At 40.5% G+C, this 115343-nt stretch carries 94 protein-coding genes, 2 pseudogenes and 1 other annotated feature (1 of these 97 cut by a window edge); of the genes and pseudogenes, 40 read left to right on the top strand and 56 right to left on the bottom strand.

Annotated features, from left to right (window positions below; all coding sequences use genetic code 11):
- On the top strand, nucleotides 1-68 hold the 3' end of the coding sequence (gene cyoE, locus RB151_RS03670) for a heme o synthase (RefSeq protein WP_042846922.1). Its footprint begins 820 nt before the window's first position; only the last 68 of its 888 coding nucleotides appear in the window; the start codon falls outside the window, past its left edge; its stop codon occupies nucleotides 66-68.
- Between the two features lie 926 nt (nucleotides 69-994).
- Nucleotides 995-2359 (top strand): MFS transporter, encoded by a 1365-nt coding sequence (locus tag RB151_RS03665; protein WP_042846923.1) that lies wholly within the window; start codon nucleotides 995-997, stop codon nucleotides 2357-2359.
- Between the two features lie 61 nt (nucleotides 2360-2420).
- Here RB151_RS03665 and RB151_RS03660 read toward each other — a convergent pair whose 3' ends face one another.
- A complete protein-coding gene (locus RB151_RS03660; protein ID WP_042846924.1) occupies nucleotides 2421-2912 on the bottom strand; it encodes a YajQ family cyclic di-GMP-binding protein in 492 nt (163 codons plus the stop codon).
- A gap of 189 nt (nucleotides 2913-3101) precedes the next feature.
- On the opposite strand from RB151_RS03660, the gene panE reads away from it, so the two are divergent.
- From panE to RB151_RS03640, 4 genes are all read left to right on the top strand, one after another.
- Entirely contained in the window at nucleotides 3102-4013 is a 912-nt protein-coding gene (gene panE, locus RB151_RS03655; protein WP_042846925.1) for a 2-dehydropantoate 2-reductase, read from the top strand.
- Complete coding sequence (gene yajL / locus RB151_RS03650; protein WP_042846926.1) at nucleotides 3976-4569, top strand: protein deglycase YajL; 594 nt, start codon at nucleotides 3976-3978, stop codon at nucleotides 4567-4569. Before panE ends, yajL begins: the two co-directional genes overlap by 38 nt.
- 268 nt (nucleotides 4570-4837) lie before the next feature.
- Complete coding sequence (locus RB151_RS03645; RefSeq protein ID WP_004914564.1) at nucleotides 4838-4981, top strand: Hok/Gef family protein; 144 nt, start codon at nucleotides 4838-4840, stop codon at nucleotides 4979-4981.
- Nucleotides 4982-5348: 367 nt separating this feature from the next.
- Entirely contained in the window at nucleotides 5349-5492 is a 144-nt protein-coding gene (locus RB151_RS03640) for a Hok/Gef family protein (RefSeq protein WP_004914564.1), read from the top strand.
- Between the two features lie 69 nt (nucleotides 5493-5561).
- On the opposite strand, the gene thiI is transcribed toward RB151_RS03640, so the two are convergent.
- On the bottom strand, nucleotides 5562-7013 hold the full coding sequence (gene thiI / locus RB151_RS03635) for a tRNA uracil 4-sulfurtransferase ThiI (protein WP_042846927.1): 1452 nt from the start codon (nucleotides 7011-7013) through the stop codon (nucleotides 5562-5564).
- Between the two features lie 219 nt (nucleotides 7014-7232).
- On the opposite strand from thiI, the gene xseB reads away from it, so the two are divergent.
- The 5 genes from xseB to RB151_RS03610 all read left to right on the top strand — a co-directional run bounded on the left by xseB (nucleotide 7233) and on the right by RB151_RS03610 (nucleotide 13199).
- On the top strand, nucleotides 7233-7484 hold the full coding sequence (xseB, locus tag RB151_RS03630) for an exodeoxyribonuclease VII small subunit (protein ID WP_042846928.1): 252 nt from the start codon (nucleotides 7233-7235) through the stop codon (nucleotides 7482-7484).
- A gap of 3 nt (nucleotides 7485-7487) precedes the next feature.
- Nucleotides 7488-8405, top strand: a complete 918-nt coding sequence (gene ispA / locus RB151_RS03625; protein WP_042846929.1) for a (2E,6E)-farnesyl diphosphate synthase — start codon at nucleotides 7488-7490, stop codon at nucleotides 8403-8405.
- 252 nt (nucleotides 8406-8657) lie between these two features.
- Nucleotides 8658-10523: a 1-deoxy-D-xylulose-5-phosphate synthase gene (gene dxs / locus RB151_RS03620; protein WP_042846930.1), complete on the top strand. Its 1866-nt coding sequence runs from the start codon at nucleotides 8658-8660 to the stop codon at nucleotides 10521-10523.
- 615 nt (nucleotides 10524-11138) lie between these two features.
- Nucleotides 11139-11531: a carnitine metabolism transcriptional regulator CaiF gene (gene caiF, locus RB151_RS03615; protein ID WP_042846931.1), complete on the top strand. Its 393-nt coding sequence runs from the start codon at nucleotides 11139-11141 to the stop codon at nucleotides 11529-11531.
- 354 nt (nucleotides 11532-11885) lie between these two features.
- Nucleotides 11886-13199: a tetratricopeptide repeat protein gene (locus tag RB151_RS03610; RefSeq protein WP_052219357.1), complete on the top strand. Its 1314-nt coding sequence runs from the start codon at nucleotides 11886-11888 to the stop codon at nucleotides 13197-13199.
- A gap of 71 nt (nucleotides 13200-13270) precedes the next feature.
- Here the strand turns inward: RB151_RS03610 and caiE are convergent, their stop codons facing one another.
- From caiE to caiT, 6 genes and pseudogenes are all read right to left on the bottom strand, one after another.
- Nucleotides 13271-13864 carry a carnitine operon protein CaiE gene (gene caiE, locus RB151_RS03605; RefSeq protein ID WP_042846932.1) on the bottom strand — a complete coding sequence of 198 codons (594 nt, stop codon included), beginning with the start codon at nucleotides 13862-13864 and terminating at the stop codon, nucleotides 13271-13273.
- A 23-nt stretch (nucleotides 13865-13887) separates the two neighbouring features.
- Entirely contained in the window at nucleotides 13888-14673 is a 786-nt protein-coding gene (gene caiD / locus RB151_RS03600; RefSeq protein WP_071547711.1) for a crotonobetainyl-CoA hydratase, read from the bottom strand.
- Between the two features lie 87 nt (nucleotides 14674-14760).
- Entirely contained in the window at nucleotides 14761-16320 is a 1560-nt protein-coding gene (gene caiC, locus RB151_RS03595; protein ID WP_042847027.1) for a crotonobetaine/carnitine-CoA ligase, read from the bottom strand.
- A 70-nt stretch (nucleotides 16321-16390) separates the two neighbouring features.
- Entirely contained in the window at nucleotides 16391-17611 is a 1221-nt protein-coding gene (gene caiB / locus RB151_RS03590; RefSeq protein WP_042846934.1) for an L-carnitine CoA-transferase, read from the bottom strand.
- A 63-nt stretch (nucleotides 17612-17674) separates the two neighbouring features.
- Nucleotides 17675-18816 (bottom strand): annotated as a pseudogene (caiA, locus tag RB151_RS03585) (crotonobetainyl-CoA dehydrogenase).
- Nucleotides 18817-18850: 34 nt separating this feature from the next.
- The gene (gene caiT, locus RB151_RS03580) at nucleotides 18851-20368 is read right to left on the bottom strand and encodes an L-carnitine/gamma-butyrobetaine antiporter (RefSeq protein WP_071547710.1); all 1518 of its coding nucleotides are present in this window, start codon (nucleotides 20366-20368) and stop codon (nucleotides 18851-18853) included.
- A 504-nt stretch (nucleotides 20369-20872) separates the two neighbouring features.
- Between caiT and fixA the strand changes: the two genes are divergently transcribed.
- The 5 genes from fixA to RB151_RS03555 all read left to right on the top strand — a co-directional run bounded on the left by fixA (nucleotide 20873) and on the right by RB151_RS03555 (nucleotide 25622).
- Nucleotides 20873-21643 carry a putative electron transfer flavoprotein FixA gene (fixA, locus tag RB151_RS03575; RefSeq protein ID WP_071547709.1) on the top strand — a complete coding sequence of 257 codons (771 nt, stop codon included), beginning with the start codon at nucleotides 20873-20875 and terminating at the stop codon, nucleotides 21641-21643.
- A gap of 11 nt (nucleotides 21644-21654) precedes the next feature.
- Nucleotides 21655-22596, top strand: a complete 942-nt coding sequence (locus RB151_RS03570; protein ID WP_048608391.1) for an FAD-binding protein — start codon at nucleotides 21655-21657, stop codon at nucleotides 22594-22596.
- Between the two features lie 52 nt (nucleotides 22597-22648).
- Nucleotides 22649-23935 (top strand): FAD-dependent oxidoreductase FixC, encoded by a 1287-nt coding sequence (gene fixC, locus RB151_RS03565; protein WP_071547708.1) that lies wholly within the window; start codon nucleotides 22649-22651, stop codon nucleotides 23933-23935.
- Nucleotides 23932-24219: a ferredoxin-like protein FixX gene (fixX, locus tag RB151_RS03560; protein WP_042846940.1), complete on the top strand. Its 288-nt coding sequence runs from the start codon at nucleotides 23932-23934 to the stop codon at nucleotides 24217-24219. The genes fixC and fixX overlap by 4 nt, the downstream gene beginning before the upstream one ends.
- A gap of 77 nt (nucleotides 24220-24296) precedes the next feature.
- Nucleotides 24297-25622, top strand: a complete 1326-nt coding sequence (locus RB151_RS03555) for an MFS transporter (RefSeq protein ID WP_042846941.1) — start codon at nucleotides 24297-24299, stop codon at nucleotides 25620-25622.
- 283 nt (nucleotides 25623-25905) lie between these two features.
- Here the strand turns inward: RB151_RS03555 and pgpA are convergent, their stop codons facing one another.
- From pgpA to queA, 11 genes are all read right to left on the bottom strand, one after another.
- Nucleotides 25906-26424, bottom strand: a complete 519-nt coding sequence (gene pgpA / locus RB151_RS03550; protein WP_042846942.1) for a phosphatidylglycerophosphatase A — start codon at nucleotides 26422-26424, stop codon at nucleotides 25906-25908.
- A gap of 1 nt (nucleotide 26425) precedes the next feature.
- Complete coding sequence (thiL, locus tag RB151_RS03545; RefSeq protein WP_042846943.1) at nucleotides 26426-27409, bottom strand: thiamine-phosphate kinase; 984 nt, start codon at nucleotides 27407-27409, stop codon at nucleotides 26426-26428.
- Between the two features lie 202 nt (nucleotides 27410-27611).
- Nucleotides 27612-28028 (bottom strand): transcription antitermination factor NusB, encoded by a 417-nt coding sequence (gene nusB / locus RB151_RS03540; protein ID WP_042846944.1) that lies wholly within the window; start codon nucleotides 28026-28028, stop codon nucleotides 27612-27614.
- A gap of 126 nt (nucleotides 28029-28154) precedes the next feature.
- Nucleotides 28155-28628 carry a 6,7-dimethyl-8-ribityllumazine synthase gene (gene ribE / locus RB151_RS03535; protein WP_042846945.1) on the bottom strand — a complete coding sequence of 158 codons (474 nt, stop codon included), beginning with the start codon at nucleotides 28626-28628 and terminating at the stop codon, nucleotides 28155-28157.
- 90 nt (nucleotides 28629-28718) lie between these two features.
- Nucleotides 28719-29834, bottom strand: coding sequence for a bifunctional diaminohydroxyphosphoribosylaminopyrimidine deaminase/5-amino-6-(5-phosphoribosylamino)uracil reductase RibD (ribD, locus tag RB151_RS03530; protein WP_071547707.1), 1116 nt, complete (start codon nucleotides 29832-29834; stop codon nucleotides 28719-28721).
- 5 nt (nucleotides 29835-29839) lie between these two features.
- Nucleotides 29840-30289, bottom strand: a complete 450-nt coding sequence (gene nrdR / locus RB151_RS03525; RefSeq protein ID WP_042846947.1) for a transcriptional regulator NrdR — start codon at nucleotides 30287-30289, stop codon at nucleotides 29840-29842.
- Nucleotides 30290-30528: 239 nt separating this feature from the next.
- Nucleotides 30529-31497: a protein translocase subunit SecF gene (gene secF / locus RB151_RS03520; protein WP_042846948.1), complete on the bottom strand. Its 969-nt coding sequence runs from the start codon at nucleotides 31495-31497 to the stop codon at nucleotides 30529-30531.
- 10 nt (nucleotides 31498-31507) lie between these two features.
- Nucleotides 31508-33355: a protein translocase subunit SecD gene (gene secD / locus RB151_RS03515; protein WP_071547706.1), complete on the bottom strand. Its 1848-nt coding sequence runs from the start codon at nucleotides 33353-33355 to the stop codon at nucleotides 31508-31510.
- 26 nt (nucleotides 33356-33381) lie between these two features.
- On the bottom strand, nucleotides 33382-33714 hold the full coding sequence (yajC, locus tag RB151_RS03510; protein WP_004905542.1) for a preprotein translocase subunit YajC: 333 nt from the start codon (nucleotides 33712-33714) through the stop codon (nucleotides 33382-33384).
- Nucleotides 33715-33865: 151 nt separating this feature from the next.
- Entirely contained in the window at nucleotides 33866-34993 is a 1128-nt protein-coding gene (gene tgt, locus RB151_RS03505) for a tRNA guanosine(34) transglycosylase Tgt (RefSeq protein ID WP_071547705.1), read from the bottom strand.
- A gap of 88 nt (nucleotides 34994-35081) precedes the next feature.
- Nucleotides 35082-36152 carry a tRNA preQ1(34) S-adenosylmethionine ribosyltransferase-isomerase QueA gene (gene queA, locus RB151_RS03500; protein ID WP_042846951.1) on the bottom strand — a complete coding sequence of 357 codons (1071 nt, stop codon included), beginning with the start codon at nucleotides 36150-36152 and terminating at the stop codon, nucleotides 35082-35084.
- Nucleotides 36153-36635: 483 nt separating this feature from the next.
- Here queA and RB151_RS03495 point away from each other — a divergent pair, with 483 nt between their 5' ends.
- From RB151_RS03495 to ggt, 4 genes are all read left to right on the top strand, one after another.
- Nucleotides 36636-37244, top strand: coding sequence for an ACP phosphodiesterase (locus RB151_RS03495; protein ID WP_042846952.1), 609 nt, complete (start codon nucleotides 36636-36638; stop codon nucleotides 37242-37244).
- A gap of 223 nt (nucleotides 37245-37467) precedes the next feature.
- A complete protein-coding gene (locus RB151_RS03490; protein WP_042846953.1) occupies nucleotides 37468-38070 on the top strand; it encodes a peroxiredoxin C in 603 nt (200 codons plus the stop codon).
- A gap of 269 nt (nucleotides 38071-38339) precedes the next feature.
- Nucleotides 38340-38960, top strand: coding sequence for a hypothetical protein (locus tag RB151_RS03485; protein WP_042846954.1), 621 nt, complete (start codon nucleotides 38340-38342; stop codon nucleotides 38958-38960).
- A gap of 210 nt (nucleotides 38961-39170) precedes the next feature.
- Nucleotides 39171-40937 carry a gamma-glutamyltransferase gene (gene ggt / locus RB151_RS03480; RefSeq protein WP_071547704.1) on the top strand — a complete coding sequence of 589 codons (1767 nt, stop codon included), beginning with the start codon at nucleotides 39171-39173 and terminating at the stop codon, nucleotides 40935-40937.
- Nucleotides 40938-41053: 116 nt separating this feature from the next.
- Here the strand turns inward: ggt and brnQ are convergent, their stop codons facing one another.
- The 3 genes from brnQ to phoB form a co-directional block, all read right to left on the bottom strand.
- The gene (gene brnQ, locus RB151_RS03475; protein WP_048608400.1) at nucleotides 41054-42379 is read right to left on the bottom strand and encodes a branched-chain amino acid transport system II carrier protein; all 1326 of its coding nucleotides are present in this window, start codon (nucleotides 42377-42379) and stop codon (nucleotides 41054-41056) included.
- A gap of 491 nt (nucleotides 42380-42870) precedes the next feature.
- Nucleotides 42871-44181, bottom strand: a complete 1311-nt coding sequence (gene phoR / locus RB151_RS03470) for a phosphate regulon sensor histidine kinase PhoR (protein WP_042846957.1) — start codon at nucleotides 44179-44181, stop codon at nucleotides 42871-42873.
- Between the two features lie 23 nt (nucleotides 44182-44204).
- Entirely contained in the window at nucleotides 44205-44894 is a 690-nt protein-coding gene (phoB, locus tag RB151_RS03465) for a phosphate regulon transcriptional regulator PhoB (RefSeq protein ID WP_042846958.1), read from the bottom strand.
- A gap of 248 nt (nucleotides 44895-45142) precedes the next feature.
- Here phoB and sbcD point away from each other — a divergent pair, with 248 nt between their 5' ends.
- From sbcD to RB151_RS03445, 4 genes are all read left to right on the top strand, one after another.
- On the top strand, nucleotides 45143-46348 hold the full coding sequence (sbcD, locus tag RB151_RS03460) for an exonuclease subunit SbcD (RefSeq protein ID WP_042846959.1): 1206 nt from the start codon (nucleotides 45143-45145) through the stop codon (nucleotides 46346-46348).
- 11 nt (nucleotides 46349-46359) lie between these two features.
- The gene (locus RB151_RS03455) at nucleotides 46360-50043 is read left to right on the top strand and encodes an SbcC/MukB-like Walker B domain-containing protein (protein WP_071547703.1); all 3684 of its coding nucleotides are present in this window, start codon (nucleotides 46360-46362) and stop codon (nucleotides 50041-50043) included.
- A 606-nt stretch (nucleotides 50044-50649) separates the two neighbouring features.
- Entirely contained in the window at nucleotides 50650-51249 is a 600-nt protein-coding gene (locus tag RB151_RS03450; protein WP_042846961.1) for a nitroreductase family protein, read from the top strand.
- 429 nt (nucleotides 51250-51678) lie between these two features.
- A complete protein-coding gene (locus RB151_RS03445; protein WP_048608407.1) occupies nucleotides 51679-51978 on the top strand; it encodes a hypothetical protein in 300 nt (99 codons plus the stop codon).
- A 204-nt stretch (nucleotides 51979-52182) separates the two neighbouring features.
- Here RB151_RS03445 and RB151_RS03440 read toward each other — a convergent pair whose 3' ends face one another.
- The gene (locus RB151_RS03440; protein ID WP_042846963.1) at nucleotides 52183-54132 is read right to left on the bottom strand and encodes a bifunctional 2',3'-cyclic-nucleotide 2'-phosphodiesterase/3'-nucleotidase; all 1950 of its coding nucleotides are present in this window, start codon (nucleotides 54130-54132) and stop codon (nucleotides 52183-52185) included.
- 607 nt (nucleotides 54133-54739) lie between these two features.
- Nucleotides 54740-55645: a fructokinase gene (gene mak / locus RB151_RS03435; RefSeq protein WP_042847028.1), complete on the bottom strand. Its 906-nt coding sequence runs from the start codon at nucleotides 55643-55645 to the stop codon at nucleotides 54740-54742.
- A 190-nt stretch (nucleotides 55646-55835) separates the two neighbouring features.
- Between mak and rdgC the strand changes: the two genes are divergently transcribed.
- Nucleotides 55836-56741: a recombination-associated protein RdgC gene (gene rdgC / locus RB151_RS03430; protein WP_071547702.1), complete on the top strand. Its 906-nt coding sequence runs from the start codon at nucleotides 55836-55838 to the stop codon at nucleotides 56739-56741.
- 239 nt (nucleotides 56742-56980) lie between these two features.
- A complete protein-coding gene (locus RB151_RS03425) occupies nucleotides 56981-57490 on the top strand; it encodes a GNAT family N-acetyltransferase (RefSeq protein ID WP_042846965.1) in 510 nt (169 codons plus the stop codon).
- Between the two features lie 597 nt (nucleotides 57491-58087).
- On the opposite strand, the gene yedF is transcribed toward RB151_RS03425, so the two are convergent.
- The 4 genes from yedF to exbB all read right to left on the bottom strand — a co-directional run bounded on the left by yedF (nucleotide 58088) and on the right by exbB (nucleotide 62533).
- A complete protein-coding gene (gene yedF / locus RB151_RS03420; RefSeq protein ID WP_042846966.1) occupies nucleotides 58088-58327 on the bottom strand; it encodes a sulfurtransferase-like selenium metabolism protein YedF in 240 nt (79 codons plus the stop codon).
- Nucleotides 58324-59538 carry a selenium metabolism membrane protein YedE/FdhT gene (gene yedE, locus RB151_RS03415; protein ID WP_042846967.1) on the bottom strand — a complete coding sequence of 405 codons (1215 nt, stop codon included), beginning with the start codon at nucleotides 59536-59538 and terminating at the stop codon, nucleotides 58324-58326. Before yedE ends, yedF begins: the two co-directional genes overlap by 4 nt.
- 1616 nt (nucleotides 59539-61154) lie before the next feature.
- Nucleotides 61155-61583, bottom strand: a complete 429-nt coding sequence (gene exbD / locus RB151_RS03410) for a TonB system transport protein ExbD (RefSeq protein ID WP_042846968.1) — start codon at nucleotides 61581-61583, stop codon at nucleotides 61155-61157.
- Nucleotides 61584-61588: 5 nt separating this feature from the next.
- Nucleotides 61589-62533: a tonB-system energizer ExbB gene (gene exbB / locus RB151_RS03405; protein WP_042846969.1), complete on the bottom strand. Its 945-nt coding sequence runs from the start codon at nucleotides 62531-62533 to the stop codon at nucleotides 61589-61591.
- Nucleotides 62534-62977: 444 nt separating this feature from the next.
- Between exbB and metC the strand changes: the two genes are divergently transcribed.
- Together metC and RB151_RS03395 are read left to right on the top strand one after the other, a co-directional pair.
- Entirely contained in the window at nucleotides 62978-64162 is a 1185-nt protein-coding gene (gene metC / locus RB151_RS03400; protein ID WP_042846970.1) for a cystathionine beta-lyase, read from the top strand.
- 173 nt (nucleotides 64163-64335) lie between these two features.
- Nucleotides 64336-65004 carry a DedA family protein gene (locus tag RB151_RS03395; RefSeq protein ID WP_042846971.1) on the top strand — a complete coding sequence of 223 codons (669 nt, stop codon included), beginning with the start codon at nucleotides 64336-64338 and terminating at the stop codon, nucleotides 65002-65004.
- A gap of 205 nt (nucleotides 65005-65209) precedes the next feature.
- Here the strand turns inward: RB151_RS03395 and RB151_RS03390 are convergent, their stop codons facing one another.
- From RB151_RS03390 to ribF, 9 genes are all read right to left on the bottom strand, one after another.
- Nucleotides 65210-66235 (bottom strand): MerR family transcriptional regulator, encoded by a 1026-nt coding sequence (locus RB151_RS03390; RefSeq protein ID WP_042846972.1) that lies wholly within the window; start codon nucleotides 66233-66235, stop codon nucleotides 65210-65212.
- A 159-nt stretch (nucleotides 66236-66394) separates the two neighbouring features.
- Nucleotides 66395-69616: a carbamoyl-phosphate synthase large subunit gene (gene carB, locus RB151_RS03385; protein WP_042846974.1), complete on the bottom strand. Its 3222-nt coding sequence runs from the start codon at nucleotides 69614-69616 to the stop codon at nucleotides 66395-66397.
- A gap of 14 nt (nucleotides 69617-69630) precedes the next feature.
- Entirely contained in the window at nucleotides 69631-70794 is a 1164-nt protein-coding gene (gene carA / locus RB151_RS03380; RefSeq protein WP_048608414.1) for a glutamine-hydrolyzing carbamoyl-phosphate synthase small subunit, read from the bottom strand.
- A gap of 444 nt (nucleotides 70795-71238) precedes the next feature.
- Nucleotides 71239-72060, bottom strand: coding sequence for a 4-hydroxy-tetrahydrodipicolinate reductase (gene dapB / locus RB151_RS03375; RefSeq protein ID WP_042846976.1), 822 nt, complete (start codon nucleotides 72058-72060; stop codon nucleotides 71239-71241).
- Nucleotides 72061-72343: 283 nt separating this feature from the next.
- The gene (ispH, locus tag RB151_RS03370) at nucleotides 72344-73297 is read right to left on the bottom strand and encodes a 4-hydroxy-3-methylbut-2-enyl diphosphate reductase (RefSeq protein WP_071547700.1); all 954 of its coding nucleotides are present in this window, start codon (nucleotides 73295-73297) and stop codon (nucleotides 72344-72346) included.
- Complete coding sequence (fkpB, locus tag RB151_RS03365) at nucleotides 73278-73748, bottom strand: FKBP-type peptidyl-prolyl cis-trans isomerase (protein ID WP_042846978.1); 471 nt, start codon at nucleotides 73746-73748, stop codon at nucleotides 73278-73280. The genes ispH and fkpB overlap by 20 nt, the downstream gene beginning before the upstream one ends.
- 83 nt (nucleotides 73749-73831) lie before the next feature.
- Nucleotides 73832-74335 (bottom strand): signal peptidase II, encoded by a 504-nt coding sequence (gene lspA / locus RB151_RS03360; RefSeq protein ID WP_042846979.1) that lies wholly within the window; start codon nucleotides 74333-74335, stop codon nucleotides 73832-73834.
- The gene (gene ileS / locus RB151_RS03355) at nucleotides 74335-77145 is read right to left on the bottom strand and encodes an isoleucine--tRNA ligase (protein WP_042846980.1); all 2811 of its coding nucleotides are present in this window, start codon (nucleotides 77143-77145) and stop codon (nucleotides 74335-74337) included. Before ileS ends, lspA begins: the two co-directional genes overlap by 1 nt.
- Nucleotides 77146-77173: 28 nt before the next feature.
- A complete protein-coding gene (gene ribF / locus RB151_RS03350; protein WP_042846981.1) occupies nucleotides 77174-78112 on the bottom strand; it encodes a bifunctional riboflavin kinase/FAD synthetase in 939 nt (312 codons plus the stop codon).
- Nucleotides 78113-78700: 588 nt separating this feature from the next.
- Here ribF and rpsT point away from each other — a divergent pair.
- A complete protein-coding gene (gene rpsT / locus RB151_RS03345; protein ID WP_042846982.1) occupies nucleotides 78701-78961 on the top strand; it encodes a 30S ribosomal protein S20 in 261 nt (86 codons plus the stop codon).
- 52 nt (nucleotides 78962-79013) lie between these two features.
- Here the strand turns inward: rpsT and nhaR are convergent, their stop codons facing one another.
- Together nhaR and nhaA are read right to left on the bottom strand one after the other, a co-directional pair.
- Complete coding sequence (gene nhaR / locus RB151_RS03340; protein WP_048608452.1) at nucleotides 79014-79937, bottom strand: transcriptional activator NhaR; 924 nt, start codon at nucleotides 79935-79937, stop codon at nucleotides 79014-79016.
- Nucleotides 79938-80124: 187 nt separating this feature from the next.
- Entirely contained in the window at nucleotides 80125-81300 is a 1176-nt protein-coding gene (nhaA, locus tag RB151_RS03335) for a Na+/H+ antiporter NhaA (protein ID WP_048608421.1), read from the bottom strand.
- Nucleotides 81301-81690: 390 nt separating this feature from the next.
- Here nhaA and RB151_RS03330 point away from each other — a divergent pair, with 390 nt between their 5' ends.
- Both RB151_RS03330 and RB151_RS03325 read left to right on the top strand, forming a co-directional pair.
- Complete coding sequence (locus RB151_RS03330) at nucleotides 81691-82539, top strand: EamA family transporter (protein WP_042846984.1); 849 nt, start codon at nucleotides 81691-81693, stop codon at nucleotides 82537-82539.
- Between the two features lie 175 nt (nucleotides 82540-82714).
- A pseudogene (locus RB151_RS03325) lies at nucleotides 82715-84114 on the top strand (amidohydrolase).
- Between the two features lie 70 nt (nucleotides 84115-84184).
- On the opposite strand, the gene dnaJ reads toward RB151_RS03325, so the two are convergent.
- The gene (gene dnaJ, locus RB151_RS03320; protein WP_042846986.1) at nucleotides 84185-85318 is read right to left on the bottom strand and encodes a molecular chaperone DnaJ; all 1134 of its coding nucleotides are present in this window, start codon (nucleotides 85316-85318) and stop codon (nucleotides 84185-84187) included.
- 105 nt (nucleotides 85319-85423) lie between these two features.
- Nucleotides 85424-87340 carry a molecular chaperone DnaK gene (gene dnaK / locus RB151_RS03315; RefSeq protein ID WP_048608428.1) on the bottom strand — a complete coding sequence of 639 codons (1917 nt, stop codon included), beginning with the start codon at nucleotides 87338-87340 and terminating at the stop codon, nucleotides 85424-85426.
- Between the two features lie 336 nt (nucleotides 87341-87676).
- On the opposite strand from dnaK, the gene satP reads away from it, so the two are divergent.
- Complete coding sequence (satP, locus tag RB151_RS03310) at nucleotides 87677-88243, top strand: acetate uptake transporter (protein WP_042846988.1); 567 nt, start codon at nucleotides 87677-87679, stop codon at nucleotides 88241-88243.
- Between the two features lie 94 nt (nucleotides 88244-88337).
- Here the strand turns inward: satP and mog are convergent, their stop codons facing one another.
- Together mog and tal are read right to left on the bottom strand one after the other, a co-directional pair.
- Nucleotides 88338-88919: a molybdopterin adenylyltransferase gene (gene mog, locus RB151_RS03305; protein ID WP_042847030.1), complete on the bottom strand. Its 582-nt coding sequence runs from the start codon at nucleotides 88917-88919 to the stop codon at nucleotides 88338-88340.
- Nucleotides 88920-89106: 187 nt separating this feature from the next.
- A complete protein-coding gene (tal, locus tag RB151_RS03300; RefSeq protein WP_042846989.1) occupies nucleotides 89107-90060 on the bottom strand; it encodes a transaldolase in 954 nt (317 codons plus the stop codon).
- Nucleotides 90061-90413: 353 nt separating this feature from the next.
- On the opposite strand from tal, the gene yaaA reads away from it, so the two are divergent.
- The gene (gene yaaA / locus RB151_RS03295; RefSeq protein WP_048608432.1) at nucleotides 90414-91190 is read left to right on the top strand and encodes a peroxide stress protein YaaA; all 777 of its coding nucleotides are present in this window, start codon (nucleotides 90414-90416) and stop codon (nucleotides 91188-91190) included.
- 187 nt (nucleotides 91191-91377) lie between these two features.
- A complete protein-coding gene (locus tag RB151_RS03290; protein WP_042846991.1) occupies nucleotides 91378-92373 on the top strand; it encodes an aldo/keto reductase in 996 nt (331 codons plus the stop codon).
- Between the two features lie 54 nt (nucleotides 92374-92427).
- Here the strand turns inward: RB151_RS03290 and RB151_RS03285 are convergent, their stop codons facing one another.
- Genes RB151_RS03285 through RB151_RS03265 form a run of 5 tightly spaced genes read right to left on the bottom strand, consistent with a single transcriptional unit; the run spans nucleotide 92428 to nucleotide 99059 of the window.
- Nucleotides 92428-92850, bottom strand: a complete 423-nt coding sequence (locus RB151_RS03285; protein ID WP_042846992.1) for a DUF411 domain-containing protein — start codon at nucleotides 92848-92850, stop codon at nucleotides 92428-92430.
- 43 nt (nucleotides 92851-92893) lie between these two features.
- Nucleotides 92894-96031 carry an efflux RND transporter permease subunit gene (locus tag RB151_RS03280; protein WP_048608436.1) on the bottom strand — a complete coding sequence of 1046 codons (3138 nt, stop codon included), beginning with the start codon at nucleotides 96029-96031 and terminating at the stop codon, nucleotides 92894-92896.
- A gap of 3 nt (nucleotides 96032-96034) precedes the next feature.
- Entirely contained in the window at nucleotides 96035-97303 is a 1269-nt protein-coding gene (locus RB151_RS03275; RefSeq protein WP_042846994.1) for an efflux RND transporter periplasmic adaptor subunit, read from the bottom strand.
- Between the two features lie 17 nt (nucleotides 97304-97320).
- Nucleotides 97321-97662, bottom strand: coding sequence for a copper-binding protein (locus RB151_RS03270; RefSeq protein WP_042846995.1), 342 nt, complete (start codon nucleotides 97660-97662; stop codon nucleotides 97321-97323).
- 2 nt (nucleotides 97663-97664) lie between these two features.
- Complete coding sequence (locus RB151_RS03265; RefSeq protein ID WP_048608437.1) at nucleotides 97665-99059, bottom strand: efflux transporter outer membrane subunit; 1395 nt, start codon at nucleotides 99057-99059, stop codon at nucleotides 97665-97667.
- 162 nt (nucleotides 99060-99221) lie between these two features.
- Between RB151_RS03265 and RB151_RS03260 the strand changes: the two genes are divergently transcribed.
- From RB151_RS03260 to RB151_RS03250, 3 genes are all read left to right on the top strand, one after another.
- Nucleotides 99222-99905, top strand: a complete 684-nt coding sequence (locus tag RB151_RS03260; RefSeq protein WP_071547699.1) for a heavy metal response regulator transcription factor — start codon at nucleotides 99222-99224, stop codon at nucleotides 99903-99905.
- Nucleotides 99898-101286 carry a Cu(+)/Ag(+) sensor histidine kinase gene (locus tag RB151_RS03255; RefSeq protein WP_042846998.1) on the top strand — a complete coding sequence of 463 codons (1389 nt, stop codon included), beginning with the start codon at nucleotides 99898-99900 and terminating at the stop codon, nucleotides 101284-101286. The genes RB151_RS03260 and RB151_RS03255 overlap by 8 nt, the downstream gene beginning before the upstream one ends.
- 129 nt (nucleotides 101287-101415) lie before the next feature.
- Nucleotides 101416-101883 (top strand): hypothetical protein, encoded by a 468-nt coding sequence (locus RB151_RS03250; RefSeq protein WP_071547698.1) that lies wholly within the window; start codon nucleotides 101416-101418, stop codon nucleotides 101881-101883.
- 81 nt (nucleotides 101884-101964) lie between these two features.
- Here the strand turns inward: RB151_RS03250 and thrC are convergent, their stop codons facing one another.
- The 4 genes from thrC to thrL all read right to left on the bottom strand — a co-directional run bounded on the left by thrC (nucleotide 101965) and on the right by thrL (nucleotide 106809).
- Nucleotides 101965-103260, bottom strand: coding sequence for a threonine synthase (thrC, locus tag RB151_RS03245; RefSeq protein ID WP_042846999.1), 1296 nt, complete (start codon nucleotides 103258-103260; stop codon nucleotides 101965-101967).
- 3 nt (nucleotides 103261-103263) lie between these two features.
- Nucleotides 103264-104193, bottom strand: a complete 930-nt coding sequence (thrB, locus tag RB151_RS03240) for a homoserine kinase (protein WP_042847000.1) — start codon at nucleotides 104191-104193, stop codon at nucleotides 103264-103266.
- A gap of 3 nt (nucleotides 104194-104196) precedes the next feature.
- On the bottom strand, nucleotides 104197-106656 hold the full coding sequence (gene thrA, locus RB151_RS03235; protein WP_042847001.1) for a bifunctional aspartate kinase/homoserine dehydrogenase I: 2460 nt from the start codon (nucleotides 106654-106656) through the stop codon (nucleotides 104197-104199).
- Between the two features lie 24 nt (nucleotides 106657-106680).
- Nucleotides 106681-106802 (bottom strand) — a sequence feature (Thr leader region).
- Nucleotides 106741-106809, bottom strand: a complete 69-nt coding sequence (gene thrL, locus RB151_RS24575; protein ID WP_071548816.1) for a thr operon leader peptide — start codon at nucleotides 106807-106809, stop codon at nucleotides 106741-106743. It overlaps the preceding feature by 62 nt.
- Nucleotides 106810-107963: 1154 nt before the next feature.
- Here thrL and arcA point away from each other — a divergent pair.
- Entirely contained in the window at nucleotides 107964-108680 is a 717-nt protein-coding gene (arcA, locus tag RB151_RS03225) for a two-component system response regulator ArcA (RefSeq protein WP_004905684.1), read from the top strand.
- 116 nt (nucleotides 108681-108796) lie between these two features.
- Here the strand turns inward: arcA and creA are convergent, their stop codons facing one another.
- Entirely contained in the window at nucleotides 108797-109273 is a 477-nt protein-coding gene (gene creA / locus RB151_RS03220; protein ID WP_042847002.1) for a protein CreA, read from the bottom strand.
- 184 nt (nucleotides 109274-109457) lie between these two features.
- Here creA and robA point away from each other — a divergent pair, with 184 nt between their 5' ends.
- Nucleotides 109458-110372, top strand: a complete 915-nt coding sequence (robA, locus tag RB151_RS03215) for an MDR efflux pump AcrAB transcriptional activator RobA (protein WP_042847003.1) — start codon at nucleotides 109458-109460, stop codon at nucleotides 110370-110372.
- 44 nt (nucleotides 110373-110416) lie between these two features.
- On the opposite strand, the gene gpmB is transcribed toward robA, so the two are convergent.
- Nucleotides 110417-111064, bottom strand: a complete 648-nt coding sequence (gene gpmB, locus RB151_RS03210; RefSeq protein WP_042847004.1) for a 2,3-diphosphoglycerate-dependent phosphoglycerate mutase GpmB — start codon at nucleotides 111062-111064, stop codon at nucleotides 110417-110419.
- A gap of 52 nt (nucleotides 111065-111116) precedes the next feature.
- Between gpmB and yjjX the strand changes: the two genes are divergently transcribed.
- The gene (gene yjjX, locus RB151_RS03205) at nucleotides 111117-111653 is read left to right on the top strand and encodes an inosine/xanthosine triphosphatase (RefSeq protein ID WP_004914743.1); all 537 of its coding nucleotides are present in this window, start codon (nucleotides 111117-111119) and stop codon (nucleotides 111651-111653) included.
- Nucleotides 111654-112151: 498 nt separating this feature from the next.
- On the opposite strand, the gene trpR is transcribed toward yjjX, so the two are convergent.
- Complete coding sequence (gene trpR, locus RB151_RS03200; protein WP_042847005.1) at nucleotides 112152-112469, bottom strand: trp operon repressor; 318 nt, start codon at nucleotides 112467-112469, stop codon at nucleotides 112152-112154.
- Between the two features lie 343 nt (nucleotides 112470-112812).
- Nucleotides 112813-114726, bottom strand: coding sequence for a murein transglycosylase (gene sltY / locus RB151_RS03195; RefSeq protein WP_071547697.1), 1914 nt, complete (start codon nucleotides 114724-114726; stop codon nucleotides 112813-112815).
- Between the last annotated feature and the right edge of the window lie 617 nt (nucleotides 114727-115343).

Raw genomic sequence — 115343 nt, 5'->3', positions numbered from 1 at the left:
CATTGAGCGTGATGATGTCTGTTGATCCTATTGTTTCAAGCGATACTGTTATAGCTCTCGTCAGATAACTTTTCTAGTTACTGATGATAACTATGCCTAAACGGCGGGGTTTCCCCCGCCGTTTTCATTTACCATTCCTTGCGTTAATGACCCATTTTTACTTATTCTGCCTACCCTTATGACGCAATTTTATGGTTAAATAGCCCCTTGCTATTATAAGCTAGATATAAAACGCACTATTAAAAGCTATAATCCATTGATTTTATACATTAAAAATATCAGTTCTACTTATAAAGATTCAAAATAGATTGAATTATAGAAAAGCGACAAACGAAGATATCCTTGAGAACGTACATCAATATGTGACCTAGGTAGCTAAGAGATGCCAGCACCGCTACAACTCGAAATATGAAGAATATTATTGCAAGGCGGCAAACGAGGATATCTTAAGGAGCATACATCAGTATGTGACCTAAGGAGCCGAGAAAAGCCAACACCGCTACAGCTAACATACTGATAGTTTGGTTTAAATTATTTTGCTACAACATCACTTTTTTATTCAAAATAGTTCGTGTTGTAGCAAGGCGGCAAACGAGGATATCTTAGGGAGCATACATCAGTATGTGACCTAAGGAGCCGAGAAAAGCCAACACCGCTACAGCTAACATACTGATAGTTTGGTTTAAATTATTTTGCTACAACATCACTTTTTTATTCAAAATAGTTCGTGTTGTAGCAAGGCGGCAAACGAGGATATCTTAGGGAGCATACATCAGTATGTGACCTAAGAAGCCGAGAAAAGCCAACACCGCTACAGCTAACATACTGATAGTTTGGTTTAAATTATTTTGCTACAACATCACTTTTTTATTCAAAATAGTTCGTGTTGTAGCAAGGCGGCAAACGAGGATATCTTAGGGAGCATACATCAGTATGTGACCTAAGGAGCCGAGAGAAGCCAACACCGCTACAGCACGAAATATGAAGAATAAAAATGAATGATAATAAAATGACATCCACAGAGCTTAGATCCACTTGGGGGTTAGGTTCTGTTTTTTCCTTGCGCATGCTTGGAATGTTTATGGTTTTACCCATTTTGACCAGCTATGGGATGCATTTACAGGGCGCTAGCGAATTTTTAGTTGGTGTTGCTATCGGTATTTACGGCCTTAGCCAAGCCATTTTCCAAGTTCCTTTTGGCTTAATGTCAGACAAAATAGGCCGTAAGCCACTCATTATTATTGGGTTAGTGATCTTTATTCTCGGTAGCATTATTGCTGCATTAAGTGATTCTATTTGGGGAATTATCATCGGTCGGGCCCTTCAGGGAGCTGGGGCGATTTCTGCGGCTGTAATGGCATTACTTTCTGACTTAACCCGCGAACAAAATCGAACCAAGGCTATGGCATTTCTAGGCATTAGCTTTGGCTTAACATTTGCCATCGCATTAGTTTTGGGCCCTATTATTACCCATATGATTGGGTTAAATGGCCTATTCTGGGGGATCGCACTTCTCGCTGTCGGCGCTATCGCACTCACTATTTTTGTTGTTCCAGACACCAATACCCATGTTTTAAACCGTGAGTCAGCCTTTGTTCAAGGTAACTTAAAAACCGTTCTTGCTCAGCCACAATTACTGAAATTGAATATAGGTATTTTATGTTTACATACCTTGTTAATGTCGAGTTTTGTTGCCTTGCCACTCATTATGACAAAAGCTGGTTTTTTAGCCCCCGATCATTGGAAAGCCTACCTAGTTACCATGCTAATTGCCTTTGTAACAGTACTGCCTTTCATTATTTATGCTGAAAAATACCGCAAGATGAAGCAAGTCTTTCTATTTTGCATCGTACTGCTCGCTGCTGCTGAAGTGACATTATGGCTTTCAGGTAATCACTTATGGGTTATTTTCTTAGGTATTCAACTGTTTTTTATTGCCTTTAATATTATGGAAGCCATTTTACCATCACTGATTAGTAAGGAAGCTCCCGCTGGTTACAAAGGAACCGCAATGGGTGTTTACTCCACTAGCCAATTTTTAGGTGTCGCTATCGGTGGTATTGTCGGTGGGTGGTTATACAATTTTGAAGGGGCAAGCACTGTCTTTATTGGTGGCTTAATTTTAACGGTTATCTGGTTTGTTATTAGCTTAACAATGCAACAACCGCCTTATGTCAGCAGTATTCGCATCGAATTACCAAAACACATTGAAGATAGTCGCGCTCTTGAGCAAAAATTACAGGCACAAAATGGAGTCATGGAAGCGCTCGTTGTAGATGAAGAGTTAAGTGCTTACGTTAAAGTTGATAGAAAGATTATTAACAGGGAACAACTCGAAGCGATTATCAACTCACAATAAGCAATAAATAGTTAGCCCATAATAAATGGGCTAACTATTTAACATGTAAGTTTCACAATGATTAATCGCGAAAATTATTAAACTGGAAAGGTTGACCTAAATTACCACCACGCACGAGCGCCATAACCGATTGTAAGTCATCGCGAGCTTTACCTGTCACACGAACTTGGTCGCCTTGAATTTGCGCTTGTACTTTTAGCTTGCTGTCTTTGATCAATTTTATTATCTTCTTAGCAATAGCAGCGTCTATCCCTTGTTTGAATGTCACTTCAACACTATAGGTTTTCCCGCTATGTACAATATCATCTGGTACATTTAATACCGCACCATCAATACCGCGTTTTGCCATTTTTTCTCTTAAAATATCGACTAACTGAAGTACTTGGAAATCAGACTCACTGGTGATTTTCACTGACTCATTTTTGTCATTTAGTTCAAAGCTGGCTTCAACATTTTTGAAATCCCAACGGCTTGTTAGCTCACGCTGTGCATTTTCCACTGCGTTGCGCACTTCATTCATTTCAACTTCAGATACAATATCAAACGATGGCATAACTAAAACCTCGACTAATTATTTTTTAGGTTGCCCGCATAATACCGTCTTTGCTCCCCCTACTTCAAGTTATCAAGGACCACTAGATTTCGTTTACTACAACTCAACGTATTAACAGTATATACTAAGAAAAAATCACTTCCGCCTTACCTTATAAGACGTTAGAGATCCGATATGAAAGGGGAAACAATGAAAATAACCCTAATTGGTTGTGGTGCAATAGGTAAATTGTGGCTTTCCTCACTAACCTTGCAAGGGCACGAAACACAAGGTTGGTTACGTGTTGCTCAGTCTGATTTATTTGTCGATGTTAATGACCCCAGTGGGCGTACTTTCCGAGAACTTATTCCTTGCAATAATATTAACCATCTGCAAACAAGTGAGCTTGTTATCGTGTGTTTAAAAGCATGGCAAGTTTCCGATGCCCTACTCCCCTTACTTGGTAATATCCCTGAGAATACGCCAATTTTATTGCTCCACAATGGAATGGGGACAATCGAAGAACTCGCCCCTATACGCCACCCAATTTTAGCGGGTGTCACAACACACGCTGCTTGGCAAAAAAATAACCAAGTATTCCATGTCGCTCATGGTATTACGCATATCGGTGCAATTAATTCACAAGCACAAGCTTACTACCCAATTGCAGATATTTTACATGAAGCTTTACCAGACGTCGCTTGGCATAACCATATTCAAACAACCTGTTGGCGCAAACTTATCGCAAACTGCGTGATTAACCCGCTTACGGTTGAATATGACTGTAAAAATGGGCAGCTAATTGATTACCCAAAACAAATTTCACAAATCATAGATGAAATCTGCGCTGTTATGGAAGCAGAAGGGCTACATACCGATAAATCAGAGCTAACTGAGTATATATACAGCATTATTTATAATACTTCGGCTAACTATTCTTCTATGCTGCAAGATGTGCGCAATAACCGCCGTACCGAAATTGATTACATTACGGGTTTTTTAATCAAACAAGCGCGAGCTCATGGGCTTAGTACTCCTGAAAATGACCGCCTTTATCATTTAGTCAAAAATAGAGAACAACAATATGACGATTTCCGTTCTAATTTGCATCGCTCATGGTAGTGAAGAAATAGAAACCGTGACTAGCGCAGATTTATTAGTCAGAGCCGGTATTAATGTTACTTTAGCCAGTGTAACTGAGGATAGCTCCTTACAGGTTACTGCTTCTAGAGGAATGAAAATTGTCGCAGACACACCATTAATTAAAGTCGCAGATGAACCTTTTGACGCAATCGTACTTCCAGGAGGGCTTGCTGGCGCTGAGACTTTCCGTGATAGCCCTCTGGTTGTCGAAAAGGTTCGCCGCATGCATCTTGATGGCAAAATTGTCGCAGCTATTTGTGCAGCGCCAGCCATTGTATTGGAGTACCATCAACTATTCCCACTTGGCAATATGACGGGTTATCCTGCCATGAAAGATAAAATTTCAGCCAATAAATGGGTTGACCGCCGAGTTTATTTTGATGAGCGAGTTAATTTGCTAACGAGCCAAGGTCCCGCAACATCTTTTGATTTCGCCTTAAAATTAATCGAACTCTTAGTTGGTCGTGAAATTGCAGGGAATGTTGCCAGCCAGCTAGTTTTACCGAATGGGATCAACGATTATTTAGAAGATTAAATGGAAATTTATAACATCGCATAATAGGTTATCAGCTAACATTAACCCACTGAATAATAATGATTATCAAATAAAATCATCAGTAAAAAGACTTCGTTTATAGCCCTTTTTTGCTATTATCATAGTGGGTGCTTGGATCATTTTGGTTCAAGCATTTGCCAAAGCCAAAAAGACGAAAGCCCCGAATTTAGATGTTAATCTTAATCCGAGGCAGTTTCCAAATCACACAATTTGATTCTGTCTCCTTTTAGAAAAGGAGTCAAGAGGAATGGCCAAAATTGCCCTTCTGGGGCTAGTTACCGTGTGTCTTACGGTGTTGTGTTTTTCATTGTTAATGCAAGAAAGGCTATGCTCTTTCAGTATCAGCAGCGGAAGCACGCTGGTTCAAGCGACGTTATCTTGCGATAACTAGTCTTGTGGGGGAATTTCCCCCACATTTCTCTCTAATTGTGCATTGGTGATACAAGCACCCTGTTTTGAATCTACACTCTTTGCCATTCTTACTTCAGTTCAATCAATAATCATAATAATACCAATGATATCAAAATCATTATAACCAATTGAATTTAAATATTTTTATTATAAAAACTGACTGTAAATAGATTTATTTCGAGTGGATCTTTGCTATGATTGCCGTGGGTGCTTGGATCATTTTGGTTCAAGCATTTGCCAAAGCCAAAAAGACGAAAGCCCCGAATTTAGATGTTAATCTTAATCCGAGGCAGTCTCAAACCCTCACAATTTGATTCTGTCTCCTTTTAGAAAAGGAGTCAAGAGGAATGGCCAAAATTGCCCTTCTGGGGCTAGTTACCGTGTGTCTTACGGTGTTGTGTTTTTCATTGTTAATGCAAGAAAGGCTATGCTCTTTCAGTATCAGCAGCGGAAGCACGCTGGTTCAAGCGACGTTATCTTGCGATAACTAGTCTTGTGGGGGAATTTCCCCCACATTTCTCTCTAATTGTACGTTGGTGATACAAGCACCCTGTTTTAAGTTATGGGCGATAAACCTTTATATTTTCATAACCTTGCTCTTTTAGGTATAGCGCTTGCAAGCGGCTCATTACCCCACGGTCACAATATAATAAATAGGTTTTATCTTTTGGTAAGTCACCAAATTGCGTACTCAATTTATAGAATGGAATGTGCTTAACTTCCATTCCATCTACATTCAGTGGCTTGTCTTCAAATTCATCAATTGAACGAATATCTAAAATCACTTCATTTTCAATTGAAAGCTCACTCACCATTTCAATTTCAGGGACTTTTTCAAGGCTTTCTTGTGCAATTTGTCGAATATCGATATTTTGCGCTTGCTCCACAACAGACTCTAAAATAGCAAAATCAAAATTGGCCTCTTCTGCTTCAATTCGTGCTTTAACAGCTTTCACTGTTGGGCTTTTTGAAATCACACCACAATATTCCGGCATGGTTTTCGCAAAATCTTCAGTCCCAATTTGCCGAGCTAATTTGATTATGTGTTCTTTGTCATGAGAAATCAGTGGCCTTAGCACCAAAGTATCAGAAGCATTATCAATAAGACGCAAGTTAGTTAAAGTTTGGCTAGACACTTGACCAAGCGCTTCACCCGTAACAATTGCCTGCACACCATAACGCTCCGCAACTTTAGACGCAGCTCTCACCATCATACGTTTAAGTACAACGCCCATTTGGCCATCATCGACTTTCTCTAAAATTTCAGCCACAACTGGCTCAAAGTTTACAGCAATAAAGCGCACTTTATGGGAGCTACCAAAACGGTTCCATAGATAATGTGCAATTTGCTTCACGCCAATTTCATGTGCCGCACCACCTAAATTAAAAAAGCAGTAATGAACACGGCAACCACGGCGCATCAACATATAGCTAGAAACACCAGAGTCAAACCCACCGGAAATTAGCGATAAAACATCTTCTTGCGTCCCTATAGGAAACCCGCCAATACCTTCAATACGTGATTTAACTAAAATCAGTTTGTCATCTTCAATTTCCAAATGCACGGTTGTATCTGGGTCTTTGAGCTTAACTTTAGCCGAAGGAATATGTTGGTTTAAACCACCACCAATGTAACGCTCAGCTTCAATCGATGAAAATTCGTGCTTACCGCGGCGTTTCACCCGAACACAAAAAGTTTTGTTTTCGAGAGACGCACCATAAGATTCATGGGTCATTTCATAAATATGGTGCAGGCTAGTAAACGGTTTTTCTTCCACTTCAAGGATATGGTGGATACCGGGAATACGACCTAACATGTCACAAATTTCGTCGTGCTTCGTTTCCCCTTTCACACGCACTTCAATATTATCCCAATTACGGACAACCGAAATTTCTTCGCCAAGAGGTTTTAGCACGTTACGGATATTGCTAGTCAGAATTTTAATGAAACGTAGCCTAACAGTTTGGCTTTTGATGGTAATTTCTGGGAATAACTTAATGATAAACTTCATAATAGCTGCATGTTCATGGTTGTGGGGCAAACGAACGTGTCTTAACAAGGACACACGTATAGGTTACCAATTGTCAATAAAGAGGCGTATTATAACACTATCTTGCGGACTGAATCTAAAAACACCAATAATAAATTGTAACCGTGGCAAGACTACGTTAGTCTGCTAAATATTTAACATTCCCTGAATTAACTAATTTAACATTAGTGGCTAAAGAATATGGCTAAAGAAAAATCTCAGCAAGTTGCACCTGTTAGTTTTGAAAACTCGCTTCAAGAGCTAGAGCAAATCGTCGCTCGTCTTGAATCCGGTGACCTCCCTCTAGAAGACGCTCTGAATGAGTTTGAACGTGGCGTTCAAATTGCCAAACAAGGTCAAAAAGTACTGCAACAAGCTGAGCAGCGTGTACAAATATTGCTCAGTGATGACGAAAATAAACCTCTTGCCGATTTTTCACCTGATACTGAATAAATTATGTCTGAACAACATTTAGATAGCTTCACGCTGCAACAAAAACAAACCTATGACAGAGTCAATCAATACCTTTTAGATGCCCTAAATGCGATGCCTTTTGCAAACCTTCCTCTTGCACAAGCAATGCGATATGGCACGTTATTAGGCGGGAAACGTTTACGCCCATTTTTAACTTATGCGGTAGGCTCTATGCTTGGTGTGAACCAAGAAAACCTTGATGCACCAGCTGCCGCTGTCGAGTGCATCCATGCCTATTCATTAATTCATGACGACCTGCCCGCTATGGATGACGATGATTTACGCAGAGGTCAACCAACCTGCCATATAAAATATGGTGAGGGTAATGCTGTCTTGGCGGGAGATGCATTACAAACGCTGGCCTTTCAATTACTTGCTTGTGCCCCAATGCCAGATGTCGCTGATAAAGACCGTATCGCAATGATAGCCGAGCTATCCTATGCAAGTGGCCTTGCTGGGATGTGTGGTGGGCAGGCTCTGGATTTAGACGCCGAAGGGAAATACGTCGACCTTGAATCCTTAGAACGTATTCATCTGCATAAAACTGGTGCACTCATTCGCGCAGCTATTCGCCTTGGTGCTTATGCCGCTGGCGAAAAAGGGCATCAATTACTACCTGTTTTAGATAAATACGCACAGTCCATCGGGCTTGCCTTTCAAGTTCAAGACGATATCCTAGATGTTATCGGGGACAGCACGGTAACAGGTAAGCGCCAAGGGACTGATGCTGAGCACGAAAAAAGCACTTACCCATCTTTACTCGGCCTTGAAGCGGCTCAACAAAAAGCACGTGAGCTATATCATGATGCAATAAGCGCTTTAGAGACGATCCAGTCATATGGGTATAATATAGAAATGCTAAGCGCTTTAGCTAATTTCATTATTGAGCGTAAAAACTGACAATATGCTTTGCCTTTTGGCAACAAGAAGGTCGATAATTACGGCATTTATTACCTTGATGAATCTTCAGAACATTCTATAACTCAAAAAACAGACAGACTATTGCTTACACTAAGCGAGTTATAGAAAGGCAATCAATGAGGATCACCCACAATATGCGTAGATAAATTTACGCACCGCAATACTTAGATAACTGTTTCAGTACCGAGTATTCAATATGTGGGTTTTTTATTAATTATAAGTGAGTACCTAATGAGTATTGATATCGCTAAATATCCAACGCTAGCATTGGCAGAGACACCAGATGAGCTTCGTCTGTTGCCCAAAGAAAGTTTGCCTAAGCTGTGTGATGAACTCAGACAGTTTTTGCTGAGTAGCGTTGGCCGTTCTAGTGGTCACTTTGCTTCTGGTCTCGGTGCAGTTGAGCTTACCGTCGCATTACATTACGTCTACAAAACCCCGTTTGATAACCTTGTTTGGGATGTCGGTCACCAAGCCTACCCACATAAAATTTTAACGGGTCGTCGTGACCGTATTGATACTATTCGTCAAAAAAATGGTTTGCACCCTTTTCCATGGCGTGAAGAAAGTGAATATGACATTTTAAGTGTTGGCCATTCATCCACATCGATTAGTGCGGGTTTAGGAATGGCTATTGCGGCAGAAAAAGAAAAGCAAAACCGTAAAACCGTCTGTGTGATTGGTGATGGAGCTATCACCGCAGGGATGGCATTCGAAGCCATGAACCACGCAGGGGACGCCGCACCCGATATGCTTGTTATCTTAAATGATAATGAAATGTCTATCTCCGAAAATGTTGGCGCGTTAAATAACCATTTGGCTCACCTGCTTTCTGGCAAGCTATACACCACATTACGTGAAGGTGGGAAAAAAGTTTTCTCTAACTTACCGCCAATCAAAGAATTGCTGAAAAAGACCGAAGAACATATCAAAGGTATGGTTGTTCCCGGTACCATGTTTGAAGAATTAGGCTTTAACTATATTGGCCCTGTTGATGGACATGACGTCGTCGCCTTAGTTCAAACCTTAAAAAACATGCGTGATTTAAAAGGCCCACAGTTTTTACATATCATGACTAAAAAAGGTCGTGGTTATGAACCTGCCGAAAAGGACCCGATCAGTTGGCACGCAGTACCAAAATTTGACCCAAGCACATTCACTTTACCCAAAAGCAAAGAGACGGGACCGACATTCTCTAAAATCTTTGGGGATTGGCTGTGCGAAGAAGCCAAAGATGATGACAAGCTAATGGCAATTACGCCAGCTATGCGCGAAGGCTCTGGTATGGTTCGGTTTTCTAAAGAATTCCCTGATCAATACTTCGATGTCGCGATCGCAGAGCAGCATGCTGTCACCTTTGCAGCTGGTCTTGCTATTGGGGGCTATAAACCCATCGTCGCTATCTATTCGACCTTCTTACAACGGGGTTATGACCAAGTCATCCATGACGTGGCTATCCAAAAAGTACCGGTGATGTTTGCTATTGACCGAGCCGGCATTGTTGGCGCTGATGGCCAAACCCACCAAGGTTCATTTGATATTTCATTCCTACGTTGTATCCCTACTATGGTGATCATGGCACCAAGTGATGAAAACGAATGCCGCCAAATGCTACATACTGGCTACCATTACCAAGATGGTCCAAGTGCTATTCGTTACCCGCGAGGCACGGGGACAGGTGCACAGCTACAGCCTTTAGCTCCACTAGAAATTGGTAAAGGAGTTATCCGTCGCCAAGGGGAAAAAGTTGCTATTTTGTGTTTTGGTACGTTACTTAGTCATGCATTAGAAGCCGCTGAGCAATTAAATGCGACTGTGGTTGATATGCGCTTTGTTAAACCATTAGATGAAGCCTTAATCCTTGAGGTGGCAAACAGCCATGATGTGCTCGTTACACTCGAAGAAAATGCAATTAAGGGTGGTGCGGGTAGTGGTGTGAATGAGTTCCTAATGCAGGAAAAAAGAATCATTCCTGTTTTAAACCTTGGTTTACCAGACTATTTTATTTCTCAAGGTAGCCAAGAGGAACTTATCGCTGAGCTCGGGTTAGATGCAACGGGTATTATTAAGTCAATTAATACCTACTTAGCCAAGTAATAGGTTAACGAAAAAAGGCATTACCATGATAATGTAATGCCTTTTTAAATAACAAAGTTAATCACTCTCATTTTCTTTTTATATACACAGTATATAGAGTGTTAACTTTAACTCTATTATTTCATTTCCGATGCAACTTTTAAAAAAAACACTTTTAAACCCTGCTTTTACATCTTAATTATATTTTTATATCATAATAACAAATAAAAAAACCAAACATAATAAAATTATATACAATGATATTTATTCTATTCACTCTAAAACAGAATATATACAAAATATTTATCTTGAATGTAAATTTTGAAAATAAAAACATGCAAATTATTTTTAAATCCATTAATATGAACTATGTCACTGTATGACAGTGTAACTTAAGCTCTGACTTATATTGGTTTTTCATTGCATTATGCAATAAAGCTTTTCCTATTATATTTCAATGCTTAACACTGAATAATAACGACTATATGATTTTAACAATTTTAACCAGGCTTTAATATTTAATTATTTTGTTTTCTTAATTTAAAAACCAGGAAACAAATAAACGCATTCCAACTACAATTTGCATATAGTTTCTCTTTATTTAGCCAATTTTAATAAATATATTTGGGAGCGCTTATGTGTGGACAATATATTAATGAACCTTTGTATTTATCCATTGCTAACTGGGTAATGAAACAAGGGCGCTGGATCACCGCCAGAGAAATATCCAATAATTTTGATATCCCTCACCCTAATGCGGTTAATATTGTTTCTTATATTTTATCTGACGTAGCTGAAATTCAATGTGAAGTTAAAATGATCCCGAATAAATTATCGGGTCGTGGCTGTCAGTGCCAAAGGCTGATTAAGGTTACAAAAATTGATAATCAACTTTATGCACGTCTTAGAAACCACCAATCTGAAAAAGTCACTATTGATTCTCCAGTGAAAGCGGCATCTATGCCACCGAGTGAATTAAATCGAGAGCAAAAATGGCAATGGATGCTATCAAAGGCACAACGCCGTTAACATAATGATCACATCAAAAAAACACGGGCTCAAGTCTGCGTTAAGGCTGTCGACAAAGCGGGATAAAAGCGTATTTTTCCCGCTTTGTATTATCAGCCGAAAATCAACAAATTAATTTTCTTGATATACTTTCAATAACTTATACAACTCAACAAATGAGATGCAAAGCTAGCTTTATAATTCTAAAAATATATTATTTATGGCATGATAGCCATCTATGGGAAAAATAAGCCTGTATAGTATTGCCTATCCAAGAGAGAAATATTTACTGAATATTGGTTTAGGTTAAAAGGTTGCTAAGAAAACTTAACTTTCATAGCAGAAAATGGACGCTATTTATCACCTATAATTAATATGAAAAATAAATTATTTCTAATCGCGCTATTGTTAATAACGGCAAGCCATGCATATTCAAACCCAGAGTTAAATAATGATAACTTTGAGCAAACAAAAATATTAGCAGAACAAGGCAATATTGAGGCTCAAAATCAACTCGCGATCATGTATTTCAACGGTTCTGGCTCCAAGCAAGACTATGTTAAGGCAATAGAGTGGTTTCAAAAAGCCGCTGAACAAGGATATGACGCTGCACAAAGCAATCTTGGGATAATTTATTTACAAGGTTTGGGAACTCAGCAAAGTTATACTCTGGCAAAGGGCTGGCTCCAGAAATCGGCTGAACAGGGATACGCGCAAGCTCAATATAACCTTGGAATAATGCATAAAAAAGGGGAAGGAACCAAGAAGGATCTTGCTCAAGCAAAAGAGTGGTTTCAACAAGCTGCTGATAAAGGCTATATTGACGCACAAAGCCAACTCGGTGAAATGTACTTAAACGGTGACGGAACCCAGAAAAACTATCCCCTCGCCTTAAAGTGGCTTCAAAGTGCCGCAGACAAAGGAAATACAAACGCGCAATTCAACCTTGCACTTATATACTTAGACGGCTTGGGTACCGAACAAAGCTATCAAGAAGCGTTGCGGTGGTTTCAAAAAGCCGCTGAGCAAGGAAACGCGGCTGCTCAGTACAATTTAGGTTTAATGCATCAAGACGGGTTAGGCACTCCCCCCAACAATTCACTAGCAAAAGAATGGTATCTAAAATCTGCACAACGAGGGCATGCACCCGCTCAAAGCAATTTAGGGCTTATCTATATTCAAGACACTGAAAAACAACCAGATTATACCTCCGCCAGAGAATGGTTTCAAAGGGCAGCAGAACAAGATTACGTCATTGCACAATATAATCTTGGCATGATGTATAAAAATGGTGATGGCGGCATTAAAAATAAAGAAATGGCAATAAAATGGCTACAAAAGGCCGCTGAACAAAATTACCCATCCGCACAATATAATCTTGGATTATTGTACCAAGATGAAAAAGATAACCACCAAAATCATAGCTTAGCGAAAGAGTGGTATCAAAAAGCCGCTGAGCTAAACTATGCGCCCGCGCAAAATCAGCTTGCCATATTGTATCTAAAAGGAATTGGCACGCCGCAGAGTTATACTCTTGCAAAAGAATGGTTTCTCAAAGCCGCGGAACAAAATAATGCTTCCGCACAATTTAATCTCGGTGTGATGTATAAAAATGGTGATGGCGTTGAAAAAAATGAAAGCGTGGCTCAAGAGTGGTTTCAAAAAGCTGAACAGCAAAAAAATAACTAACCTCATTTTTTCATAATAATCACTGTCGATAATGAAAACGCCCAGCTTTTAACTGGGCGTTCAAAGATTAATTACTGGCCTTTAGGTTTGACATCCGTTGTCCCCATGAGCCTTGGCCTATTCAACTCTATTTCTATCAAGGGTAACGTTTCATGTAATCCTTGTCGGTATCGAATGGCTAAGTCTTGATATTCTTTCGTATTGAGCTGCTTCCAATGCAATTCTTCCTCACGAATATGACGAGCAAAACGTGCAGGGCTGCCAACCAGTAATTGGCGAGGTTCGCCTTGAAACCCAGCTTTAACAAAGCTCATCGCCGCAACAATACTTTGTTCACCAACCAGGGCTCCATCCATAATCACACTGTTCATTCCCACTAATGCATCACGACCAATAATACATCCATGCAAAATAGCTCCGTGGCCTATATGCCCACACTCGTGGACAATGGTTTCGACATCGCTATAACCATGCATAATGCAACAATCCTGAATATTGGCGCCTTTTTCTATGATCAAACGGCCATAGTCTCCACGTAAAGAAGCGTTAGGCCCAACAAACACCCCTTCACCGATAATCACATCACCAATCACCGTCGCTGATGGATGTACATATGCGGTAGGGTGAACAACTGGGATCACCCCTTCAAAAGCGTAAAAACTCAAAATTCACCTCTTTGCTAAATGAACTAGCGCCCTTTCCAACTTGGTGAACGTTTTTCGGCAAACGCCAGCGGACCTTCTGTTGCATCTTCGGAGTGTAAAACCGCGGGGTAGTTTGTCAGCACACCGCTGCGTATAAGCTTATAACCCTCTTCAACAGTAAGCTCTCCGGTTGCGCGAAAAATTTCTTTCAAGGCCGCAACCGCAAGTGGTGCACTTTGAGTGATTTTTTCTGCGAGTTCACGTGCTTTTTCCATTAAACTTTCCATTGGTACTACTTCATTAGCGATCCCCCAGCGTAATGCTTCCTGAGCATCCATACGCCTTCCCGTCATCACCATTTCATTCACGATCGGTGCTGGTAAGATTTTAGGTAAACGCAAGACACCGCCGCTATCAGGCACAATACCAAGTTGGGCCTCTGGTAAGGAAAAACTGGCATTTTCAGAGCAAATGATCATATCTGCCGCTAAAGCTAGTTCAAAGCCTCCACCAAACGCATAACCATTAACAGCAGCAATCACTGGTTTGTTTAAATTGAAAATTTCAGTGAGTCCGGCGAAGCCACCGGGACCAAAGTCGGCATCAGGTGCTTCACCTTCTGCCGCAGATTTTAAGTCCCAACCCGCAGAGAAAAATCGCTCTCCTGCTCCTGTTATAATGGCGACACGCAGCGAAGGATCATCGCGGAAATTAAGGAAAACTTCCCCCATTTTAAAACTGGTTTTTGCATCTATCGCATTTGCTTTAGGTCTATCAAGTACGATTTCCAAAATGGAGCCATTACGGGTAATTTTTAATGATTCGCTCATAGTGCAATCCTTTAGTCATCATGCGCTGCCATTTTGCCTACAGAAAGTTGCAGCCAAAACGTTCGCGTAATTAATAGAGTTATTCGATTATTGCAGATGTTTTTTCAGCACTTTTCCAGAACAGTTACGCGGTAAATCCTTACGTACCTCAACCCATGATGGCACTTTAAATTTCGCCATTTGCTTTTCACAAAAAGCGAAAAACTCTTCCTGAGTTAATGTTTCACCCTCTTCTAACACAATAAAGGCTTTAATCGCTTCATCACGGATCTCATCAGCAACACCAATCACCGCCACGTCAACAATCAAAGGATGTGAAGCAATAATATTTTCAATTTCACTACATGAGACGTTCTCACCGCCTCGTTTGATCATATTGATGCTTCTGTCCACAAAATAGAAAAATCCATCTTCATCTTGGTATGCATAGTCGCCTGTGTGCATCCAATTTTGCTCATCAAATGTTTTTTCTGTGGCTTCAGGGTTGTTGTAATACTCTTTAAATAAAGTTTTACCTCGTTCTCCCTTCACACAAAGCTCACCAATCACCCCAGTGGCAACAGGTTGATTGGTTTTATCCCTAATTTGCGCTTTATAGCAAAAACCAGGACGACCAATGGATGGCCAACGGCGGATATCACCAGGTCTATCCCCAATTAGCCCCACAATAGTTTCCGTCATGCCATAAGAAGTCAGAAAACTTTTCACAGCAAATCGAGCCATAAACTGCTCTTTTTCCTCATCACTCAAGTTGAGGTAAAACATGGCTTCACGTAAGCAATGGTCTTTTTCATTATCCGCCAGCGGCTGGCTTAAAAGCGTACGGATCATCATGGGGATCAGCTCAACAACAGTGGCTTGGTGCCTTACAACTTGCTGCCAGAAACGTCTCGCACTGTATCTCTCAAGTAAGACAAATGTTGCACCCACTGAAAATGCCGCCATCGATGCTGTACATTGGCAATCGATATGAAAGACTGGCATTACCGTAAGGTAAATATCGTCGGAACGTAACGTGTTCTGCCAAGAAGAGTAATAACCCGCAAAGCGTAAGTTGTAATGGGTAATAACCACCCCTTTCGGTTTGGAAGTGGTACCTGAGGTAAATAAGATTTCCGCAGTATCACCCACACTAAGCTCAATAAGTTGGGTTAACTCTGTCGGTTTTTGTGCTTGTTCAAGCAAAAAGTTTGAAATGCCTTCCTGCGGTTTAAACGACATATCTGAAATTAAAAAAATGTGCTCAAGGCTGGTACTTTTATCATCAAGTACACGTTGATAAATATCTAAAAAAGACGCACAAGTGACCACCATACGAGGTTGGCAGTTTTGCATAATCCAAGCGGCTTCATGGTATTTATAGCGTGCGTTAACTGGGACCATAATCGCCCCAATTTTCGCCAAGCCAAACCAGCAAAAGAAAAACTCTGGGCAATTATCTAAATGTAAAGCAACCTTATCCCCTTTTTGTATTCCATAATCTAAAAAGAGATTTGCTGTGCGATTAATTTGCTGATTCATTTCTATATAACTGAATTCTCGAATATTTCCATCGCAGGATTCAAAGATAAGCGCCTTATTATCCCGATGGGTCAACGCTAGGTCATCCCACATTTGGCGCAAATTTTGTTTACCGATTACATCCATTAATTGTTTCCCATCATTTCCCTAATGAATATCAGGCCAGTTGGATTAATTGACCTGACTACCCATTCAATTAATCAACTATTTTGGCTAATCCTTTGTCGACTAACCCCCGAATATCAATTTCGCTATATCCAATATTTTTTAGTATCTCTGTCGTATCCATGCCATGTGATGGCATACCACGCCAAATTTGCCCTGGATTATTTTTGAATTTTGGCATCACATTTGGGCCACGACAGGTTTTTCCATCCATAGTCTGCCAACTGGTGATCGACTCACGAGCCAGATATTGTGGGTTGGTTTCTAATTCAGGAATGGTTAAAACTTTGGCGCTTGCAATGTTGAGTTCGGCTAATCTCGCTAGCACCTCATCAATTGAGCGAGCACCTAACCATTCATCAAGTTTTTCTTCCATTAAAGGCCCATAGGGGCACTCAATACGATGAATAAGCTGTGTGCCTTCCGGTATTTCTGGTGTACCAAGAAGATGAGCAAGGCCAATATCTTTAAATATTTCTTGGATTTGTGTGATACCGACGATTTCCATCACAATATAGCCATCATTACAACTATAAAGGCCGCAACCTGCGTAATAGGGGTCTTTCCCCTTGGTCATCCGCGGGCAGATTTCACCACCATTGAAGTAATCCATCATGAAGTATTGCCCCATTCGTAGCATGACTTCATACATGGCAATATCAATACTTTCCCCTTTCCCCGTTTCACGGGCTTTATACAATGCAGCTAGAGCCGCTGTTGTAGCTGTCATGCCTGAAAAATAATCAGCAGTATAAGGAAAGGCTGGCATTGGCTGGTCTTTATCACCATTTTGGATAAGATAACCACTAAAAGCCTGTGCAATAGTATTGTAGGCAGCTAGGTTAGTGTATTGAGGGTCACCGTATTGCCCGAAGCCTGATAAATGGGCGATAACCAATTTAGGGTTATGTTGCCAAAGTACTTCATCGGTGATCCCTCTACGGGCAAATGCAGGTCCTTTACTCGCCTCAATGAATATATCCGTTGTTTCCATTAATTTTAGAAATGCCTCACGCCCTTCATCCTTAAAGATATTCAATGATAATGCGCGTAAATTACGCCTTGATAGCTGTGGGTAATTGGGTTGAACACGGATAGTGTCTGCCCAAGCTACGTTCTCTATCCAAATCACTTCCGCGCCCCATTCTGCAAACATTTGCCCTGCAAATGGACCGGCTATTTCAATCCCTGAAAACACCACTCTGACCCCTGCTAATGGGCCAAATTCTGGCATTGGTAAATGCTCTGCCATGTTCTAATCTCCTGTTAAATTTGGCTGGCCTTCTTAAAAAGCCAACCAATAAACATTCAGCTATTAGCGGTACTGTTTCAGTACACTGCGGCCTAATGTCAGTATTTGCATTTCATCTGAACCACCAGATACACGGTCTACACGCAAGTCACGCCAGAAACGTGCGATTCGATGCTCACCAGCAATACCTACACCACCCAGTACCTGCATCGCAGAGTCTACGACTTCAAATGCCGCATTCGCACAGAAGTATTTACACATTGCTGCATCACCAGAGGTAATCAATCCGTTGTCACTCTTCCAAGCAGTTTCATATAACATGTTACGCATTGAATTGAGCTTGATCGCCATATGTGCAAATTTTTCTTGAATTAATTGATAACGGCCAATTGCTTCACCAAACTGAACACGTTGATTGGCGTAACGGGCTGCATCTTCAAATGCACACATTGCAGTTCCATAGTTAGTCAATGCGACTAAGAAACGCTCATGGTCAAACTCTTCTTTCACACGGTTAAAGCCGTTACCTTCACGGCCAAACATATCTTTTTCATCCAGTTCAACGTTATCAAAGGTAATTTCGCAGCAGCTATCCATACGTAGGCCCAGTTTCTCAAGTTTATTGACCTTGATACCGGGTTTGCTCATATCTAAAAACCACTCGGTGAAAACAGGTTTATCAGGAGAATCTGCATCACGACTCATCACCACAATGTATGGTGTGTAAGCACTACTGGTGATAAAACATTTGCTACCATTGAGATAAACTTTGCCATTACGGCGTTGGTAAGTTGTTTGTAAACTCCCTACATCAGAACCCGCGCCGGGCTCCGTAATCGCAGAGTTCCACATTTGTTTACCTGTACCGCGAAATGCCATAATTTTATCAATTTGTTCTTGGGTCCCTTCTCTGAGTACGGTATTAAACCCCCCGGTAATTGGTACAACACATACGTTGGTGCGCCAAGGCGACCCAGCTCCATCCATACCGCAGCGACTGTAATAAACCCAGCGTTTAAACCGCCATGCTCTTCTGGGATCAACAGGTTATCAATTTCCATGTCCGCCAAGGCTTTAACAAAACGTTCAGGATACATACTGTCGCGGTCGCATTGTGCAAAATAGCTTTCCCAGTTTTCACTGGCCATCAGCTCACGGATCCCTGCGACAAACAGCTCCTGCTCATCATTCAATCTAAAATCCATATTAATAACCTCTTAAATGTTGTTTCTGAATAAATTAATCATTTTTCCAATGCACTTTTGCATCTTTAATAAAGGAGAGCGTTACCATAATGTTGACGAAAAAAAGTGGGCATCCTCCGGCAATTATCGCTGTTTGAATCGGTTTCAATCCGCCTAGAGCCAGTAATACGATACCGATAACACCGACTAAAACAGACCAACCGATACGCACCAATAACGGTGGCTCATCGCCATCTTTCACTGCGCGACAAGTCGACATAGCGAGAGTGTATGAACAAGCGTTGATGAGTGTGACGGTGGCGATAAAGCAGAGGATGAAGAAGCCCCAAATTGTTGCAGTGCTCAAAGGTAAGGCTGCCCATGTTTCAATAATGGCGCGTGCAACGCCGAATTCTTCAATCAGCTTTGGAATGTTAATAATATTTTGGTCAACGAGTTGTAATGTATTACTGCCTAGGATGGTCCAAATTAACGTTGTCCCTGCCGTCAAGCCTGCTACCATGCCGATACACAGCTCACGGACGGTACGGCCTTTAGAGATACGGGCGAGGAAAATACACATTTGGATGGCATAGATTACCCACCACGCCCAATAGAATACGGTCCAACCTTGTGGGAAACCGCCTTTACCCACTGCATCTGTATAAAACAGCATGCGTGGCATATACATCATTAAAACCCCGATAGAATCGGTGAAATAGTTCACAATGAAGCTGGCGCCGCCAACAATAAATACCCATCCCAGCATCAAGAAACTCAAGTAACTACGGACGTCACTGGCAATTTTCACCCCTTTTTGCAAACCAAAAGCCACGCAGATTGCATTTAGGATGATCCAGCAGAAGATAATGATGGCATCAAGTTGTAAGGTATGAGGAATACCAAATAAGTATTGAATACACTCAGTAACGAGTGGTGTAGCTAACCCTAAGCTGGTCCCCATGGCTAATATCAAAGCGACCAAGTAAAAATTATCAACGATGGTACCGAACCAGCCATTTACATGTTTTTGACCCACTAATGGGACAAGGGTGCTGCTTGGGCGGATAACATCCATTTTGCGAACAAAGAAAAAATAACCGAATGCAACAGATAAGAAACTATAGGTTGCCCATGGTAGTGGTCCCCAGTGGAATAAACTGTATGCAAGCCCAATATTTTTGGCCTCTGTTGAATAGGCTTCAAAACCAAAAGGAGGTGCAGAGACGTAATAATAGATTTCAATAGAACCCCAAAATAGTACCGCAGCAGAGGTACAGGAGGCGAACATCATAAAAATCCAGCTCGCGCGGCTAAATTCAGGTTTTTCATCCCCCAAACGCTTTTTGGCGTAAGGACCCAATATTAACCAAAACCAGCCACCAAACATTATCACCATGTACCACTCAAATGCCCAGCCCCATACATTAGTGACATAGCTGAATACTTGATTGATAACTTCGTTAGAAGCATCAAGGTCACGGACGGTTAACCAACACAATAGTCCAACAATGATCAATGGCGGAAAAAAAACTTTTGGTTCTATTCCACCCTTTTTATTTTCTTTGCTCATAGTTCGATCCCAATTTATTATTTAATATATAAGCTTTTAAATAGATATTAGTCTCAACACCTCATCTCACTTATTTATTACCAAACTCAATAAATTTAATTAAGTATTAATCCAATCACTATTCAAATCATGTCGAGTCCCCATTAACAATTCTGTTATTAAGGTCACAATATTATTCGTGATAAATATTTGTTACTAATATCTGACGCTTTAATAATTAAAATAACCAATAAATACATATAGATAAATTATCTTGTAATATTAATGTTATTAAATACCTTCAGTATTGGTGATTAGCATAACAATATTGAACATTACATTGATAAGTTGATGATTTTTACAGTATTGGTGAGTAGTGTATCAGTATGAATATTTAAACCGACTTTAATTCAAGGTTTTCAATATTGGTGACTTAGGTTTTATTTTTAAATATCCAGTTCATGATAATTATATAATCCGAAACAAAAACGGATCATATTTATTAATTATATTTTAGGAGATGTAATGAATATTATTACATGCTATAAATCTGTTCCCGATGAACAAGATATTATTGTAAATAGCTCAGATGGTTCTTTAGATTTTTCACGTGCAGATACCAAAATTAGTCAATATGATTTAAATGCGATTGAAGCAGCTAACCAAATTAAAGCGCAACAAGCAGATAGTAAAGTTATTGCGTTAAGTGTTGGTGGTAAAGCACTAACCAATATGAAAGCACGTAAAGATGTATTATCTCGTGGTCCAGATGAACTTGTTGTCGTTATTGACGATCAACTCGAACACGCCTTACCACATCAAACTGCACTTGCCTTAAGTTCTGCGGCTCAAAAAGTTGGTTTTGATTTAATTATCTGTGGTGATGGTTCCGCAGACTTAAACGCTCAACAAGTTAGTATCTTAATGGGTGAAACCCTGCAAGTTCCCGCTATCAATGGCATAAAGAAAATTGTCTCCATCACACCGGATACGCTCATTGTAGAACGCGAATTAGAAGATGAAATTGAAACATTGTCCATTTCGTTACCTGCCATTATCGCAGTGACCTCCGATATTAATGTCCCTGTCATCCCATCAATGAAAGCCATTTTAGGTGCCGCTAAAAAACCCGTTCAAGCTTGGGCAATAACCGATATTGGCTTGGATAACGTTACAGCATTATCCGCACAATCTATCGCAGCACCTAAGCAAAAAGTTCGTCAACGCATCATCATTGAAGGTGATAGCGAAGAGCAAATTGCACAATTTGCTGAACATTTAAGAAAAATCATTTAATCGGAGGAGTTATGAGCAAATTATCAACCGTTTGGGTATTTAGTGATATGACTTCCCGTTTACCTGAACTTATCGGTGGGGCCCTCACTCTCGGCGAACAAGTCAATGTATTAACGTTAGATGACGCACAAAGCTCACAAGCCTTTCAACTTGGCGCAACCCACGTTTTTCAACTGTATGGTAAGCCTGACGACCGTATCATCGAAGACTATGCTGATACCATTGTCACGACAATTAAACAGCATGGCGATAACGGGCTATTACTGCTACCTAATACCCGTAGAGGTAAATTACTGGCTGCACGCTTAGGTGCAAGACTGCAAGCTGCTGTGTCTAACGATGCGGCAACTGTGACAGTAGAATCAGGAAAACCTGTAATAAAACATATGGTTTATGGTGGGTTAGCCTTTGGCCAAGAAACCTTAAACAGTTCATTTTCAGTCGCTACACTCACCACCGGCACGTTTGAAGCTGCGCAAAATAATGCATCACTCAGCGGTACTGCTCAAACTGCACCATGGGTTGAACCAAAACAATCTATTGTACGTACCTCGATTCAGAAAAAAGCAGGTAACTCCGTTGAACTAGATAAAGCTCGTCTAGTGGTCAGTGTAGGTCGGGGGATTGGAAGCCAAGAAAATATCGCTATCGCGAAAAAACTCGCTGATACCATCGGCGCTGAAATTGCCTGTTCTCGCCCTGTCGCAGAAAACGAAAAATGGATGGAGCATGAGCGCTACGTTGGTATTTCCAACCTGATGCTGAAACCTGAGTTATATCTCGCAGTAGGAATTTCTGGTCAAATTCAGCATATGGTTGGCGCAAACGGCGCACAAACTATCGTCGCCATTAATAAAGACAAAAACGCCCCTATTTTCCAATTTGCAGACTATGGGATCGTTGGCGACCTGTTCAAAATTTTACCGGTTTTAACGCAACAACTGGCTAAATAAATTCAATAGCAGTGGGGTTTTCCTCACTGTTTCAGTGACCTTTGGAGAAACTATGTCCGATGATATATTTGATGCAATCATTGTAGGCGCGGGTCTAGCTGGTTCAGTGGCTGCATTGGTGCTTGCCCGTGAAGGTGCGCAAGTTCTCCTAATCGAAAGGGGAAACTACGCAGGCGGTAAAAACGTCACAGGTGGCCGCATGTATGCTCATAGCTTAGAGCGTATCATTCCTGAATTTACCCAAAATGCCCCTATTGAACGTATGATCACGCGTGAAAAGCTGTCATTTATGACAGAAACAGGTGCAGTAACAGTCGATTTCCAAAATGGAGCAGAGCAACCCCCAGAAGAAACCTCTTGGTCAGTGCTGAGAGGCAAGCTTGACCCGTGGTTAGTCGAACAAGCTGAAAATGCCGGCGCACAATGTATTACAGGTATTCGCGTTGATAAGTTAGTGGAACGGGATGGCAAAGTTGTAGGTGTTGAAGCCGATGGTGATGTGCTAGAAGCCAAAGTGGTGATCCTCGCTGATGGTGTGAACTCCATACTGGCTGAACAACTAGGAATGACCAAACGAGTGAATGCTGAGCATGTCGCTGTTGGGGTAAAAGAATTAATTGAATTGCCAAAAGATATTTTAGCTAACCGATTTAATCTTAAGGGAAAAGAAGGGGTTGCATGGCTATTTGCGGGGGCTCCTACCGATGGCTTGATGGGGGGAGGCTTCCTTTATACCAATGAAGATACTATTTCTTTAGGTTTAGTTTGTGGCTTACATCATATTAAAGATGCCAAAAAATCGGTTCCACAAATGCTCGAAGATTTTAAACACCACCCAGCGGTCGCCCCATTAATTGAAGGGGGCAAAATGATTGAATATGCCGCTCACGTTGTCCCTGAAGCGGGCTTGAAAATGCAATCAGAGTTGGTCCGTGATGGTGTGCTAATCGCAGGGGATGCAGCTGGGATGTGTATGAATTTAGGCTTTACCATCCGCGGAATGGACTTAGCCGTTGCTTCGGGTGAAGCCGCGGCAAATGCAGTAATTAACGCTATGAAAAAAGAGGACTTTAGTAAACAAGGACTCAGTGAGTACCTCAAATTACTCAACGAAGGCCCTCTTCGTGATATGAAAATGTACCAAAAAATGCCTGAGTTTTTAGATAACCCACGCATGTTTTCCGCTTATCCAGAAATGGCTGTCGGTATTGCTAAAAAACTCTTCACTATTTCAGATGAAGCACCTGTGCCACTGCGTAAGACTATGCTACAAGAGGCAAAAAAAGTCGGCTTCATCAATTTAATCAAGGATGGAATTAAAGGAGTGAGGGCAATATGAGTGATCCAGTCAATGTTGATGTCAAGTTAGGCATTAATAAATTTAATGTCGATGAAGAAAATCCACATATTGTTATCAAAGAGCACCCGGATATGAAAGTGCTCGAAATATTAACTAAAGCCTGCCCTGCTGGCTTATATAAAAAACAAGAAGATGGCTCCGTACGTTTTGATTATGCCGGCTGCCTTGAATGCGGAACCTGCCGTATCCTAGGCTTAGATAGTGCATTAGAAAAATGGGAATACCCACGCGGCACATTCGGCATTGAATTTCGTTACGGCTAATTTAATTAGCATAACCCTAAAAGCCATTAACTTTTAGGGTTTTTAAGCGCATATTTGCGCTGACACTGGGATGCACAATGAAACCAAGAAGTTTTGACGATGTCCAATTTTCTTCCGTTCATCGGCGGATCATGCTCTGGGGGAGTGGTGGGCCTTTTCTGGACGGTTATGTTTTAGTCCTGATCGGCGTCGCTTTAGAGCAACTCACTCCAATATTAAGTTTAAACAGTGAATGGATTGGCTTACTAGGTGCCGCAACGCTTGCGGGTTTATTCATTGGTACCTCACTGTTTGGCTACATTTGCGACCAAGTCGGTCGCCGCAAAATGTTCTTAATCGATATAGTGGCCATAGGGGCAATCTCTGTTGCAACTATGTTTGTTTCAACCCCTTTAGAACTACTAATAATGCGTTTTTTAATTGGCATTGTCATTGGTGCTGATTATCCCATCGCAACCTCGATGATCACCGAATTTTCCAATACCAAACAGCGTGCGTTTGCGGTCGGGTTTATTGCAGCCATGTGGTACGTTGGCGCAACTTGTGCCAATCTTGTTGGCTATATGCTTTATGATGTTCAAGATGGTTGGCGCTGGATGCTAGGCAGTGCCGTCATTCCATGTATCGTTATTTTAATTGGCCGTTTTGATCTACCTGAATCGCCTCTTTGGTTAATCCGCAAAGGACGTATTCCAGAATGTGAAAAAATGATGGAAAAACTGTTTGGCCAACCTGTGGTTTTTGAAGCTGAGGAAGCGAAAAAAACACATTTTCATCAACTGTTTAATAAACGACATTTTTCTTTCGTATTATTTACTGCGATTATTTGGACCTGCCAAGTGATCCCAATGTTTGCCATCTATACTTTTGGCCCACAAATTGTTGGGCAATTAGGTTGGGATCAAGGTAAAAATGCGGCTTTAGGCAACGTAGTTATCAGCTTATTTTTTATGTTAGGTTGCTTACCAGCGATGTACTGGCTAAATAAAATGGGAAGACGACCACTGCTAATTGGTAGCTTTGCCCTAATGACTGCAGCGCTAACTATACTCGGGTTATTTTCTAACCTTGGTATCTGCCTAGTCATTATCATGTTTGGTATTTATGCATTCTTCTCTGGGGGCCCAGGGATTTTACAGTGGCTCTACCCTAATGAGTTATTTCCAACAGATATTCGCGCATCCGCCGTTGGGGTCATTATGTCCATCAGCCGTATCGGAACCATTTTTTCCACATGGGCACTACCGATTTTTATCACAAAATACGGTGTTAGCACGGTGGTATTGATGGGGGCAGGGGTTTCTTTACTTGGGCTAGTTGTCTCAATTCTATTTGCGCCAGAAACCAAAGGATTAACCCTAGCACAAACCTCAGTGATGGGTATTCGGCGCAAAAAGAAGTAAAAGAAGTTACTACGATAAGCAATCACATCCAATACGCTAAATAGTTTGAGTTGTGGCTAGGCGGCAATCGAGGTTATCCCGATGAGCATACAGAAGTATGTGATTCGGGTAACCGAGTGCAGCCAACAACGCCACAGCGCAAAATATGATACGTATTTATACGCTAAATAGTTCAGATTGTAGGTAGGCGGCAAGCGAATAAGACCCTAGGAGCATACACCAGTATGTGACTAGGGCGAATAAGCGAAGCCAACACCCCTACAATTTGAAATATGACGCGTATTTAATTGGTTGAGAATGGCATAATGTCATACCAAACCAACAACCAAATTGTCACATAAGCAAATATCGCCGCAATAATATCATCAATCATGATACCAAAACCGCCGCTGACCTTTCGGTCAAAAATACGTATTGGCCATGGCTTCCACATATCATAAATGCGGAAAATAAAGAATGCGGTAATGACCCATTCATAATCGACCACTGGGATTGCCATTAAGGTAATCCACATCCCGATAAACTCATCCCACACGATGCTACCGTGGTCATGAATTTTCATATCATCAGAGGTACGTTGGCAAATTAGACAGCCAATCCAAAAGCCCGCCACAATGAGCACCCATATGCTCCACACTGGCATATTTGCCATCAATAACCAAAAAGGTATTGCCGCAAGGGACCCCATAGTCCCAGGTACAATTGGCGATAAACCGCTGCCAAACCCCGTTGCTAGCAAATGCCAAGGGTTACGCATATTCAGCCGTTTTTTTGCTTCTGCTTTTTCTTGGCAACTTGCCATGCTACGCACCTTCCGAAACAAAATGATCGAAACCTTTTAGGTTTACATCAACTTCTTGGTTATTGCAAAAGTAGCTGATCCCTTCAGATTGCGGCTTAATTTGCCCAATACAAGTAAAACCAGACCCTGTATGAGCTAAAGCCATTTCTAATGCCCCGCGATTAATTTCCGGTACAGTAAAGCATAACTCGTAGTCTTCTCCACCACTCAGGGACCATAAACGGCTTTGCTCAACGCTACAGTTCTGTACTAAGGCCTCTGACTGCGGCAGTGCATCCAAATTAATTCGAGCGCCACAGCCACTTGCCTTCAAAATATGATTAAGATCAGAGACTAGACCGTCTGAAATATCAATCGCAGAAGACGCTAAGTTCCTAAGGGCTTGACCTTGTAAAATACGTGGCTGTGGACGTAAATGACGCATAATTAGCCATTCTTTATGCGCGGTATTTTTGATATTCAGCCTATCTTGTAAAATAGCAAGACCTGCTGCGCTATCCCCTAATGTCCCTGTCACATAAATCCAATCCCCATTACGTGCACCAGCCCGAGACAATGCTTTACCCTGTGGTACTAACCCATGGACAGTATAAGTCAGGCTCATTGGACCACGAGTGGTATCACCGCCAATTAGCTGCATCCCGTAATAATTTAATTGCTCAAATAAGCTATCACTAAATGATTGCAACCAATCACAATCAACGCAAGGTAATGTAATAGCTAAAGATACCCATGCAGGGTCTGCCCCCATTGCTGCAAGGTCACTTAAATTAGATGCTAATGATTTATAGGCTAGGTCAGCAGGTGAAATCGTAGGGAGGAAATGCACACCAGAAACAAGGGTGTCAGTACTCACAGCAAGTTGCTGTTTTTCTGGGATGGTCATCAACGCACAGTCATCTCCAATACCGATATTTACATCACGTCGGTTCGTTGTTTGACGGTTAAAATAACGTGCGATGAGGTCAAATTCGCCATAGGACATGGTAGATTTTCCGTTTTCGCTATAACTATTTTCGTTTTAAATAAAACAAATAATTTATGCTCTTAATAATACAAGTGGCAAATAACTAGCTGAATCAATATACCTGAAACTTAGAGTACCACGAATATATAAATACAAAGGTAGACTGGAACCCAGCCTACCTATTTACTACTGTAGTGTTACAGGAGGGAACCCTGATTTTTTATTTTTTGCGACGAACTACTGGTGCAGCTTTATCCAATACACCATTAACAAATTTATGGCTATCTTCCGCACCGAACACTTTAGCAAGCTCAATACCTTCATTGATTGCCACTTTGTAAGGAACATCTTCACGGAAGCTCAATTCAAACATTGAAACGCGCAAAATCGCTTTTTCTACCTGCCCTAACTCTTCGAGCTGACGAGATAAATAAGGCGCCATTAGTTGATCAAGTTTAGCTGCATTAGTAGCAACACCAGATAACAGTTCACGAAAATATTTTACGTCAACGTCTGACATGTCCTGATCAGCAATAAACTCATATTCGACTTCGGCAATTGGATTGCCAGATAATTGCCATGAATAAATGGCTTGAACAGCACACTCACGAGCGCGGCGACGAGCAGCAGGTTTCACAAGATTCCCCTTAAAATAAAAAACGATACACAAAATTATTCGGGCATATAAAAAACTAAGCTAATCAATACACTCAGTGGTATTAGTTAACTTCACTACAGTCTATAGCCCGAAGTAAAATGTGTATTACTTGCCTTTAATGGCTTTAATTACATTGATCATTTCTAATGCAGTCAGTGCAGCTTCAGCACCTTTATTACCAGCTTTAGTCCCTGCTCGTTCAATGGCTTGCTCGATATTTTCAGTGGTTAACACACCAAAAGTAACGGGCACTTCGCTATTCATTGCGACATGAGATAAGCCTGAGCTGCATTCACCAGCGACATATTCAAAGTGAGCTGTACCACCACGAATAACAGTACCTAATGCAATAACGGCATCATATTTTTTTGTTTCAACCAGCGCTTTTGCCGTTAACGGTAGTTCATAGGCACCTGGAACCCAAACAATGGTAATGTTGTCATTCGAAACTTGACCAATACGTTCTAACGCATCAACAGCGCCATCCAGCAGACTATCATTAATAAAGTTGTTAAAACGAGCGATAGCGATAGCAATACGCGCTTGTGGCGCAGCAACAACACCTTTAATTACGTCCATAGCCTTCCTCTAATATTAATTATAACCCGCGGGGCGCGGATTTTATCACATTCTTTCATGTACCGTATGTATGATTTTCAAAAAACACACTTACCATACGGGATGAAGCCTGACGCGTAGGTCTTCACCGACCTTTTCTACATCAGTAAATTCAAATTTTGGCGCTTCAATTAATGAATCGAGGGGAGGTAAATCAACCAAACCTCGGGCACTGTTCCCAAGTAATTTAGGGGCAATATACACAATTAATTCATCAACTAAGCCTAGTTTCAACAATGAGCCTGCTAATTTTGCACCTGCCTCTACCCAAATACTATTCACATTCCGTTTGGCAAGTTGCATCATCAATATGACGAGGTCTGTACCATTTTCATGTGCAGGGATGCTAATTTGCTCGACATCCCCTTGCCATGAGCAGCCGATATCGGGATTAGAACGCACCAACCAACATTCACCTGCTAATTGAGTGACTTTATGGTTAGCGGTGACACGATTATGGTTATCCAGCACAATGCGAATAGGTTGACGTAATTGGTCTTCTGGGTAGATTTGCTGAACGTCCGTTGGCAGTTCGTTCCAACGAACCGTTAAAGAAGGGTCATCGGCGATAACCGTACTACTAGTGGATAAAATAGCGCTCGCTTGTGCGCGAAACGCCTGCACATCTTTGCGAGCCGCAGTACTGGTAATCCACTTACTTTCCCCTGACTCAAGGGCTGTTTTACCATCCAATGACGCTGCTAGCTTTAATTGGATATAAGGAAAACCAGTACGCATACGTTTCAAGAAACCACGATTCGCAGCTTCAGCTTGGTCTAAAAGCACGTTACTACGCGTTTCAATCCCTGCCTGAGATAACATATACAAACCACGGCCAGCAACTTGTGGGTTTGGGTCTTGCATCGCAGCAACAACGCGACTGACCCCTGCATTAATTAATGCTTCCGCACAAGGCGGTGTACGACCATGGTGGCTGCATGGCTCAAGGGTGACATAGGCTGTTGCCCCCTGAGCTTTTTCTCCGGCCATCCGTAATGCATGTACTTCTGCATGAGGCTCACCCGCTTTTTGGTGGTAACCCTCACCAACAATTTCACCGTCACGTACAATTACACACCCAACATTCGGGTTCGGTGATGTTGTAAAGCGCCCTTTTCGTGCAAGCTCAAAAGCGCGAGCCATATAGATGTCATCTTGTTCTATCATTTGCGTTAGTCCTGTAATTTAGCGATTTCTTCGCCAAACTCACGCACATCTTCAAAACTACGGTAAACAGAAGCAAAACGAATGTAAGCGACTTTATCGAGTTTTTTTAACTCATCCATGACTAAGCTACCAATAAGTTTAGAAGGAACTTCACGTTCTCCTGTAGCACGAAGCTGGGATTTAATTGAAATAATCGCTTGTTCAATGTCATCAGAGCTGACGGGGCGTTTTTCTAGCGCTTTTTGCATACCGCGATTAAGTTTTTCTTCATCAAACGGTTCGCGTACATCGTCACTTTTAATAACCCGAGGCATCACGAGTTCAGCCACCTCAAAGGTCGTGAAACGTTCATGACAAAGCAAACATTGGCGGCGCCTACGGACTTGTGCGCCTTCACCAACCAGACGCGAGTCGATGACTTTCGTATCTACAGCTGAGCAGAATGGACAATGCATAACGTTTCCTGGATCTATTTACGGAGACATAGTTTACCCTACTATGCAATAAAAAACACCCTAGAAGATGCCTTCTAGGGTGCTCGTAACTCTTCATATTTCGTGCTGTGAGGGTGTTGTTAGCTGCATTGCGCTACCCTTAGTCACATAGTTTATTATGCTCCTCGGGATATCACTCGTTTGCAGCCAACTCACGGCACCAACTATTTGAAGTGCTAATTGGCTTAGCCAGTTTTAAATTAAGGCAGTAATGACTCTTGGTCTGCACCTTCTTTTTCGACTTTCGCCTGCATCAAGTGCTCGCGTTTCATACCCATCTTCAGTGCTAATGCAGAAGCCACATAGATAGATGAAATAGTACCGATGGTTACACCGATTAACATAACCAATGAGAAGCCTTCCAGCATAGTGCCACCGAACAGATACAGCATCAGAACCACTAACAACGTTGTGGCCGATGTCATGATGGTACGGCTCAATGTTTGTGTTAAAGAGACGTTCATGATTTCGTACGGCGTACCACGACGAATTTTACGGAAGTTTTCACGGATACGGTCAGAAACAACGATACTGTCGTTCAGTGAGTAACCAATTACTGACATCAGTGATGCCACGATTGTCATATCTATTTCGATATGAAACAGAGACAAAATACCTAATGTGATCACCACGTCATGAGCGAGAGACAATACAGCCCCCGCGGCTAATCGCCATTCAAAACGAAAGCCGACATATACCAAGATACAAATTAGTGCAGTTAACAGTGCTAAAGCCCCTGTTTGCGCTAATTCGGCCCCGACACTCGGCCCAACGAATTCAATGCGTTTTACCGTCGCTTTATCATCTACACTCTGGTTAATGATGGTGATAATTTCTTTACCAACCTCTTGACCCGCAGCGCCTTCGATTGGCGGGATACGGATCATGATGTCACGGCTGCTACCAAAGTTCTGGATTAATGGATCTTTATGAGCCGAGTTAGACAAGCTGTCTCGAATTTTATCCAAATCAGCAGGCTGACTTAAGTTGATCTCGATAACTGTCCCCCCAGTGAAATCTAACCCCCAGTTAAAACCTTTGAGGCCGATAATCACAAAAGAAGCGATCAGTAATACGATAGAAATACCAAAGGCAACGTTGTCCCAGCGCATAAAGTCATAGACTTTACGACCATAGTTCAATTGTTCAACAGAATAATCCTGTGCCACAACGTGCTCCTTAAATTGACAGCTTGTTAATACGTTTACCACCATAAAGCAGGTTCACGATTGCACGTGTACCAACAATAGCTGTAAACATAGAGGTTGCGACACCAATCGCTGTCGTAATCGCAAAGCCTTTAATCGACCCTGTACCCACTGCATAGAGAATAATAGCCGTGATTAATGTCGTTAAGTTTGCGTCTGTAATACTTGAGAAGGCGCCTTTATAACCTTCATGAATTGCTTGTTGAACAGACCTTCCGTTCCGCAACTCTTCTTTGATACGTTCGTTGATAAGAACGTTGGCATCGACTGCAACCGCAAGGGTGAGGACGATACCAGCAATACCTGGCATAGTTAGTGTCGCCCCCGGTAACAGAGACATAACCCCAACAATTAATACCAAGTTCGCCATCAGCGCACTACTGGCAATCAAGCCAAATTTACGATAGTAAATAATCATAAATAGAATTGATGCTAATAGACCCGCGATACAAGCTTTCAGGCCTTGTTCGATATTTTGCATACCCAAAGTTGGGCCGATGGTACGCTCTTCGACAATTTGGATTGGCGCAATCAACGCCCCCGCACGTAACAATAATGAAAGTTGACGAGCTTCTGTACCATTGTTGATGCCTGTGATACGGAATTTGCTACCAAAGCGAGCCGAAATACGTGCCGCGTTGATGACTTTTTCATCTTTCACTAAAATTGAACGGCCTGCTGCATCTTTTTTACCACTGTCTTTGTATTCAACAAACAGGGTTGCCATCAGTTTGTCTTGGTTATCACGCGTAAAATCGGACATGATAGAACCACCAGAACTATCAAGGCTGATGCTTACTTGTGGTGCACCATTTTCATCGGCTTCAGATGTTGAATCCGTAATATGATCCCCCGTTAAGATAACACGCTTATACAGTACATAAGGCATGCCTTCACGGTCATATTTCACTTCTGAATCACCTGGCACACGGCCACGTTCAGCAGCGGATGAATCAACACTGGTATTCACCAAACGGAATTCTAATGTTGCTGTAGCACCTAAAATCTCTTTTGCTCGAGCGGTGTCTTGAATTCCGGGTAATTCAACAACAATACGGTCAGCACCTTGACGTTGGACAAGTGGCTCAGCAACCCCTAATTGGTTTACTCGGTTGCGGATGATGGTAATATTCTGAGAAACCGCATAGTTACGAGCTTCACGTAAGCGCTCGTCGGTCATCACAGCGATCATCGTGTTGTCGCTACCATCACTAAACACTAAGTCTGGATATTTACGTGCTAGTGCTTTTTCTGCTTGGCTACGATCATCTGCGTTACGGAAACGGACTTCAACGCTATAATCATTGCCTTTACGAATAGAAGAGTACGCAATGCCTTCTTGACGCAGGTCATTACGTAAACCATCCATGTTTTGTTCCTGCAATTTACCTAATGCAGTGTCCATATCAACTTCCATCAGGAAGTGAACCCCACCACGCAAGTCAAGGCCGAGCTTCATCGGCTCACCGCCGATCATTTCAAGCCACTTAGGCGTCGCAGGTGCAAGGTTTAATGCAACAACATACTGATCACCTAGTGCATTCATGATCACTTCACGAGCACGTAACTGAACATCAGAGTTGTTGAACCGGGCTAAAATTGCCCCATTTTCCAGAGAGATTGATTTGCTCTGAATTTTATCATCTTGTAACGATTTTTGGATTTGGATCAGCGTTTGTTCATTGGCGGCGGTTCCCCGCACGCCAGTGATCTGAACAGCCGGATCCTCACCATATAGGTTTGGAAGCGCATAAAGCAGACCGATGAGGATCGCACAGATCAACATCAGATACTTCCACAAAGGATAACGGTTTAGCACGGCAGTTCCCTTCGGGAGAATCAGAATTAAATTGCTTTCATTGTGCCTTTAGGTAAAACAGCAGCAACGAAATCACGTTTGATGGTTACTTCTGTGTTCTCACTCAGTTCAAGAACCACATAACCGGTTTCAGATACTTTAGTCACACGCCCGATTAAACCGCCAGTTGTTAAAACTTCATCACCTTTAGTGATAGATTCCATCAATTTACGGTGTTCTTTCGCACGCTTTTGCTGTGGACGCAAAATCATGAAATAGAAGATCAGAGCGAAAACAACAAGCATGATAACCATAGTATATGGGCTACCTTGCGCTGGCGCACCTGCTGACGCTGCTGCTTCAGAAATAAAAAAACTCATTCAACTTTCCTCATTGTTTTATTGAAAGCAATTTAAAAATATACTCTATAAATACTTCGAATTACATAAAGCTAATAAGCGCATGCGCCTCAAAGTATGGTAAGTATCAGATTGATATGCTACACAGATTAGTAGCATTTCGCACTTAAATTCACTCGATATTTAATGAAGGTTCGGGTTTACCAATCTTCTGGTAGAAATCTTTCGCAAACTCTTCAAATTTTCCATTTTCGATTGCTTGGCGAATACCGGCCATCAAACGTTGATAATAACGTAAATTATGAATGGTATTGAGCCTTGCACCAAGAATTTCATTACACCTATCAAGGTGATGTAAATAAGCGCGGCTATAATGGCGACAAGTATAGCAGTCACAATCGGCATCCAATGTCGATGTATCTGATTTATACTTAGCATTACGAATTTTTACCACGCCATGTGTGACAAATAAATGCCCATTACGTGCATTTCGTGTCGGCATCACACAATCAAACATATCAATGCCACGGCGAACACCTTCCACTAAATCTTCCGGTTTGCCCACCCCCATTAAGTAACGTGGTTTATCTGCCGGAATTTGAGGGCAAACATGCTCTAAGATGCGGTGCATATCTTCTTTTGGTTCGCCTACAGCTAGGCCGCCTACAGCGTACCCATCGAAGCCAATTTCCACCAGCCCCTTAACTGAAATATCTCGTAAATCTTCGTAAACGCTGCCTTGGATAATGCCAAATAGTGCATTTTTATTGTTCAATTCGTCAAAACGTTGGCGGCTACGAGCAGCCCAACGTAACGACATTTCCATTGATGTCTTTGCGTAATCCCAATCTGCCGGATATGGCGTACACTCGTCAAAAATCATCACAATATCTGAACCGAGGTCGTACTGAATTTCCATTGATTTTTCAGGGCTTAGGAAAATTTTCTCACCATTTATTGGGTTACGAAAATGCACGCCCTCCTCTTTAATTTTGCGCATTGCGCCAAGACTAAAGACTTGGAACCCCCCTGAATCCGTCAATATCGGCCCCTGCCATTGCATAAAATCATGAAGATCACCATGGAGCTTCATGACCTCTTGCCCTGGACGCAGCCACAGGTGGAAAGTATTCCCTAGAAGAATTTGAGCACCCGTTTCTTTTACTTCTTCAGGTGTCATGCCTTTTACAGTACCGTAGGTGCCTACTGGCATAAACGCGGGGGTTTCTACCACACCACGCTCAAATACTAAGCGACCACGACGTGCATTGCCGCTAGTCATTTGTAATTCATATTTCACGTTTGCCTCCAAGCATCAGAAAAACAGTCTGATGCTGTCGATAATATTAATTTGCTAAGCTAGCAGCCAACGCCACCGCTCGAACTGATTATTCCCCAATTTTTTCGAATGGTGCATTCGCATTGGGTGTGATGAACATAGCATCACCGTAACTAAAGAAACGATACTTTTGTTCAACCGCCTCTTTGTACGCATTGATAGTATTTTTATATCCCGCAAACGCAGAAACCAACATAATTAATGTTGATTCTGGTAAGTGGAAATTAGTGATAAGTGCGTCTATCACTTGATATTCATACCCGGGATAAATAAAAATCTGGGTATCATCAAAAAATGGAGCAATCAAGGCATCTTGGCTAGCTTTAGCCGCACTTTCCAGTGAGCGCACAGACGTTGTCCCTACAGCAACAACGCGATTGCCACGCGCCTTACAGGCTAATACCGCATCAACCACATCTTGTGGCACTTCCGCATATTCGGAGTGCATAATGTGATCTTCGATAGTATCAACACGAACAGGTTGGAAAGTACCTGCGCCGACATGTAAGGTAACAAATGCCATTTCAACGCCTTTTTGGCGCAAAGCTTCAAGTAAAGGCTCGTCAAAGTGCAAACCCGCCGTTGGCGCTGCTACAGCCCCCGGTTTTTCACTATACACAGTTTGATAAAGCTCTTTATCCGCTTCTTCATCAGGCCGGTCGATGTAAGGGGGTAATGGCATATGACCAATTTGGTTTAAAATGCTCAAAACATCCCGTTCATCATCAAAACGCAGTTCAAATAAGGCACCGTGACGCGCCATCATCGTGGCTTTGACACTTTCATCTTCACCCAACAACAGTTCAGCCCCCTCTTTCGGTGCTTTTGATGCGCGAACATGGGCCAATACTCGGTGTTGATCTAACATACGCTCAATGAGAACTTCAATTTTACCGCCGCTGACTTTGCGACCAAACAACCTTGCTGGGATCACGCGGGTATTATTGAATACCAGTAAATCCCCTTTCTCCAATTTTTCTAGAACATCTGTAAAAACACCATGCGTTAGCTGCCCCGAGCTTCCATCCAGACTTAATAAGCGGCAAGCGCTACGTTCCGCCTGTGGATAGTGGGCAATCAGTTCTTCAGGTAATTGAAAAGTAAAATCAGAAACACGCATTGTATTGACATCAATCTAAAAAAACAGGCGACTAGTCTAGTGCCGCACCGCCTTTGGCGCAAGAAATAAGCGCAAAATAGTATAAATATTCGCCATTATTTAACAAATATTTTGTTAGCAAAAAATTCTGCGCACTATTTATCCATTCAAAGAATGAATTATTTCTGTTTTGCTAAGATTTCATGACAAATTTATTTCAATCTTTTTTCTTTTGTTTCTCAATACTGATACCTATAAGCTGCAAATTAAGAAAGGTTTTTTACTCCATTTCAAGTCATGCCCTGTAAGTTTCGAATTAAACGTAATTACTGCTATAGTTTGAGCAATCAAAAAGTTAGCTAAGCTGCGCTACATGCCCTATGGGTTTCGAATCACAGGTAGGCAGCAAGTAAAGATATCCCGATGAGCATACATGAGTATGTGATTCGGGTGGCTTTACAAAGCTAACACCCCAGTGGTTTGAAAGACGACGGACATTTTAAAGTGAATTATTTAGCACACCTACACCTCGCTCATATCGCCCATAGTTCCCTATTGGGTAACATCATGGCTGACTACGTCCGCGGTAACCCTACTGGGCGATACTCACCTGAGATTGTCGCGGGTATATTTATGCACCGAACCGTCGATAGGGTCACCGACACTCACCCGCTAGTCAAAGAAGCGAAAGGCCTATTTCGTGATGAGTACCGCCGTGTTGCCCCTATTACATTAGATTTAGTCTGGGATCATTTTTTATCGCTACATTGGTCAACTCTTGAACCGACTCTGCCACTAGTAGATTTTGTGCGCTATTGCCGAAAAACAATTGAACCTCAACTGTGTCATACTCCTGAAAAATTCCAAGAGTTAAATGAATACTTGTGGCCACAACACTGGCTAATTCGTTATGCAGATAAAAACTATATAGGCAAATCACTCAATGGTATGGCCAGAAGGCGGCCAAAACTGGGGGCGCTAAGTGGTTCATTTGATGATTTTTTATTGCAATATAATCAGCTTGAAAATATTTTCTTCCAATTCTACCCACAAATGATGGCAAACGCGCTGCAACATTTTTTTGTACAAGATGTCACAATTAATACAAAGTAATAAATTAAAGCTTGCACTTTAATGGAATAAAACTATCTTATTGATATTAATTTCATAAAGCATTATGATTGATAGGCAAAACCTATCACAATAATTGGTTTAAATGCCTTTATTATCAAAAGATAATTCCTTATTCTTTTGGAAGTCTATGTCCTAAATATCCGTTTAGATTAAAAATGGATAAGGGCAAAAAACCTTTAATTCAAACTCATAGGAGTAAATTATGGTTCTGGTAACACGTCAAGCCCCTGACTTTACTGCTGCTGCTGTTTTAGGTAACGGTGAAATTGTTGATAACTTCAACCTGAAAAACCACCTGAACGGTCGTCCAGCTGTCATCTTCTTCTGGCCAATGGACTTTACTTTCGTTTGCCCTTCAGAGCTGATCGCATTTGACCACCGCTACGAAGAATTCAAAAAACGTGGTGTTGAAGTGGTTGGTGTTTCTTTTGACTCTGAGTTTGTTCATAACGCATGGCGTAAAACCCCTGTAGATAACGGTGGTATCGGTGAAGTTAAATATCCGATGGTTGCTGATATCAAACGTGAAATCATTAAAGCATACGGCATCGAACACCCGGATGCAGGTGTTGCACTGCGTGGTTCTTTCCTCGTCGATAAAAACGGTATTGTTCGCCACCAAGTAGTTAACGACCTACCATTAGGCCGTAACATCGATGAAATGATCCGTATGGTTGACGCTTTACAATTCCACGAAGAGCACGGTGATGTATGCCCAGCTCAGTGGGAAAAAGGTAAAGAAGGCATGAATGCATCTCCGAAAGGCGTTGCTGATTACCTGACTAAAAACTCTACCAAACTGTAATCAGTGATATGAGTTTTTAAAAAGCGGGCAGATGCCCGCTTTTTATTTGCCTAAAATCCCCATTATTCGCTACATATCATTACATCAGAAAGTTCCCAAATCACGCCAAAACCTCACTTTCCCCCCTCATTCTTACTGTAAACCCTACTCCATTTATAATATGGTTACATTTAGCGACATTTAGTTACAAATTCATCATTTTTAGATGCTCCAATTAAACTATCGCATCTTTAATTTAAATAAAAATAACGAAAACTAGGTATAGGAAAATGAACTTAAAACTCGCAGCCTCAGTGGCTATTATCAGTGCATTGCTTGCTGGCTGTGACAACAGCCAAACCGCATCTGAAAGTAACTTCAAAAAATCCATCCAAGACTACCTTGATACTAGAAAAGTTATTTGCATCAATGTCGGTCAAATGCCAGCAGGCTTTATCACGAAATTTAGCGCTCGTAATATTGAACAACTCGATACCTTAGTTGATGCGGGCTTGCTAGCTAAAGCTGAAAAACAAGTCACCATGAAAGACATGTGGAGTGGGGAACATACTGGCGAAGGGGTTGAATATACGCTGACTAGTGAAGGTGAGAAATTCTACGACGAAAAACAATCTCAATTTTCGGGACGCGGTAGCTTTTGCACTGGCAAATTAGTCGTCAATGAAGTCACAAACTTTACTGAACCCGCTGAACGCGGTGGGCAGAAAATCTCTATAGCCAACTATACCCAAAAACTGGAAGATGTGGCTCCATGGGCTAAAAATGAAAAAGTGATGGCGGCTTACCCACAAATTCAATCAGCACAAACACATGCTGAGCGTGCACAACAAAGCCCTCTCATTTTAACCAATAATGGCTGGGTCCACATGTCGTTGTTTAACAAAAAATAATATACTTTACGGGCTCTTTTTGAGCCCTTTTCCTATCCATATTTAATCCCTGCTTATTCATAAATAACCCTACCAAGTTAACACTTATTAACTCAAATATTCAACATTCCGCACTATTGTATGCTATACATTAAAAACACAAATAATTAACAAATCATTCATATTATTAATTTGTGTTACATCAAACCTTACCTTAACTGGGAGATACTAATGATCAGAACATCATTACGCCCTGCTGCTTTATTACTTTCCTTATTATTTTCAACTCAACTCTTTGCCGCATCAGAACCGGCCGTTGAAGCCAAGAAAGGCATGGTTGTTTCATCCCAACATTTAGCCTCGCAGATTGGTGCGGATATCCTCAAATCTGGTGGTAATGCGATAGATGCAGCTGTTGCTGTCGGTTATGCCCAAGCGGTTGTGAACCCATGCTGTGGTAATATTGGCGGCGGCGGCTTTATGACCATTCATTTGGCAGATGGAAAAGATTTATTTATCAACTTTAGAGAAACCGCTCCTGCCGCAGCAAGTGCTGATATGTATCTCGATAAAGAGGGTAAGTTAATCAAAGATGCCAGCCTGTATGGCTACCTAGCTTCCGGTGTACCGGGAACGGTCAAAGGCTTAGACTACGCCTTAGAAAAATATGGCACAATGAGCCGTCAACAGGTGATGGAGCCTGCTATCAAATTAGCTAGAGAAGGTTTTGTACTAACCCGTGCAGATACCGATGTGTTAGACACAACCACTGAGCGTTTTAAACAAGACCCAGAAGTCGCACGTATCTTCTTAAAACCTAATGGTAGCCCTTATCAACCAGGCGATTTATTAGTGCAAAGTGATTTAGCCAATACCCTAGAAAAAATTGCTAAAAATGGGCCTTCCGCCTTCTATGAGGGAGAAATCCCCAAAATTATCGAGGAAGCCTCAAAGAAAAATGGTGGTATTTTGACGGCAAAAGACTTTGCAGATTATACCATCACAGATACAACCCCTATTAGCTGTACTTATAGAGGTTATAAATTCATTTCGGCGCCCCCCCCAAGTTCTGGAGGCGTTACCATTTGCCAAACCCTCAATATTTTAGAAGGCTATGACCTCAAAGAAATGGGTTTTAATTCTGCGGATTATATCCATACGCTAACTGAAGCTATGCGCCATGCTTATATGGATAGAAATACCTTCCTTGGTGACCCTGAATTTGTAGATAACCCAACAGAAAAACTACTGAGTAAAACTTACGCGGAAGAATTACGTAAGGAAATAAAACCTAACCAAGCAACACCATCAACTCAAGTTCAACCGGGTATGGGACCACACGAAAAACCAGAGACGACACACTATTCTATCGTTGATGAAAAAGGTAACGCAGTTTCAACTACTTATACTATCAATGGTCGCTTTGGTTCTGTCGTGATCCCACCGGGGACAGGCTTCTTTCTTAACGATGAAATGGATGATTTTACGACTAAAGTGGGAGAAAAAAATCTATATGGTTTAGTACAAGGTGAGCGCAATTCTATTGCTCCGGGTAAACGCCCCCTGTCCTCAATGAGCCCAACCATTGTGACCAAAGATGGCAAGGTATTCTTAGTATTAGGCTCGCCTGGTGGCTCAAGAATTATTTCTATCACCTTACAAACAGCATTAAATATTATTGACCACGGTATGCCACCACAAGAAGCTGTTAATGCACCGAGGGTCCATCATCAATGGTTACCAGATGAAGTGTATTATGAGCAAAGAGGTGTGTCTAAAGATAGCTTAGCCCTGCTTGATAAAATGGGTTACAAGATGGTTGAACAAACCCCTTGGGGCGCAGCTGAGCTGATTATGGTCGCCATTCCAGAAGGGGCTGGCGTCAGTGCCAAATCATCAGGCAATGATTCTGCTGTTTCAGGAAAAGTACGTGAAGGCTTTATTTATGGCTCTAACGATGTCCGACGCCCTGCAGGGAGTGCCGTTGGGGTTGACTAATACCTGAAAAAAATGCCCCCGCCATAATGACGGGGGCATTTAAACTTGCGAACAAAGAAGGATAAAATGCATTTTCCTCTTTGTCTTATTAGCTAAAAATCAGCATGTGAATTAGATTACGCTTGTTTATGTTGCGCCGCCGGTGACACAAATTTATCACACAAAATTGCAACCACTAACACAACAATTGTTGGCAATACCCATACTAAATCTTGCTTATACAGTGGCATTGCTGTCATCCACTCAGGGATATACACTTTTAAGTGATCAGAGGCTTTAACTGCGCCAATTAAACCAACAACAAAACTAACTAACATGGTTGGGGCAATAACCACGGTCGGATTCTTCCACCACTTCAGAGTAAAACTCAATAAAATCAAAACAATACATGGTGGATAAATAGAGACCAACACGGGGTATGAAAACGCAATTAGTTTACTTAAACCAAGGTTTGATATCACCATGGAGAAAACCCCTAGGATCAAAACTAATTTACGATAAGAAATAGATACATAGCGGCTAAAAAATTCTGCACATGCACAGGTTAAACCAACCGCAGTAACCATACACGCCACAAAAATTAATACAGCTAAGAAGAAACTGCCATAGTTACCGAAAGTGTATTGTACATATGTATGCAGAATATCTGCACCATCTGCTGGGTTAGGGATTAAAGAACCGCTATTTTCGCCCAGTTTAAATAAGGATAAATAAACCAGCGTTAATAATACCCCAGCAATTAAACCTGCCCACATCGTATAACGCGTCAATAACGAAGAGTTTTCAATCCCCCTTGAGCGGGCGGCATTAACAATGACAATACCAAATACCATGGCACCAAGAGTATCCATGGTCAAATAACCATTAATGAAACCATTGGAGAAAGCCATTTCACGGTAATCTACCGTTGAAGGGATTGGGTCGCCTGCAGGCCACATTACCGCAGCCACGCCTAAAATAGCTAAAGCAAGCATTTTTACAGGGGCCAAGATGTGCCCTACGCTATCTAGTAATTTACCCGGATACAGTGAAATACCAATAACTAAGACAAAGTACACTAGGCTGTAGATCAGTAACAACATGTCAGATTCACCACCAAATAATGGTGCGATACCGACTTTATAGGACACTGTTGCCGTTCTTGGTGTAGCGAAAAGAGGGCCGACAGATAGATAAGCAATAACCGCGAGTAGTAACCCTGCCGTTTTCCCCACTGGGGTACTAAGGGCTTCAATCCCCCCACCCACTTTAGCAAGGGCAATAACGGTTAAAACGGGTAGACCGACACCTGTAACAAGAAACCCAAGTGCTGCCGTCCAAACTTGTTCCCCTGCCTGCAAACCAACCATAGGCGGGAAGATAATATTCCCAGCCCCAACAAATAACGCAAAGGTCATAAAACCTAATGCGATGATATCTCTAGATGATAAACGATGAGCCATATTATGTTAATTTTTAGTGACGAAAATAGAAAGTTATGGGTTTACACTTAGCAACCCTTTGAAATATATATAGCGAGATAGAATTCTGAGAAACATACTATTAACAATACAAAAAGGTATGTTCTTTTGCATTTGACAAAATGAAAAATTAATAAACAGAAAAATTCGCCAATAACTGACAACAAGTAGAACTTTTATAGGGCAAAAAGGCAATAGCAAACGTGAAAACAAGAGTAAATCACTAAACTAATTTTCAGAACCAGTGATTCCTTTCAGTAAAATCACAATCCCCGTTATATGATTTGCTCGAAAAATAAACAACCCATCATTTTGTCACCCCCATATTTCGATAATTTTCAGGATATATTTTTTCAAAATGAACAGTTGGTGGGATAAAATATAAAAAAAATGAATTAATAGAATTAATCAATCGATTAATAAAAAGAATCCACTTTATTAATATTTTGATTCTATTAATAAAGTGGAGTTATTTATGACTTTTTAAGGTTTTTATCATCAACAATTAACACCGTTGGTAAAGTAAATGAAAATTCACTCCCTTTACCAATCTGGCTAGTCACCACTAATTGGCTACTATGATGTTGAACCGCATGTTTGACGATAGCTAACCCAAGACCTGTCCCACCGCCGCCTTGCCGTGAACGCGCTTTATCTACCCGATAAAACCGCTCAGTGAGGCGTGGAATATGTTCTGCAGGGATACCTGGGCCATTGTCCCTCACGCTAAAACGTGCACCACTATAATTTCTTTGCCAATCAACCCAAATCTTTGACCCTTCCGGTGTATGACTTATTGCGTTATACACTAAGTTTGCAACCGCGCTACGTAACTGCTCTTCATTGCCATGAACCCGCAGTTTTTCATCAATATTAAACACAAACTGATGACGCCCCTGACTTAAACTCAGAGCTTCTTGCTCAATCATTTTGAGAATCAATGGGATATTAACTTGTTCATCAAGGTTGATTTGTGGGGCAATTTCAATACGGGATAACTGCAACAGTTGCTTAACTAAATTATCCATCCGCTGCGTTTGCTCTTGCATAACATGCAAGGCTTTTTTATTAACTGCAGATACCCCTTCTTGGTCATCCATCACTTCAAGATAACCCTGAATAACGGTAAGAGGAGTACGTAATTCATGGCTTACATTCGCAAAAAAATCCCTACGAGCCTTTTCCAAACGGCGTTTTTCTGTGACATCTCGTGCCACCATCAATAACTGCCCTTCGGTATAAGGTAAGATACGAAACTCAACAATCTCACCACTATTAAGCTCAATAGTTAGCGCTTGCTCGTAATTTTTAATGGAAAAATAACGGCTAAAATCAGGGTAACGCAACAAATTAAAAATATGTTGGCCATTATCTTCTGGCCAGCGAAAACCCAGTAAAGCTTGGGCGTGACGATTACACCAAAAAATCGTCCCTTCGGTTGTCATCATGACTACCGCATCAGGTAAGGATTCAGCACCACTTCGAAAACGTTTAATTAATTGGCCTAATTCACGACGGCGCTTACGGTTACGTTGCTGCATCTGGTAGATACCGTAAAAGATAGGCTCCCAACCTCCACGCCCTTCCGGTGGCAGCATACTTTTATCTAACCAGAGCCAATAGGAAAGTTTTAATAAATTATACCCATGCCAAACCAGCGCGGCCAGCAGTGATATCACCAATAGCCAAGGTAAGTGGCCAATAAAAACTGATAATATCAGTGCTGGTAAGATAAATAAAAACAGCCCTAAAATCAGCTGTTTAATGGATAAGCGTTCAAGCACGCATGCCTCTCTTTAGGTAGTTTTCAATAACGAACCGAGAAACGATAACCTGTACCGCGCACAGTTTGAACCATTTTATCATGCCCACCAATTTCCAACGCTTTTCGCAAACGCCGAATATGCACATCTACAGTTCTATCTTCCACATACACATTAGCCCCCCAGACATAATTCAATAACTGTTCACGGCTATATACACGCTCCGGGTGGGTCATAAAGAAATGTAAGAGCTTATACTCTGTCGGCCCCATATCAATAGGCGTCTCATTACTGGTCACACGATGGGAAGTTGGATCTAGCGTTAACCCATTCATTTCAATAATATCTTCTGTTGCCATTGGTGAAATGCGACGTAAAATCGCCTTCACTCGGGCAATTAATTCTTTTGGGGAAAACGGCTTAATCAAATAGTCATCAGCGCCAACTTCTAAACCTTTTACGCGATCTTCCTCTTCTCCCCGAGCCGTCAACATCATGACTGGAACATCACGCGTGGCGCTATCACGCTTCATGTGTTTAATCACTTGGATACCAGAACCACCGGGGATCATCCAATCAAGTAATACTAAATCAGGTAAAGGGTCAACCATCTGAGCGATGGCACTGTCATAATCATCAGCTTCAATAGGCTGAAAACCATTCTGTTCTAACACAAAACAAACCATTTCTCGGATGGGCGCTTCATCTTCAACAACTAGAATGCGTCTTGCCATGATTGTTCCTGTAAACTAAGAAGACATTTTTAATGTGAACGCATTATGCGTCACTTTTATGACAGAATTATGAATATCAATCTATATAGTACACATTCCTCTATATTTTAGCGGTTAAATGTCATCTAAGTGAAATATTTCCGCAATAGATGAGAAATTAATTGACTTTCCCCTATGAATTAGCGGGATCAGGTATACTGATTTGTAGAATATTCATAGCTCTTAATGATGATAGGAACTGATTACTCATGCGCATTATTCATACTTCTGACTGGCACCTTGGTCAGTACTTTTTTACCAAAAGCCGTGCGCCTGAGCACCAACACTTCTTAAATTGGCTCGTTGAACAAGTCGAATTATACCAAGTTGATGCCATCATTGTTGCTGGCGATATTTTTGATACAGGCTCACCACCAAGCTATGCACGTGAGTTATACAATAAGTTTATTGTTAATTTGCAAAAAACAGGGTGCCAATTAGTGATATTAAGTGGCAACCACGATTCCGTCTCTGTGCTCAATGAGTCTAGCGCATTGCTTAGCTATCTTAATACTCACGTTATAACTTCAAGTAGTGAACCCAATGTTATTACCTTGTACGATAAACAGTCACAGCCAGCCGCTTTAGTGTGTGCAATTCCATTTCTGCGACCACGCGATATTCAACTAAGTATTGCGGGGCAAAGTATTGAAGAAAAACAACAATCATTGCAAACAGCGATCCATAACCATTACCAAGTCAGTTATCAACTAGCCCTTGAACAGCGTACAACAATGGGGTTAGATCTTCCTATTATCGCAACAGGGCACCTAACCGTTGTCGGTGCCGCTTTAACGGATTCTGTTCGTGATATTTATATCGGTACTTTAGATGCTTTCCCATCTGGGGCATTTCCCCCCGCAGATTATATCGCTCTTGGGCATATTCATCGCCCTCAGGTTATTGGCGGGAACCAACATATTCGTTACTGTGGTTCCCCCATCGCACTAAGTTTTGATGAGACATCCCAGCAAAAAAGTATTTGTTTGGTCGAATTCAATGGCGCTAAACTCACTCAAATCACACAACTAGAAATCCCTATTATTCAACCACTGCAAAGCATTAAAGGGTCATTAAAAGACATAGAAAAACAACTCGAAGCATGGGGAAATTACCAAGGCGATAAGCCCGTTTGGCTAGATATCGAGGTCGCTTCCCAAGATTACCTTGCTGATATTCAACAACGTATTGAATCTCTAACACACAACCTACCCGTTGAAATTGTTTTGCTACGTCGCGCTCGTAAACTACGACAAGGGCAATCAACCACTTTAGCTAATGAAACTCTGAGTGAACTCAGTGTCGAGGACGTTTTCTTACGTCGTCTGGCTGAAGGGGAATTAGACGACCCTGAACGTGAGCAGCGTCTTATCCAACTATTTAAACAATCTTACGACGCATTACGCCAAGAGTAGCAAGGAGCAATATGAAAATTTTAAGTTTACGCCTAAAAAATATTAACTCCCTCAAAGGTGAATGGAAAATCGACTTTACCCAAGAGCCTTTTGCTAGCAATGGGTTATTTGCGATCACCGGCGCAACAGGTGCAGGTAAAACCACCCTACTTGATGCAATTTGCTTAGCTTTATACCATCGAACTCCTCGCTTAAAGACCATTTCTAACTCACAAAATGAGCTAATGACCCGTCATACTGGAGAGTGCCTAACAGAGGTCGAGTTTGAGGTAAAAGGCAAAGCTTATCGTGCCTTTTGGAGCCAACGGCGGGCAGGAGGCAAACCCGATGGGAATCTACAACAACCAAAAGCAGAACTCGCTACCGTTGCTGACAACCAAATACTGACAGTAAAAATAACTGAAATAAAAGATTTAATCGCCCAAATTACAGGCCTAGATTATGAACGCTTTACTAAATCTATATTGCTCTCCCAAGGGGATTTTGCCGCCTTTTTAAACGCATCTGAAAAAGAACGAGCCGACTTACTCGAAGAAATTACTGGCACTGAAATCTATAGCCAAATCTCGATATATATTTTTAATCAACATAAGCAAGCCAAAATTGATTTAGACCTACTGAAAGCTAAAGCTCAAGCTATTAATTTACTTAGCGAATCTGAACATCAATCACTGCTAGAAAAACAAACAGGGCTATTACAACAAGAAACGCAACTCAAACAAAAGCGTGACCACCACCAGCAAGCCATTAATTGGTGGAAGCAATTCCATCAGCTCACTCAACGAATGCAATCATTAGACAGCGAATTAAAAAATGCTGAGTTGGCGCTAGAGAATGCACAACCCCAATTGAAAAAATTAGCTGACAATAGCCCAGCAGAGCTTCTTCGCCCCTTATGGCAAGATATCGAGCGCCAACAGCAACTACTCACTGAACAAATGGAGAAACAAACTCGCCTGCATAATGCCTTAACGATAAAACAAGGTGAACGAACCCCTGTTCAACAAAAATTAATACAAGCCCAAAATGATTATCAACAACATATTAATTTCACGAAACAACAGCACCAACTCATTGAGGAAATTGTTCGCCCACTTGACAATCAAATTGCGCAATTAAAGCAGCAACAGGTTGAATTTACTAAACAAATAACAGAGCAGCAAGCTTCTTTTACGCTGAAGCAACAACAAGTCATTGAAGCGCAAAATCATATTCAAAGCGCAACCCAAGAATTAGCGCAGTTGCATATATTTTTAGAAGAAAAACATAAAGATGCCGACATTCATACGCAAATAGGTAGTTGGAAACAACAGAGCCAGTTTGTCTTTGAATTAGCCGACAAACGGGCTAATTTAACTCAAAAACAACAAACGCTCGCACATGAAACTCAGCAATTACAAAAAAACAACCAACAGCACTCACAACAACTAACCCAAAAACGTGCCGAACTAGAACAACACACGGCGGTATTTCGTCAATTAGAAGAACGCTACAAAAATAGCAAACAAGAACAAGACATTAAGGTTAACACTCAACGCATTGAGCAAATACAGAACCGCCTACAACACGCTAAGTTGCTGCCATTAATGTTATCCCAATACCTCGCAACTCAGGCACAGTTCCAGCAACACCACCTACAGCAAGCTGAAATAGCACAAGCTCTCGCTCAATCTGAAAAAGAGCTAGATATAACCAAGGTAAAAATTAATGAGTTAACCCCACTCATTAAACTAACAAATGAAAAGTTGCAGCTAGAGCGGAAAATTGTCAGTTTAGAAAATGAACGCCAACACCTTATCGCCGGTGAACCTTGCCCATTATGTGGAGCAACTGAACACCCAGCAGTCGATAAATATAAATCTATTCATCTGAGCGAAACACAAAGCCAGTTGAACGAGTTAACCGAAAAACTGGATAACCTCAAACAACACCATGCTGGGCTGGTATCATTATTAGCAACACAAAACCAACGCCAAAGCGAAAACATACAGCAACAGCAGAAAGTTAAAACGCAATTAGAAGAACTTACTCACCATTGGCAAAAAACATGTGAGCAAGCACTTACACCAAAACTTGCTCAGAACGAACAATCCGTAACCAAATTAATTGATGAGTTGACTTGCCAACTGGCCTCCCAACAAAAAATCGTTGCCGATTTTGCGACGTTGGAACACGAATACCAACAAGCAAAACACCAGCAACATGAACTACAAGCCAGTTTTAACCAATTACAGGCTGACCAATTATTAATCGAGGAACGCCTGAAATACCAAACACAGTTATTTGATGAAACCCAAAAAGAACAATGCCAGATACAACAGCGCGAACGCGAACAAATAGGTCAACTACAATTAGCATTAGCCCCTTTTGACCTCAACTTACCGGAAAGCGAAACATTTGATACATGGCTAACTGAAGTCACTCAACGGGGTGAGTTTTTTAATACTCAAAAAATGTTGGCACAAACACTCAGCCAACAAATTGATGTTAGTAATGCGACATTACAATCAGAGTCCAACCAGCTAAACAAGCTTAACCAACAGCTCGATAACGATAAACATCAATTAAAACGCATTGAAATCGATTTAGAACAGAAATCTACTTTGCGAAAAACACACCTTTCAGGGCTCCCTGTGAGTCAATATATTCAGCGATTGAATACAAAACAGGAAATGCTTTCCCAAGCACAGGAAGCACTGCATAAGCAACTCAATGAGATTGATAATGCAATTTCTGTAATGAATGGAAGTTACCAAGAATTAATTGAAATAACCCGTAAGACCACCACTGCGCGGGATCAGGCTGAGTTGCAATTCACACAAGCGCTGGAGAACAGCCCATTTAGCAGCCAACAAAAATTCCTCGATGCTTTATTAACCTCAGAGGAAAAACAACTGTTAGAAGAATTAAAGCAACGCGTCAATCAAAACCTTTTACAAAATCAAACACGCCATAAAGAATGCCAACTCGCGATAGAAGCGCTAAAGCAACAAGTGATTACGGGTTTTTCTGATATCCCTGAAGAGCAAATACACACCACTATTATTGCTCTTGATGAAGAAATTAAACAGTTAAACCAAGAACAAGGTCAAATTATTAACCAGTTAGGGATGGACAAGCAACTACGCCAGCAGCAGCAAGGTTTGCTACAGGAAATAGAAAAAAGCCAATTAAGCTATGATGATTGGAGCTACTTAAGTGGGCTGATTGGTTCCGCCGAAGGGGATAAATTCCGTCGTTATGCACAAGGGTTGACTTTAGACTGTTTAGTGTCTCTTGCTAATCAACAACTTGATAAACTACATGGCCGCTATTTATTACAGCGGAATCATCAGTCTAACCTTGAGTTGCAAGTCATCGATGGCTGGCAAGCTGATACCGTGAGGGATATTAAAACCTTATCTGGAGGGGAAAGTTTCTTAGTCAGTTTAGCGTTAGCACTAGCGTTATCGGACATGGTGAGTAACCGCACACAATTAGAATCACTCTTTTTAGATGAAGGCTTTGGCACTTTAGATGCTGAAACCTTAGATATTGCTCTTGATGCATTAGAAAGTTTAAACGCATCTGGTAAAACCATCGGTGTAATTAGCCATATTGAAGCAATGAAAGAACGCATTCCCGTTCAAATTGCAGTAAAAAAGGCCAATGGGCTTGGCTTTAGCGAACTCCCTGCACAGTACCGGGTAAATTGACTGCCTTTATGATAGTGAGTACACACTTAATTTGTTGAAATCCTAGGCTAAGCCATACAGAGAGAGCATGACAAAACAATTAACCATAGTATCAGCTTATTGGTTGTAACAACGAGCAATAAGCTGACCTTAAATTTGCTAAACCAACAAAACTGTACCACACTGAATGAGTCAAAAAATATATCAATGATAACTTTGGTGGCTCAAAATTTTAAATGACCAAAGGCCTTAACTAGCTAGATTGAGCTTAATTATTTATCACTTTACCTAGTGGGGTCTTACGCCACCCCATTGGGTTTTTCTTTTGAACTTATATATTATTGATGGTCTTTCTACTCTCTCAATTTTTTTCTTTTAATTTAATTTATTTTTCCTATTTATATTCCATAATATTCCTACGATCAACAAAAACAACACCTAATCAATTGATATTATTGAAAATAATAATATTTAAAACTTAAATCAAAATTTTGAACCTTATCGTTAAATTTTTTTTCTATGATTTTATCTCTAGCCCGTTATAGTAATAACCATTGAAACAAACTACGGCTTCTTAAATTTATTCCATAATAATGCCGTGCGCTAATGAAAAGCTAGGAGACCAAAATGTCTAATGCATTTATCGAAATGATTAAAAATCGCCGTACTATTTATAACCTTGGCGATGCTTTGCCGGTGTCTGAAGAGCATGTTACAAAATTGATTAAAGAAGCAGTAAAACATTCTCCATCATCCTTTAACTCCCAAACTTCACGTGTTGTGATTTTATTTGGTGCGGAACATAAAAAATTATGGAACATAACTAAAGAAGCATTACGTAAAATTGTTCCTGAACAAGCTTTTGCTGCAACAGAACAAAAAATTGATAGTTTTGCTGCTGGTGCGGGGTCGGTTCTTTTCTTCGAAGATCAAGATATTGTGACTGGTTTACAAGAACAATTCCCATTATATGCAGATAATTTCCCCATTTGGTCTGAACAAGCTAGCGGTATAGCACAATTTGCAGTATGGACGGCATTATCACAAGAAAATATTGGTGCTTCATTACAACACTACAACCCGTTAATTGATAATGATGTGCAAAAAACGTGGAATGTGCCAGCTAACTGGATATTACGTGCACAACTTGTTTTTGGCTCAATTAATGCGCCGGCTGGTGATAAAGACTTTATGGCTGACGAAGTGCGTTTTAAAGTTTTCAAATAATATACAAAACTTTCAAATAACCTTCCTACTGCATATTTTTGTGGGAAGGTTATTTTTCAATCTAATTTAAGTTAATACATTTTCGTCATCATCAGGGATACCTAATAATTCTAAATGTGTCAAAAATATTAAATGGCAACTTAATCCAAACTAACTAGATTTATCAATGATTATTGAAAAACTATTAATAACATTTAACTAAAAGATACATTTTCAATTCTACTCTCCTCCTTCATCTTTCATTGCCTTTTAACCCCCAATTAGAATGAAATACAAAAACACGTAATTATCAATCACATATAAAATTCAATAAAAAAACATTCAATATATTCTCATTTTTTATTTTGCATTGCCGATATTTGAACTACACTGAAATAAGAACACAAAAGCACTAATAATAGTGGCTTGTGTTATTAAGGGGGGTGGACTATGAAATGTTTATCTTTGCTAACATCTGCTATTGCTATAATCCTTTCAAGTTTTTCTTTCACCTATGCTAGTAATAATTATTCAGGAGGTGCAATTACATTTACAGGCTATGTCTATGAACCTCAATGCTCTATAAATATGGAAAGTAAAGAGCAAGTCAATATTAAGTGTTATCGAAAAGGAAAAGATATATCAATAACAGGTTCTTTACGTGGAGGCAAAACTGTAGAGTCTGATTATGTTAAAGTCGAATATGACAAAAATACAAAACTACCGATGTTGAATGTTTTTTATGAATAATTTATTTTTAATATTAAAATAGCTCGGAATATTTAATTTAAATACAGTCATAATATTCCGAGCATTATTTATCCAAAATAACAAGTTTGTAAGACTCATTTTATCTAGCAACACTTCAAGCATATTATCTCTATATTAACCAATTTATAAATATAAAAAAGCCCACCAAACGGTAGGCTTAAACTCAGATAACTACTTGAATAATTACTTAGCTGTTAAATCAACTTGGTAAATAGCAAAGCCAATCTCATCAGTACCAACCTGTTTCATTGGGTACTGAGCATTTTCTTTGATAAAGTTTGCTGCTTTTTCACTTGGCGCAGTTTCAAAACGTACATCCAGCTTTTTGTCTGTTTTAATTGGTGTAAATGACCAATTATTAGCCGCCTTGGTAGCGATTTGCCCTTTATCTTTAGACTCTTTAGCGATATATGCAGCTAAAATAGAACGGTTTTCATCAGGGGAAGCAAATGCAATATTATTCTCACCTGTTCCCGCAAATTTACCGCCGTAGCCACGATAGTTATTCGTTGCCACTAAGAAAGTTGCTTTAGGATCAATTGGTTTACCTTGATAGGTTACATTTTTGATTCGGTTAGCATCTTTATTAATCGTTTGGCAATCAACATCATATTTTGCAGGCTGCGTCAGGTCGATTTGGTAATTTACACCGCTGATAGTATCAAAATTATAAGTTCTGAAACCATTCCAATTTAGTAAGCTTTGTGGTGCTGTTGATTGTGGGTCAATTTGATTAAACATCCCCGCAGAACATTCTAACCATTCCACAACATCTGCACCAGTTGCTTTAACAACAACAAGTGTGTTCGGATATAAATATAAATCTGCCGCATTACGGAAGGTTAAATCCCCTTTTTCAACTTCAATAAACTCAGTTGGAGAATTTTTACGTCCACCCGCTTTAAATGGTGCAGCAGCTGCTAAAACAGGTAAATCAGCAAGGTCTGGGTCACCCTGAATAAAGTTTTTGGTGTAATCAACTTGGGCATCGTTAACAATTTGTACAGTTGGGTCACTTTGAACCAACGCTAAATAGCTGTACATATTTTCAGATGCTTTACCGATGTGTTTACCAACAAATTTACGCGTATCTTGGTGTTCTTTATCGATAATTTTAGCGAGAGATTCATCTCGCTCAACAAGGGCTTTCTTATTAGGCTTATCATAAACAGGGCGCGCGTGAGCTGTCGCATCGACAACTTTCCAACCGCCATCATCATTATTTACGACTAAATCAACGACACCTAAATGATCGCCCCATTGACCTGGCATTACCGCAGGTACACCATTGACTGTACCTTTTGTAACGTCAACACCTTTAATATCGCTAAAGTCTTTGCTTGGGAATACACCGTGTGAATGGCCAAACATGATGGCATCGATACCTGGAACTTCACTGAGGTAATACACTGAGTTTTCAGCCATTGCTTTATAAGGCTCTTGAGAGAAGCCTGAGTGAGGAATAGCAACGACTAAATCGGCTCCCTCTTTTTTCATTTGAGGAACAAATTTTTTCGCAGTTTCAGTGATATCATTCACTAAAACCTTACCTTCTAGATTTGGCTTATCCCAAATTAGAATTTGTGGTGGTACAAAGCCGATGTAACCAATTTTGATGGTGTGTGTTTTACCATCCCTATCTTTAACAGGTGTATCAACAATAATGTATGGGTTAAAGTAATTTTCACCTGTTTTTGCATCAATAATATTCGCATTGATGTATGGGAATTTAGCACCTTTAATTGCTTTATGCAGGAAATCTAATCCAAAGTTGAATTCGTGGTTACCAAAATTACCTACTGTGTAACCCATCGTATTTAATAGTTTATGTGCCGGATGCGACTCACCCTCTTTTAAACCTTCGCCAACAATATAGTCAGCCAGTGGACTACCTTGGATTAAGTCTCCGTTATCGACTAATACAGAGTTTGTTGCTTCTTTTTTTGCGGCATTAATCAGTGTTGCCGTACGTACATATCCAAACTGTTCGGTTGGCTTGTCTCTATAATAATCAAAATCAATCAAGTTACTGTGAACATCTGATGTTTCCATCACTCGTAAATCAACCGTTGCGGCATTCGCATTAAATGCGACTAGCATAGCAAGCGTTGAAAGCTTCAATACTTTATTCATGTAATCCCCTTCGTTGCCATTACTGAGAGAAAATCGCCTCTCAAATTTGTATTTTCATCCCGCGCTATTGAACAATTAACAAACAAAAATAGCGTTAAAAATTTACACTATGTGCATAGCATCAATCTTTAATGATAATACACTGCAAACAGTAACCATTTTTTGTGACTAAATCACGGTTTTCATCTTTTTATCAAGCCTGATTTTTATATCGGTCACAAAAATGAATTAATAGTGACAAATTCACATCAAATAATTGAAGTTATTTTGCTGAATCTATTTTTTGAAGAGAAAGAGAACTGTGATTTAAATCACTCCCTATTTTCTATACATAATAGGCATTAAAATATTATTAAATTTGATAAATAAAATAATTAGCCATGTTACCTACGTGACTTAATAAGTATCACAACTTAAATAGTATTTTAATTAACCTAAATTTAATTTAAGTAATATAAAAACTATTTAAATACTGAATTATAATTAATCCTCTAAATTATTTGCTGAAATTTTGCTTTATCGTTAGGCGACAAAAGAGGATAACGTGGGCCATATACTAATGTATATGGCCCGATTCGCAGAGTGTAGCCAATAACACATATTGGAATTAGGCGGAAAATAGCCATGCAGCACCGCGCACGCCACTAGAATCGCCATGCGCGGCTTTACGAATTGGTGTATCGAACTCCCGACCAAATACCCACTGGCGTATTTTTTCAGGCAAATTGACATACAACGCATCCACGTTGCTCATCCCCCCACCTAGCACAATAACATCAGGGTCTAACATGTTAACAGCTTGAGCCAAGGCTTTCGCGAGGCGATTCTGGTAATTTTCAAATGCTTTGATGGCGTGCTTGTTACCATTTTGCGCCAACTGAATAATTTCTATTCCAGTCTTAGATTCTCCTGCTAACTTTTTATAATCAGCGATAAACCCCGTCCCTGAAACAAACTGCTCTGTACAGCCATTTAGCCCACAATAACAATGCTCTTCAGCAATAAATAGCCTATCTTGGTCATCTTGCCAAGGTAGAGGATTATGCCCCCACTCCCCAGCTACACCATTGCCGCCAGAGTGAACTTGCCCATTGATTGCCACCCCTGCACCACACCCCGTACCAATAATCACCGCAAAAACAACTTTTCCGCCAGCTCCAGCCCCATCAATCGCTTCTGATACCGCTAAACAATTCGCATCATTAGCAATTTTAACGGGTCGTCCTAGTAATTGACCTAAATCTGCATCAAAAAATTGACCATTTAACCATGTTGAATTGGCATTTTTAACCCTTCCTGTCACGGGGGATAATGTTCCTGGGATCCCAACGCCAACGCTCCCTGACTGCCCTGTCGCAGTTTCCGCATCACTCACTAAACTTGCAATGGCCCTAAGTGTCGCATCATAATCCCCCCTAGGAGTAGGGACCCGCTTACGAAATAGCGTTTCACCGTTATTATCTAGTGCAATCACTTCAATTTTTGTACCACCAAGGTCAATACCTATTCTCATAATGATGCTCTCTAATGTTTTTTTCATTTATCTGGTTATCATGGCTTGTCTTCATCAATATTTTCAAGGCTTAGACATTAAAATTGTGGACGACAAAGCCTAAACACATTTTTTTTCGCTTAATAACGGACAATTCGCTATCATAGCCCCTTGCTCTAATTGGCTATTTATTAACAAAGGTAGGTTTTTCATGTGGTTCAAGAATATATTAGTCTATCGCCTGAATCGGGATTTGGCACTCTCCGCTGATGATCTGGAAAAACAGCTTGCCTCACTTGCCTATCACCCTTGTGGCAGCCAAGATATGATGCAAACAGGCTGGGTAGCACCGATGAATGGCGCAGACGCCTTGACCCATGTAGCAGGCAATCAAATTCTCATTTGTGCAAAAAAAGAAGAAAAAATACTGCCATCTCCTGTAATTAAGCAAGAAGTACAGGATAAAATTGAAAAACTAGAAGCAGACCAAGGCCGCAAATTAAAGAAAACAGAAAAAGACGCCTTAAAAGATGAAGTCGTGCATACTCTGCTTCCCCGTGCATTCAGTAAGTTTAGCAAAACCTATATTTGGATCGACACCGTCAATCAATTAATTATTGTTGATGCCGCCAGTGCAAAACGTGCAGAAGACAACCTTGCTTTGTTACGTAAAAGCTTAGGGTCTTTACCCGTAGTTCCACTTACATTTAAAGACCCAATAGAACTCACACTAACCGAATGGGTTCGTTCTGGCTCATTACCACAAGGTTTCGCGGTAATGGATGAAGCAGAACTTAAAGCCATCCTAGAAGAAGGCGGAATTATCCGTTGTAAAAAACAAGATTTAATTTCTGATGAAATTACAACTCATATCGAAGCGGGCAAATTAGTCACTAAGTTAGCGTTAGATTGGGAAGAAAGAATTCAGTTTATGTTATCTGATGATGGCTCACTAAAAAGGTTAAAATTTAGCGATACATTAAAAGGTCAAAACGATGATATTGCGAAAGAAGATTTCGCCCAAAAATTTGATGCGGACTATGTGTTAATGACCGGCGAACTTAGCGCTTTGATCGCCCGTTTAATTGATGTGTTAGGTGGCGAAGCCGAGCACTAATTTTCCTTCAGGTTCCCTTTCATCTCACGGTGGCAACTTATTACCTAACTAAGTTGCCATTTCTTTTTAGACCCTGCTTACATAGCCACAATTAAGTCATTGACTGCTCACTCAATCTCTGGTTGATTAAATTACATCCACACTACCAATTTATTTGATACTTAGTTTGTTAAACAAAAATAATAAATAATAACCTCCATCATTGGAGCTATGGTCAATATTCTATCGAAGGAATTGTTATGAAAGAGCTCATCGAACCTGAAGTGGATGAAAATTCACTGGTCACCTTGCAAAAAATCACTGCTGATAATTTCTCTGAAATTTGCTTACTAAGTCATACCCTTAGTGAAGCACAACGTAATATGGTGGCAGATAATGCTTATTCTATGGTCGAAGCACAATTTTCTAGTTGTGCGTGGTACCGAGGAATTTACGCAGATGATGTCCCTGTTGGCTTTATCATGCTTCACTCTGGTTTAGATGATGATGAATTAGAATATGATGGCATTATGCTGTGGCGCTTTATGATTGCGGAACCCTATCAAAAACTAGGGTTTGGTCGCGAAGCATTACTTCAAGTCATTGCTTATCTAAAAAAGAAAGGCTATCCGCGCCTTTATAACAGTTGTGGCGAAGGGGAGGAAAGCCCATTCGAATTTTACAAAAAGCTCGGTTTTGTCCCTACAGGGGGATATATTGACGATGAGTGTGAATTAGTCCTTGATATTACAAATTGGCAAGAAGATTAACTGAACATCTGTCGATATTTTACTCATAAACCCATCTGCAATTTAAATATTTTAATAAATTGAATGGTAAGTCACTAATATACCTTAAATAATTTGTGCCGTAGCTAGGCGACAAGCGAACCGAACCCTAGGGGTATACAAAAGTATATGACTAGGGCTGTCGTTACAGTCGGCAGCGCCCCGGCGCAAAATATAACAATACCATTTGGATACCCTATATAATTCGGGTGGTAGCTAGCCGACAAGCGAACCGAACCCTAGGAGCATACAAAAGTATGTGACTAGGGCTGTCGTTACAGTCGGCAGCGCCCCGGCGCAAAATATAACAATACCATTTGGATACCCTATATAATTCGGGTGGTAGCTAGGCGATAAGTGAACCGAACCCTAGGAGCATACAAAAGTATGTGACTAGGGCTGTCGTTACAGTCGGCAGCGCCCCGACGCAAAATATAACAATACCATTTGGATACCCTATATAATTCGGGTTGTAGCTAGGCGACAAGCGAACCGAACCCTAGGAGCATACAAAAGTATGTGACTAGGGGCGGTGAGAGCGGTCAACAACGCTACAGCGCGAAGTATGACGGGTATCTGTTATTTTTGGATAAGATAACGAATAGTCGGCCCATCCTGTTGAATATCCAACACCGTATAACCATAATTTTTCGCATCTAGTGGGATATTATTAATTGACTGGGGGCAGTCACTTACCACTTCTAAGATTTCACCGCTTTTCAGTGATGGCATAGCCTCTAACGTTGCTACAGCAGGATATGGACAAGGTTCTCCAACCATATCTAAGCGGTAATCAGGGATAATGTCTTTCTTGTTCATACTGCCTCCACGGATGTATTCGATGACTTTTGCTCTCGTTTACGGAAAAAGTGTTTTTCCCATAACAGCATCAGCACAAACGCTACCGCTAATAATGCATAAGTAACCAATAAACCACCTTCTGGCCCAAAAGTTTCTAATAGATTAACTTTATCAAAATCAGTGGCCAACCAAGGGCCCAAATCATCCCAATAATAAGCAAGAACTGTTGCGCCAATAATATTACCGAAGCCAACCCACCAATAATGAACTTGGCCTTCAACAGCACGATACATCCAGCCCGTTTCACAACCACCAGCAAGAACGATACCAAAGCCAAATAATAGACCACCAATTACTGCATTCGGGCCTGCCCATAGGATTTTAGGTGTAGCACCTAATTGTACGTAGCTAAAAATCCCCACGGCACTAACCGCCATGCCGATAATAATTGCTTTCGCCATATGCGTACGCCCCGTGATCCAAAGATCACGAAACGCAGAAGTAAAGCAGATCTGAGCTCGCTCAATTAATAAACCAAAACCTATCCCACATAAAATCGCGAACCCCATCACTGGAGAATCAAGCAACGTATAAAAACCCCAAGCAATGGCTAAAGTAAAAATCACCATACCAAGTTTAAAACGTCTTTTCGCCACATCATGGTTTTGGGTTAGAGGGGATGCAGTATTGACCTTTTTGAGCTTCACGGGGATCCGAAACATTGGCATCAGTGTAAACTTGGCGCCAAAATATGACCCAGCAGCAGTGGCAACGGCAAAGTACCACGCATGTAATGAAAATTGAGGTATCCCAGTAAAGAATGCGGCTAAATTACACCCCATAGCTAAACGAGCCCCAAACCCCGCAATAATACCGCCTAATATTGCTTGGAAAATACGGATTCGGTGTTGAGGCATACGTAATTTGATGTTATTGGCCCAAAGGGCTGCCGCAAAACACCCTGCGAACATACCAATAATCATAACACCATCAATACGGTCTAATGGCGTGCCTTCAAAGCCAATAACTTTAAAATATCCCCAAGTTTCAGGCTCCGCACCAAAAAGTTGCATGACATGTCCGCCCCAGCGAGTGAACTCGCCAGTCACAGCCCAAAATGTGCCCGTTAAGCCAAAATAATAAGTTGATAAGATCCCCGCAGCAATTACTGCAGGTAATGGTTTCCAAAAACCGATGAGATAGTGAGATTTAAAATCAGACCAAGTCATTGTTACTTCCAATTCGTTTCACGCCAGATCCTGGCAGAGAAATTCGCCGTTGTATAATTATCTTTATAAGTAGTTATATCGATACCCCACAGCGAAGAGGCAATATCATACTCTGATAAATTTTTTCGTGAAGCCATTTCATCATAAAACACAGAAAAGGTTGATGCTTCTCATATCTCACCCCCTTAGCTATATCAATTCATTCTTTAGTTAACTTGTATTGTTTTCTTTATGTTATCCCAGAAAGAGATGAGAGCTTAAACTGCGAAATGAATACAAAAAAAAAGCGTTATCGAAATGATAACGCTGGAAGTGTAGTCTTATTTTATCTATAGAGGTGTATAATATGAAATTGCCGTATTACGGCGACGCTTGCTATGCGTAGTCTGTAGTCAGCCCATTTGACTCCAGTAATAACACTTATCTCACTATATAAATACGCCCGCTATTCGAATTATCTAACTAAGTAATTATAGTTATTTTTAAGATAAAGCCTAATAACTTGCTAAATTTAAAATTCAAAAATTAGCGATGGCTTTATTAACCCTAGCGTAAGTAAATTTTAAATAAACATTTCAATATAACAAGGTATTTAAAAGTGTTTCTAAATGTTATTGATTGCATTATAACGTAATACATTTGTTGCGCAAGCATTTTTTTGTTCGAGTCCCTACGTGAAAATAAAAAAACATTCTCATTTTAAATCAATTAGTTATGTAAATTCACAGAAAAACAACAAAATAATAGTCTTATAGTTAAGATATTACAGACAATTTACATTTATTCGTTAAATATATATTTTACATATTTAAAATAATTTCCAATAAATAACTTTAATATTATTTAATCACTACAGATAATTACTTAAATATATTATTTAAGATTTCAAACCCCATATAAACATTAATAATACTTACATATAAAAAAACAAAAGAAATAAGCAGATATACTTATCTGTGTATTTTAAATTTACATAATAAAACTAATAGCTACTATTCCTATGATTAACAATCATTTTTTGTTTTTTTTTAAACAATAAAATGGCCGTAACATATATATGGTTATTGATATTAACAGGTAAAAAAGATAAAAACATAAAACCTTATTAACAAAATGGTTTATTTTTTATTATATATAACTTATCTTTAAAATTGTTTTTAACAAAATAAAAAGCATTTACAACCAGACAAACTCGCATTTTAAAACTAAAAAACCAACTCAATAATCAACATTTCTTATGCGTATTCTAGAAAAATAAAGCTATCACTTACCGTTATCATCAAAAATCAGATGCCAAGCAACACCTATTCATTATAAAATTTAATGTTCCCCCTTATTTTTTTATTACTATAACCAACGCCCCGCCTAAAAATCGGCGAAAAAACATGAAGAACAAACTATAGCCCCATAAATTTGACGAAAAAATAGTGTGAAATAAGAATAAAACGCTTTAAAAATAAGTTAATCACTAAAAAATATGATTAAGCACAAGAGAAATACTATAAAGAGGTTAGCTCAAAACACTACATAGCTATTTTTGAACAATTAATTTTATACATAAAAAAACGCGTTCCATCCCAAAGGATAAAACGCGCCGGAAAGATTTGATGCTCCCCTTATTTAGAAGAGGATGTCGCTTCCATACCAACTAGACCGATTTTTAAATACCCTGATTGGCGTAATGCGTTCATTACATCCATCATAGTTTCATAATCTACACTCTTATCAGCTTGAAAAAAGATTGTTGTATCTTTATTCGCACTAGTGGCTTGGTCAAGCATTGCTGAAAGCTGATCTTTTGATACCGCTTGATCACCAATAAAGAGTTGGTTGTCTGCTTTAACAGTTAGAAATACGGGTTTTTCTGGGCGTGGCTGCGGCTTCGCAGTCGAAGCAGGTAAGTTGACTTTAATATCAACAGTTGCCAACGGTGCCGCAACCATAAAGATAATCAATAAAACTAACATAACGTCAATAAAAGGCGTTACGTTAATTTCATGCATTTCACCACTATCGTCTTGTTCGTCACCTAAACGCATTGCCATAATAATTACCTTGCTTTGCTATTTGCCAGATCGAGATCACGTCCCAATAATAATGCAGATTGAGCAGCGACATCCCCTACTTGACCACGGTAGTTGTTGATCATCCGAGCAAAAATATTATAAATCACAACGGCTGGAATTGCGGCGATAAGACCAATTGCAGTCGCTAGCAATGCTTCTGCTATCCCTGGTGCAACGACGGCAAGGTTAGTGGTCTGTGAGTGAGCAATTCCAATAAAGCTGTTCATGATCCCCCAAACTGTGCCAAATAAACCGACAAATGGAGAGATCGCGCCAATCGTTGCCAAATAACCATTTCCGCGCCCCATATAACGGCTAATTCCAGCGACAGCTCTTTCGAGGCGGAACGAAGTACGCTCTTTAGTCCCTGATAAGTCAGTACTATTGACAGAAAGTGTTCTTTCATTAACAGCTTCATTTAATAGCATACGGGTAACACTATTAGCTTTGAAACCATCTGCAATGCTGACAGCTTCATCAAGTGATTTTACCTCTGCAATCGCTTTGGCTTCTTCTTTTAAGCGGCGACGTGCAACTAAGATTTCTAACCCTTTTGAAAAGAACAGTGCCCAAGTAATAATTGAAGCAATGACTAAACCTATCATCACGGTTTTAACCACATTATCTGCATTTTGGTACATCCCCCAAACAGATAAGTCTTGATCAAACCCGCCAGTTGGTGCCTCTGTTGCCAGCTCAATATTTTCGCTAACCGCTGATGTATTTCCACCTTCCCCTTGAATGGGCTCTGCGGGTACTGATGCAACCTCAGCATTTGGTGCCGTTGTGGTTGGCGTAGCAGAATTTTCTACCGATGGTGTTGAGGATGTATTTTGAGACGCCGCTGGTGTTGTTGCAGGTGTGGTTTCAGCGACTGCCGTCCCCATCAAGCCGAACGCCAATAGAATAGAAGCTGTTAGTTTACGCATCAGTTGGCCTTTACTCTCTTTTTAGTGTTGTATAACAAAATTTATATCGATGATTGTGCCATTCATCGACTAACCATTAAAAGCGAAATTTGACTCGCACTGTCCATTCTTTTCAAAAAGACGCTGCTGATAATATCAAACACAGCGCGAATTGATAGTAATTATCATTAGTATTTGCAATTTTTTTATGTTTTTTTGCTCTTCGACAAAGAAGCCCTCTTCTATGATACGGTTATTTATCTTCAGCTATGAGTTAACAATTTAGCTAGTTCACCATCGGCCTTGGTTGCTTTCACTCGGTAGATTACCCACAAATTTACTTCATCCCCATATTTAAAATGAAAGTTGAAGAATACTCAGGTTACATTTCCTTCGAGATCATTTAACGTCTTAGTATTAATCACCTTAGAATTCGGCAAATCACATTCTGTGTAGGGAAAAATCATGGCTGAGAGTAAACCTGAAACTCAATTAGTACATATTGGTCGAAACCCTAAGTACACACAAAAAGGGGTAAACCCAGTTATTCAGCGTGCATCATCTATTATTTTTGACACTCTGGAAGAAAAACGTCACGCAACCCGTCACCGTGCAGGTAACACTTTATTTTATGGGCGACGGGGTACACAAACACATTTTGCTTTTCAAGAAGCAATGACCGAATTAGAACAAGGGGCTGGCTGTGTGCTTTATCCTTCGGGCGCAGCCGCAATTACCAATGCTATTTTGTCTTTTATTTCAGCGGGAGAGCACATCCTTGTTACCGGCTCTGCCTATGACCCTACGCAGAATTTTTGCGACAACATTTTAACTAAGCTAAGCGTTCAAACGACTTATTTCGACCCATTAATTGGGGAAGATATCGCTGAGTTAATCCAGCCAAATACTCGTATCGTCTTCTTAGAATCACCCGGCTCTATTACAATGGAAGTTCATGATTTACCGGCTATTGTTCATGCAGTCCGTGCCAAATCACCTGAAATTATTATTATGATTGATAATACTTGGGCGGCTGGCGTATTGCTTAAGCCCTTATTATTCGATATTGATATATCCATTCAGTCTGCCACAAAATATATTAACGGCCACTCTGACGGCATGTTAGGTCTTGCTGTTGCCAATCAACGTTGTATCGAAACATTACGTGAAAATTCTTATCTATTAGGCCAAACCGCAGATCCTGATACCGTTTATATGGCAAACAGAGGGCTTCATACCCTAGCAACTCGATTAAAACAGCACCAAATTAATAGTTTGCAGATTGCACACTGGCTACAGAAACGGCCAGAAGTCGACCAAGTTTTTCATCCTGCACTTCCATCATCGCCCGGTCATGAATACTTCATACGCGATTTTTCTGGCTGTAATGGCTTATTCTCTTTTCAACTAAAATCTCGATTATCTCCTGAGCAATTCACCATATTTCTTGATAACTTTACTCATTTCAAAATGGGGTATTCATGGGGTGGGTTTGAATCACTGATTTTGGGGTATCAAAAAGAGGATTTACAAAACATGCGCCAATATGATTTTTCACCTAAAGAGGGGACATTTTTCCGAGTGCATATCGGCTTAGAGCACCCTGATGATTTAATTCATGATTTACAATTAGCTTTCGAGCGAATTTGATTTTCATTAAAAATCAATAAATTAATTATTTTAAATTGCAGGTTTCCATTTGCTTGTTGCCTGCAATTAATTTGCTAAATCACTAATTCATCAAACAAATCAAACTCGACGCACATTTTTCCTGTAATATAGTTAATAAAGAAATTCGCTTTTACGCAAATACAGGAACGATTATGGAAGTCCTACGCGAAATCGTACTGGCACTTTGGAACCACGATTTCCTTAAACTCTCCAACCCTGAAGTGCTTTGGGTTATTTATACCGTGCTTTTTGTTGTCATTGTTTTAGAAAATGGCGTTCTTCCCGCTGCATTTTTACCGGGAGACACCTTGCTTATCTTGTCAGGTGCACTAATAGCCAAAGGTGTATTACATTTTATTCCAACCATATTATTGTTAACGGTGGCGGCAAGTTTAGGGTGTTGGCTAGGTTTTCTACAAGGAAGATGGCTAAGCGAGACCACCGTTGTCAAACGTTGGTTATCCCAGATCCCTGAGGAATATCATACTAAAGCAAACAATATGTTTAACAAACAAGGGTTATATGCGTTGCTTATAGGCCGGTTTCTTGCATTTGTTAGAACAATATTACCATTGCTCGCGGGGCTATCCGAACTCAGTCACCGTCGTTTCCAATTTTTCAATTGGTTAAGTGGCTTATTATGGGTTGGCTTAATTGTGAGCTTAGGTTACGCCCTCAATCAAATTCCTTTTGTAAAAGAACATGAGCAAATTGTTATCAGCGCACTGATGATCATCCCTGTTGTTTTACTCGTGAGTGGGTTAATTGGTTCAATTGTCGTGTATTGGAAACACCGTAAGGCCCTGTCAAATAACAAATAAAATTGATAACAGCAATGGCCACTAAATAGCGGCCATTCAGACTGTTGACAAACATATCATGTTTGGCGACAGTCGTTAGGGGTTCTGAAATAAACGAGGAAAATCAATTCATTGATTTTCGGCTGATAACACGGAGCGGGGAAAACCACGCTTTTATCCCGCTTCGTCAGCAACTTCAATGGCCGCTAAATAGTGGCCATTTCACTTATTGCGCCATCAAAACAGTGATAGCTGAAAACAAATACTGACCAATTTCTGGGGTCATCCACGTCCCTTGAGAAATCCTTGGTTCTTCTCGATATACCATACGGATCTTTTCCTGTAGTTCAGGGTCTTTCCCCGTGAATTGATTAAACATCGCTAACCAGGTTTTCGCCAACTGCTGAACTTCCTCTGAGTCTGGGGATTTACGTGCTTTCATTGCATTATATAAACCTGCAATTAATTCGGGCCACACCTGCCCCGAAGCAAAATAATGCTGCCTAACCAAAGCAAATTGTGCAGCCGTTAAATGTGGTCTAAACAACGACAATTGGTATTCACTAAAACCCTCTGCAACATATTGGATCATTGCAACGGAAATCCCCGATGAATAAGCTAATGTATTATCGGATAAATGAATTTGATTCAGCCGAGCAAAGAAATCAGGGTTCCCTCCGGTATCTCTTTCTAGTGCGGTCATCCATTCATGTGCAATTTGTTGCACCTCTGTAGATTGCGGTGCTGCACCTTGCTCCATTAACTGACTTACTGCAGCTATACGCTGTTGCCATTCTTGGTTTTTCAGCGTATGTGCTGTATACAATGGCAATTGTTCCAACTCTTGGGGGGTAAAATATTTATCAAACATCGACATCATCTCCAATACAGAAAACCAATCAGCCTGAGTTAAAACATCTCCTGTTTGCATTTGCCTATGTAATTGCTCTAATCGATAACGTAACGTTGCCATTTGTTCCATTTGTTCCGTTAATAATGCAATACGTTCTTGCAACAAACTTGCGATATCCCCACTCTGACCATCGAGTAATTCACCGATGTCTTTCAGTTTGACTCCAACTTGCCGTAACAATTGAATTTGCGTTAAACGCTCTATACATTGCATGTTGTAAAGCCGATAACCCGCATCGGTCCTTGCAGTTGGAAGCAACAAGCCAATCTCTTCATAATGATGAAGTGTACGGATGGTTAACCCTGTTTTTTCCGCGATTTCACCGACTTGAAATAGCATACGTTCCTCCTGTAATTGCGACTAAGGTTAGTGCCTCACGTTACGTGAGAGTCAACCAGCATTTTGCATTTTTTTATTGAAATTGCATATTATCCCCAGATAAACAAAAAAGCCCCAGCAGACTGAACTGCAGGGGCTCATTAATGGCTAATGAATAATTTACTTAATTAACGCATGCATTTCTTGAACTGAAATCACTTTTTCTGTTGGGTCAGCACTCAATGACATAGTCGTTGCAAACCCACCGTTTAACGTTGTGTCATAATGTACTTTATACTGCAAGGCACTACGGCGAATTAATTTAGAATCTTCAATGGCTTGGCGCCCCGCGGTTGTATTTACAATATAATCGTATTCACCATTCTTAATTCTATCTTGAATATGTGGACGACCTTCATGAACCTTATTCACCAACCTAGGGTTAATCCCAGCTTCCCCTAATACAATCGCTGTTCCGTGCGTCGCATCTAATTCGAAACCATGTTTTAGCAATTTTGCGGCTAAATCCACGACGCGCGTTTTATCACCTTCACGGACAGACAGGAGCGCTCGCCCTGATTTTTTCATGGTTGAGCTACTGCCTAACATTGCTTTAGCGAATGCTTCTGCAAATGTCCGCCCGACGCCCATGACTTCACCCGTTGAACGCATTTCTGGCCCAAGGATCGGGTCTACGCCTTGGAATTTATTAAATGGAAGAACAACTTCTTTCACTGAGTAATAAGGGGGAATGATTTCTTCTGTAACACCTTGTTCAGCCAATGTTTGCCCAACCATCACACGTGCTGCCACTTTAGCTAATGGCACACCGGTTGCTTTCGACACAAATGGGACGGTTCTTGCTGCTCGAGGGTTAACTTCAATCAAGTACACCTCATTATTTTTCACCGCAAACTGTACGTTCATTAAGCCACGCACACGTAACTCAAATGCAAGGTTACGAACTTGTTCACGCATGACATCTTGAATTTCTTGGCTTAAGGTATAGGCAGGCAACGAACATGCGGAATCGCCAGAATGCACACCGGCTTGCTCAATATGCTCCATAATACCACCAATCAATACCATTTCACCGTCACAAATCGCATCAACATCCACCTCAACTGCATCGTCTAAGAAACGGTCAAGCAGTACTGGTGCATCATTCGATACACTCACCGCGGTTTGGAAATAACGGCGTAAATCCACCTCATCATACACGATTTCCATCGCACGACCGCCTAGCACATAAGATGGGCGAACTACCAGTGGGTAACCAATTCCTGCAGCTTTTTCAACCGCTTGTTCAATAGCAGTTACCGTTGCATTCTGGGGTTGTTTTAAATTTAAACGATTAACTGCTTGTTGGAACCGTTCACGGTCTTCAGCGCGGTCAATGGCATCAGGGCTAGTACCAATAACAGGAACACCTGCTGCCTCAAGTGCTCTCGCTAATTTAAGCGGAGTTTGACCGCCATATTGCACAATCACACCTTGTGGTTGTTCAATACGAACAATTTCAAGAACATCTTCCAATGTCACTGGCTCAAAGTACAGGCGGTCAGATGTGTCATAATCTGTTGAAACCGTTTCAGGGTTACAGTTAACCATGATGGTTTCATAACCATCTTCACGTAGTGCTAAAGAAGCATGTACACAACAGTAGTCAAACTCAATCCCTTGGCCAATACGGTTCGGACCACCGCCTAATACCATTACTTTGGGCTTATCATTATTTGGGTTTGATTCACACTCTTCTTCATAAGTGGAATACATATAAGCCGTATCTGTTGCAAACTCTGCTGCACAAGTGTCTACTCGTTTATAAACAGGGTGTAAGCCATACCCTTGGCGTAATTTACGTAGCTCGGCTTCGGAGACGCCAACTAAGCTAGCAAGACGTGCGTCTGCAAAACCTTTGCGCTTCAATACCCGTAAAAAGTCTTTTGTCAGGCCATTTACACCTAACTCTGCAACTTTCTCTTCTAAACGGACTAACTCTTCAATTTGTACTAAGAACCAACGGTCGATATTCGTTAGGTTAAAGACACCATCTACCGAAAGACCTGCGCGGAAAGCATCTGCGATAAACCAAATTCGCTCTGCTCCCGCATCTTTTAATTCACGGCGGATCCGAGTTAATACTTCAGGGTCTTCTTGAGAGACTTTTGGGTCAAAACCAGTCGCACCGACTTCTAAACCACGTAGGGCTTTTTGCATTGATTCTTGGAATGTGCGACCAATTGCCATCACTTCACCCACAGATTTCATCTGAGTCGTTAAGCGGTCATTCGTGCCTGCAAATTTCTCAAAGTTAAAGCGTGGTATTTTTGTCACAACATAGTCGATAGAAGGCTCAAATGAAGCTGGTGTACGGCCTCCAGTGATATCATTCATCAACTCATCGAGGGTATAGCCGACCGCTAATTTGGCAGCAATTTTGGCAATAGGGAACCCTGTCGCTTTTGATGCTAGCGCCGATGAACGAGAAACACGCGGGTTCATTTCAATAACAATTAAGCGCCCATCTTTAGGGTTTACAGCAAATTGAACGTTAGAGCCACCTGTTTCCACACCAATTTCACGTAAAACAGCCATAGAGGCATCACGCATGATTTGGTATTCTTTGTCCGTCAAAGTCTGCGCTGGTGCAACGGTGATAGAGTCACCGGTATGAATCCCCATCGCATCAAAGTTTTCGATTGAACAGACAATAATGCAGTTGTCTTTTTTATCGCGGACAACTTCCATTTCATATTCTTTCCAACCAATTAATGACTCATCAATTAATAACTCATTCGTTGGTGATAAATCTAAACCACGCGTACAAATTTCTTCGAATTCTTCACGGTTGTATGCAATACCGCCCCCCGTTCCGCCCATAGTAAACGATGGGCGAATAATACATGGGAAGCCAACATCATCAGCAACTGCGTAGGCTTCTTCCATATTATGTGCGATACCAGAACGCGCTGTACCCAAGCCGATTTTTTTCATTGCTTTATCGAAACGCTGACGGTCTTCTGCTTTATCAATCGCATCTGCAGTAGCCCCAATCATTGTTACACCAAATTCGGCTAAAACCCCTTTGCGTTCCAATTCAAGTGCGCAGTTTAGTGCCGTTTGCCCACCCATCGTCGGCAATACCGCATCAGGGCGCTCTTTTTCGATGATTTTGCGAACCACTTCCCAATGAATTGGCTCAATATAAGTAGCATCAGCCATCTCAGGGTCAGTCATGATCGTTGCAGGGTTCGAGTTAACTAAAATAACGCGATAACCTTCTTCACGTAACGCTTTACATGCCTGTGCACCTGAATAGTCAAATTCGCATGCTTGGCCGATAACGATTGGGCCCGCACCTAAAATCAGAATGCTTTTTATATCAGTACGTTTTGCCATTTTTCTGCTCCCGATTATTTTGCGTTTTGACGTGGTGTGTTTTGACGGTATTCATTGATTAAATCAATGAAATGGTCGAATAAGTTCGCCGCATCATGTGGCCCTGAGCTTGCTTCAGGATGGCCTTGGAAACTAAATGCTGGTTTATCCGTACGGTGAATACCTTGCAATGTCCCATCAAACAGTGACTTGTGCGTCACACGCAGTGTATCGGGGAGTGTTGATTCATCGACAGCAAAACCATGATTTTGCGCGGTGATCATAACAACATCGTTGTCTAAATCTTTCACAGGATGGTTAGCACCATGATGACCAAACTTCATTTTCATGGTATTTGCACCACTAGCCAGAGCCAATAATTGATGCCCTAAGCAGATCCCAAAAACAGGTATATTGGTGGTTAAAAATGTTTCAATTGCATTGATTGCGTAATCACAAGGGGCAGGATCACCAGGCCCGTTAGATAGGAAAATACCATCCGGCTCCATCGCTAGAACCGTTTCTGCCGAGGTCGTTGCGGGAACAACTGTTAAGCGGCAACCGCGGTCAACTAGCATTCGTAAAATATTACGTTTAGCACCAAAATCATAGGCAACGACGTGTAAAGGAAGCTGTTCAGCGGCTTTCGCACCTTGCTGACCATTTTCTAGTGTCCAAGATCCTTGAGACCAACTATAAATCTCTTTAGTGCAGACTTCTTTTGCTAAATCCAATCCATTCAACCCAGAGAAACTACGTGCTTTTTCAAGTGCCAATGCGGCATCTGGACTATCCCCTGCGATAATGCAGCCATTCTGAGCCCCTTTTTCTCTCAATAAGCGGGTCAATTTACGTGTATCGATATCTGCGATAGCCACAACGTTGTGGCGTTTCAGATACTCTGACAACCCTTCTTGCCCACGAAAGTTGCTGTAAACCAATGGTAAGTCACGAATGATTAGGCCTTGAGCATGAACATTTGGAGATTCTTCGTCATCAGCATTTGTGCCGACATTACCAATATGGGGATAAGTGAGAGTAACAATTTGGCGGGAATAGGAAGGGTCTGTAATTATTTCTTGATATCCGGTCATTGACGTATTGAAAACGACTTCTCCAACTGCGGCACCTTCTGCGCCTATGGCATGCCCGTGGAATTGGGTTCCGTCTTCCAGAACCAATATAGCTGACTTAATCAAAACACCCTCCGGAGAATAATAAATCACGTTTTTTGCATATTAATTCAGATTTTGCGATCTAAATCAATGCCAAAATGAGTTTTTAAGCAGATTTTTGGCAAATTGCGCGCATTCTAATGATGAGATAGGGTCTTGTCTAGAAAAAAATGCATTTTTTACAATTTTACCTTACTTTTTTGCCAAGCTACCCTGAATTTATCGTTATGACCACCAAAAATGATAGCCAATATGAATAAGTAAACGGTTGCAACGTAAGATAACTGTAAAAATGATAATAACTCAGCTAAAAATCAGTTTAAAGAGAAATTAGTGATAAAAAAAGCACTAAAAAACAGGAAAACAAATAGAAATGATTACTTGAAAATGTAAAAACACCGAACATTAAATATAATCAGGTTGATGACTATATCAACCTGATTATAAACAAAAATTATAATTTAAAAATTAAATATCATCTAAACACAATACATCTTTCATATCATATAAACTTGGTTTTTTAGCGACTACCCAGCCTGATGCCCTTATTGCGCCATTTGCAAACGTCATCCGGCTAGACGCTTTATGAGTGATCTCAACTCGCTCACCAATATCGGCAAACATCGCGGTATGCTCTCCCACAATATCACCAGCTCGAATAGTTGCAAAACCGATCGTCCCAGCTTCACGCTCACCGGTATAGCCTTCTCTTGCATATACCGCACAATCTTTTAAATCTTTACCAAGTGCACCAGCAATAGATTCTCCCATTGCTAAAGCTGTGCCTGATGGCGCATCAACTTTATATCGATGATGGGCTTCAACAATTTCAATATCGGTGTAAGTTCCCATCACTTTTGCGGCTTTTTCTAGTAATTTGAGTACTAAATTAACACCAACACTAAAGTTTGCCGCGAAAACAATTGGGATCACCGTTGCAGCATCTGCAATAGCTTGCTTACCTTGTTCATCGAAGCCTGTCGTGCCAATGACCATCGCTTTTTGATTCTCTTTACAAAATGCTAAATAATGTAATGTGCCTTCTGGGCGTGTAAAATCAATCACAACATCAAAATCATTTACCACTTGGTTGAGTGAATCAACAACAGAAACACCTAGTTTACCAACCCCTGCAAGCTCACCGGCATCAGCTCCAATGAGTGATGAGCCTTCACGTTCAATGGCTGCGCCTAGTTGAATACCTTCTTGCTCTTGTGCCGCTTGAATTAATTGCCGCCCCATGCGACCACCTGCGCCGACTACCGCAACACGTACCACTGAATTTGCCATGGTTCATCCTTTTTTCATTATTAATGCAAGAAATTGAATCTAAACTGCTTTAGGCTGCAAAATTAATATATTGCCCGCAGTCTGAAAAATGATTGTGATACAGATTAACCATCATAGCGGCAATCCGCTAGCAAAAATGCATTGATATTAACAAAAGCATAGAGAGCGCGTTGATTATCAGAAAAAGTTTTAATAGTAGGAAAAAACAGGAAATGAATGTTTAAACAAAATAAAAATAGCAGCTACTTTATGAAAATGTAGCTGCCTTATTTACAGCAAATAATTAATTGATTTCTTTGACTTCAACTCGTAATTCTTTAGGTACTTCAAAGACGATATTTTCTTCCCGTCCCTGTAATTCCACAACAGAATCTGCACCTAGCTCTTTAAGTCGATCAATAACTTGCCTAACTAGAATATCGGGTGCTGACGCCCCAGCCGTTAGGCCAATAATATTTTTACCTGCTAGCCATTCTGTTTTGATATCCTCTGCGCCATCAATTAAAAATGCAGGTTTTTGCATTCTAGATGCTAATTCAGCAAGGCGATTTGAGTTCGAGGAGTTTTTAGAACCGACAACTAAGACAATATCAGCACGTTCAGCAAGCTCTCTCGCAGCTTCTTGGCGGTTAGTTGTTGCGTAGCAGATATCATCTTTACGCGGCCCGACAATGCTTGGGAAACGCTTTGTCAGTGCATCGATTACATCTGATGTATCATCGACTGAGAGTGTTGTTTGGGTCATAAAAGACAAATTATTTTCATCTTTCACGGTTAACTTCCAAACGTCTTCAGGGCTTTCAACAAGGTACATACCACCTTCAGGGTTACTGTATTGCCCCATAGTACCTTCAACTTCAGGGTGGCCTGCATGCCCAATTAAAATAGCCTCTTTACCTTTGCGGCTTGCACGTGCAACTTCCATATGAACTTTAGTGACCAATGGGCAAGTTGCATCGAATAACATGGTTAAATCACGTGAACGAGCTTCCTGACGAATAGCTTGTGATACGCCATGTGCCGAGAAAATTAAAATTGAACCATCAGGCACTTCAGAAATTTCTTCAATAAAAATAGCCCCACGCTGCCGTAGATCATCCACAACATAACGGTTATGAACCACTTCATGACGAACGTAAATAGGTGAGCCGTAAATTTCCAACGCCCTTTCTACGATACTAATTGCACGGTCTACACCTGCACAAAATCCACGAGGATTAGCCATTAATATTTGCATTGTGATCCTCCAATTGCGGGTCTACTTCAAGCACTTCTATTTCAAAGCTAATCTGCTGCTCTGCCAGAGGATGATTAAAATCGACTGTGATAGATTCGCCTTCAATCGATTTTACTACCCCTGGCATTTCACTGCCATTCATCGCGCTAAATAACATGATAGTACCAATTTCAGGTATACCTGTTTCAGTAAAATCACGCAATGAAAAGTATTGCACTAAATCAGGGTTATGTTTCCCAAAAACAGTGTCTCCGGGTAATGAAAAGTTTTTCTTTTCACCTTCATTGAGGCCAATAAGCTGGGCTTCAAGTTCTGGAGATAAAGAATCATTCCCTAAGACAAACAACGCAGGCTTTCCTTGTGCGTGTGAGGAATCTGCGGTAGAGCCATCTTCCAATTTCAATGTGAAATGCAGTAAAACAGAGCTCTGCGCCTGTATTTGAGTAGACATAAACCAAACCTATTTTGTCATAAAATTCAGCCCAGAAAGTCTGGGCTGTGAGTTATTGCATTGTAACCTATTGTGTCGCCAATTTATTTAGCTTTTTCTTGCTTTGGTTTATCTGGCAAGAAACCTTCAAAAATGACGAGTGCTGCACCAATACAAATGGCCATATCAGCTAGGTTAAATGTTGGCCAATGCCAATTACCGACGTAAAAGTCAAGGTAATCAACAACAAAGCCATGAACTAACCGGTCACTCAGATTACCAATTGCACCACCAATAATTAATGCATAAGCAATATTCGATAAGCGCTTTTGTGCACTTTGGCGATACATCATAACCATTAAAATAATGGAGATCCCAACCGCTATCCCAGCGAAGAACCAACGCTGCCAGCCGCCTTCATCCGCTAAGAAACTAAATGCAGCACCAAAATTTTGGGCATACATGATGTTGAAAAACGGCATTACAGGATGCGGTTCGTACAGATTGAGATCTTTTAGCACTAATTGCTTGATCCCTAAATCCGCAACGATGATCACAATGGTTAACCATAACCAACGCAGACCGGTCGAACAAATTGGCGCCTTCATTAAGCAAACTTACGGGTTTCGCCGTTGCCGGCTACGTTAGTCACACAGCGACCACAAATTTCAGGTTGCTCGCTTGAAGAACCAATATCACTCGCATAGTGCCAGCAACGTGGGCATTTTTCACCCACAGCTTTGCTGAAAGCAATTTTCAGGCCGCTTAATTCACTTTCTTGCGCATCCACTGGCGCTGTTGCAATATCTGCAACTGTAGCTTGTGATGTCAGTAGCACAAAACGTAGTTCGTCACCTAAGCTTTGCAGTTTACTTGCTAATGCTTTATCAGCATACAGTGTGACCGCCGCTTCTAATGAACCACCGATGTGTTTATCTGTACGAGCTTGCTCTAACACTTTATTCACTTCGCCACGAACAGCTAACAACTCAGCCCAGAAACTGTTGTTCATTTCGTTTGACGCATCTAAACCAAATAAACCGTCATACCATTCTTCGGTTAAAACAAACTGTGAGCGCTTACCTGGTAACTGGTTCCAAATTTCATCTGAAGTGAAAGAAAGAACAGGTGCAACCCAACGTACTAATGCTTCAACAATGTGGAACAGAGCAGTTTGACAGCTACGACGCGCTAAGCTATCACTTTTCGCTGTATACTGACGGTCTTTGATGATATCTAGGTAGAACGACCCCATTTCAATGGAGCAGAAATGCATTAAACGCTGAATGACTGATAGGAAGTCATACTCATCATATGCTTTAGTAATTTCAGCTTGAGCTTCAAGCGCACGGCTAACCGCCCAGCGGTCTAACAGCACCATATCTTCAGGCTTAACCATGTCTGTTTCAGGATTGAAGCCATTCAGGTTAGCCAATAAGAAACGGGCCGTATTACGAATGCGGCGATAAGAATCAGCGGCACGTTTTAAAATTTCATCAGAAACAGCGATTTCGCCCGTATAATCCGTTGATGCCACCCATAAACGTAAGATATCCGCACCCAGTTTGTTCATGACATCTTGTGGGCTCACTGTATTGCCTAACGATTTAGACATTTTGCGGCCTTGGCCATCAACAGTAAAGCCGTGTGTCAGAACTTGGCGGTAAGGTGCTTTACCTTTCATCGCAGTTGATAGCATTAATGAAGACATAAACCAACCACGATGTTGGTCTGAACCTTCAAGGTACATATCCGCTGAATTACCGTGGAACTCAGGGCGAGCATCAACCACTGCAAAATGTGTCGAACCAGAATCAAACCACACATCTAATGTGTCAGGGACTTTTCGGTAAGTCTCCGCTTCAGCGCCTAATAGCTCTTCTGGGTCAAGATCCCACCATGCTTGAATACCATCGACCTCAACACGCTTAGCAACCTCTTCCATTAATTCTAATGTACGAGGGTGCAACTCTTCAGTGTCTTTATGAACGAACAGAGACATTGGTGTGCCCCATGTACGCTGACGAGAAATACACCAATCAGGGCGATTTTCAACCATTGCCTCAATACGAGCACGACCCCAGCCAGGAATCCATTGAACAATATCAATTTCCTTCAATGATTGTTCACGTAAGCCGTTTTTATCCATACCGATAAACCATTGAGGTGTCGCACGGAAAATAACAGGAGTTTTATGGCGCCAACAGCATGGGTAGCTATGTTGAATTGCTTGTTTATAGAGCAATGCCCCTTTTTCATCGAGTAATTCAACGATCAGGTCATTCGCTTTAAAAATAAATAACCCATCCAATGTTGGGTAGGTATTTGGTAGGAAACAGCCATCTGGACCCACTGGGTTCGCTGTTTCTAAACCATATTTTTGACCAACAATGTAGTCTTCAGGACCGTGGCCTGGCGCCGTATGAACGGCTCCTGTACCGGCGTCTAATGTCACGTGGTCGCCCAAAATTGCTGGAACATCAAAGCCCATAAATGGATGTTGGAAGCGCAGCAATTCCAGCGCAGTGCCTTCACACTCACCTAACACTTTCCACGACTCGATACCGGATGTTTTCATCACATCTTCTACGAGGTCGGCAGCTAAAATGACTAATTCGCCATTTGCTTCAACTAAATTGTATTTGAATTCAGGATTCAAAGAAATTGCACGGTTAGCAGGCAAAGTCCAAGGGGTCGTCGTCCAGATAACTAATGAAGGTGTTTTTTCACTAACAATGCCAAATTTTTCGCATACGGCTTTGCCATCTACCGCAGGGAAGCGAACGTAGATAGAAGGGGACGTTTTGTCATAATATTCCACTTCAGCTTCTGCAAGTGATGAACCACACGCAGTACACCAGTGAACAGGTTTAGCCCCTTTCACTAAATGGCCATTTTCGATGGTTTTTGCCAATGCCCTAATGATATGAGCCTCAGTTTTAAAATCCATCGTTAGGTAAGGTTTATCCCACTCACCTAAAACCCCTAAACGTATAAAATCAGCTTTTTGCCCTTCAATTTGCTCTTTTGCATATTGACGGCATTGTGCACGAAATTCAGCGGCAGAAACTTTTTCGCCCGGTTTACCTACGATTTGTTCAACTTTATGTTCAATAGGTAATCCGTGGCAATCCCAACCAGGAATATACGGGGAATCATAACCCGACAACCCTTTGGATTTAATAATAATATCTTTGAGAATTTTGTTAACTGAGTGACCAATATGAATACTACCGTTCGCATATGGAGGGCCATCGTGCAGAATAAACGTTTTCTTGCCCGATTTTGCTTTACGGATTGCCTGATACAAACCTTCTTTGTACCAGCGCTCTAACATCTGTGGTTCGCGTTTAGCGAGATCGCCACGCATTGGGAACCCTGTTTCTGGTAGATTCAGGGTATTTTTATAATCACTCATCGATTCTCAGTTCCAATTTTCCGCTAAATTATCTGATTCCTATTGCAGTAAGATATTCTCTCGCTGCAATTACATCATTAGCAATTTGCTCCTTAAGCGCTTCCAACGAAGCAAACCGCTGCTCATCACGTAATTTTTTACGTAACACTACATCAATATGACGCCCGTATAAATCCATACTTGCATCAATCAGATGAACTTCTAACTGCGTTCCTTTTCCAGATACAGTCGGTCGTGTGCCGATATTCGCCACACCAGGTAAAGGCTTATCGCCTAAACCATAAACTTCTACAGCATACACACCTGTAACTGGTGTGACTAAACGTTTTAACGGCAAGTTAGCTGTGGGGAAACCGATTGTCCTACCGAGCTGGTTACCATGTACGACCCGCCCGCTAATACGATAAGTATGCCCTAACAGATTTTCTGCCAATTCAAGGTCATTGTCTTGTATCGCTTTTCTAATAGCCGTGCTACTGATACGAAGACCCGAATCACAAAAGCTTTCTGTATCTGCAACCTCAAAACCGAATTCATGACCCGCTTGTTTTAAAAAGGTAAAGTCACCCATACGATTTTTCCCAAAACGGAAATCATCGCCAATAGCAAGGTACTTCACGCCTAGTTTGTTGACAAGTAAGTCCAATACAAACTCAGCCGGAGTCAATGACGCAAAGTGCTGGTTGAATTCAACACATAAGAGGTAATCAATACCACTATCTGCAAGATATTTCACTTTGTCTCGCAAACGTGTCAAACGCGCAGGCGCTTTGTCACCAATAAAAAACTCAAGAGGTTGTGGTTCAAAAATCATCACTACCGTTGGTAGCCCTAACTCCGCACCTTTGAGCTTCAAATTTTGAAGTAAAACCTGATGCCCACGATGGACACCGTCAAAATTACCAATAGTCAGCACGCAACCATGATGGCACGCCCGGATATTCTGTATACCGCGAATTAGCTCCATAACAGGCTCAATACCGAGGAAATTGCAGGATTATACCTTGTACGACGCCTAAGGTTAACCTTAGTTCGCAAAAGGTTTCATTAAACCCTATTTTTTTGATCTCTACACGATTTATTACCGACCCATTTTATGTGATTAGTCGGTTATAATGCTACCCAAACAGAGCTGTTAGGCACGAATATCAAAAACGTTGGGATAACCAATGGATTATCAATACAACAAATTTGTTCCGAGGTCTCTAAAAATATTAAATTTTTATCGTTTTCTCATCAATGCCTATAGCTAAACATAGATTACGATTAATAAGCAACCAATAACCGGGTAAATTTCATACTACCCACTGATTGATAGGCCAAATTTTTTTTTAGTTTTCATTTTTTTCAAATATCTGCCATCAATTACGCATTTTTTCACGCTAAGATCTGTATTCTTCTCATATTTGCTGATAGAATCTTGCACCATTCACAACGCATTAGCATCGAAGTACACGATGTTTATTTGCACAAATCCATTGACAAATGAAGGGCGAAAGGGCATATTCCTCGACCTTTGAATTGTCCTCAATAGAATACATTTGGGAGTTGGACCTTGGCTAATATCAAATCAGCTAAGAAACGTGCCGTTCAGGCAGAGAAACGTCGCCAGCACAACGCTAGCCGTCGCTCTATGGTACGTACTTTTATCAAGAAAGTTTACCTTGCTATCGCTGCTGGCGATAAAGAAGCTGCTCAGAAAGCATTCAATGACATGCAACCTATTGTTGATCGCCATGCAAGTAAAGGCCTGATCCACAAGAATAAAGCAGCACGTCATAAAGCTAACTTAGTTGCTCAAATTAAAGCAATGTAATTTTGCTTCTTGATTAGCTAAAAAAACCGGCTTTTGCCGGTTTTTTTGTCTGCTAAGCTTTTTTCTCTACGCTATTAAATGGAACCGAGAATAGATCAGAAAAATCTTTATTACAGACACGTTGTACCGCAGGGTGCTGGATCATCCTTTCGGCAAAAATAACATAATACTCTTCTTTTACACTTTCTAAACGCCCTAACTCCACAATATCATCACCACCTAAAAGATCAGGTGTATATTGAGATGGAGCGACAAAAATTGCATTATAATGCATACCAAATGCTTTCATTAATGCAGCATCATCAAACTCACCTAACACTTCCACTTGTAAATTTTTATTCCGTATCCAAGCGAGTATATGCCGACCTAATAGATAGCGCCGTCCCGGTATTAGTAAACGACGTTCTTCTAAACATTCAGGAAAGGGTTTTTTAGGGATAGGCTGACGGCAAAAGAAGCTCATGCTGCACTCCCCGAGTTTTACCGAGAACAAGCCTTCTTGTTGAGATGAGTCAACAGGGCAATCCGATAAAATCATATCGAGCTTATGTTGACTAAGTTGTTCTAATAGCAGCTCATGCGTTGACTCAAAGCAGCGCAAGTGAATTTGCTCATGCTCAACAACTGTAGTTTCTAATATTTTACTGACTAACTGTTTTGATAGTGTATCTGCCACTCCTACATCAAACAGTAGGTTAGATTCCCGGCTATAATTGACGATATCTAACATTTCTTGGCTAAGCATAAACATTTTGTCTGCATAGCGAAAAATTAATTGCCCAAGCTCGGAAGGAACTAACCCACGCCCCTGCCGCTTAAACAATTTCCCCCCTAAACGCTCTTCTAGTGCTTTTATTTGCCCTGTAATTGTTTGAGGAGTCAGGTAAAGTGCTTCCGCTGCTCCAACTACAGAACCTTCTTTGCATACATGCCAAAAGTAGTAAAGGTGGTTAAAATTAAGATGTGAAACCCGCATATCTATTCCTTTTGCACCGCCAACAGTAATCATCCGCGCTGCTGGTTATACACGTTTACCTGTACCCCATAACTCAGGAGCTTTCATTTAAATGCCGCAGTATATTCACAATATACTGCGGCATATCATAGAGTATTAGCTCGGAAATTCTTACTAATAATTTGAAAAATTATTTCGATAGTATGAACTATACTGACTCTTTTTGCTTCGGTAAGACTACCCTTAACATAAAATAACCTAAGAATGCTGCTAATGTAGAGCCAATTAAGATCCCTAGGCGTGAATAGGTACTATACACCTCATCAAGCCCATCAAATGCGAGACCCGTTATAAAAATAGACATAGTAAAACCGATCCCACATAGAACCGAAACAGCAAAGACTTGCTTTAAGTTAATCGACTCAGGTAATTTTGCAAACCCAAGTTTTACCGAAACCCAACTAAACAGAAAAATCCCAATTGGTTTACCGAGAATAAGCCCCGCAGCGACACCTAATGGCAATGGGCTGAGTAACCCTTCAAAAGTGACGCCTTGTAGCTGAACGCCCGAATTCGCAAAAGCAAATATAGGTAAAATTAGATAGACAACCCATGGGTGTAAAACATGCTCTAATTCTTCAGAAGGCTTAGTCTTATTCGTACCATGTAATGGAATTAAGAAGCCAACAATAACACCCGCTAATGTAGCATGAACACCTGATTTTAATATGCACACCCACAGTATGATACCAATAACCAAATATGCGGCAGTATTCTCAACCCTACGCCAATTCATTACACATAACAAGGCGATACATAATGCTGATAAACCTAAGGCAATCAGAGATACAGAACTTGTATAGAAAAATGCAATAATAACAATGACACCAAGATCATCAATAATGGCTAGTGCTAATAAGAACACTTTTAATTCTGTTGGTACACGCTTTCCTAATAGCGCCATCACTCCCAATGCAAATGCAATATCAGTTGCAGCAGGTATCGCCCAACCTTGTTGAGTAACACTGTCACCGCCATTAAATAAAAGGTAAATTAATGCAGGTGCTAACATTCCTCCAAGTGCTGCAATTGCAGGAAATATGGCTTTATCTCGTCCAGCAAGAGATCCTTCTAATAATTCACGCTTTACTTCAAGGCCAACAACCAAAAAGAAGATCGCCATTAAGAAGTCATTAATCCATAATATCAATGGCTTATCCAAACCAAACTCTGATATTTTAATAGACACGGGGATATCTAAAAATTGCTGATAAGCCCCTTGTAATGGTGAATTAGCCATTACTAAAGCGACTATGGCAGCAATAATCAGAAGTAAGCCCCCTGCTGCTTCTAACCTTAAAAATTTACGAATAATTGCTGTCATATATATAACCCCAGTATTTTTTTGAATGTTAATACTATGCTAATTATTAATTCGTAAAAAATCGTTTATTTATCCATTACCACTCGGAATAGACGATGTTTTAAGGGCGATGATCACGCTAAATGATAAAGAAACGTTAATTTTACTATAGACAATTTTTATAAAAACAAATAATAACTTTTGTTAAAAATAAACTTTATAAATTCAACTTTTATTACAGTACAAAATCTACATTTCTTTATGTCCTGATAAAAGCTTCCTCCTTTCTTTATTCGATTCCTTTCGCAAAAAAGTTAAATGTGGGAGACTGCTAATAAAATAGTTGCCAAGCGCTTCTCAAAAACGATGTGGTTAATTTGCCAATAAAACACTAACGATTACTATTTAACGATGACAACTTACGTACTATTTGCCGTACTTTTCGCTGCTTTTTGCCATGCGACTTGGAATGCCCTAGTTAAATTTGGCAGTGACCGTTTCTTCGGCCTTGTGATGATTTCTTTTTTTTCAGGGGTATTAACCATACCTGCAATACTTTGGCTTGGTTTACCTTCGCCTGAGGCCATCCATTGGCTTGCGTTATCGGTACTGTTTCATATTGGTTATACCTACTTTTTGAGTCAGGCTTATACATACGGCGATCTAGGGCAGATTTACCCAATATCTCGTGGGTCTGCACCTTTAATAACGGCTCTACTTAGTGCTTTATTATTCAATGAGTTAATACCATTAATGGGGTTTCTTGGCATCCTATTAATTATAAGTGGTGTTATCTTAATTGCTTTTGCAGGGAAAAAATTCACCTTAAATATCAATGGGAAGGCGCTCACCTTCGCTTTATGTACCGCTTTTTTTACGGCTTGCTATACCCTATCAGATGGTCATGGTTCTCGATCTAGCGAAGACCCTGTGGTGTATACACTTTGGTTATTTTTATTAAATGGGGTCGTATTAATCGTACCAGGCATCATTAAATACCGTCGTCGTTTATTGAGCGGGGTTCAGCAATATTGGCGTTCAGGGCTATTAGGTGGGTTAATGCAACTTATCAGTTACGGGATTGCAATATGGGCAATGAGCCAAGCACCTATTGTCGTCGTTGCTGCCATTAGAGAAACCAGCGTTCTGTTTGCTATGTTTTTATCGATTGTTTTTCTGAAAGAAAAGTTCAATATGATGCGGGTCATTGCCTGTGTCGTTATTTTATTTGGTGTCTTACTCGCTAAACTCAGCACCTAATATACTAATACACTGATATTACTAATAAAATAACTATTAGTTTTTATAATAGTCTCTGTAAACTATCATTGGTATATCAAAATACCCAGAGTGATTGCAATTAACTTCACTCTCAAACACCCTGAAACGATATATAAAAAACGCAGCTAATTTTTCATTTAGATATGAGGCAATAATGTCATTCTCAAAATCCTTACTAGCACTAACTGTTATCAGCGCTTCTTTCACCAGCTTTGCTGCTACGCCCGCTGATATCATGATTGTTGATGGTACTGTCCTCACTATGGATAATAAAAAACAAGTTATCGACCACGGAACCGTTGTGGTTAAAGACAACAAAATCATAGCTGTTGGGGGCCTGAGCTAGCAAAAAATTATCAAGCATCAGATGTTCTAAATGTTAATGGTGATATTGTTATGCCTGGGCTAATTAATACCCATACTCACGCCTCTATGACTGTATTTCGCTCTTTAGCCGATGATGTGCCTGACCGCTTACATCGCTATATTTTCCCATTAGAAAGCAAAATGGTATCTCGTGAGATGGTACGTATTGGGGCAAATCTCGCCAATATCGAAATGATTAAAGGTGGTGTTACCACATACGTTGATATGTATTATTTTGAGGATGAAGTCGCTAAAACAGTAGATAAAATTGGTTTAAGGGCGGTACTAGGGGAGTCAGTCATCAAATTCCCTGTGGCTGATGCGAAAAATGCCGATGAAGGCATTGAATATGCCGTTAACTTTATTAACCAATATAAAAATCATCCACGTATTACACCAGCTTTCGCCCCTCATGCTCCCTATACCAATTCAACTGAACATTTGCAGAAAATTGCTAAGTTATCTCAAGAACTGAATGTGCCAGTGATGATCCACCTCGCCGAAACAGACCGTGAACAAGAAGAAATTGCGAAACGCACTGGTGGTAAAAGCCCTGTTCAATACATGGCTGATATTGGCGCATTGAATAATAAAGTTATCGCCGCCCATGCCATTATGGTCGATGAAAAAGACATGGATTTATTAAAGCAATATGATGTAGGTGTCGCACATAATATTAGTGCGAATACTAAATCAGCTAAGGGAGTTGCTCCCGTAACAACTATGCTAGAAAAAGGAATTCGGGTAGGTCTAGGGACCGATGGGCCGATGTCGAGCAACACGCTAACCACCTTAAATGAACTCAATTTGGTCGGTAAAATTCACAAACTCGAAAATAAAGATAGAGCTGCTATGCCACCTATTACCGTTGTTGAAATGGCAACAATGGGTTCTGCTCGAGCACTACATATGGAAGATAAATTAGGTTCCCTTGAAGAAGGTAAGTTGGCAGACATTATTGTTATTGATACTAAATCACCAAATATGGTTCCTATGTATAGCCCATATGCTGCTTTAGTGTATGGAGCCAATGGCTCGAATGTTCGCCATACTATTGTTGATGGTAAGCTATTGATGAAAGATCGCCAATTACTGACCGCAAATGAGGGGTCAATTATTGCAGAGGCCCAAGATTTTGCTAACCAAGTACGTAAAACGGTGATTGCTAGCGGAGAAGTTGTTAAATAAGGTATAAAAATGGCTGACTTCACCATATGTAAAGTCAGCCATCCAGCTTGATTTATTATTAACTAATTATTTATTTAGTTAAATCATCAAAGAATTTTTTAACACCATCTAAAAAACTTTTAGAACGAGGGCTATTCTTTTCTCCCCCTTTTCCACCTAACGACTCACCAAACTCTTGCAGTAATGCTTTTTGTTTCTCATTCAGTTTGACTGGTGTTTCGACCACAATGTGGCACATTAAATCACCTTGTAAGCCCCCACGAACGGATTTCACCCCTTTCCCTTTCATGCGGAAAATTTTACCGGTCTGAGTTTCTGCCGGGATTTTTAGTTTCACACGCCCATCAAGAGTTGGGACTTCAATTTCCCCTCCAAGTGCAGCGTCAGCGAAGTTAATAGGCACTTCACAATGCAAGTTATTACCATCACGCTCAAAAATATTATGAGGTAATACATGAACCTGAACGAATAAATCCCCTGATGGCGCCCCATTTTCACCGGCCTCACCTTCGCCAGATAAGCGAACGCGGTCACCTGTATCAACCCCTGCAGGAATTTTTACTGATAAGGTTTTATACCTTTCAACTCGACCATGACCATGACATTTATTGCATGGGTCTTTAATCACTTTACCGCGACCATGACAGGTTGGGCAAGGCTGTTGTACTGAGAAAAAGCCTTGGCGCATATGTACTTGCCCCATCCCATGACAGGTTGAGCAGGTATCTGCACTGGTCCCTGGTTTAGCACCATTTCCATGGCACACATCACAGGTTTCCAGTGTTGGAATACGAATTTCTTTGGTCACTCCACGGACGGCTTCTTCAAGAGTCAGTTCCATGTTGTATTGCAGGTCAGAACCACGGCTTGGGCGTTGCTGTCTGCGGCCGCCTCCAAAAATATCACCGAAGACGTCACCAAAGATATCGCTAAAGTCAGCACCACCGCCGAAACCACCGCCGCCCATTCCACCTTGTTCAAACGCCGCATGGCCATATTGGTCATAAGCCGCACGTTTTTGATCGTCAGATAGAACTTCGTAAGCCTCTTTAATTTCTTTAAATTTGACTTCGGATTCGTCTTTATTCCCCTGATTACGGTCAGGGTGATACTTCATTGCTAAGCGCTTATAAGCCCGCTTAATATCTTTTTCGGAAGCATTTTTCTCGAGGCCTAGAACCTCATAAAAGTCTCTTTTTGCCATTCTCTATTTACCCTTAACATGCGGAACGGGCGTAGAGTTTCCTCGACGCCCGTATCCGGTATCAGTAACTATCATTTGCTACAGCTACTGCGCCCGCTAAGGGCATTATTTTTTGTCTTTGTCGTTAACTTCTTCGAATTCAGCATCAACAACATCATCATCTTTCTTAGCTTCAGCACCAGTTGCATCTGCGCCACCAGCTTGAGCTTGTTGTTGTGCAATTTCTAAAAGTTTCGCAGATGCAGTTACTAAGGCTTGGATTTTCGCTTCAATATCTGCTTTATCTTCACCTTTAGATGCTGCTTCTAACTCAGAAGTTGCTTTTTCGATATTCGCTTTATCTTCCGCTGGGAGTTTATCACCGGCTTCTTCGATTTGTTTACGAGTACCATGCACCAGTTGGTCAGCTTGATTACGAACTTGAACCAACTCTTCAAATTTACGGTCAGATTCAGCGTTCGCTTCTGCGTCACGTACCATTTTTTCGATTTCCTCGTCATTCAGACCAGAGGAAGCTTTAATAGTGATATTTTGCTCACGACCACTGTTTTTATCTTTCGCAGAAACATGCAAGATACCATCAGCATCAATGTCGAAAGTAACTTCAATTTGTGGCATACCACGTGGTGCTGCTTGGATACCATCTAAGTTAAACTGACCCAGTGATTTGTTATCACTTGCACGTTTACGCTCACCTTGCAGAACATGGATAGTTACTGCAGCTTGGTTATCTTCAGCGGTTGAGAATACTTGGCTGTGTTTCGTTGGGATAGTCGTGTTCTTCGAGATTAACGAAGTCATCACACCGCCCATAGTTTCGATACCTAAAGACAGAGGCGTTACGTCAAGTAACAGAACGTCTTTAACATCACCCGCTAAAACACCACCTTGTACTGCTGCACCCATTGCCACTGCTTCGTCTGGGTTCACGTCTTTACGTGGCTCTTTACCGAAGAAATCAGCAACAACTTTTTGTACCATTGGCATACGTGTTTGACCACCAACTAAAATAACGTCGTTGATTTCACTCACGCTTAAACCTGCGTCTTGTAGAGCAACTTTAACTGGCTCCATTGAACGCTTAACTAAATCTTCTACCAGTGACTCTAATTTCGCACGAGTCACTTTGATATTCATATGTTTAGGACCTGTTGCATCCGCAGTAATATACGGCAGGTTAACATCAGTTTGTTGTGCAGAAGACAGCTCAATTTTTGCTTTTTCTGCAGATTCTTTCAGACGTTGCATTGCTAACGGGTCGTTACGCAGGTCAACACCTTGTTCTTTCTTAAATTCTTCAACTAAGTAATTGATTAAACGAGTATCGAAGTCTTCACCACCTAAGTGAGTATCACCGTTGGTTGCCAGTACTTCATATGTTTTTTCGCCATCAACTTCATCGATTTCGATAATTGATAAGTCGAATGTACCACCACCTAAGTCATAAACCGCAATAGTACGGTTACCAACTTCTCTATCTAAACCATAGGCCAGAGCAGCAGCTGTTGGTTCGTTAATGATACGTTTTACTTCTAAACCAGCGATACGACCCGCATCTTTAGTTGCTTGACGTTGTGCATCATTAAAGTATGCAGGAACAGTGATAACAGCTTCTGTTACAGGCTCACCTAAATAGTCTTCTGCTGTTTTCTTCATTTTTTTCAGAACTTCAGCTGAAACTTGTGGTGGAGCCATTTTTTGGCCTTTCACATCTAACCAAGCGTCGCCGTTATCAGCCGCAATAATTTTATATGGCATGATAGAAACGTCGCGTTGAACTTCTTCGTCTTGGAAACGACGACCAATCAAACGTTTGATTGCAAATAAAGTATTTTCAGGGTTAGTCACAGCCTGACGTTTTGCTGGCTGACCAACTAAAATTTCACCATCTTGAGTGTACGCAATGATGGAAGGAGTAGTTCTATCACCTTCGCTGTTCTCCAGAACACGAGCTGTAGTACCATCCATAATTGCAACGCATGAGTTTGTTGTACCCAAGTCGATACCAATAATTTTACCCATCTAAAACGCCTCCAAAGGAATTCTTTTCACTATGATTTCGATATCAATCTATATGTGGCTCAATATTTCATTTTCAAGGGAGTTTTCACTCTGAGCTCAAAATTATTTTTAAATACGCAATAATTCTGATTGATATCCGTCGATGTCTTAAAGATGGGGTCACAAATCCATTCATCAAGGGGGGAATTAAAAAAAATTTGCATTTATTGCAAAAAAACCTGTCTTGTGATCATGGTTTGAGCAATTGAAACTGCGTATGATCCGCCGTTGCTGCTAACCAGGCAGCATTAATCAACTTATATCTACTTGAATTTTATATATTTTACTAGAGGTTATATGCAGCCTAGCTCTCTTGCAAATCCAGGCCCGCTTGGTTTACTCGGCTTTGGTATGACAACCATCCTGCTAAATATCCATAATGCAGGTTTCTTTCCTCTTTCATCTGTTATTTTAAGTATGGGGATTTTCTACGGTGGGCTTGCTCAATTTATTGCTGGACTGATTGAGTATAAAAAAGGCAATACATTTGGTGCAACCGCATTTACCTCCTACGGCATGTTTTGGATTTCATTAGTTGGTTTATTATTTTTACCAACATTAGGGTTAGCCGAAGCAACTTCCCCTGAGTTTTTAGGCGTCTTTCTCGCTATTTGGGGAGTCTTTACCTTTTTTATGTTCTTAGGAACCTTTAAAGCAAACTTAGCACTGCAATTTGTCTTTGGTAGCTTAACGGTTTTATTCGCGCTATTAGCCATTGGAAATATAACAGGCAATGCCACATTACTGAAATTTGCAGGTTTTGAGGGCATTATCTGCGGCGCCAGTGCATTTTACTTAGCTGTTGCTGAGATTTTAAATGAACAATATGGCAAAACAGTATTACCTATAGGGCAGCGCAGTTAATGATAAAGAATAGTTTTTAATTATTTACCTTAAATCGTTTTAATCAGGTGGGGAACACTCACCTGATTACGTTCAATGACACTTCTCACGATAACTATTCTGACCGGATCGCCGATTTAGGCCTAAAAGCTTTGACTATTGCAGGGTCAGTTTCCACATATGGGCCGTCAAGTAATTGAATGCAATATGGAATACTGGCAAAAATCCCAGAGACTAATACATTACCGTCTTTATCTTTTAACCCCTCAAGAGTCTCGGCAATTGCTTTCGGCTGCCCTGGCAAGTTCAAAATTAAAGCTTGATTACGGATCACACCAACTTGGCGGGATAAAATCGCCGTAGGGACAAACTTCAAACTAATTTGGCGCATTTGTTCACCAAACCCGGGCATTTCACGGTCTGAAACCGCAAGAGTTGCATCTGGAGTCACATCACGGCGAGCTGGCCCAGTACCACCTGTTGTTAGAACCAAGTGGCAAGCAAATTCATCCACCAGCTCACACAGTGTTTGCTCAATCATGATTTGCTCATCAGGGATCAGGCGAGTTTCAATACGAAAAGGCGTTGTCAGCGTTTTTGCTAACCACTCTTCTAATGCAGGAATACCTTTATCTTCATAAATACCACTCGAAGCACGATCAGATACTGAAACCAGACCTATGCGCAATTCATTCATATAAACCTCAAAAAATTGATCAATCAGAAGCTGTTTACTCATGGGTAAACAGGCTCTTATCATATCATGATGCGTTTTTTCATACAGCGCCCTCAATTTTATATATTGAAATTGAGAACTAACTCAATGAAAAATTTTCATAAAAAAACCCAGCTCGTAAGCTGGGTTTGAATAGAAAAAGGTAATATTACAGTAAATCTGCAATCATTTTTTCCAGTTTTTCTTGGTCTACCGCAAACTTACGAATACCATCAGACAGTTTATCAACCGCCATTGGGTCTTGGTTATGCTGCCAGTAGAACTCAGCTTCAGTCAGTTTTTCACCTGGCTCTTGAGTTTTACCCGCATCAGTCAGTTTACGAACTAATTCACCTTGTGATTCAGATAACTCTTTCAGTAAGCCCGGAGAGATTGTTAGACGGTCACAACCTGCTAATTCGATGATTTCACCAACATTACGGAAGCTTGCACCCATCACTACTGTTTTATAGCCATGAGCTTTGTAGTAGTTATAGATTTCAGTCACAGAAATCACACCTGGGTCTTCTTGTGGCGCAAATTCTTTTTTATCCGTATTGGCTTTGTACCAGTCAAGGATACGGCCTACAAATGGGGAAATTAGGTAAACCCCCGCTTCCGCACAAGCACGAGCTTGAGCAAAAGAGAATAATAAGGTTAGGTTACAGTTAATGCCTTCTTTTTCTAGTTTCTCCGCAGCACGGATACCTTGCCAAGTTGAAGCGAGTTTAATCAGAATACGGTCATTGCTGATGCCAGCATCGTTGTACATTTTGATTAAATGACGAGCTTTAGCAATACAAGCTTCTTCGTCATAAGAAAGACGCGCATCAACTTCAGTAGAAATACGACCCGGAACTAATTTCAGAATTTCCAGACCGATATTAACTGCCAGTTTGTCACAAGCATCAACAATTTGTTGCTCGCGGTTGCTGCTTTGCTTACGCGCCCACTCTACCGCTTCATCGATTAGTTTGCGGTATTCAGGCATTTGTGCAGCATTTAAGATCAGCGACGGATTAGTTGTCGCATCTTGTGGTTTGTATAGCTTCATCGCTTCGATGTCGCCAGTATCAGCAACAACGGTTGTCAGACTACGTAAGGAGGTTAGTTTATCGGTCATTTCTTTAATCTCGTTGTTATACCCGTCATACTTCAAGCTGTAGTGGTGTTTGCTTACCACCTACCTACAATTTGAATTACTTTGCGTATTATAAAGGAATTGTGGCTATAGCCGCACCGTATACAGATAATATCATGCATCCACATTGCTGCAAGCAAGGAAATCCAGTCAGAAGCAACTATTTGATTGGCAATCGGTTTCGCCCCTTGATATAAAACTGAATCCTTTTAGCTAAACATCATTGATTAAAGAATAACAAAAAACAATATTGGTTTGGCTTATTATATCAATTAGCCATTAAGGATGAATTTTTGCTAAAGTAACGGCTATCATTGTTTAAAAAGGGTCAAGTCATGCTGATTACTATTTCACCTGCAAAAACATTAGACTACGAAAGCCCCCTGGCAACCCAGCAATTCACACAACCCGAGCTATTGGCTGAATCACAGAAACTGATTAATGTATGCCGTAAGCTAACCCCCGCTGATATTGCAAGTTTAATGAAAATTAGTGATAAGCTAGCAGGGCTCAATGCCGCTCGTTTCGCAGAGTGGCATGCTGATTTTACACCTGACAATGCAAGGCAAGCTATTTTAGCGTTTAAAGGTGATGTCTATACTGGCATGCAAGCCGAAAGCTTTTCTCAAGCAGATTTTGAATTTGCCCAATCTCACTTGCGTATTTTATCTGGTCTGTATGGCGTATTAAGGCCTTTAGATTTGATGCAGCCATATCGCTTAGAAATGGGCATTCGTTTAAAAAACACCCGTGGCAAAGATTTGTATGAATTTTGGGGAGACATTATCACCAAACAGCTTAACCAAGCACTTGCAGAGCAAAAAGACCAAGTGCTCGTCAACCTTGCATCCGATGAATATTTTAAATCAGTGAACACTAAAAAACTGGATGGCGAAATCATTAAACCTATTTTTCTTGATGAAAAAAACGGTAAATATAAAGTCATCAGTTTTTATGCAAAGAAAGCTCGTGGTTTAATGAGCCGGTTTATTATCCAAAATAAATTAACGAAAACAGATCAGCTTTCTGATTTTAATTTAGATGGTTATCAATTTGATGAAAGCCAGTCTAAAGGTAATGAGTTAGTCTTTACCCGCTCAGAACAGCCTTAAAACTCAAATTCAGGTATTGCCATAAGGTCAATACCTGATTATTTCAAGATGTTTTATTTTTTCGTACCCCATCACAGTTTAATAATAAAGCCTGCATACTCACAAAAATTCGCATCGATTACTCAGTTTACGGTTTCAGTTTATGACAACATAGGTTAAGTTTTACCCACTATTTTGGAGGTAAAGTATGCCTTATGTTGCATCATCAAAGCGCTATACTGAAATGGAGTATCGTTCATGTGGCCGTAGCGGGTTACGTTTACCAATGATTTCATTAGGGTTATGGCATAATTTCGGCGATAACAAACCTTTTGATAATTGCCAAGCCATGCTTCGGCACGCATTTGACCTTGGGATCACCCATTTTGATCTCGCCAATAATTATGGCCCACCACCCGGTGCTGCGGAAAGCAAATTTGGTCGGATCTTACAACAAGATTTCCTACCTTATCGTGATGAAATGATTATTTCTTCAAAAGCAGGTTATACCATGTGGGATGGCCCTTATGGTGATTGGGGAAGTAAAAAATATCTTATTGCAAGCCTAAATCAAAGTTTGAAACGGATGGGACTTGATTATGTCGATATTTTTTATCATCACCGCCCTGATCCAAACACCCCTTTAGAAGAAACCATGGGGGCTCTTAACCTCATTGTGCGCCAAGGTAAAGCATTATACGTAGGTATATCTAATTACCCTACAGATGTAGCAAAGGAGGCCATCAGTATCCTCAATAAATTAGGTACTCCATGTCTTATCCATCAACCTAAATATTCCATGTTAGAACGCACGCCCGAAGAAGGACTCCTTGATTTACTGGAAGAAGAAGGGGTTGGCTCTATCGCTTATTCACCACTGGCTGGTGGAATTTTAACTGACCGCTATTTAAACGGTATCCCTGCCGATTCACGGGCTGCCGGTAACCCTTCACTACCGCCAGAAAGGCTCACTTCAAGTGTTTTATCTAAAGTCAAACAGTTGAACGAACTTGCGGAAAAAAGAGGTCAAAAACTCAACCAAATGGCCTTAGCATGGCTACTTCGTCATGACCGAATCACCTCGGTATTGATTGGTGCTAGTCGTATTAGCCAAATTGATGATGCTATGGGGATATTGAAAAATCGCGCTTTTACGCAACAGGAACTTAAAACTATTGAATTGATTTTAGAGGATTCAATATAAATTGCTTCTTAAGGCAAGTTGCAGAGTATATCTGCAACTTGATAATAATAAAAACTAACGGTATTCACCATTCGCTTTAAATTGGACGACGGAATATGGCTGGGTTCTGCCATCCGGTTGTTCCATCCCTAAACTGCCAATTGGCATCCCCGGCACCGAAATGCCAACGACATCCGCGGGGAGTGATTCAATAGCGTCAAGACTACTTACAGGGACATGACCAACAATCACTTTCCCTTTATATTTAGCAATATGGCAGCTACGTAAATTATAAGGCACCTTTAATTTATCATTTAACTGGCTTAATTCATCATAACTTATCTCATTAATAACAACATCATAGCCCGCTTTATTAATTGCTTCCCCCCATAACTGGCAGCAGCCACAGTTTGCATCTTTATACAATTGTACGCTTTCTGCTTGCGAAAAAGCCGAAAATGACAGTAATAACATTCCACTTAAAATTAGTTTTTTCATCCAGTTCACCTTTTAAATAATCACTAATAATATTTATAAAAATCTATTTTTTATTGCGCGCCTGACAAATTAGTTTGTATGCAGCAGGAATAATAAATAACGATAATAATGGTGCAGTGATCATTCCTCCAATCATGGGGGCTGCAATCCGACTCATCACTTCAGAGCCAACTCCAGTACCTAATAAAATAGGTAATAAACCTGCTAAAATTACCGCAACCGTCATGGCTTTAGGTCTGACTCTAAGTACTGCACCTTCATATAATGCACTATCTAAATCTTGTTTTGATAACTGGTTAATTCCTTGCACTTTTTCTTTATCTTCAATAGCATGTCTTAAATAAATCAACATAACAACACCGAACTCAGCGGCTACGCCCGCCAATGCAATGAACCCCGTTCCCGTCGCAACGGATAAATTAAAATTCATCCAATAAAGGAACCAAATAGCCCCGACTAAAGCAAAAGGTAGGCTGAGTAAAATAAGTAATGCTTCACTGAAACGCCTAAAAGCTAAATACAACAACACAAAAATGATCATAATAGTTGCGGGTACCATTAGCATAAGCTTTTGGTTAGCTCTTTCTAATAATTCAAATTGCCCTGTAAATGAATAACTCAACCCCGGCTTCATTTGGATGTTATCTTTTATTGCGGCATCAATATCTTTAATAACAGAAACCATATCGCGGTCTCGTGCGTCAATATAAATCCAACTTGTTGGACGTGCATTTTCTGTTTTCAACATAGGTGCCCCCATATTGACAGCCACATCGGCGACATCACTCAGTACAATTTGTTGCTTACTTGGCGTTAAAATCGGTAATAATTTCAATGCGGAAACACTATTTCGATGATCCTGTGGATATCTTAGACTTATGGGATAACGTTCAATACCTTCTACCGTTTCACCAATCATTTCCCCCCCTGTCGCCATCGATATATACACTTGTACATCGCTAATACTCATTCCATAACGGGCGGCTTTTTCTCTATCAATCTTGACATCAATATAGCGGCCACCAACCAACCTTTCTGCTAATACAGAAACAACACCGGGCACAGATTTAGTTACTTTTTCAATTTCTTGCGCTAAAGCATCAATTTCTTGGAGATCTTTACCTGAAACTTTAATCCCGATAGGGCTTTTTACCCCCGTTGAAAGCATATCGATCCGGTTACGAATTGGTGGAACCCATAGGTTTGCAACCCCTGGTAAACGAACTGTTTCATCTAATTCGTCAATGATTTTTTCAAGCGTCATCCCTTCTCGCCACTGTGATTGTGGTTTCAAACGAATTGTCGTTTCAATCATTTCCATAGGAGCGGAGTCTGTTGCCGTCTCAGCTTTACCAACTTTGCCAAATACAGTGTCTACTTCAGGAATGGTTTTTATAAGCTTATCGGTGTTCTGTAATAAAAATGCAGCTTGAGCGGGTGAAACCCCCGGCAATGTTGAAGGCATATATAACAAGTCGCCTTCATTAATTGATGGTAAGAATTCACCGCCTAAATGCTTTAACGGCCATATCACGGTAAATAGTGTTAAAAAACCGATTAATAATGTCGTTTTCGGCCATGCTAAAACCTTAAGCAAAATAGGGCTATACAGTGAGATAAGCCAACGGTTAAGTGGGTTTTTATTTTCATTTGGAATATTACCGCGGATCCAATACCCCATTAAAATGGGGATCACTATTAATGCTAAGGCAGCTGCCCCAGCCATTGCATAGGTTTTTGTAAACGCAAGTGGTCCAAATAACCGTCCTTCTTGCCCTTCTAACGTAAAAATAGGGATAAAAGAAAGAGTGATAATTAATAAACTAATGAATAAGGCAGGCCCAACTTCCACAGCGGAATCAGTTATAAGTTTCCAACGCTGAGCATTATCGAGTATTTTACCTTCATTTTGGTGTTGCCATTTTTCTAATTTTTTATGGGCGTTCTCTATCATCACGATTGCAGCGTCAACCATCGCACCAATCGCAATTGCAATCCCCCCTAACGACATAATATTTGCATTTATTCCTTGATAGCGCATTACAATAAAAGCAATAAATAAACCAAGCGGTAAAGAAATAATAGCCACTAATGCCGAACGAAAGTGCCATAAAAAAACGGCACAGACGAGGGCTACAACAATAAATTCTTCCAGTAATTTATAACTTAAATTATCTATAGCATTATCAATTAATATGCTTCTATCATAGGTTGTGATGATTTCAATACCTTCGGGTAAGCTAGCTTTTAAATCATCAAGTTTTTGTTTTACATCTTGGATAACATCACGTGCATTTTCACCTGAGCGAAGTAAAATTATTCCACCAACAACTTCCCCCTCACCATTCAGCTCCGCGACCCCACGGCGCATCTCAGGGCCTTCTTGTACTCGAGCAACATCTTGTAAATAAATAGGGATGCCACTTTCAGATGTTTTCAGGTAAATTTTATTAAAATCATCCAGTGACTGAAGATAGCCACTAGCTCTAACCATATACTCAGCTTCAGCAATCTCAATTGAAGAGCCCCCAGCTTCTTGGTTAGCCATCTCTACCGATTGTTTTATCTCAGGTAAAGTAATTGAGAACTGGGCAAGCTTCAGAGGGTCAACCACTATTTGGTATGATTTCACCACACCACCAACGGTTGCTACTTCCGAAACATTAGGCAGCGCTTTTAATTCATACTTCAAAAACCAATCTTGTAATGAACGTAATTCAGCTAGATTATGCTTTCCAGTTTTATCGACTAAAGCATATTCAAAAACCCAGCCTACCCCTGTCGCATCTGGTCCAATCGATGCGACTGCCCCTTTAGGTAACTTAGTTTGAACCTGATTTAAATACTCCAAAACCCTTGAACGAGCCCAGTACAAATCAGTATTATCTTCAAAAATAACATAAACATATGAATCACCAAATGCAGAAAAACCTCGTACTGTTTTGGCACCTGGTACAGATAACATCGTGGTAGTTATTGGGTAAGTAACTTGGTTTTCAACTAACTGTGGAGCCTGACCCGGATAGGTCGTTTTAATAATGACTTGAACATCGGATAAGTCAGGCAAGGCATCAACTGGTGTATGGCGAATACTCCAGAGGCCTGCAATAACTAAAAAAACTACCCCCATTAATACCAAGAACCGATTAGCTACTGAGCGTCTTATAATCCATTCCAACATAGTCTACTCCTGAGATTTATGTGATGAATGATTAGATGGTGTGGCTTGCTCAGAAAGTGCTTCCATTCGTGCTAATGCACCAGCAATATTGGCTTCAGAATCAATAAGGAAAATACCTTGAGTCACTATAGGCTCTCCAACTTGTAAACCTTCAGATATGGCTGTCATTTGTTGAGATTCCTTGATGACCCGAACTTTTTTCGGGATAAACTCACCGTCTTTCCCTACCGCAATCACATGTTGTTCTTTACCTGAATCCACTATCGCCTGAGAAGGAATTAATAGACTTTCTTTATCTTCAGCGACTAAATTTAAATAAGCAGTCATCCCAGGTTTTAATAAATTTTCCCCATTTGTAATTTCTGCACGAATATTAATAGTCCGGCTAGCCGCATCAGCACTCGGTAATATCAACCAGTTATTTACTTTAAATTGGTGATTAGGATAAGCAGGAATAGCAACAGAAAATTGAACCTCTTTATTCAACAATTCTGCTGTTGATTGTGAAATAGATGCATTCAACCATAATGGAGTTGTTCCTTGAATTTGAGCAATAACTCCTTCTTTTGTCACATTCATTCCAAGGCGTAGATTTAGTGCTGTAATCACCCCTGAAATAGGCGCTTTGATGATAAAACGAGTTTGTACTTTGCTACTTTTAATAAATTGAGCAATTGAATTTTCTGGCATGCCATTTAAACGTAGGCGTTCAAGCACGCTATTAAGATCTGTTTGTGGAACGCCCATCTGCTTCAAGGCGAGATATTCACTTTGAGCTTCGACCCATGCAGGGATGGTTAACTCAGCGATAGCTTCTCCTTTTTGGATCTGCTCCCCCACCGTAAATGGATAAACTTTTTCGACAAAACCACTTTCCCGTGCTTGTACGATGGCAAATTGGTGGTCATTAAATACAATTTCAGCAGGAAATGTTAAGTCATAGTTTAATTTTCCCCATTTCACAGCCACTGTTTTTACACCTAAATTTTGCGTTTGTGTTGGGTTAATAGTGACCCCTTTACTATCTGCTGAAGCTAAATTCTCATCCGCATATTTAGGTACTAAGTCCATATCCATAAAAGGAGACTTACCCGGCTGCTCAAATTTAGTATTTGGGTACATCGGGTCATACCAATATAAAACGGTGCGCTCTTGTTTTTCAGTTTCCTGTACCAGTTTTTCATCTACAAAGAAATAACGGTAAAATAAAATTGAAATCGCACTCGATAAAATAACCACAAGCAGTAATTTGGCCAGGTTGACTAATGACATAACATCTCTCTATCTATTTAATTTATCTTTTCGATTGATTTCAATATGGAAAGGTTGCCTTTTTGAGAAAAAGAAAACGTTAGTTCATCATTCTCTTGTAAACCTTTAATCATATTTTCATCTTCATAGGTAAAACGCATAGTCATTGGTGGCCAACCAATACTTTCAATTGCTTGGTGGTTAATTGTTAGTTTTTTATTCGCTTTATCAATCGCAATTAACTTACCTTCTGTGTTAATAACCGGCTCAGCAACTTTTTCTGGGTAAACAGAATGATCGTGCTCCGCTGTATTTGCGTAACCTATCGTTGTGAACATCCCTATCGAAAGGGCAAAAATAACTTTATTCAAATTTTTCATGTTTACGATCCTATTTGTCCGCCACCTAATGCAGAGAATAAATTCACTTCATTCTTCTGCTGCTCTATTTTCAACATCAATAAATTCTGTTGCTCTGTAAATAAAATTCTTTGTGATTCAAGAACATCTAAATAGCTTAAACTGCCATATTGGTAACTAGCTTGTTTTTGAGCCAATACATGTTCTAACGTTTTGACATACTGCTTTTGAGAGAATATTTGTTTTTCTAAACTAGATTTAATCACCAACGCATCTTTCACTTCACGAAAAGCCACTTGGATATTTTTCTCGTAATTAACAATTGCTTTATTTTTGCGAATAGTCGCTAGCTCTAAATTTCGGCTATTTGTACCACCAGTAAAAATAGGGAGTGTAATTTTAGGAATAAAATTCCAAATACCATTCGAGGAATCAAATAGTCCCGACAAAGAGTCATTACTATTCTCAATGCCAGTATTGAAAGAAATAGAAGGGAAGAATGCCGCTCTTGCTACACCAATATTCGCATTTTCTGAAATAATATTTTGCTCTGCCGCCATAATATCAGGCCTTTTTAATAACATTTCAGAAGGTATATTTGAGGGGGTTATAATAAGTGGATACTTTGGCTCATAGCTCGTTGAGGCTATTTTTATTTTCTCAGCGTAATCATGCGTCAAGAAATTGACTAAGTTTTCATTTCTTACTATTTCACTATTAATTTTTTCTATACTAATTTCAATGGATTGAACTTGCCCTTTCGCTTGCTCTAAATCTGATAGTGTCGCATTTCCTGCTGCAACTTTTTGCCTCACAATAGATTGGCTGTTGAGATAACTGTTTTTTGTTTCTTGAGCAATTAATAAAAGTTGTTGGTTGTATACCACATCTAAATATGCGTCAGCGACAGCCTTAATCGTTAAAATTTGTGTAGCTCGGCTCATTTCTTTAGAAGAAAGGAATTTTGCTTTATCAGCTTCTGATAAATTCTTAATACGACCAAAAAAATCGAGCTCATAACTAATATCAATACCCGCACTGTATTTTTTATTCAGAGATGAATCAGAATTCAGTGACTGGTTATAATCACCACTCGCTGATGAGCTAATTTGTGGGTACTTTTCAGCCTGAGACAAGCCAAAACGAACACGAGCTTCTTCCACATCTAATGCGGCAAGATAAAGGTCACTGTTCTTTTCAAGGGCTGTCTGTATCACCCTTTTCATTTGCGGGTCTTGAATAAACGCTTGCCAGCTAGGTATAGAAAATGTCGATTCCCTTGTTCTGCTAGCGGCCGTTAAATCAGAATGTAATTGTTCTGGTACATTAGACTTTGGGCGCTGATATTCAGGAGCGAGAGAGACGCACCCTGTTAAAATTAGAGCATGAGCTATCAGTAATATTTTTGGTGAAAACATGGTATAGCCACGCCCCTAGTAATTAAAATTATTGCTATGGTAAAAAACACCTCCTGTTAGATTCATGACATGAAAATGACAAATTTGTCATTTTACATTTGTTGGTTTCAATGCTTAGAATAAAGCTGGATAAAATAGCTCCAACTCAGCTTTGAGGTACTTGTGAAATTACTTATTGTAGAAGATGAACATAAAACCAGAGAATATTTATCAAAAGGGTTAACTGAATCTGGTTTTATTGTCGATGCGATAGAAAATGGTATTACGGGGCTTCATATGGCAACAACAGAAGAGTATGACCTCATCATCCTTGATGTCATGTTGCCTGATATTAACGGTTGGGAAATAGCGAAAAACCTACGTACTATTGGCAATAACACTCCTATATTAATGTTAACTGCATTAGGTAATGTTGAGCATCGAGTGAAAGGCCTTGAACTTGGCGCTGACGATTATCTTGTAAAACCTTTCGATTTTTCTGAATTACTTGCTCGTGTTAGAACTCTTTTACGTCGAGGAAATAATAATATTCAAAAAACTCAATTTTCTATTGCTGATTTGCATGTTGATTTAATTAAAAGGCGAGTCACTCGGTCTAATGAAAAAATTAATTTAACGAGTAAAGAATTTGCTTTGCTTGAGTTTTTTGTTCTACATCAAGGCGAAGTGCTATCACGCTCTTTAATTGCATCAAAAGTATGGGACATGAATTTTGATAGCGACACCAATGTTATTGATGTCGCGATTAAGCGTTTAAGATCAAAAATCGATCATAATTACGAACCGAAACTGATCCATACCATTAGGGGTATGGGGTATTTACTTGAGATCCCAGAAAATGAATAAGCTATTTCGCTCCCCGATCTCTATTTCTGCTCGGCTTATTTTCTTGATCAGCATCACCCTTTCCCTTGCATTGTTATTATTTAGCTGGCTTATGATCAACTCTGTCGTTTTGCATTTTAAACAGCAAGATGAATATACACTCAACCAAATTAATTTAACGATCCACAGTTTATTAAACGAAAATGCTGGCTCACAAGATGAGCAATATACACTGATCAGAACTATTATTAATGAACATCAAGATATTGTGGTTTATTTGAGTGACAATAATGGAAAGGTATTAACATCACCGAATGCAACAACAGAACTTATTTCCCACTTAAAAAATTATGACCCTAGCAAAAGCAATAAAGACCTCTACCTTAAAAATTACCGCCTGTCAGAAAGCTATATTCAAATCAGTGGCCCTTCAGAAGCAAAAAAATATCGGCTAGTAACAGCTTTATCCTTAAATTTCCATCATGATTACCTTAATTCACTAATAAATAATTTAATTATCAGTGCGGTTTTGCTATGTTTTTTAACCGTTTCTATTGTTTATTTTCTTGTTATCAAAGGGTTGAAACCACTTAAAGATGTCAGTGATGAAATAAAAAATGTCACCTCAGAGAATTTAAGTATTCGCTTAGACCCAACCGCTGTCCCTAAAGAACTAAAACAATTAACTATTTCATTTAACCAAATGTTGGTTAAAATTGAAGATGTTTTTGTCAGGCAAACCAATTTTTCAGCGGATATAGCCCATGAAATGCGCACTCCTATCACTAATTTAATGACTGAAACACAAATATCTTTAAATAAAAATCGAACAAAGGAAGAATTAGTCGAGGTGCTTTATTCAAACTTGGAAGAATATAATCGACTATCACGGATGATCTCAGACATGTTATTTCTGGCGCAAGCCGATGATAACCGATTGATCCCAGAGAAAAAACAGATCAATCTTAAGGAGGAAATAACTTTAATTCTTGATTACTTTGAGTTTTTAGCAGAAGACAATGAAATTCAATTAAAACTTATTGGTGAAGCAAACCCTATTTTTGCAGATAAAAACATGCTTCGTCGAGCAATTACCAATTTAATTTCGAATGGCATCCGCTATACGCCAAAAGGTGATTCCGTCAGTATAAATTTGGCAAATGTCAAAGGTGGAATTGAGATTATCATTAGTAACCCAGGTAAAAAAATCCCTGAAGAACATCTCCCTAAGTTATTTGATCGCTTTTATCGGGTGGATAAATCAAGGCAAAGAAAAAATGAGGGGAGTGGAATTGGTTTAGCGATTGTGAAATCAATTATACTTGCACATAAAGGATCTATTCAGATTGCTTCAGATGAGTATTCTACCCGTTTTACAATTTTCCTTCCTAATAATATATAAAATTTCTCATTTAGAGTTAAAAAAGAAAAATGGCAGATTTGTCATTTTTCTGTCAGGTATTAGACAGAAATAAACCCTTATTATAACCATATAGAAAGTTATTCTGTTTTATTTTAATAAGGATTTATCATGAAAAAAGTTATTTTGACTTTAGGGCTTATCGTTGTCACTGCTAATATGGCTTACGCAAAACCTGAAAATAATATACATAAAAATGCGGCAACGGCGCTTTCATTTACTGAGAATAGCACATCTGTATCGACTCAAAAGGCGATTAATAACCACCTTAATCAAGCTGGAATTAATACAAAAAAAGCCATTAACCAAGGATTAAGTTTTTCTGAATTAGATAGCCATGCTAAAGCGGCTGTTGCCCTTAGTTTTACTAAAAACAATACGTCACCAACAATGAGGCAAGCAATTTTAAATCACAAAAGCCAATCTAAAGATTTTCAACAATCAAAGCCTTTGAGCTCAACATTATTTACCGATATGAATGAACATGAGAAGGCAATTACTATGCTGAAGTTTAATAAAAATAGTTCCTCAGCGAGTATTCAAAATGAAATTAACCGTCATTTAGAGCAGCTCAATTAATAGATTAAATTTAATTGTTCATTCACTTGAATAAATAACGGAGGCCAGAGCCTCCGTTATTTATTAATATGCTATTTACTCTTATTGCTTAGGTGCTAATTTCATCAAGAATGTACGCAACTCTGCAAAATCAGAAGGTAAGAAATGCGATAACAGCGGAAGTTCAGCACGCTCAGCAAGCTCTTTTGGTAAAGGGATCTGTTTACCTAAGATTTCCTCGACACTTTCTTTAAACTTAGCTGGGTGAGCCGTTCCTAAAAATAGTCCGTATTCCCCTTGTTGTAGCTGATCACGTAAAACACGATAAGCAACAGCAGCATGTGGTTCTGATAGATAACCTTTTTTATCCAATTCACGTACGGTTTCTTTTGTCACATCATCATTAACCGTGCCATAACCAAGATCTTTCAGTGACCAGCCTTTACGGCGGAATAATTCCTCAATGCGTGGCCAGTTATTTGGTTGGCTAACATCCATAGCGTTCGACAAAGTAGCTACGGTTTGATGTGGTTTCCACTCGCCTTCAACAAGATAGCGTGGGACAGTATCATTCACGTTAGTCGCTGCAATAAAACGCTTAACAGGTAACCCCATTGATTTAGCTAATAAACCTGCGGTTAGATCCCCAAAGTTACCACTTGGTACAGAGATCACGAGTTGATCACGTTTTTCAGCTGGGATCTGTGCAACGGCTTCAAAATAATAACAAATCTGAGCCAGTAAGCGGCTAATATTGATCGAGTTAGCTGAGTTAAGGTATAGGGCCTTTTTCAGTGCTTCATCATCAAATGATTGTTTGACTAATGCTTGGCAAGCATCGAAATCATCTTTGATAGCAACGGTATGAATATTGTCACCCAGTGTACAGAATAGCTTTTCTTGTAACGGGCTGATTTTCCCTTCTGGGTATAAAATAACAACCTGCACATTTTTTAAACGATAAAATGCATGTGCAACTGCTGCCCCTGTATCACCGGAGGTTGCCGTTAAGATAGTAACTGGTTGGTCACCTGCGACTTGCCCTAAAGCTTGAGCCATAAAACGCCCACCAAAGTCTTTAAATGCTAGCGTAGGGCCGTGATAAAGCTCTAAAGTCGCGATATCTTCCTCAACCTTAGACACTGGTGCAGGGAAGGCAAATGCGGCTTTCACGCGTGCAGTTAATTCTTCTTGAGGAATTTCATCACCAATAAAGGCATTTAAAATACGGCTACTACGTGTCACGAAATCTAATTTTAATAGTTCTTCAATTTCGCTTGCACTAAACTCTGGCAGGTCTTGCGGAAAAAATAAGCCTTGTTGTTTACCAAGCCCCTGCTTAACTGCCTGTGCAAAACTTACTTGTTCGTTATTATCTTTTAAATTATACAGTTTCATTATTTACCCTATTGTCCTTGCCCCTGCGAGATCCAAACGGCAGATATGCACAAAGCCTTCATCATTCTGAATATAATGTTGTTGCAAGTAATCCGCCATATTTTCAGCGATTTGTTTATCATCGCAAATGGCAAACAGTGTCGGCCCCGAACCGGAAATACCACATGCTAACGCACCAATTTCTTTGGCATTTTTACGTGCCTCTGCAAACCCTGGCAGTAGCTGAGTGCGATAAGGCTCAGCCACGACATCTTGGATCATTGTTGCAGCAAGTAATGGTTGGTTAGTATGGCATGCATGGATAAAACCAGATAAATACCGGCCATGATTTACAATGTCATGGCGTGGGTAGCTATCAGGGAGAATAGCACGCGCTTCTGCTGTCGATACTTTAATTCCCGGATACGCCATTACCCAATACCAGTTTTCAAATGCAGGCACAGGTTGGGAAATAATGCCATTTTGTTCGATGATCAACTGTAGCCCACCTAAGAAACAAGGCGCTACATTATCGTAATGCACGCTACCAGAAATTCGCCCTTCTAATTCGCCCATCATGCCTAATAATTGCGTATCATCAAATGGCTTGCCCGCAAACTCATTTAATGCCATTAACGCGGCAACCACGGAACATGCACTTGAACCAAGACCAGAACCTATTGGCATATTTTTTTCAAGGGTCATTGCAACATTTAACTGTTTGCCAAGGCGTTCACAAAACAGCTGCCAACATTGGTAGACAATATTGTGTTCGTTCTTTTTCGGTAACTTAGCAACGAATTTACCTTTGTTCGTTAGCGAGAAAGTATCCGCAGCTTCAACGGTGACACAATCACCTAATAATGAGCCATCCGCAGGGGAGACCGCCGCTCCAAGGACATCAAACCCAACGCTAACATTACCTATTGAAGCTGGTGCATAAACTTTAATCACTTCTTAAACTCCCAATTTCCATGAAAGGGTACGCAGCATATCTGCAAATACACCAGCAGCAGTAACATCATTACCTGCGCCATAACCCCTTAAGACTAAAGGAATTGGTTGGTAATAGCGTGTATAGAAAGCCAGTGCATTTTCGCCATTTTTAACCTTGAAGAGTGGGTCATTGCCATCAACAGCAACAATTTTAACCTGACAGCGCCCTTCTTCAATTAACCCAACATAGCGTAACACTTTTTCTTCTGCTTCTGCGGCTTTTATACGCTGAGCAAACTGTACATCTAATTGTGGTAAACGAGCCATAAATTCAGCAACAGAGCCGCTGCTATCGAAATCCATAGGTAAAACAGGTTCAATTTCAATATCTTGTAGCTCTAAGTCATAACCTGCTTCGCGGGCTAAAATCAATAATTTACGTGCTACGTCCATACCGGATAAATCATCGCGAGGGTCTGGTTCTGTAAAGCCTTTCTCTTTTGCCAGCGCCGTTGCCTCAGATAAAGACATGCCCTCATCAAGCTTACCAAAGATAAAGGACAGTGAGCCCGATAAAATACCACTAAAGTGAACTAATTCATCCCCTGCATTGAGCAAATTTTGTAAATTTTCAATAACAGGTAAGCCCGCACCAACGTTTGTATCGTAGAGAAATTTACGTTTCGAGCTTTCTGCTGCACCACGCAATTGGTGGTAGTAATCCATGGATAATGTATTGGCTTTTTTATTTGGCGTGACGACGTTAAAACCATCTTTTAAGAAATTCACATATTGCTCTGCAATTTCTTGATTGGAAGTACAATCGATAATCACAGGGTTTAAGAAATGATACTCGCGTTCTAAACGGATCAAACGACTTAAGCTAAAAGGTTCTTTTGCTTCCGCTAATTCAGCTTTCCAGTTAGCTAAATCAATGCCTTGCATATCCGTTAACATTGCACGTGAGTTTGCTATACCACACACACGCAGGTCGATATGCTTTTGCTTCAACCATTGTTGCTGACGGTGTATTTGTTCAATCAATGCATTTCCCACCCCACCGACTCCGATGATAAAGGCTTCAATCACTTGCTCTGCATTGAACAACATTTGGTGACAAAGACGTACCGCCGTGGTTCCCGCCTCGTTCGCAATTACGGCTGAAATAGAGCGCTCAGATGAGCCTTGTGCAATAGCAACAATATTGATATTGCCACGGGTCAATGCAGAGAAAAAGCGCGCTGAAATACCTTTCAATGTACGCATGCCATCACCGACTACAGAAATAATCGCTAATTGCTCCATCACGCCCAGTGGGTCTAATACGCCATCTTTCAACTCTAAATAGAATTCATCTTCTAGTGCAGCGCGAGCACGCTGTAGTTCATTATGTGGCACACAGAAACTGATGCTGTACTCTGATGAAGATTGGGTGATCAACACGACTGAAATGCCTTTACGTGACATGACAGAGAAAATACGTGCAGCCATGCCCACCATTCCTTTCATACCAGGCCCCGATACGTTGATCATTGCCATGTTATTTAAGTTAGTGATCCCCTTAACTGGTGTGCTGTCATCCGTTTGACCATCCCCAATCAGAGTACCGGGAGCACTTAGGTTAGTGGTATTTTTAATTAGGCAAGGTATTTGGAATTGGGCGATAGGAGCGATTGTACGAGGATGGAGAACTTTGGCGCCAAAATAAGATAACTCCATGGCTTCTTGATAAGACATCCCCTTCAATAAGCGTGCGTCAGGTACTAAACGCGGGTCACAAGTATACACACCATCAACATCAGTCCAAATTTCACAACAATCTGCACGTAAGCAAGCTGCCAATACCGCGGCGGAGTAATCAGAACCATTGCGGCCTAACACCACTAGTTCGCCTTTATCATTCCCAGCGGTAAAACCAGCCATTAAGACAAAGTGATCTTTGGGAATATTTAAAGCAGCAATACGTTTTGTCGATTCATTTATATCAACAGTAGATTCAAGGTAATGCCCTTTTGCTAATAGGCTTTCAACTGGATTAATCACTGTCACATTATGACCACGAGCTTTTAATACAGATTCCATAATAGCAATAGAGAGCTTTTCACCACGGCAGATAATTGTAGCGTTGATGCTATCAGGGCATTGACCTAGGAGAGTAATACCATGCAGTACTTGTTTGATTTGTGCGAATTCTTGTTCTGTAAGTTTTTTCAGCTTGTCATATTCGAAACCAGGCTGTTTTTCTTTCAATCCTTTTAAAAGGTTAGCAAAAATCATTTCGGCATCATTTACATGCGTGATGACATCTTGACCTGCAACCGTTTTTTCAATCATAGCAACCAGATGGTTAGTGATTTTTGCTGGTGCTGATAGTACCAGTGCCACTTGCCCATCTGCTAATTTACTTTCAGCGATGTCAGCAACATTTAGTACCCGTTCGTCATTTGCAACCGAAGTACCGCCAAATTTAAGCACACGCATGGTATTTCTCTCCTGAATTAACACCAAAAAAAAGCCCGCATCTTATGGGGATGCGGGCTTTTTCATTTTTATTTTTTGGATGCGTCAGCCCGCCCCGTTTCCTGTGGTTACGGTGGTGGTGGTAATAATAATAGTCAGGCTGATATTACGCATAAATTCTGTCTGTCTCTTAGATCTTTTGGGTTTCTCCCTATACGGTTAAAGCAATCGGCATAATTTGTCAAATTTATTTGATTCTAACCCCTTTAACAAAACAGTTTTTCAATAAAAACCCCTCTAGGAAAAGGGAAAAAATCTTCATAAAAAAACAAAAATCCCACCAGTGCCAGCTTTAACAACCAAAATAATTTAAATTACCAGATGAATAATTTTTTGCGATTTTAATGGCTTGTTTGTTTATTAAATGAGCAAATAAATACAATGATGGGATTTGATAAAAGTTATGTACCACTAAAAATAAGCAGGAATTTCCACCAAGATGAGTCAGAAAAAACCCATGTTCCAATTAACCTGATAGAGACTTATTTCTAGTTGTAGATCAATGCATGGGGTTTTGTGATTTACCGGGAAAGTTGATCGTTATCATATGGGCTTAATCTGAAAATATCTGATATCACTCTCTACATTTACACTCATATTCGTTGTTTAGCATAATCTCCACCAATTTATGCTTTATTTAAATGTAAAAATATTGTTAGTAAATTTCTTCACCCTTAAAATAACATAAGTATATTTACTTATTTACAATCATAAACGACTCATCATATTACTGCATAGACACTTTACTTCTAGTTTAGAAGCGTTTGCTCTCTATCATTTAAACAAAACAACCTGTCAAAATTCGAGATGAGTCACAAATCAGACATTATTTTTGATGGTATATTGGGGGAATTGCAGATTAAATTCTTTAATTTCAAGTCAAAGCAACAACCCTCATATTCGTCTTCTGCATTTTGACCGACTATCTGATATCTAAATCGCATGTTAATTTATATAATTATGTACCTAACAATTTTTGTTAACGTGCTACAATTGATTTTGATATGTATCAACAAAAGTTAGTTTTTTAGGTGGTAAATGCAGTATTAGCTGTTATATTGCTGTTAACAGCCCAATATTGGGAAAGTGCTTATATTTTGGCTAGTTTTTTAGAGCCATTTGCTGCAAAAGCAACATAATGTCACTGTTGGATTTTGAAACAAATTTATACTCATAAACGTGTTTTTTCAGAGAAAAATATAATAACCACCTAACTGAAAACGGCTTGTGAGTTCAGTATTTTTATTTTAATACTTTAGGTAGCAACTATGCAGACCCCACACATTTTGATTGTTGAAGACGAAATAGTCACACGCAATACGCTGAAAAGTATCTTTGAAGCTGAAGGCTATGTGGTTCATGAGGCAACTGATGGCGAAGAGATGAACAACGTTCTCTCCGAACATGACATCAATTTAGTCATCATGGATATTAACTTACCAGGTAAAAATGGCTTATTACTTGCTCGTGAATTACGTGAGCAAGAAAGTATTGCGTTAATGTTCTTAACTGGCCGTGATAACGAAGTTGATAAAATTCTCGGTCTGGAAATCGGTGCTGATGACTATATCACCAAACCATTTAACCCACGCGAATTAACTATTCGTGCGCGTAACTTACTGTCACGTACCATGAATTTGGCTGGCGGTACTGAAGAGCGTCGTTTGGTTGAAAGCTATAAATTTAATGGTTGGGAATTAGACATTAATAGCCGTTCATTAGTTAGCCCTGCTGGTGAACACTACAAATTGCCGCGCAGTGAGTTCCGTGCAATGCTGCATTTCTGTGAAAACCCAGGGAAAATTCAGACTCGAGCTGATTTACTGAAGAAAATGACTGGCCGTGAATTAAAACCTCATGACAGGACTGTTGACGTGACTATCCGTCGTATTCGTAAGCACTTCGAATCTACACCTGACACACCAGAAATTATTGCCACTATCCACGGTGAAGGTTACCGTTTCTGTGGTGATTTAGACGAATAATTAACAACCTAATTATTTGCATTATAGTTATCGAAATCCGCTGTCTTTTAAGCAGCGGATTTTTTATGAGTGGCATCCATACTATCAGAGGATTGCAGCCCAAACACTCGTCATAATCACCACGGCATGATCGGTACAGCACTTAACGCATTTTTCGGTGAGCCGTCGATCATTTTGTCTGAATACGTTAAATAAACCAGTGTATTACGTTTCGGGTCATAAAAACGAACCACTTGCAGTTTTTTGAAAACTAACGATGTGCGCTTTTGAAAAACAACTTGGCCTTTTGTTGGTTTACGCTTTACACGGTCGCTCAGTTCAATCGGACCAACTTGCTGACATGAAATAGCAGCATCAGAAGTATCTTCCGCTAACCCCAACCCCCCTTTGATACCACCCGTTTTTGAGCGACTCAAATAACAGGTAACGTTATCAACATCAGGGTCATCAAATGCTTCCACGACAATTTTATGGTCAGGGCCGAAAATCTTAAATACAGTATCGACTGAACCGATTTCTTCAGCGAAAGTAATACAAGGCAACGCTGATAATAATGACGCGAGAACAATATTTTTTAATCTGGAACAACGCATACTGGGTTTCCTATTCAACTCACAATCGGTAAACCTCGTATCAATACAAGGTTAATTATTCACTTTTCTAACTAATTCTCAAATACAACTCATTTACTATAAACGAAAAAGGTAACTTGATATAGAATAGCGATTCATTGATAGATTATATCTGTACTATAAGTCGCATTGGCTGGGGATATACATGGATCAAACTAATATTATTCGCGACTTGCTTCGCTGGATAGATGACAACCTTGATAAACCACTCTCGCTGGATAATGTTGCCGCAAAAGCAGGCTACTCTAAGTGGCATTTACAAAGAATGTTTAAAGAAGTCACTGACCAAGCGATTGGTGCTTATATTCGAGCCAGAAGACTTTCTCGTGCTGCGGTTGCATTGCGCTTAACAAGCCGCCCAATTCTTGATATTGCGCTACAGTATCGCTTTGACTCGCAACAAACTTTTACGCGCGCATTTAAAAAACAGTTTAACCTGACACCGGCTTTCTACCGCCGTAGTGAGGAGTGGTGTGCTACTGGGATTTGCCCACCGATTATCTTAGATAATCATATAAATATTGAACATGAATTTATGCAAATGCCTGAACTGCAATTGGTCGGTTTGGAGCAAAGCTGTTCTTATGCTTTAGAGGAATGGTCAACCGCATGTTCAGAAATGCGCCAAACGTTTTGGCATTATTATTTAGATAATACCACCAAGATTGCTTCTGAGGTGTTCGGGCTGCATCATGCAATCCATAACCCTGAAAAAGAAGACGAGCAAACTGTGTTCTATACCACCGCAGTTAGGCCTGAAGATGCAAGTTTCAATACTAATCAGTATACCAATTTGACATTACCGAGTGGAAAGTATGTGAAATTTTCATTTAATGGCGTGCCAACCCGAAATGCGTTACAGGAGTTTTTATACCAAATTTATGGTGTTTATTTACCCAAACTCAATTTAACGCGTCGCCCTGGGTATGATATTGAACATTACCGACTAAAAAATATCGACTTGCATAATATCACCCCAGAAAGTGATGACCCTAAAACGCATATCGATACGTTTGATTATTATGTTCCTATCAAAGCAGACGGTACTAAAGCACGCTAAGCTGAGGGAGTTTCATTATATTGAAACTCCTTACTTTTCAATAATTAGCCTTGTTGTTCATCAAGGGCTGGCTGCGTTAAATGAGTCACTTCCCCCGCAGTTTCGACTATCCACCCATTCGCAAGCCATGGGCTGTTTTGGTAGTCTACTCGAGATAATGAGCAATTACGTAAACGTAAGCGGCGCTCTGAATACGCAGGAACCCCCATAATACGGCTAATTAAAGTACTTAGTGCGATGCCATGGCTTACAAGCAGGGGTCGACTCCCTTCGGGGAGATCTAAGCAACTATTTAATGCCGCAAACATACGCGTATAGAGTTCTTCCATCGATTCCCCCTCAGGGATTCGACCACCACGAGTGCCGTCAATCAAGCTTTTACGCCACTGTTCTTCTTCTGAGGTTAACGACTCAATCGCTCTTTGTTCAAGAACCCCCATATTTAGTTCACGTAGACGCGGTTCTGTGGTAATTTCACATCCGCATACACTTGCAATTATTTGTGCAGTTTCCAGTGTGCGTCCCATATCACTAGTGATAATATGGGTAATGCCTTCTGATTTTATCCTTTCAGCCACCTGCCTTGCTTGCAGTCGTCCAGTGGCTGTCAGAGGGCTATCGGATTGTCCCTGGATGCGACGAGCTAAATTCCATTCAGTTTCGCCATGGCGAACAAGATAAACCTGTAACATAGATGTGTTCCGTTATTACTTTTCGAAGTATGTGTTCAAAGGAAAATAATTAATGTACCAAGTTATAGCTGCAACGACTAATCCTGCCAAAATTAAAGCGATCCATCTAGCTTTCGATGCTGTATTTGGGGCTGGCAGTTATCAAATTGAAGATATTAATGTCGATAGCAGTGTTCCACAGCAACCTATCGGTAATAATGAAACCCGTACAGGGGCTAGACAACGCGTAATGGCTTCAAGACAAGTTCGCCCTGAAGCAGACTTTTGGGTCGGTATCGAAGCAGGCATTGAAGATGATATGACTTTTGCTTGGATAGTTATTGAACATAAGCAAATACGCGGCGAGTCTCGCTCTGCGAGTATTATGATCCCAGAAAAAATTCTGGCAGGTATTCGTGAAGGTCGTGAACTTGGCGATGAAATGGCCTTTTTGACCGGTATTGATAATATCAAACAACAAGGTGGCGCTATTGGTTTTTTCACCGACGGGGTATTAACCCGCACAAGTGTTTACCAACAAGCCTTAATTTTGGCCTTAGTTCCCATTAAGCATGAAATTTATAAAGAGCTAAACCAAGTAGAAGACTAATTATACTTAAAATAATTAAAATTGCATGTGCGATTAAACATCACGCTTTTCACACTAAAGTATGGGAAACCATACTTTTTTTGTGTCTATTTGTTTTAAAAATAGATAAATGCCAATACTCAAAATAGTTCGAATTGTAGGTAGGCGGCAAGTCGCACTAAGCCCTAGGAGCATACATAAGTATGTGGCTAGGGTTAGCAAATGCAACTAACACCCCTACAATTTTAAAATAGATAAATGCCAATACTCAAAATAGTTCGAATTGTAGGTAGGCGGCAAGTCGCGCTAAGCCCTAGGAGCATACATAAGTATGTGGCTAGGGTTAGCAAATGCAACTAACACCCCTACAATTTTGAAATAGATAAATGCCAATACTCAAAATAGTTCGAATTGTAGGTAGGCGGCAAGTCGCGCTAAGCCCTAGGAGCATACATAAGTATGTGACTAGGGTTAGCAAGCGCAGCCAACACCCCTACAATTTGAAATATGAAGAGTATTTTAGAGAAGTTGAGACTCGAGCCAAGCTTTCACATCCAATGGAGCCGATTTTAAACTATTCGAACCTCGCGTTATGGTCGCTATCCCCACTCCGAGTTCATTTTTAAGTTCTCTTTGGCTCATTTCGCCGCGCATTAGCTCTTGCACTATTTTAACTCGGGTCGATAAGGCTGTACGCTCATCTGGCGTAAGTAATAACTGAAGAACTGGCAAATGGATATCTTGTTCAAATGCCAATTGTAATAAATTCACAAAGCGCAGCCAGTCAGCGTTCTCATCCGCGGTCAAAGCCGGGTCATATTGTTGATTTGCTGTCATCGTCTATCCATCCATACTATTTAACTAGTACAGATAATAACACACTCTTATTAGAAATCATCAACCAAACACAAAGCGATTGCCAAGATGCCAAATAATGTGAGTTATACGCTAAAGCATTCGTACTGTAGCAAGGCGATCAGCGAGGATAGCTCGGGGAGCATACACCTGTATGTAACACGAAGCCCCAATAAAACGAAATATAAAAAATATGAATACTCAAAATAGTTCGGATTGTAGGTAGGAGGCAAGTGATGCTAAGCCCTAGGAGCATACACAAGTATGTGACTAGGGTTAGCAAACGTAGCCAACACCCCTACAATTCGAAATATGAAGAGTATCTTTAGTATTTCATATTCCATTCATTAGGAAGCAAAATCTTCATACCTTTTTGCCCCATAAAATGGCGATAAAACAAGTCATAGGATAAAACGTTTTTCACATAACCACGGGTTTCAGAAAACGGAATACTTTCAACAAATGCAATTGCATCAATGCGTCCGCCACTATTACCTAACCAACGAGTTACCCTTGAAGGGCCTGCATTATAGGCTGCGCTGGCTAAAATACGGTTATTTCCAAACTGCTGGTATACATCTTCAAGATAGGCAGTTCCCAACTCGATATTGGTAGTTGGATTAGTCAACTGACTCGTATTCACATAATTAATACCTTGCTTTTTAGCGGTATGTTTCGCTGTTGCTGGCATTAACTGCATTAAACCTGTAGCCCCTACGGGTGAGCGTGCTTGTGGGTTCCAAGCGCTTTCTTGGCGAGCAATTGCCATGGCATAACTCTTTGGAATATCTTTTGATTTTGTATAGAGGCTAAATTCTTTATCCCACGCCAATGGGAAGCGCTCTTCCAAGTGATCCCACAATTTTGCTGTGATCGTAGCTTGAACGCTAAGATCGGGCCACTTGTTATCAAATGCATAACGCGCAAGCTGTTCTTGTTGATTAGCAGGGAGAGAAGCCACTAAGCTAACCCATTCAGAACGCGCAAGATTTTCCAGTTCCCAGTACATTAACTCACGCACGCGTTGCACTTCAGGTAACTGATTAATACTGGCATCAGGCTTAGCGGCAGTATTGACATAGACAGGGTATTCAATATTTAAAACCTGCGCAGCAACCATTGGGTAAAAACCACGTTTCTTGGTTAATTCACGAAGCTTTGCTTCACCCTCGGCTTTCTTACCCGCATCAATGAGCGTAATAGCCTGCCAGTATTGCCATTCTTCTTTATTTTTCACATCAGCAGGTAATTGCCTCAGCCACGCGGCTACTCCGGTTTTATCCCCTGCCCCTAAAGCAAGGCGGACTCGGCGTTCTTTCAGTGATGATGAATGACTTTCCTGAATAGTTTCATCGCGCCATTGCGCCTGTTCTGGCGTGACATCCCCCATATATTGCCATGCGATACTATCTTTAAGCGCTTGGCTTTCTGTCATATTCATTTTTTGTGCAGAACTTACCGTATTTAATACTGCGCGAGCTGCATCTGGGGATTGACGTGCATAGCGGCTAAAGCCTGCTGTCGTGGCTTGGCGAGTAAAGTCGGTAGGAGTTACTGTTTTAGCAAAAGTGACAACAGACGCTGGGTCATTTTGTAGTTTAATCAGCGCATCGCCTATCGTTTTATAACTCGGTGGTAAACGTTTAGCCAAATAGCTCGCAATCGAAGTATTCCCTTCTTTAATTGCCAAACTAATACGCTCAAGGGTCATTTCAGGGGTTAAATAACCTTCTTTTTCCCATTCATTGAAAAGCTTATCACACGCTGATGGCATAGAACGGCCGTTTAACCACGCTTTTTCTGCACCTTGCCAAGCAACTTGCTTGTTACCTACTGCCCAATTTGCAAAATAAAAATTACATTGTGCTTCAGCCGGCTTTGGAGCTTCAGGGCTAAATTCCAACAATGATTTCCATTCTTGGCGGCGTGCTAATTCATTAACAAAGCGAGTTTTTAAATTTTTTGCGACAGGTAGCGTCGGGTAAGTGTTAATAAATTCCTGAACTTGGCGAGGTGATACAATATCTAAGTCTTGAGTTAGCTCACGATAAGCAAGATAAGGGTAAAGTGGATAATCATGCAAGGTCGGCAGTAAGCGCTCGACTTCATCCATTTTATTGGCATCCCATGCAACCTTAATTGCCTGATAGCGCTCCCGCTGCGCTTGTAAGGTATCAGCCCATACGGTGCTGGAAACCAGCAACATTGTTACTGGTACTGCCGCTAACCAACCTTTCATATTCACTCGCTCCATCGCTAAACTAAAGTCAAACTACAGGGAAAACCTTAACCTATATACACACATATCCCAAATAATTCGAGTTGTAGGTAGGCGACAAGCGAAGATAGACAGAGAGCATAGATAAACTATGTGACTCGGCTAGCTGAGCGCAGTTAACACCACTGCAACTTGAAGGATTACGGGTATATTAAGCATATATCAATACTATGAATGCTACCGAAAGTTTTTATTTAGTAACAGCGGAGAGTTCTTGATTATTTCGACTTTACAGTCTTTTACGTATCAGCCACTTTATGAATGATTTAAAGTCTTTGCCCCTCGGCAATATTCAGCGCAATCAGTTGTATTCGTAACTTTGTTATGTGTTTCGATTAAATACCTGACGTAACGCCCATTTTAAAAAAGTATTCAATTCCTTTATGTTTAAAACTTTTTATCATGGGTAACTCCCTGTATAGCGCATCACATCACTACATCCCCATGAGTTGATAATAGAAAGTCATCAAGCTTGTCTCACTGAGAGGGAGGGATGGATGATCTCCTGATGTTCAGGTATAGTTCTAGAAAATTATATGGCTGTTTATTAAATGCTTTTCAGCCTAAGCTTGTTAAAG

The sequence above is a fragment of the Providencia rettgeri genome, assembly GCF_001874625.1.
Taxonomy (GTDB): Bacteria; Pseudomonadota; Gammaproteobacteria; order Enterobacterales; family Enterobacteriaceae; genus Providencia; species Providencia huashanensis.
Note: the sequence above shows the minus strand (reverse complement) of the source record. Positions and strands in the feature narration are given on the sequence as shown.

Coding starts and splice junctions, on each gene's coding strand:
- RB151_RS03665 (WP_042846923.1), top strand. CDS start 995: ATGAATGATAATAAAATGACATCCACAGAGCTTAGATCCACTTGGGGG.
- RB151_RS03660 (WP_042846924.1), bottom strand. CDS start 2,912: ATGCCATCGTTTGATATTGTATCTGAAGTTGAAATGAATGAAGTGCGC.
- panE (WP_042846925.1), top strand. CDS start 3,102: ATGAAAATAACCCTAATTGGTTGTGGTGCAATAGGTAAATTGTGGCTT.
- yajL (WP_042846926.1), top strand. CDS start 3,976: ATGACGATTTCCGTTCTAATTTGCATCGCTCATGGTAGTGAAGAAATA.
- RB151_RS03645 (WP_004914564.1), top strand. CDS start 4,838: ATGGCCAAAATTGCCCTTCTGGGGCTAGTTACCGTGTGTCTTACGGTG.
- RB151_RS03640 (WP_004914564.1), top strand. CDS start 5,349: ATGGCCAAAATTGCCCTTCTGGGGCTAGTTACCGTGTGTCTTACGGTG.
- thiI (WP_042846927.1), bottom strand. CDS start 7,013: ATGAAGTTTATCATTAAGTTATTCCCAGAAATTACCATCAAAAGCCAA.
- xseB (WP_042846928.1), top strand. CDS start 7,233: ATGGCTAAAGAAAAATCTCAGCAAGTTGCACCTGTTAGTTTTGAAAAC.
- ispA (WP_042846929.1), top strand. CDS start 7,488: ATGTCTGAACAACATTTAGATAGCTTCACGCTGCAACAAAAACAAACC.
- dxs (WP_042846930.1), top strand. CDS start 8,658: ATGAGTATTGATATCGCTAAATATCCAACGCTAGCATTGGCAGAGACA.
- caiF (WP_042846931.1), top strand. CDS start 11,139: ATGTGTGGACAATATATTAATGAACCTTTGTATTTATCCATTGCTAAC.
- RB151_RS03610 (WP_052219357.1), top strand. CDS start 11,886: ATGAAAAATAAATTATTTCTAATCGCGCTATTGTTAATAACGGCAAGC.
- caiD (WP_071547711.1), bottom strand. CDS start 14,673: ATGAGCGAATCATTAAAAATTACCCGTAATGGCTCCATTTTGGAAATC.
- caiC (WP_042847027.1), bottom strand. CDS start 16,320: ATGGATGTAATCGGTAAACAAAATTTGCGCCAAATGTGGGATGACCTA.
- caiB (WP_042846934.1), bottom strand. CDS start 17,611: ATGGCAGAGCATTTACCAATGCCAGAATTTGGCCCATTAGCAGGGGTC.
- caiT (WP_071547710.1), bottom strand. CDS start 20,368: ATGAGCAAAGAAAATAAAAAGGGTGGAATAGAACCAAAAGTTTTTTTT.
- fixA (WP_071547709.1), top strand. CDS start 20,873: ATGAATATTATTACATGCTATAAATCTGTTCCCGATGAACAAGATATT.
- RB151_RS03570 (WP_048608391.1), top strand. CDS start 21,655: ATGAGCAAATTATCAACCGTTTGGGTATTTAGTGATATGACTTCCCGT.
- fixC (WP_071547708.1), top strand. CDS start 22,649: ATGTCCGATGATATATTTGATGCAATCATTGTAGGCGCGGGTCTAGCT.
- fixX (WP_042846940.1), top strand. CDS start 23,932: ATGAGTGATCCAGTCAATGTTGATGTCAAGTTAGGCATTAATAAATTT.
- RB151_RS03555 (WP_042846941.1), top strand. CDS start 24,297: ATGAAACCAAGAAGTTTTGACGATGTCCAATTTTCTTCCGTTCATCGG.
- pgpA (WP_042846942.1), bottom strand. CDS start 26,424: ATGGCAAGTTGCCAAGAAAAAGCAGAAGCAAAAAAACGGCTGAATATG.
- thiL (WP_042846943.1), bottom strand. CDS start 27,409: ATGTCCTATGGCGAATTTGACCTCATCGCACGTTATTTTAACCGTCAA.
- ribE (WP_042846945.1), bottom strand. CDS start 28,628: ATGGACGTAATTAAAGGTGTTGTTGCTGCGCCACAAGCGCGTATTGCT.
- ribD (WP_071547707.1), bottom strand. CDS start 29,834: ATGATAGAACAAGATGACATCTATATGGCTCGCGCTTTTGAGCTTGCA.
- nrdR (WP_042846947.1), bottom strand. CDS start 30,289: ATGCATTGTCCATTCTGCTCAGCTGTAGATACGAAAGTCATCGACTCG.
- yajC (WP_004905542.1), bottom strand. CDS start 33,714: ATGAGTTTTTTTATTTCTGAAGCAGCAGCGTCAGCAGGTGCGCCAGCG.
- queA (WP_042846951.1), bottom strand. CDS start 36,152: ATGCGTGTTTCTGATTTTACTTTTCAATTACCTGAAGAACTGATTGCC.
- RB151_RS03490 (WP_042846953.1), top strand. CDS start 37,468: ATGGTTCTGGTAACACGTCAAGCCCCTGACTTTACTGCTGCTGCTGTT.
- RB151_RS03485 (WP_042846954.1), top strand. CDS start 38,340: ATGAACTTAAAACTCGCAGCCTCAGTGGCTATTATCAGTGCATTGCTT.
- ggt (WP_071547704.1), top strand. CDS start 39,171: ATGATCAGAACATCATTACGCCCTGCTGCTTTATTACTTTCCTTATTA.
- brnQ (WP_048608400.1), bottom strand. CDS start 42,379: ATGGCTCATCGTTTATCATCTAGAGATATCATCGCATTAGGTTTTATG.
- phoB (WP_042846958.1), bottom strand. CDS start 44,894: ATGGCAAGACGCATTCTAGTTGTTGAAGATGAAGCGCCCATCCGAGAA.
- sbcD (WP_042846959.1), top strand. CDS start 45,143: ATGCGCATTATTCATACTTCTGACTGGCACCTTGGTCAGTACTTTTTT.
- RB151_RS03455 (WP_071547703.1), top strand. CDS start 46,360: ATGAAAATTTTAAGTTTACGCCTAAAAAATATTAACTCCCTCAAAGGT.
- RB151_RS03450 (WP_042846961.1), top strand. CDS start 50,650: ATGTCTAATGCATTTATCGAAATGATTAAAAATCGCCGTACTATTTAT.
- RB151_RS03445 (WP_048608407.1), top strand. CDS start 51,679: ATGAAATGTTTATCTTTGCTAACATCTGCTATTGCTATAATCCTTTCA.
- RB151_RS03440 (WP_042846963.1), bottom strand. CDS start 54,132: ATGAATAAAGTATTGAAGCTTTCAACGCTTGCTATGCTAGTCGCATTT.
- mak (WP_042847028.1), bottom strand. CDS start 55,645: ATGAGAATAGGTATTGACCTTGGTGGTACAAAAATTGAAGTGATTGCA.
- rdgC (WP_071547702.1), top strand. CDS start 55,836: ATGTGGTTCAAGAATATATTAGTCTATCGCCTGAATCGGGATTTGGCA.
- RB151_RS03425 (WP_042846965.1), top strand. CDS start 56,981: ATGAAAGAGCTCATCGAACCTGAAGTGGATGAAAATTCACTGGTCACC.
- yedF (WP_042846966.1), bottom strand. CDS start 58,327: ATGAACAAGAAAGACATTATCCCTGATTACCGCTTAGATATGGTTGGA.
- yedE (WP_042846967.1), bottom strand. CDS start 59,538: ATGACTTGGTCTGATTTTAAATCTCACTATCTCATCGGTTTTTGGAAA.
- exbD (WP_042846968.1), bottom strand. CDS start 61,583: ATGGCAATGCGTTTAGGTGACGAACAAGACGATAGTGGTGAAATGCAT.
- exbB (WP_042846969.1), bottom strand. CDS start 62,533: ATGCGTAAACTAACAGCTTCTATTCTATTGGCGTTCGGCTTGATGGGG.
- metC (WP_042846970.1), top strand. CDS start 62,978: ATGGCTGAGAGTAAACCTGAAACTCAATTAGTACATATTGGTCGAAAC.
- RB151_RS03395 (WP_042846971.1), top strand. CDS start 64,336: ATGGAAGTCCTACGCGAAATCGTACTGGCACTTTGGAACCACGATTTC.
- RB151_RS03390 (WP_042846972.1), bottom strand. CDS start 66,235: ATGCTATTTCAAGTCGGTGAAATCGCGGAAAAAACAGGGTTAACCATC.
- carB (WP_042846974.1), bottom strand. CDS start 69,616: ATGGCAAAACGTACTGATATAAAAAGCATTCTGATTTTAGGTGCGGGC.
- dapB (WP_042846976.1), bottom strand. CDS start 72,060: ATGGCAAATTCAGTGGTACGTGTTGCGGTAGTCGGCGCAGGTGGTCGC.
- ispH (WP_071547700.1), bottom strand. CDS start 73,297: ATGCAAATATTAATGGCTAATCCTCGTGGATTTTGTGCAGGTGTAGAC.
- fkpB (WP_042846978.1), bottom strand. CDS start 73,748: ATGTCTACTCAAATACAGGCGCAGAGCTCTGTTTTACTGCATTTCACA.
- lspA (WP_042846979.1), bottom strand. CDS start 74,335: ATGAAGGCGCCAATTTGTTCGACCGGTCTGCGTTGGTTATGGTTAACC.
- ileS (WP_042846980.1), bottom strand. CDS start 77,145: ATGAGTGATTATAAAAATACCCTGAATCTACCAGAAACAGGGTTCCCA.
- ribF (WP_042846981.1), bottom strand. CDS start 78,112: ATGGAGCTAATTCGCGGTATACAGAATATCCGGGCGTGCCATCATGGT.
- nhaR (WP_048608452.1), bottom strand. CDS start 79,937: ATGCGGGTTTCACATCTTAATTTTAACCACCTTTACTACTTTTGGCAT.
- nhaA (WP_048608421.1), bottom strand. CDS start 81,300: ATGACAGCAATTATTCGTAAATTTTTAAGGTTAGAAGCAGCAGGGGGC.
- RB151_RS03330 (WP_042846984.1), top strand. CDS start 81,691: ATGACAACTTACGTACTATTTGCCGTACTTTTCGCTGCTTTTTGCCAT.
- dnaJ (WP_042846986.1), bottom strand. CDS start 85,318: ATGGCAAAAAGAGACTTTTATGAGGTTCTAGGCCTCGAGAAAAATGCT.
- dnaK (WP_048608428.1), bottom strand. CDS start 87,340: ATGGGTAAAATTATTGGTATCGACTTGGGTACAACAAACTCATGCGTT.
- satP (WP_042846988.1), top strand. CDS start 87,677: ATGCAGCCTAGCTCTCTTGCAAATCCAGGCCCGCTTGGTTTACTCGGC.
- mog (WP_042847030.1), bottom strand. CDS start 88,919: ATGAATGAATTGCGCATAGGTCTGGTTTCAGTATCTGATCGTGCTTCG.
- tal (WP_042846989.1), bottom strand. CDS start 90,060: ATGACCGATAAACTAACCTCCTTACGTAGTCTGACAACCGTTGTTGCT.
- yaaA (WP_048608432.1), top strand. CDS start 90,414: ATGCTGATTACTATTTCACCTGCAAAAACATTAGACTACGAAAGCCCC.
- RB151_RS03290 (WP_042846991.1), top strand. CDS start 91,378: ATGCCTTATGTTGCATCATCAAAGCGCTATACTGAAATGGAGTATCGT.
- RB151_RS03285 (WP_042846992.1), bottom strand. CDS start 92,850: ATGAAAAAACTAATTTTAAGTGGAATGTTATTACTGTCATTTTCGGCT.
- RB151_RS03280 (WP_048608436.1), bottom strand. CDS start 96,031: ATGTTGGAATGGATTATAAGACGCTCAGTAGCTAATCGGTTCTTGGTA.
- RB151_RS03275 (WP_042846994.1), bottom strand. CDS start 97,303: ATGTCATTAGTCAACCTGGCCAAATTACTGCTTGTGGTTATTTTATCG.
- RB151_RS03270 (WP_042846995.1), bottom strand. CDS start 97,662: ATGAAAAATTTGAATAAAGTTATTTTTGCCCTTTCGATAGGGATGTTC.
- RB151_RS03265 (WP_048608437.1), bottom strand. CDS start 99,059: ATGTTTTCACCAAAAATATTACTGATAGCTCATGCTCTAATTTTAACA.
- RB151_RS03255 (WP_042846998.1), top strand. CDS start 99,898: ATGAATAAGCTATTTCGCTCCCCGATCTCTATTTCTGCTCGGCTTATT.
- RB151_RS03250 (WP_071547698.1), top strand. CDS start 101,416: ATGAAAAAAGTTATTTTGACTTTAGGGCTTATCGTTGTCACTGCTAAT.
- thrC (WP_042846999.1), bottom strand. CDS start 103,260: ATGAAACTGTATAATTTAAAAGATAATAACGAACAAGTAAGTTTTGCA.
- thrA (WP_042847001.1), bottom strand. CDS start 106,656: ATGCGTGTGCTTAAATTTGGCGGTACTTCGGTTGCAAATGACGAACGG.
- arcA (WP_004905684.1), top strand. CDS start 107,964: ATGCAGACCCCACACATTTTGATTGTTGAAGACGAAATAGTCACACGC.
- creA (WP_042847002.1), bottom strand. CDS start 109,273: ATGCGTTGTTCCAGATTAAAAAATATTGTTCTCGCGTCATTATTATCA.
- robA (WP_042847003.1), top strand. CDS start 109,458: ATGGATCAAACTAATATTATTCGCGACTTGCTTCGCTGGATAGATGAC.
- gpmB (WP_042847004.1), bottom strand. CDS start 111,064: ATGTTACAGGTTTATCTTGTTCGCCATGGCGAAACTGAATGGAATTTA.
- yjjX (WP_004914743.1), top strand. CDS start 111,117: ATGTACCAAGTTATAGCTGCAACGACTAATCCTGCCAAAATTAAAGCG.
- trpR (WP_042847005.1), bottom strand. CDS start 112,469: ATGACAGCAAATCAACAATATGACCCGGCTTTGACCGCGGATGAGAAC.
- sltY (WP_071547697.1), bottom strand. CDS start 114,726: ATGAAAGGTTGGTTAGCGGCAGTACCAGTAACAATGTTGCTGGTTTCC.